103 protein-coding genes, 5 pseudogenes and 2 riboswitches (2 of these 110 cut by a window edge) are annotated in these 115,343 nt (G+C 54.3%); of the genes and pseudogenes, 48 read left to right on the top strand and 60 right to left on the bottom strand.

Annotated features, from left to right (window positions below):
* Window positions 1-777, bottom strand: partial view of an N-acetyltransferase gene (locus tag ABK821_RS05290; RefSeq protein WP_138362337.1) — the 5' portion only. Its footprint begins 348 nt before the window's first position; the window shows 777 of its 1,125 coding nt (coding positions 1-777); its start codon is at window positions 775-777; its stop codon lies beyond the left edge, outside the window.
* Between the two features lie 824 nt (window positions 778-1,601).
* Here ABK821_RS05290 and ABK821_RS05295 point away from each other — a divergent pair.
* From ABK821_RS05295 to spt, 4 genes are read left to right on the top strand one after another with little or no spacing between them, the layout of a single operon-like run.
* Window positions 1,602-3,341, top strand: coding sequence for a fatty acyl-AMP ligase (locus ABK821_RS05295; protein ID WP_138362338.1), 1,740 nt, complete (start codon window positions 1,602-1,604; stop codon window positions 3,339-3,341).
* Window positions 3,338-4,252: an NAD-dependent epimerase/dehydratase family protein gene (locus ABK821_RS05300; RefSeq protein WP_343178723.1), complete on the top strand. Its 915-nt coding sequence runs from the start codon at window positions 3,338-3,340 to the stop codon at window positions 4,250-4,252. The genes ABK821_RS05295 and ABK821_RS05300 overlap by 4 nt, the downstream gene beginning before the upstream one ends.
* Before the next feature lie 31 nt (window positions 4,253-4,283).
* Window positions 4,284-4,544, top strand: coding sequence for an acyl carrier protein (locus tag ABK821_RS05305; RefSeq protein WP_138362340.1), 261 nt, complete (start codon window positions 4,284-4,286; stop codon window positions 4,542-4,544).
* On the top strand, window positions 4,531-5,703 hold the full coding sequence (gene spt, locus ABK821_RS05310) for a serine palmitoyltransferase (protein ID WP_138362341.1): 1,173 nt from the start codon (window positions 4,531-4,533) through the stop codon (window positions 5,701-5,703). Before ABK821_RS05305 ends, spt begins: the two co-directional genes overlap by 14 nt.
* A gap of 60 nt (window positions 5,704-5,763) precedes the next feature.
* On the opposite strand, the gene ABK821_RS05315 is transcribed toward spt, so the two are convergent.
* On the bottom strand, window positions 5,764-6,495 hold the full coding sequence (locus ABK821_RS05315; protein ID WP_142501972.1) for a dTMP kinase: 732 nt from the start codon (window positions 6,493-6,495) through the stop codon (window positions 5,764-5,766).
* A gap of 407 nt (window positions 6,496-6,902) precedes the next feature.
* Between ABK821_RS05315 and ABK821_RS05320 the strand changes: the two genes are divergently transcribed.
* From ABK821_RS05320 to ABK821_RS05400, 17 genes are all read left to right on the top strand, one after another.
* Window positions 6,903-7,589, top strand: a complete 687-nt coding sequence (locus tag ABK821_RS05320) for a hypothetical protein (RefSeq protein WP_138362343.1) — start codon at window positions 6,903-6,905, stop codon at window positions 7,587-7,589.
* Between the two features lie 30 nt (window positions 7,590-7,619).
* The gene (locus ABK821_RS05325) at window positions 7,620-8,375 is read left to right on the top strand and encodes a hypothetical protein (protein ID WP_343178722.1); all 756 of its coding nucleotides are present in this window, start codon (window positions 7,620-7,622) and stop codon (window positions 8,373-8,375) included.
* A gap of 131 nt (window positions 8,376-8,506) precedes the next feature.
* Window positions 8,507-9,835 (top strand): lipopolysaccharide biosynthesis protein, encoded by a 1,329-nt coding sequence (locus ABK821_RS05330; protein WP_343178721.1) that lies wholly within the window; start codon window positions 8,507-8,509, stop codon window positions 9,833-9,835.
* A gap of 4 nt (window positions 9,836-9,839) precedes the next feature.
* A complete protein-coding gene (locus ABK821_RS05335; protein WP_138362346.1) occupies window positions 9,840-10,706 on the top strand; it encodes a hypothetical protein in 867 nt (288 codons plus the stop codon).
* Between the two features lie 24 nt (window positions 10,707-10,730).
* On the top strand, window positions 10,731-11,321 hold the full coding sequence (locus ABK821_RS05340; protein ID WP_308563074.1) for a YtfJ family protein: 591 nt from the start codon (window positions 10,731-10,733) through the stop codon (window positions 11,319-11,321).
* A gap of 3 nt (window positions 11,322-11,324) precedes the next feature.
* Window positions 11,325-12,395, top strand: coding sequence for an LPS export ABC transporter permease LptF (lptF, locus tag ABK821_RS05345; RefSeq protein ID WP_308562973.1), 1,071 nt, complete (start codon window positions 11,325-11,327; stop codon window positions 12,393-12,395).
* Window positions 12,392-13,471 (top strand): LPS export ABC transporter permease LptG, encoded by a 1,080-nt coding sequence (lptG, locus tag ABK821_RS05350; protein ID WP_142501975.1) that lies wholly within the window; start codon window positions 12,392-12,394, stop codon window positions 13,469-13,471. Before lptF ends, lptG begins: the two co-directional genes overlap by 4 nt.
* Window positions 13,472-13,717: 246 nt before the next feature.
* Window positions 13,718-14,116: a hypothetical protein gene (locus ABK821_RS05355; protein WP_138362349.1), complete on the top strand. Its 399-nt coding sequence runs from the start codon at window positions 13,718-13,720 to the stop codon at window positions 14,114-14,116.
* Between the two features lie 430 nt (window positions 14,117-14,546).
* Window positions 14,547-15,581: a LacI family DNA-binding transcriptional regulator gene (locus tag ABK821_RS05360; protein WP_138362350.1), complete on the top strand. Its 1,035-nt coding sequence runs from the start codon at window positions 14,547-14,549 to the stop codon at window positions 15,579-15,581.
* 184 nt (window positions 15,582-15,765) lie between these two features.
* Window positions 15,766-16,689: a TIM barrel protein gene (locus tag ABK821_RS05365; protein WP_343178891.1), complete on the top strand. Its 924-nt coding sequence runs from the start codon at window positions 15,766-15,768 to the stop codon at window positions 16,687-16,689.
* Between the two features lie 15 nt (window positions 16,690-16,704).
* Entirely contained in the window at window positions 16,705-17,877 is a 1,173-nt protein-coding gene (locus ABK821_RS05370; RefSeq protein WP_142501976.1) for a Gfo/Idh/MocA family protein, read from the top strand.
* A gap of 158 nt (window positions 17,878-18,035) precedes the next feature.
* A riboswitch (TPP riboswitch) is annotated at window positions 18,036-18,137 on the top strand.
* Window positions 18,138-18,206: 69 nt separating this feature from the next.
* Window positions 18,207-18,902, top strand: coding sequence for a TenA family protein (locus ABK821_RS05375; protein ID WP_138362353.1), 696 nt, complete (start codon window positions 18,207-18,209; stop codon window positions 18,900-18,902).
* Window positions 18,899-19,627, top strand: coding sequence for an ABC transporter ATP-binding protein (locus tag ABK821_RS05380; RefSeq protein ID WP_185929239.1), 729 nt, complete (start codon window positions 18,899-18,901; stop codon window positions 19,625-19,627). The genes ABK821_RS05375 and ABK821_RS05380 overlap by 4 nt, the downstream gene beginning before the upstream one ends.
* Window positions 19,624-20,364, top strand: a complete 741-nt coding sequence (locus ABK821_RS05385) for an ABC transporter permease (RefSeq protein ID WP_142501978.1) — start codon at window positions 19,624-19,626, stop codon at window positions 20,362-20,364. The genes ABK821_RS05380 and ABK821_RS05385 overlap by 4 nt, the downstream gene beginning before the upstream one ends.
* 25 nt (window positions 20,365-20,389) lie before the next feature.
* The gene (locus ABK821_RS05390; RefSeq protein WP_142501979.1) at window positions 20,390-21,325 is read left to right on the top strand and encodes an ABC transporter substrate-binding protein; all 936 of its coding nucleotides are present in this window, start codon (window positions 20,390-20,392) and stop codon (window positions 21,323-21,325) included.
* A gap of 304 nt (window positions 21,326-21,629) precedes the next feature.
* Entirely contained in the window at window positions 21,630-23,015 is a 1,386-nt protein-coding gene (locus tag ABK821_RS05395; RefSeq protein WP_138362356.1) for a diaminobutyrate--2-oxoglutarate transaminase, read from the top strand.
* 9 nt (window positions 23,016-23,024) lie between these two features.
* On the top strand, window positions 23,025-24,506 hold the full coding sequence (locus ABK821_RS05400) for an aspartate aminotransferase family protein (protein ID WP_171034919.1): 1,482 nt from the start codon (window positions 23,025-23,027) through the stop codon (window positions 24,504-24,506).
* A gap of 222 nt (window positions 24,507-24,728) precedes the next feature.
* Here ABK821_RS05400 and ABK821_RS05405 read toward each other — a convergent pair whose 3' ends face one another.
* The 9 genes from ABK821_RS05405 to ABK821_RS05445 all read right to left on the bottom strand — a co-directional run bounded on the left by ABK821_RS05405 (window position 24,729) and on the right by ABK821_RS05445 (window position 37,259).
* The gene (locus tag ABK821_RS05405) at window positions 24,729-25,472 is read right to left on the bottom strand and encodes a glutamine amidotransferase (RefSeq protein ID WP_308562997.1); all 744 of its coding nucleotides are present in this window, start codon (window positions 25,470-25,472) and stop codon (window positions 24,729-24,731) included.
* A gap of 104 nt (window positions 25,473-25,576) precedes the next feature.
* Window positions 25,577-27,496 carry a penicillin-binding protein 2 gene (mrdA, locus tag ABK821_RS05410; RefSeq protein ID WP_171034920.1) on the bottom strand — a complete coding sequence of 640 codons (1,920 nt, stop codon included), beginning with the start codon at window positions 27,494-27,496 and terminating at the stop codon, window positions 25,577-25,579.
* Between the two features lie 186 nt (window positions 27,497-27,682).
* On the bottom strand, window positions 27,683-29,476 hold the full coding sequence (gene atzF, locus ABK821_RS05415) for an allophanate hydrolase (protein ID WP_343178889.1): 1,794 nt from the start codon (window positions 29,474-29,476) through the stop codon (window positions 27,683-27,685).
* The gene (gene uca / locus ABK821_RS05420; RefSeq protein WP_343178887.1) at window positions 29,477-33,082 is read right to left on the bottom strand and encodes an urea carboxylase; all 3,606 of its coding nucleotides are present in this window, start codon (window positions 33,080-33,082) and stop codon (window positions 29,477-29,479) included.
* A 126-nt stretch (window positions 33,083-33,208) separates the two neighbouring features.
* Entirely contained in the window at window positions 33,209-33,844 is a 636-nt protein-coding gene (locus ABK821_RS05425) for an urea amidolyase associated protein UAAP2 (RefSeq protein WP_138362361.1), read from the bottom strand.
* A gap of 10 nt (window positions 33,845-33,854) precedes the next feature.
* A complete protein-coding gene (locus tag ABK821_RS05430) occupies window positions 33,855-34,583 on the bottom strand; it encodes an urea amidolyase associated protein UAAP1 (RefSeq protein ID WP_138362362.1) in 729 nt (242 codons plus the stop codon).
* Window positions 34,584-34,587: 4 nt separating this feature from the next.
* Window positions 34,588-35,364 (bottom strand): ABC transporter ATP-binding protein, encoded by a 777-nt coding sequence (locus tag ABK821_RS05435; protein WP_138362363.1) that lies wholly within the window; start codon window positions 35,362-35,364, stop codon window positions 34,588-34,590.
* Window positions 35,361-36,176: an ABC transporter permease gene (locus ABK821_RS05440; protein WP_138362364.1), complete on the bottom strand. Its 816-nt coding sequence runs from the start codon at window positions 36,174-36,176 to the stop codon at window positions 35,361-35,363. The genes ABK821_RS05435 and ABK821_RS05440 overlap by 4 nt, the downstream gene beginning before the upstream one ends.
* Before the next feature lie 24 nt (window positions 36,177-36,200).
* Window positions 36,201-37,259 (bottom strand): putative urea ABC transporter substrate-binding protein, encoded by a 1,059-nt coding sequence (locus ABK821_RS05445; protein ID WP_138362365.1) that lies wholly within the window; start codon window positions 37,257-37,259, stop codon window positions 36,201-36,203.
* Between the two features lie 57 nt (window positions 37,260-37,316).
* Window positions 37,317-37,415: riboswitch (guanidine-I (ykkC/yxkD leader) on the bottom strand.
* A 649-nt stretch (window positions 37,416-38,064) separates the two neighbouring features.
* Between ABK821_RS05445 and katG the strand changes: the two genes are divergently transcribed.
* Window positions 38,065-40,242 carry a catalase/peroxidase HPI gene (gene katG / locus ABK821_RS05450; RefSeq protein WP_138362366.1) on the top strand — a complete coding sequence of 726 codons (2,178 nt, stop codon included), beginning with the start codon at window positions 38,065-38,067 and terminating at the stop codon, window positions 40,240-40,242.
* A 40-nt stretch (window positions 40,243-40,282) separates the two neighbouring features.
* Here the strand turns inward: katG and mgtU are convergent, their stop codons facing one another.
* The 4 genes from mgtU to ABK821_RS05470 form a co-directional block, all read right to left on the bottom strand.
* A complete protein-coding gene (gene mgtU / locus ABK821_RS05455; protein ID WP_277753121.1) occupies window positions 40,283-40,369 on the bottom strand; it encodes a magnesium transporter protection protein MgtU in 87 nt (28 codons plus the stop codon).
* A gap of 16 nt (window positions 40,370-40,385) precedes the next feature.
* Window positions 40,386-40,478, bottom strand: a complete 93-nt coding sequence (gene mgtR, locus ABK821_RS05460) for a protein MgtR (protein ID WP_138362367.1) — start codon at window positions 40,476-40,478, stop codon at window positions 40,386-40,388.
* Window positions 40,479-40,496: 18 nt separating this feature from the next.
* The gene (mgtA, locus tag ABK821_RS05465) at window positions 40,497-43,229 is read right to left on the bottom strand and encodes a magnesium-translocating P-type ATPase (protein WP_138362368.1); all 2,733 of its coding nucleotides are present in this window, start codon (window positions 43,227-43,229) and stop codon (window positions 40,497-40,499) included.
* Window positions 43,230-43,385: 156 nt separating this feature from the next.
* Window positions 43,386-44,081 (bottom strand): MgtC family protein, encoded by a 696-nt coding sequence (locus ABK821_RS05470; protein ID WP_138362369.1) that lies wholly within the window; start codon window positions 44,079-44,081, stop codon window positions 43,386-43,388.
* Window positions 44,082-44,814: 733 nt separating this feature from the next.
* On the opposite strand from ABK821_RS05470, the gene ABK821_RS05475 reads away from it, so the two are divergent.
* On the top strand, window positions 44,815-46,224 hold the full coding sequence (locus ABK821_RS05475; RefSeq protein ID WP_138362370.1) for an MFS transporter: 1,410 nt from the start codon (window positions 44,815-44,817) through the stop codon (window positions 46,222-46,224).
* 122 nt (window positions 46,225-46,346) lie between these two features.
* On the opposite strand, the gene ABK821_RS05480 is transcribed toward ABK821_RS05475, so the two are convergent.
* The 7 genes and pseudogenes from ABK821_RS05480 to ABK821_RS05510 form a co-directional block, all read right to left on the bottom strand.
* Window positions 46,347-47,237: a LysR family transcriptional regulator gene (locus ABK821_RS05480; RefSeq protein ID WP_142501986.1), complete on the bottom strand. Its 891-nt coding sequence runs from the start codon at window positions 47,235-47,237 to the stop codon at window positions 46,347-46,349.
* A gap of 216 nt (window positions 47,238-47,453) precedes the next feature.
* The gene (locus tag ABK821_RS05485) at window positions 47,454-49,754 is read right to left on the bottom strand and encodes an FdhF/YdeP family oxidoreductase (RefSeq protein WP_138362372.1); all 2,301 of its coding nucleotides are present in this window, start codon (window positions 49,752-49,754) and stop codon (window positions 47,454-47,456) included.
* Between the two features lie 328 nt (window positions 49,755-50,082).
* Window positions 50,083-50,175, bottom strand: a pseudogene (locus tag ABK821_RS05490) (ibestrophin); the annotation flags it as partial.
* Window positions 50,176-50,265: 90 nt separating this feature from the next.
* Window positions 50,266-51,135, bottom strand: coding sequence for an oxygenase MpaB family protein (locus tag ABK821_RS05495; protein WP_138362373.1), 870 nt, complete (start codon window positions 51,133-51,135; stop codon window positions 50,266-50,268).
* A gap of 115 nt (window positions 51,136-51,250) precedes the next feature.
* Window positions 51,251-51,682, bottom strand: a complete 432-nt coding sequence (locus ABK821_RS05500) for an OsmC family protein (RefSeq protein WP_138362374.1) — start codon at window positions 51,680-51,682, stop codon at window positions 51,251-51,253.
* 80 nt (window positions 51,683-51,762) lie between these two features.
* A complete protein-coding gene (locus ABK821_RS05505; RefSeq protein ID WP_142501988.1) occupies window positions 51,763-52,242 on the bottom strand; it encodes a GNAT family N-acetyltransferase in 480 nt (159 codons plus the stop codon).
* The gene (locus ABK821_RS05510; RefSeq protein WP_308563017.1) at window positions 52,217-53,143 is read right to left on the bottom strand and encodes a LysR family transcriptional regulator; all 927 of its coding nucleotides are present in this window, start codon (window positions 53,141-53,143) and stop codon (window positions 52,217-52,219) included. Before ABK821_RS05510 ends, ABK821_RS05505 begins: the two co-directional genes overlap by 26 nt.
* Before the next feature lie 113 nt (window positions 53,144-53,256).
* On the opposite strand from ABK821_RS05510, the gene ABK821_RS05515 reads away from it, so the two are divergent.
* The 4 genes from ABK821_RS05515 to ABK821_RS05530 all read left to right on the top strand — a co-directional run bounded on the left by ABK821_RS05515 (window position 53,257) and on the right by ABK821_RS05530 (window position 58,501).
* The gene (locus tag ABK821_RS05515) at window positions 53,257-54,108 is read left to right on the top strand and encodes a Vmh family MBL fold metallo-hydrolase (RefSeq protein ID WP_138362377.1); all 852 of its coding nucleotides are present in this window, start codon (window positions 53,257-53,259) and stop codon (window positions 54,106-54,108) included.
* Window positions 54,109-54,422: 314 nt separating this feature from the next.
* The gene (gene sra / locus ABK821_RS05520) at window positions 54,423-54,563 is read left to right on the top strand and encodes a stationary-phase-induced ribosome-associated protein (RefSeq protein WP_138362378.1); all 141 of its coding nucleotides are present in this window, start codon (window positions 54,423-54,425) and stop codon (window positions 54,561-54,563) included.
* 183 nt (window positions 54,564-54,746) lie between these two features.
* Complete coding sequence (locus ABK821_RS05525; RefSeq protein WP_138362379.1) at window positions 54,747-56,444, top strand: NAD-dependent malic enzyme; 1,698 nt, start codon at window positions 54,747-54,749, stop codon at window positions 56,442-56,444.
* Window positions 56,445-56,788: 344 nt separating this feature from the next.
* The gene (locus ABK821_RS05530; RefSeq protein WP_343178885.1) at window positions 56,789-58,501 is read left to right on the top strand and encodes an ABC-F family ATP-binding cassette domain-containing protein; all 1,713 of its coding nucleotides are present in this window, start codon (window positions 56,789-56,791) and stop codon (window positions 58,499-58,501) included.
* 70 nt (window positions 58,502-58,571) lie between these two features.
* Here the strand turns inward: ABK821_RS05530 and ABK821_RS05535 are convergent, their stop codons facing one another.
* Window positions 58,572-59,171 carry an inorganic diphosphatase gene (locus tag ABK821_RS05535; RefSeq protein WP_142501992.1) on the bottom strand — a complete coding sequence of 200 codons (600 nt, stop codon included), beginning with the start codon at window positions 59,169-59,171 and terminating at the stop codon, window positions 58,572-58,574.
* Window positions 59,172-59,479: 308 nt separating this feature from the next.
* Between ABK821_RS05535 and ABK821_RS05540 the strand changes: the two genes are divergently transcribed.
* Window positions 59,480-59,689 (top strand): YdgH/BhsA/McbA-like domain containing protein, encoded by a 210-nt coding sequence (locus tag ABK821_RS05540; RefSeq protein WP_142501993.1) that lies wholly within the window; start codon window positions 59,480-59,482, stop codon window positions 59,687-59,689.
* A gap of 70 nt (window positions 59,690-59,759) precedes the next feature.
* Window positions 59,760-59,951 (top strand): hypothetical protein, encoded by a 192-nt coding sequence (locus tag ABK821_RS05545; RefSeq protein WP_138362383.1) that lies wholly within the window; start codon window positions 59,760-59,762, stop codon window positions 59,949-59,951.
* Between the two features lie 140 nt (window positions 59,952-60,091).
* On the opposite strand, the pseudogene ABK821_RS05550 reads toward ABK821_RS05545, so the two are convergent.
* A pseudogene (locus ABK821_RS05550) lies at window positions 60,092-60,226 on the bottom strand (nitronate monooxygenase); the annotation flags it as partial.
* On the opposite strand from ABK821_RS05550, the pseudogene ABK821_RS05555 reads away from it, so the two are divergent.
* Window positions 60,216-60,500: pseudogene (locus tag ABK821_RS05555) on the top strand (hypothetical protein); the annotation flags it as partial. The pseudogenes ABK821_RS05550 and ABK821_RS05555 sit on opposite strands and share 11 nt — an antisense overlap.
* 49 nt (window positions 60,501-60,549) lie before the next feature.
* Here ABK821_RS05555 and ABK821_RS05560 read toward each other — a convergent pair.
* Both ABK821_RS05560 and ABK821_RS05565 read right to left on the bottom strand, forming a co-directional pair.
* Window positions 60,550-60,891, bottom strand: a pseudogene (locus ABK821_RS05560) (LysE family translocator); the annotation flags it as partial.
* 407 nt (window positions 60,892-61,298) lie between these two features.
* Complete coding sequence (locus tag ABK821_RS05565; RefSeq protein WP_395033840.1) at window positions 61,299-61,616, bottom strand: LysE family transporter; 318 nt, start codon at window positions 61,614-61,616, stop codon at window positions 61,299-61,301.
* A 206-nt stretch (window positions 61,617-61,822) separates the two neighbouring features.
* Here ABK821_RS05565 and ABK821_RS05570 point away from each other — a divergent pair, with 206 nt between their 5' ends.
* Window positions 61,823-62,215: a VOC family protein gene (locus tag ABK821_RS05570; protein WP_142501994.1), complete on the top strand. Its 393-nt coding sequence runs from the start codon at window positions 61,823-61,825 to the stop codon at window positions 62,213-62,215.
* Window positions 62,216-62,516: 301 nt separating this feature from the next.
* Window positions 62,517-62,807 (top strand): hypothetical protein, encoded by a 291-nt coding sequence (locus ABK821_RS05575; protein ID WP_142501995.1) that lies wholly within the window; start codon window positions 62,517-62,519, stop codon window positions 62,805-62,807.
* 35 nt (window positions 62,808-62,842) lie between these two features.
* Here the strand turns inward: ABK821_RS05575 and ABK821_RS05580 are convergent, their stop codons facing one another.
* The 5 genes from ABK821_RS05580 to ABK821_RS05600 all read right to left on the bottom strand — a co-directional run bounded on the left by ABK821_RS05580 (window position 62,843) and on the right by ABK821_RS05600 (window position 69,472).
* On the bottom strand, window positions 62,843-65,956 hold the full coding sequence (locus ABK821_RS05580; protein WP_343179051.1) for an efflux RND transporter permease subunit: 3,114 nt from the start codon (window positions 65,954-65,956) through the stop codon (window positions 62,843-62,845).
* Entirely contained in the window at window positions 65,953-67,422 is a 1,470-nt protein-coding gene (locus ABK821_RS05585) for an efflux RND transporter periplasmic adaptor subunit (protein WP_142501997.1), read from the bottom strand. Before ABK821_RS05585 ends, ABK821_RS05580 begins: the two co-directional genes overlap by 4 nt.
* On the bottom strand, window positions 67,422-68,669 hold the full coding sequence (locus ABK821_RS05590; protein ID WP_138362789.1) for a TolC family protein: 1,248 nt from the start codon (window positions 68,667-68,669) through the stop codon (window positions 67,422-67,424). The genes ABK821_RS05585 and ABK821_RS05590 overlap by 1 nt, the downstream gene beginning before the upstream one ends.
* A gap of 13 nt (window positions 68,670-68,682) precedes the next feature.
* Entirely contained in the window at window positions 68,683-69,051 is a 369-nt protein-coding gene (locus ABK821_RS05595) for a copper-binding protein (protein ID WP_138362788.1), read from the bottom strand.
* A 73-nt stretch (window positions 69,052-69,124) separates the two neighbouring features.
* On the bottom strand, window positions 69,125-69,472 hold the full coding sequence (locus ABK821_RS05600) for a hypothetical protein (RefSeq protein ID WP_260607827.1): 348 nt from the start codon (window positions 69,470-69,472) through the stop codon (window positions 69,125-69,127).
* A 700-nt stretch (window positions 69,473-70,172) separates the two neighbouring features.
* Here ABK821_RS05600 and tam point away from each other — a divergent pair.
* Entirely contained in the window at window positions 70,173-70,943 is a 771-nt protein-coding gene (gene tam, locus ABK821_RS05605; protein WP_343179050.1) for a trans-aconitate 2-methyltransferase, read from the top strand.
* Window positions 70,944-71,143: 200 nt separating this feature from the next.
* Here tam and ABK821_RS05610 read toward each other — a convergent pair whose 3' ends face one another.
* The 7 genes from ABK821_RS05610 to sad all read right to left on the bottom strand — a co-directional run bounded on the left by ABK821_RS05610 (window position 71,144) and on the right by sad (window position 78,567).
* Window positions 71,144-71,584, bottom strand: a complete 441-nt coding sequence (locus ABK821_RS05610; RefSeq protein ID WP_138362784.1) for a GNAT family N-acetyltransferase — start codon at window positions 71,582-71,584, stop codon at window positions 71,144-71,146.
* 419 nt (window positions 71,585-72,003) lie between these two features.
* Window positions 72,004-73,455, bottom strand: a complete 1,452-nt coding sequence (locus tag ABK821_RS05615; protein WP_343179049.1) for a tagaturonate reductase — start codon at window positions 73,453-73,455, stop codon at window positions 72,004-72,006.
* A 115-nt stretch (window positions 73,456-73,570) separates the two neighbouring features.
* Window positions 73,571-74,098: a GNAT family N-acetyltransferase gene (locus ABK821_RS05620; RefSeq protein ID WP_343179047.1), complete on the bottom strand. Its 528-nt coding sequence runs from the start codon at window positions 74,096-74,098 to the stop codon at window positions 73,571-73,573.
* 78 nt (window positions 74,099-74,176) lie between these two features.
* Entirely contained in the window at window positions 74,177-75,601 is a 1,425-nt protein-coding gene (locus tag ABK821_RS05625) for a GGDEF domain-containing protein (RefSeq protein WP_171034939.1), read from the bottom strand.
* 107 nt (window positions 75,602-75,708) lie between these two features.
* Window positions 75,709-76,071 carry a DUF4186 domain-containing protein gene (locus ABK821_RS05630; RefSeq protein ID WP_343179046.1) on the bottom strand — a complete coding sequence of 121 codons (363 nt, stop codon included), beginning with the start codon at window positions 76,069-76,071 and terminating at the stop codon, window positions 75,709-75,711.
* On the bottom strand, window positions 76,071-76,991 hold the full coding sequence (gene glsB / locus ABK821_RS05635) for a glutaminase B (protein WP_374043513.1): 921 nt from the start codon (window positions 76,989-76,991) through the stop codon (window positions 76,071-76,073). The genes ABK821_RS05630 and glsB overlap by 1 nt, the downstream gene beginning before the upstream one ends.
* A 190-nt stretch (window positions 76,992-77,181) precedes the next feature.
* Window positions 77,182-78,567 (bottom strand): succinate-semialdehyde dehydrogenase, encoded by a 1,386-nt coding sequence (sad, locus tag ABK821_RS05640; protein ID WP_343179044.1) that lies wholly within the window; start codon window positions 78,565-78,567, stop codon window positions 77,182-77,184.
* Window positions 78,568-78,672: 105 nt separating this feature from the next.
* Between sad and ABK821_RS05645 the strand changes: the two genes are divergently transcribed.
* Entirely contained in the window at window positions 78,673-79,551 is an 879-nt protein-coding gene (locus tag ABK821_RS05645; protein ID WP_343179043.1) for a LysR family transcriptional regulator, read from the top strand.
* Here the strand turns inward: ABK821_RS05645 and ABK821_RS05650 are convergent.
* Window positions 79,505-79,987 (bottom strand): GNAT family N-acetyltransferase, encoded by a 483-nt coding sequence (locus tag ABK821_RS05650; protein ID WP_343179042.1) that lies wholly within the window; start codon window positions 79,985-79,987, stop codon window positions 79,505-79,507. The genes ABK821_RS05645 and ABK821_RS05650 overlap by 47 nt on opposite strands.
* Before the next feature lie 145 nt (window positions 79,988-80,132).
* Here ABK821_RS05650 and ABK821_RS05655 point away from each other — a divergent pair, with 145 nt between their 5' ends.
* Window positions 80,133-81,077, top strand: a complete 945-nt coding sequence (locus ABK821_RS05655) for an L-lactate dehydrogenase (RefSeq protein ID WP_138362776.1) — start codon at window positions 80,133-80,135, stop codon at window positions 81,075-81,077.
* A gap of 13 nt (window positions 81,078-81,090) precedes the next feature.
* Here ABK821_RS05655 and ABK821_RS05660 read toward each other — a convergent pair whose 3' ends face one another.
* Genes ABK821_RS05660 through ABK821_RS05670 form a run of 3 tightly spaced genes read right to left on the bottom strand, consistent with a single transcriptional unit; the run spans window position 81,091 to window position 84,077 of the window.
* Window positions 81,091-81,852: a DeoR/GlpR family DNA-binding transcription regulator gene (locus ABK821_RS05660; protein ID WP_138362775.1), complete on the bottom strand. Its 762-nt coding sequence runs from the start codon at window positions 81,850-81,852 to the stop codon at window positions 81,091-81,093.
* A 1-nt stretch (window position 81,853) separates the two neighbouring features.
* Entirely contained in the window at window positions 81,854-82,840 is a 987-nt protein-coding gene (locus ABK821_RS05665) for a D-threonate 4-phosphate dehydrogenase (RefSeq protein ID WP_138362774.1), read from the bottom strand.
* Entirely contained in the window at window positions 82,833-84,077 is a 1,245-nt protein-coding gene (locus ABK821_RS05670; protein ID WP_343179041.1) for a four-carbon acid sugar kinase family protein, read from the bottom strand. Before ABK821_RS05670 ends, ABK821_RS05665 begins: the two co-directional genes overlap by 8 nt.
* 175 nt (window positions 84,078-84,252) lie before the next feature.
* Between ABK821_RS05670 and ABK821_RS05675 the strand changes: the two genes are divergently transcribed.
* The 4 genes from ABK821_RS05675 (at window position 84,253) to ABK821_RS05690 (ending at window position 88,724) form a co-directional block, all read left to right on the top strand.
* A complete protein-coding gene (locus tag ABK821_RS05675) occupies window positions 84,253-85,398 on the top strand; it encodes an iron-containing alcohol dehydrogenase (protein ID WP_138362772.1) in 1,146 nt (381 codons plus the stop codon).
* 20 nt (window positions 85,399-85,418) lie between these two features.
* Entirely contained in the window at window positions 85,419-86,303 is an 885-nt protein-coding gene (locus tag ABK821_RS05680) for a dihydrodipicolinate synthase family protein (RefSeq protein WP_343179040.1), read from the top strand.
* Between the two features lie 85 nt (window positions 86,304-86,388).
* The gene (locus tag ABK821_RS05685; RefSeq protein ID WP_138362770.1) at window positions 86,389-87,339 is read left to right on the top strand and encodes a phosphoglycerate dehydrogenase; all 951 of its coding nucleotides are present in this window, start codon (window positions 86,389-86,391) and stop codon (window positions 87,337-87,339) included.
* A 65-nt stretch (window positions 87,340-87,404) separates the two neighbouring features.
* On the top strand, window positions 87,405-88,724 hold the full coding sequence (locus tag ABK821_RS05690) for an MFS transporter (protein WP_138362769.1): 1,320 nt from the start codon (window positions 87,405-87,407) through the stop codon (window positions 88,722-88,724).
* Between the two features lie 55 nt (window positions 88,725-88,779).
* On the opposite strand, the pseudogene ABK821_RS05695 reads toward ABK821_RS05690, so the two are convergent.
* Window positions 88,780-88,983, bottom strand: a pseudogene (locus tag ABK821_RS05695) (PhzF family phenazine biosynthesis protein); the annotation flags it as partial.
* Between the two features lie 5 nt (window positions 88,984-88,988).
* Window positions 88,989-89,780 (bottom strand): PhzF family phenazine biosynthesis protein, encoded by a 792-nt coding sequence (locus ABK821_RS05700; RefSeq protein ID WP_138362768.1) that lies wholly within the window; start codon window positions 89,778-89,780, stop codon window positions 88,989-88,991.
* Between the two features lie 205 nt (window positions 89,781-89,985).
* Here ABK821_RS05700 and ABK821_RS05705 point away from each other — a divergent pair, with 205 nt between their 5' ends.
* Window positions 89,986-91,185: a sugar transporter gene (locus ABK821_RS05705; RefSeq protein ID WP_138362767.1), complete on the top strand. Its 1,200-nt coding sequence runs from the start codon at window positions 89,986-89,988 to the stop codon at window positions 91,183-91,185.
* Between the two features lie 653 nt (window positions 91,186-91,838).
* On the opposite strand, the gene ABK821_RS05710 is transcribed toward ABK821_RS05705, so the two are convergent.
* Window positions 91,839-92,507: a MarC family NAAT transporter gene (locus ABK821_RS05710; RefSeq protein ID WP_138362766.1), complete on the bottom strand. Its 669-nt coding sequence runs from the start codon at window positions 92,505-92,507 to the stop codon at window positions 91,839-91,841.
* A 231-nt stretch (window positions 92,508-92,738) separates the two neighbouring features.
* On the opposite strand from ABK821_RS05710, the gene marR reads away from it, so the two are divergent.
* From marR to ABK821_RS05730, 4 genes are all read left to right on the top strand, one after another.
* The gene (marR, locus tag ABK821_RS05715) at window positions 92,739-93,173 is read left to right on the top strand and encodes a multiple antibiotic resistance transcriptional regulator MarR (protein ID WP_138362765.1); all 435 of its coding nucleotides are present in this window, start codon (window positions 92,739-92,741) and stop codon (window positions 93,171-93,173) included.
* An 18-nt stretch (window positions 93,174-93,191) separates the two neighbouring features.
* Window positions 93,192-93,572 carry an MDR efflux pump AcrAB transcriptional activator MarA gene (gene marA / locus ABK821_RS05720; RefSeq protein WP_138362806.1) on the top strand — a complete coding sequence of 127 codons (381 nt, stop codon included), beginning with the start codon at window positions 93,192-93,194 and terminating at the stop codon, window positions 93,570-93,572.
* A gap of 28 nt (window positions 93,573-93,600) precedes the next feature.
* Window positions 93,601-93,819, top strand: a complete 219-nt coding sequence (gene marB, locus ABK821_RS05725) for a multiple antibiotic resistance protein MarB (RefSeq protein ID WP_138362764.1) — start codon at window positions 93,601-93,603, stop codon at window positions 93,817-93,819.
* 527 nt (window positions 93,820-94,346) lie between these two features.
* Window positions 94,347-94,742: a hypothetical protein gene (locus ABK821_RS05730; RefSeq protein ID WP_343178531.1), complete on the top strand. Its 396-nt coding sequence runs from the start codon at window positions 94,347-94,349 to the stop codon at window positions 94,740-94,742.
* A 156-nt stretch (window positions 94,743-94,898) separates the two neighbouring features.
* Here the strand turns inward: ABK821_RS05730 and eamA are convergent, their stop codons facing one another.
* Window positions 94,899-95,798: an O-acetylserine/cysteine exporter gene (eamA, locus tag ABK821_RS05735; RefSeq protein WP_138362762.1), complete on the bottom strand. Its 900-nt coding sequence runs from the start codon at window positions 95,796-95,798 to the stop codon at window positions 94,899-94,901.
* A 183-nt stretch (window positions 95,799-95,981) separates the two neighbouring features.
* Here eamA and ydeE point away from each other — a divergent pair, with 183 nt between their 5' ends.
* Both ydeE and ABK821_RS05745 read left to right on the top strand, forming a co-directional pair.
* Window positions 95,982-97,175 carry an efflux MFS transporter YdeE gene (ydeE, locus tag ABK821_RS05740; protein WP_138362761.1) on the top strand — a complete coding sequence of 398 codons (1,194 nt, stop codon included), beginning with the start codon at window positions 95,982-95,984 and terminating at the stop codon, window positions 97,173-97,175.
* Between the two features lie 117 nt (window positions 97,176-97,292).
* Window positions 97,293-97,763, top strand: a complete 471-nt coding sequence (locus ABK821_RS05745) for a helix-turn-helix domain-containing protein (protein ID WP_343178530.1) — start codon at window positions 97,293-97,295, stop codon at window positions 97,761-97,763.
* Window positions 97,764-97,898: 135 nt separating this feature from the next.
* On the opposite strand, the gene urtE is transcribed toward ABK821_RS05745, so the two are convergent.
* From urtE to ABK821_RS05780, 7 genes are all read right to left on the bottom strand, one after another.
* Window positions 97,899-98,597 carry an urea ABC transporter ATP-binding subunit UrtE gene (urtE, locus tag ABK821_RS05750; RefSeq protein WP_138362759.1) on the bottom strand — a complete coding sequence of 233 codons (699 nt, stop codon included), beginning with the start codon at window positions 98,595-98,597 and terminating at the stop codon, window positions 97,899-97,901.
* A gap of 9 nt (window positions 98,598-98,606) precedes the next feature.
* Window positions 98,607-99,404 (bottom strand): urea ABC transporter ATP-binding protein UrtD, encoded by a 798-nt coding sequence (urtD, locus tag ABK821_RS05755; protein WP_343178529.1) that lies wholly within the window; start codon window positions 99,402-99,404, stop codon window positions 98,607-98,609.
* Window positions 99,404-100,477, bottom strand: coding sequence for an urea ABC transporter permease subunit UrtC (gene urtC / locus ABK821_RS05760; RefSeq protein ID WP_343178528.1), 1,074 nt, complete (start codon window positions 100,475-100,477; stop codon window positions 99,404-99,406). Before urtC ends, urtD begins: the two co-directional genes overlap by 1 nt.
* A complete protein-coding gene (gene urtB, locus ABK821_RS05765) occupies window positions 100,477-102,048 on the bottom strand; it encodes an urea ABC transporter permease subunit UrtB (protein WP_138362756.1) in 1,572 nt (523 codons plus the stop codon). The genes urtC and urtB overlap by 1 nt, the downstream gene beginning before the upstream one ends.
* An 81-nt stretch (window positions 102,049-102,129) precedes the next feature.
* A complete protein-coding gene (urtA, locus tag ABK821_RS05770) occupies window positions 102,130-103,401 on the bottom strand; it encodes an urea ABC transporter substrate-binding protein (protein WP_138362755.1) in 1,272 nt (423 codons plus the stop codon).
* 176 nt (window positions 103,402-103,577) lie between these two features.
* A complete protein-coding gene (locus ABK821_RS05775; RefSeq protein ID WP_138362754.1) occupies window positions 103,578-104,681 on the bottom strand; it encodes a cobalamin-independent methionine synthase II family protein in 1,104 nt (367 codons plus the stop codon).
* Window positions 104,682-104,828: 147 nt separating this feature from the next.
* Window positions 104,829-105,221, bottom strand: a complete 393-nt coding sequence (locus ABK821_RS05780; protein WP_138362753.1) for a rhodanese-like domain-containing protein — start codon at window positions 105,219-105,221, stop codon at window positions 104,829-104,831.
* 67 nt (window positions 105,222-105,288) lie between these two features.
* Here ABK821_RS05780 and ftrA point away from each other — a divergent pair, with 67 nt between their 5' ends.
* Together ftrA and mgtS are read left to right on the top strand one after the other, a co-directional pair.
* Window positions 105,289-106,338: a transcriptional regulator FtrA gene (gene ftrA / locus ABK821_RS05785; RefSeq protein WP_343178527.1), complete on the top strand. Its 1,050-nt coding sequence runs from the start codon at window positions 105,289-105,291 to the stop codon at window positions 106,336-106,338.
* 110 nt (window positions 106,339-106,448) lie between these two features.
* Window positions 106,449-106,532 carry a protein MgtS gene (gene mgtS, locus ABK821_RS05790; protein ID WP_395033864.1) on the top strand — a complete coding sequence of 28 codons (84 nt, stop codon included), beginning with the start codon at window positions 106,449-106,451 and terminating at the stop codon, window positions 106,530-106,532.
* 31 nt (window positions 106,533-106,563) lie between these two features.
* Here mgtS and ABK821_RS05795 read toward each other — a convergent pair whose 3' ends face one another.
* The 7 genes from ABK821_RS05795 to ABK821_RS05825 all read right to left on the bottom strand — a co-directional run.
* Window positions 106,564-107,496 (bottom strand): ROK family protein, encoded by a 933-nt coding sequence (locus ABK821_RS05795; protein ID WP_343178526.1) that lies wholly within the window; start codon window positions 107,494-107,496, stop codon window positions 106,564-106,566.
* Between the two features lie 112 nt (window positions 107,497-107,608).
* Window positions 107,609-108,781: a carbohydrate porin gene (locus ABK821_RS05800; protein ID WP_343178534.1), complete on the bottom strand. Its 1,173-nt coding sequence runs from the start codon at window positions 108,779-108,781 to the stop codon at window positions 107,609-107,611.
* A gap of 76 nt (window positions 108,782-108,857) precedes the next feature.
* A complete protein-coding gene (locus ABK821_RS05805; RefSeq protein ID WP_343178525.1) occupies window positions 108,858-110,771 on the bottom strand; it encodes a PTS sugar transporter subunit IIA in 1,914 nt (637 codons plus the stop codon).
* 10 nt (window positions 110,772-110,781) lie between these two features.
* On the bottom strand, window positions 110,782-113,415 hold the full coding sequence (gene mngB / locus ABK821_RS05810) for a mannosylglycerate hydrolase (RefSeq protein WP_395033847.1): 2,634 nt from the start codon (window positions 113,413-113,415) through the stop codon (window positions 110,782-110,784).
* Between the two features lie 31 nt (window positions 113,416-113,446).
* Window positions 113,447-114,553 (bottom strand): PTS fructose transporter subunit IIC, encoded by a 1,107-nt coding sequence (locus ABK821_RS05815; RefSeq protein WP_171034938.1) that lies wholly within the window; start codon window positions 114,551-114,553, stop codon window positions 113,447-113,449.
* Between the two features lie 13 nt (window positions 114,554-114,566).
* Window positions 114,567-114,890, bottom strand: coding sequence for a fructose PTS transporter subunit IIB (locus ABK821_RS05820; protein WP_343178523.1), 324 nt, complete (start codon window positions 114,888-114,890; stop codon window positions 114,567-114,569).
* Window positions 114,887-115,343 carry the 3' portion of a PTS sugar transporter subunit IIA gene (locus ABK821_RS05825; protein ID WP_138362746.1) on the bottom strand. It continues 5 nt past the right edge of the window, so only the last 457 of its 462 coding nucleotides appear in the window; its start codon lies beyond the right edge, outside the window; it ends in the stop codon at window positions 114,887-114,889. The genes ABK821_RS05820 and ABK821_RS05825 overlap by 4 nt, the downstream gene beginning before the upstream one ends.

Below are 115,343 nucleotides of genomic sequence, written 5' to 3' on the forward strand. Positions count from 1 at the left end.
GGGCTCCCCCTCCACTTCGGCGATGTGGATCATATCTTCAGAAACCAGATACTTAAGTTGATCGCCCATCGTGGCAAATTCGTGCTCAGTAAACGGGACAAACCCCCAGTTATGCTGCCAGCCGGAATTAAATATCTCCCGTAGCACCTGCATCTCCTCGCGAAAGCGCTTGCGATTAAGATGACGAATGGTCACTTTTTTGCGTACCTGCTCCATCATCCGGGTTAACGAAGGTGAAAAATGCAGGTCGGTTCGCTTCATCCAATAGGCCAGTAAATCGATTCCTTTCGTATACCCCTGCTGCGCTATCCTGTCGGCATAATAGGGTTTAGCGTAGGTCATCAGGGCCGATGGCGGAGTATCAAACCCCTCAACCAGCAGGCCGCTCTCCTGATTGATATTAAGGCTGAATGGGCCGGTGATGTTATGCGCGCCTTTCGATCTCAGCCACGCTTCCGCCGCCGTAAAGAGCGAACTAAAAACGGCGGCATCATCAACGGCGTCAATCATGCCAAAGTGGCCAGTATCGTTTCCGTGAATCGCGCGGTGCAGCGTATCAATTTGTGCGGTAATGCGACCGACCACGTTCCCCTGTTTTTTAGCGACCCACGCCTGCCATTCTATATGTTCGGTGCCGGGATTCTTTGTGGACAAATGCTCTTCACGCTCCAGATACAGCGGTGCGATCCAGTTTGGATCATCACGGAACAGTAACGAAGGGAAAGCAATAAATTCTTTAAGATTGCGCTTATGCGAAATTTTCTCAACACGGATCATAAATAGCCTTAGATTTTTAATAACATAATTAAATAATGGCCCGACAGCACCGTTAGCATTTTTACGCACTCTTTATTTATTTGATGATGTATGACCTCCCGAACAAAATGACGGCCCGATTGCGTTGGCGCATTCAAAACCGCTTGCAATGAAGGTGATGGTTTATTATTTAGCGCTATTTTTGTTATTTAGTGCCTTTTTTACCATTTTGAGCTTTTTTTATTATTTCGTGCTTTTTTATAAAAAAATTACCTTTTCTGGTTATCGACTTTAATAACGAGCAGCATTGTATTTTTTACCACTTAATGCTTTTTTTAATGCTCAGGTTAAATGAGCCATTCACTTTTGAATTTCTAACGGCATACTGTTTATGGTTTGTTTAAGTTTTTCTACCCTATATTATTCACGCTACAAGGCAAGACGGTTAACCGTTTCGCGCTGCGCCAGCTCCACGAAGACGTACACCGGTGCATCTGCAGCCTGAAAAATGCCGGGTACAGATTGTTATGCACGAGGTCAGACTATATGAGTTAGTCGTTATTTCCTGCCCTACAGATACAGACCTAAGGAACGGCGATATTCGGTTATTACAATGCGCCCTGCATATTTTAAGGCGCCACCTAAGGTTAATAACGCGGTTGTCGCCGGTTTTCTCCGGTGAATAACCGGCGGGCGAATTATGCACGCCAATATACGTTGTTTGTGGAATGAAGATGGTTGAATAACAAACTTATTCAATACCTGTTCATAGTAAAAATATCAAATCCCTCGCCAGGCGTCGTGTTGGCTCTTTTGGCGATCTTACTCTATGGCGATGTTTGTCTATGTCTGAAACAAGTTCCGTTCATTCTCTTCCCATGCGTTATGCGGATTTTCCTACTTTAGTGGATGCGTTAGATTATGCGGCGCGCGGCAAAACGGGAATGAATTTTTATGACCGTCGTAATCAACTGGTGGCCGTTCTTGAATACAGTACGTTGAAACAACGCGCAATATCGGGCGCGCGGCGTTTACTCTCGCTGAACCTTAAGAAAGGCGATCGCATTGCGCTGCTCGCGGAAACCAGCGCGGGATTCGTAGAAGCCTTCTTTGCATGCCAGTATGCGGGGTTCGTGGCGGTACCGCTGGCGATCCCCATGGGTCTTGGTCAGCGCGATTCCTACACCGCCAGGCTGCAGGAACTGATCGCCAGCTGCAACCCCTCAGCGATTATCAGCAGCGAGGAGTGGAAGCCGCTGATCGCCTCCGCCGCGGCGGAAAGCTCCTCTGCGCATATTCTCAGCTACGCCGATTTCAATACGCTGCCCGAACCGGCCATCGCACTACCGGCAGCCTCGCCTGACGATATCGCTTATCTGCAGTACACCTCAGGCAGCACCCGCTTTCCGCGCGGCGTCATCATTACCCAGCGGGCGGTGATGGCGAATCTGGGGGCGATCAGCCGCCACGGCATCAAGCTGCGTGCGGGGGATCGCTGTGTTTCCTGGCTCCCTTTCTATCACGATATGGGGCTGGTGGGTTTCCTGCTGACGCCGGTTGCGACTCAGTTGTCCGTCGACTATCTGCGCACGCAAGATTTTGCTATGCGCCCGATGCAATGGTTAAAACTGATCGCCAAAAATCGCGGCACCGTGAGTGTCGCGCCGCCGTTCGGCTACGATTTGTGCTTGCGCCGCAGCAACGCCAAAGAACTTGCCGATCTGGATCTTTCCAGCTGGCGCGTCGCGGGCGTAGGCGCCGAGCCGATTCCGGCCGAATTGCTGAGCCAGTTTGGCGAGCACTTCCGTCACTTTCGCTTCGACAGCAAGGCATTCATGCCCTGCTATGGTCTGGCGGAGAATACGCTCGCGGTCAGCTTTTCCGATAAATCGGCCGGCCCGCAAACCAATACCGTCGACCGCGATATTCTGGAATATGAGGGCAAAGCGCTCGCGCCCGGTAAAAAAACGCGCGCAATCTCAACATTCGTCAACTGCGGCAAAGCGCTGCCCGGTCATCGTATTGAGATCCGCAGTGAAAGCGGGCAACTGTTGCCTGAACGCCATGTCGGCCATATCTACATTTCCGGTCCCAGCCTGATGAACGGCTATTTCTGCGATGATGAATCCCAGCAGCAGATTCAGGTCACCGGCTGGATGGATACCGGCGACCTCGGTTACTTGCTGGATGGTTATCTGTATGTCACCGGGCGCAAAAAGGATCTGATCATCATTCGCGGGCGAAATATCTGGCCGCAGGACATTGAATACGTTGCGGAGTCGGAACCGGAAATCCGTCCCGGAGACGCGATCGCCTTCGTCACTGAAGAGCACGGTGAAGCGGCACGGGTGATTTTGCAAATCCAGTGCCGAATCAGCGAGGAAACGCGCCGGGCGCAAATCATCCACTCGCTGAGCGCGCGTATTCAGAGCGAGTTCGGTATTACGGTAAATATCGAGTTGCTGCCGCCGCACAGTATTCCGCGCACCTCATCGGGAAAACCGGCCCGTGCCGAAGCGAAAAAACGCTGGCTAAGCGCTTCGCTCTATCCGCAACGGCAGCACCTGGCGGGTTTCGCCCAATGACAGGAACCGTCGCCGTCACGGGGGCGACCGGTTTTATCGGCCGCCATATCGTCCACGCACTGCTGGCGCAAGGGTTTACCGTGCGCGCCCTGACCCGGCGCGCAGGAAACGTTGCCGTCGACAATCTGACCTGGGTGCCCGGCGCGCTGGAAGATCAACCATCCCTTGCCGAGCTGGTTTACGGTGCGGATGCCGTGGTTCACTGTGCCGGTCAGGTACGCGGACACGCAGAAGCGGTATTCACACGCGGCAACGTCACCGGCAGCCTGTGCCTGATGCAGGCTGTCCGGCAAAGCAGCCGTTGCAGACGTTTCTTGTTCATCTCCTCTCTGGCCGCCCGCTACCCGGCGCTCTCCTGGTACGCGCATTCCAAATATATTGCCGAACAGCAATTAACGGCCGCCGCGTCAGGGGTGACGTTGGGAATTTTCCGCCCGACCGCGGTTTACGGGCCGGGCGATAAAGAGCTTAAACCGCTGTTCAACGCGCTTTTGCGCGGCGTACTTCCTCGTCTGGGGGCGCCGGAGGCGAAACTCTCCTTTCTGCACGTCAGCGATTTAGCGACAGCGGTCAGTCAATGGTTGTTGGTCAGTCCGGCGCAGCCGAATATTTACGAACTGTGTGACGGCGCTGCCGAAGGCTATACCTGGCGGCGTCTGCGGGATATTGGCGCCGCGGTGCGTCAGGGCCCAGTGCATCTGCTGCCCATTCCGCTGCCGCTGCTGACGTGCATAGCGGAAATCAGTCTGCTGTGGTGCCGGATGACAAAACAGGAGCCGATGCTGACGCACAGCAAAATACATGAATTAACCCATCGCGACTGGTCCGCCAGCAACCAACGTCTGTCACAACATATTAGCTGGTACCCACAGGTGAGCCTGGCGCGCGCGCTGCGCGAAGGACTGTTTTAATGATTCCCAACAGAGGTGTGTCAACATTCTTATGCTAAATCGCGATGCTGTGATGGATTATATCCTGACGTGTTTACAAAGTATCGTCGAAGGCGGATTGGAAATAAAACCTGATAGCGATCTCGTCAATGATCTTGGACTGGAATCCATCAGAGTATTGAATCTGCTGATGATGCTGGAAGATAAATTAGATATCTCCATTCCTATCAATATATTGCTTGATGTCAGAACGCCAGAGCAATTGCTTGACGCGCTGCGCCCTTATCTGGAGAAAAGCCATGGGACTTTATGACAAATTTTCACGACTCGCCAACGATCGTGTACAGTTTCAAACTTCCGGCCTCAATCCGTTCGGCACCTGCATTGATGAAGTCTATTCGGCGACCCGCGGACGCATCGGCGATCGTCAGATTATCCTCGCAGGCACCAATAACTACCTCGGCCTGACCTTCGACGCCCAGGCCATCGCCGAAGGCCAGGCGGCAATGGCCGCACTGGGCACCGGCACCACCGGCTCCCGCATGGCGAACGGCAGCTACGGTTCGCACCTGATGTTAGAGCAGGAACTGGCTGATTTCTTCGATCGCCCCTGCGCGATCGTCTTTTCCACCGGCTATACCGCAAATCTCGGCGTCATCAGCACGCTGGCGGGACCGGGTTCGGTGGTGCTGATCGATGCGGACAGCCACGCCAGCATTTACGACGCCTGCGCACTCGGGGGCGCGGAGATTATTCGCTTCCGCCACAATGACGCCGAGGATCTGGGCCGCCGCATGCTGCGCCTGGGCGAACGCGCCCGCGAGGCGCTCATTATTGTTGAAGGCATCTACAGTATGCTGGGCGATGTCGCGCCGCTGGTAGAAATTGTCGAAATTAAGCGACGCTTAGGCGGTTATCTGCTGGTAGATGAGGCGCACTCATTTGGCGTGATGGGGGCTAACGGCCGCGGCCTGGCTGAAGCGCTGGGCGTTGAACAGGATGTTGACATTATTGTCGGGACGTTCAGCAAAAGCCTGGCTTCTATCGGCGGTTTCGCCGTCGGCGGCAAGGAGATGGAGGTGTTGCGCTACAGCAGTCGCCCGTATATTTTTACCGCCTCGCCGTCGCCCTCCAGCATCGCATCGGTACGTTCGACGCTGCGAAAAATTGCGCATCATCCCGAATTGCGGGAAAAACTGTGGAGCAACGCGCAGCGCCTGTACCGGGGGCTCGTCGCGCTGGGATATACGCTGGGGCCGCGCATCAGCCCGGTCGTTCCGGTGATAATCGGTTCTAAAGAAGAGGGTCTGCGCTTCTGGCGCGATCTGATTGACAGGGGCGTGTATGTCAATCTGGTTTTACCGCCTGCTGCTCCGGCGGAGATGACCCTGCTGCGCTGCAGCGTCAATGCCGCACACAGCGATGAAGATATCGACGCGATCATCCATGCCTTTGCGGTACTGAAACAGTAATCCCCTCCGCTACCCCGGCGGCGATGCCTGAAATGCCATCGCCGCCCTTGAGTAAAACCATTAATGCATAACGGCAGATGTCTCATCAGCCGAATAACCATACCCTTGCGTCGCCATAAATTCGGCGATGGCTTTTTCCGTCATCGCGATCACCTGTTCAATCGGCTGATTAGCATCGATATTTACGATATCTGCACCGTCAAAAGTCAACAGCGGCGTGACGGCGATTTTTTTCTCCAGCGACGCTTTACGATGATCGGGCTTACGTGCGCAGGCCACTTCCAGGTCAACATTCAGCTTAATGACTAAATCCGGATGATGCCCCGCCATCCACTGAAACGCCGCCCGTTCGCGGTCTGCCAGCCATCTGACAAGGCGGCTCCCTTCAACGTTTAACGGGAATACCGTGCCGTCGTAGGCGCCGGGGATCTGCGCCTGCGGAAAACGGTCGGTCAACACAATAAATCCTTGCCGACGAAACGCCAGCATCCGACGAAAGCGCAGCAATCGGCGCACCACGAAAATGCTAATCACCAGCGACGGCAGCAAACCAGGATTCGATTTTGCCATTTTGACTTTTTTACTATTGCGCGCGATCTCCTTGCCAACCAGACTTCCCAACAGAGGAAGCCGGGATGCCGCACGCCCGACATTCCCCGCCTGTTTTCCCAGATGAACCCTGACCGCCGGCCCATATCTTCTCATATAGCCGATCACATGTTCACACACGGTGGACTTACCCGAACCGTCACAGCCAATTACCGCGATCAGCGGCGGAAATTTTGTACTCATAATATGATCCTATGCCAAATAAACGAAAACGGTGTGCCACTGTTGATGCGAAACAACGCTTACGTCGCCAGAGATTTGGTGCGCGGGGCAACATTACGACGTCGCACCAAATAGCACAAAAAATTAAACTATTATTGAAAATATCTGCTTTCGTCACCCATCTGGTACGCCGATAATTAACATAAAAAGCGAAATCCCCCTCTTCGCAAATAATTAGCACAAAATAACAAGAAAGCTTACTCCAGATATCAACCGGGAATAACGAGAGGAAATAAAAGGCGTATTATTATCGTGGCAGACAACAATAAATATCTTGAACCCAATGTGGATTGGAATACAATGGTTTTTTTCGCATTGGATCAATTATTGTGAGTCAGCAAATAAGATCGGGATCTCATCATACGCCCTTGCGCGTAATTGCGATAACGGGCTGTGACGGCTCAGGAAAATCAACCTTAGCCGCCAGTCTGGCCCGCGCTTTATCGGCACAAAGACCGACGGAACAACTTTATCTTGGTCAGTCGTCCGGGCGTATTGGCGAATGGATCGCTTCCCTGCACATTATTGGTGCGCCGTTCTCCCGTTATTTGTTGGCGAAATCCAGACGCGTGCATGAATGTCCTTCCACACCGCCGGACAACGCAACGGCGCTGGTGATTTTTTTACTCTCATATTGGCGCGTTTATAAATTTCGCCGCATGTTAACAAAAAGTCGCCGGGGTATATTGCTGATCACCGACCGTTATCCGCAGGCGGAAGTTGCCGGGTTTCGGTTCGATGGCCCGCAACTGGCAAAAACGGTCGGCGGTAACCGCTGGGTTAGCTGGTTAAGAAAGCGCGAGCGACGCCTGTACCAGTGGATGGCCTCTCACTTGCCTTTATTATTAATTCGTCTGGATATCGATGAACAAACGGCGTATTCACGCAAACCCGACCATCCACTGTCAGCCTTGCGTGAAAAGATCGCCGTTATCCCGCACCTGACTTTTAATGGCGCAAAAATACTGGATTTAGACGGTCGTGAACCAGCGAATAAAATTTTTAATGAAGCACTGCGTGCAATTCAAATTTCATTGATAGCCGCCAGTGTGTAGCTGACAAATAACTTTTTCGTACTGAAACAGATGAAAAAAAATAAACGCCCCTTTCCCCCGGACTCGTCTTCCGCCTGTATCACCGGGCTTATTGCCGTGGTGGGCAGCGATGGTACAGGAAAGTCCACGCTGACCGCCGATCTGGTCAATAGCCTGCGACAATATTGCACAACAGAGCGGCGTTATTTAGGGCTGATATCCGGCGAGGATGGCGACAAAATCAAGCGTCTGCCTTTCATCGGCGTCTGGCTGGAGCGGCGCCTGGCGGCTAAATCCGATAAAACCCAACGGATGAGTAATAAGCCGCCCGCGCTCTGGGCTGCGTTGATCATGTACGGATTTTCACTGTGGCGCGCATCTAATCTGCGGAAAGTATGCCGGCTGGCGCAGAGCGGCGTGCTGGTGATCAGCGATCGCTACCCGCAAGCAGAGATTTCCGGCTTTTATTACGATGGGCCCGGCATTGGCGTGGAGCGTGCAAAAGGCCGGCTGCTGACGCGGCTGGCGGCACGCGAACGCCGTTTATATCAACGTATGGCCCAGTACCGGCCAGAACTGATCATTCGTCTTAATATTGACGTCGATACGGCTTTTGCACGCAAGCCGGATCACAGTTATGAAGAGCTGAAAGACAAAATTGCCACCATGGTGCGCCTGCAATACAACGGTTCACGCATTATCGAACTGGACGCCAGAGCACCCTACGATGACGTGCTGAATAACGCGCTCAATGCCATATCCGCTATCGCATTTCCCACCCCGCGAATGAGCCGCGCTTATCAGTAGCGATGTCGTGCAACGGTAGAAAAGTCGATGGCCGGGGAAACGCCGATTCTGGTGGTTAAACAGATGCAGAGAAATATTATGATCAGGCAGCGCAAGAGACGAGAAAATAACCCTAACGGCTGGTTTTTGTCATGAAACGGTGGTTTTCCGACGGCGCTTTTCGCTCCATTCTACGTAACGCCGCATATTTAGGTTCCGGTAGTGTGGCCAGCGCGCTGCTCGGGTTACTGGCGCTGTCGTGCGCCGGTAAAGGCATGTCGCCCGACATGTTCGGCGTGCTGGTCGTGATTCAGGCTTATACAAAAGCGGTGAGTGACTTTATCAAATTTCAGACATGGCAATTTGTCGTTCAATTCGGCACGCCGGCTCTGGAGCAGCAAAACACCCGACGCTTCCGCGACGTCATCGCCTTTTCATTCGGTTTGGATATTGCGAGCGGCGCCGTCGCCATACTGGGCGGGATGCTGCTGCTGCCTTTTTTGGCCCACGCCCTCGGGCTGAATACGCAAAGTTTCTGGCTCGCCATGCTGTACTGTACCCTCATTCCCTCGATGACATCATCGACCCCAACAGGAGTGCTGCGCGCCTTTAATCGCTTCGATTTAATCGCCGTGCAGCAGGCCATTAAGCCTTTCCTGCAGGCCGTTGGGAGCGTCATTTCATATTACCTGGATCTGGGGTTTCCTGGGTTCATCATCACCTGGTACGCCTCTAATCTCGTCGGCGGCACGTTATTCTGGTGGTTCACCGCGCGTGAGCTGCGCCGTCGGCAGATCCACGGCGCGCTGAAACCGCGCCTGTTCAATACCGCGCGTCGCATTCATGGCGCGTGGAATTTTGTCTGGACGACCAATATTGCCCATACCATTTGGGCTGCGCGGAACTCATGTACCACCGTGCTGGTTGGTGTGGTGCTGGGGCCCGCCGCCGCCGGGCTGTTTAAAATTGCGATGACCTTCTTCGATGCGACAGGTACTCCGGCGAAACTTCTGGAGAAAAGTTTCTACCCGGAAATCATGCGCCTTGATCCCCGCACAACCAGGCCGTGGCTGCTGGGACTGCGCTCCGCGCTGCTGGCTGGCGGTATTGGCATCGCCGTCGCACTGCTGGTCATCCTGGTGGGTCAGCCGCTAATCGCCGCGGTTTTCGGTCATCAGTATCTGGAAGCCTATGATCTCATTCAAATCATGTTGGGGGCGATCATCGTTTCAATGATCGGCTTCCCGCAAGAATCTTTACTGTTCATGGCAGGCAAGCAGCGCGCTTTCCTCATCGTGCAGGCTATTTCCGCGGCGTCCTACATTACGCTACTCCTGACAATGTCGTACGCCTTCGGCGTGCAGGGCTCCGCCTTCGCTTATTTACTAGGGCAATGTTTAGACGTTCTGTTATCCCTGATACCGACGATCAGTGCCTATCGCAATCGCTATATGTTAGGGCTGAATGTGCCCAGAGAGTAAAGTCATGACCGCGAATAATACCTGGAAAAAATTCTCCGCTGAAACCACGCAGGCGCTATTTGTCGCAGTGGAAGAAGACGATCTGGTTGAGGCTCAAATCAGCCTGCCGCAACATATTGAGCTGCAATGTTCCCCTGAGAGCATTCGTGACAACTACGCGCTGTGCCTGCAGTTCTGGGAGGACGGGTTTTCCCGTCAGGAACTGTTGCAACTGGTGAATAGCTTCCTGAAAGCTCCGCAATCGGAGGCAACCCGTATGCGCTACAAATATATTCGCGCACGCTATAAGCATTTACGTTTTGCCCTGCAGCTTTACAGTGTACAGCATCGTGCCAACCGTCTGTTTCACAGCACGACGGTGGTGCTCGGCCATTTTCAGGATGCGTTTCGTAACGGCAACCGGAAAAACATGCGGTTTTATGGCAATCAGTTGCGGCTGCTTCTCAGCAAACCGGTCTGGTCGTGCGTGCGTTACAGACTGCGCCATACGCGGCTGGAAACCGAGAATGGGTTTATCGCCTACCGTCTGCAACAGATGCGGCTGCTACGGTTGTTAATCGCCAGCCAGAAACTCACTGGCAAGCAGTTTCATGACGTGCGAAAAATCATCAGTCGACAAGTCTCTTTTTACGACACGCTGCGTTCAATCGACCCGGATAATCGGGAGGCCCGACAGATCTCGCGTTTTCTGGCGGCAATTAACGGGTTAATGGGCGATCGCCATGATGTGATGGTGGCGGATAAGCTGGCCGGCGGGAATGGTTACGACCAACCCGCGCTGTTGGATATCGATATCCGCCAGCGGCTGGAACAACTTCTTGACCGGTTTCCCCTGTCACTTTCGGCGCCCGCGATAATCGCGGACAGATAACAATGGCTATTCCCCGGAGGCATGATGACGTTACGTAGAGTGCTGACCATCGTTCTGCTACTGTCTCCGCTGATGGCATCAGCGCATAATTTCATTCATGGCGAACCGGTCGCGCCGATCGCGATTAACGATCGCGGTGAGCTTCTGCTGAGTCAGGGCCATTTCAGCTACAGGCCGTGGCGAAGCGCGCAATTGGCGGGCAAGGTGCGCGTCATCCAGTACATCGCGGGCCGCACGTCCGCCAAAAAGAAAAATTCACTGCTGATCGCCGCCATCAAGGAAGCGAATCTTCCCGACGACCGCTTCCAGCCTACCACTATCGTCAACACCGACGATGCCATACCGGGTTCCGGCTTTTTTGTTCGAGGAAAAATCGAGAAAAATAAACGGCATTACCCGTGGGCACAATTTATCGTCGATAGCGATGGTCTTGGGCGCAAGGCCTGGCAACTCCCGGAGGAGAGCTCCACCATTATCGTCCTGGATAAGGCCGGTCGCGTGCAGTGGGCGAAAGACGGCGCGCTGACGCCGGATGAAGTTGATCAGGTCATCGCCCTGCTGCGCAGGCTGATTGACCGTGATAAGCCACATGAGACAATCGCCGGGAGCCCGTGACGCATGTCGCTGATTGAACGTTACATCATGGTTGAGGTTCGTCGACTGGTGATAATGATCGCCGGTTTTCTCATCTTCATGTTTGCCAGTTACTCCGCCCAGCGCTATCTTACCGATGCCGCCAATGGTACCCTGGCGCTGCGGGTCGTCGCCGATGTGGTTTTTTATAAGACATTGATTGCATTAGAGATGATACTGCCCGTGGCCCTGTACGTCTCCGTGGCGGTCGCGCTGAGCCAGCTCTACAGCGATGCGGAAATTACCGCCATGCAGGCATCAGGCGCCAGTCCGCTACGGCTGTACAAAGCGATTCTGATACTTGCCATTCCGCTGGCGACAGGGGTCACGCTGCTCTCAATGTATGGTCGCCCCTGGGCTTACGCCAATATTTATCAGCTGCAGCAAGAGTCACAATCGATGCTGGATGTCAGCCATTTGCAGGCTAACAAATTCAACGTTAGCGGCAATGGCCGCATGATCCTCGCCAGCGAGATTGACAAAACAGCCAGCCGTCTGACTGAAGCCCTGATATACCTGCGCTCCGCCAGTCATACGCACCTGTACCGTGCGCACTCGGTTGAGGTGATCGACGCCTCCCCCGGTAACCCCGTCGTTCGGCTGAAAACGGGCTCCGCCTATGTACTGGATCGCCAGGGGCGCGATGACAATGCGCAGAATTACGTCAGCTACGATATTGCGCTGAAGCCGCTCATCCCCGATCCTGAGTTCAGGCATAAATCTGCCTCCCTGATCGCATTGGCGCACTCCGTCGATCCGGCCGACACGGCGGAACTGCAATGGCGGGAGAGCCGCGGGCTGATAACAGTGCTGATGGTACTGCTGGCGATCCCTTTGAGCCGCACCAGACCACGACAAGGCCGCTACGCCACGCTGCTTCCCCTCACCCTCATGTTTACCGTGATTTTCTACGGCGGGAACATTTGTCGCACACTGGTGGCTAACGGTAGCCTGCCGGTGGTCCCCGGCATCTGGCTGGTTCCGCTGGTGATGGCGCTCGGTATGGGCGCGCTGCTCGCGCGCGATGTATCCCTGCCGTGGAAAATATCCCGATGACGATTTTTAGCCGCTATCTGATCAGTAACGTGTTCATCGGGTTCGCCGCCGCAGCTGGCCTGCTTCTCCCGCTGTTTACCACCTTTACGTTGATCAATGAACTTGAGGACGTCACGCCTGACGGTTATCGCTGGACCCAGGCGCTGTATGTGACCGTCATGACGCTGCCCCGCACTCTTGTGGATTTGGGGCCCTTTATCGCGCTGCTCGGGGGGATCGTCGGGCTGGGGCAGCTTGCCAAAAGTCTGGAATTGACGGCGATCCGCGCTGCCGGTATGTCGATCTTCAACATTGCGCTGGTGATGCTCTCCGCCGGGCTGTTGATAAATGTCTCGTTAGGCGCTGTCGATGAATGGGTGGCATCGCCGCTACAACAACGAGCCCTACAGATGAAAAACAGCACTCTGGCACAATCGAATGATGACGACGCTTCCGTCAACGCGCTATGGGCACGACGAGGTAACGAATTTGTGACCGTGAAGTCCCTTGATAAAAATGGCCAACCGGTGGGTATTGAAATCTTTCATTATCAAGCCGATCGCTCGCTTGAGTCCTATATTTACGCGGAAAAGGCCAGCACCGCGGCCAATGGCATCTGGCTGCTGCACAACGTGATGCAAAAAAACTGGCAAGATAACAGAGAGACCGTTCAAAGGCGCGACAGCCTGCTCTGGCATTCACTCTTTTCCGGCGCTCGTCTGAATGAGCTCATTCTGCCGCCCGGCAGTTTTTCCATCCGGCAACTGGATCACTATATTGATTATCTGCACGATTCAGGGCAGCCGAGCACCGAATATCGTCTCGCGCTATGGAAAAAACTGGGGCAGCCCATTTTGGTTCTGTCCATGATTCTGTTGGCCATTCCGTTTACTTTTACCATTCCGCGCGCGCCCGGACTGGGCAGTCGATTAGCTATTGGCGCGATCGTGGGCCTGCTCACCTATATTACCTATCAGATCGTGCTCAACCTGGGGCTGCTTTTTTCCCTTAATGTCCCTGCAGTGGTTCTCGCGCCTCCCATATTTATCTTGTTACTCGCTTTAGCCCTCGTTTACCGTTTTGATCAAAAACATTAATGGTCACATACAGGCAGACTGCGCAATGCCATCTGTAGCGAAAATGCGGCCCCGTATGGAGCCGAATTGTTGTTGACGTACATTGGAACCGGGTATGACGGGTACAGCGGGCAGATTGCCATCCTCAGACATCGTCTTTAAGATAGCTGGCCTGACGCTATACTTTGAGCCTGTTCAACCTGGGTCGCATCACTTGCCATTTAGCCCCCCGAAGGGACAAGCAATTAAATAAGGCAATCAAAACAGATGAAAGCGAATGTGAAATACGAGTTTCACCACTTCGGCATTCCCGTGCAGGATGGTAAGGAAGAGGGTATTTTCAGCGAAAAAGCAGGCATGTACACCACGGATAATCCCGGGCGCTTCCGGGTGCAATGGCACCGTTTTACGGACGACTCTCCGTTACATCCTTTAATCAAAACGGTCCCACACGTTGCATTTAAAGTAGATTGTCTTGCCGATGCCCTAAAAGATGAGGAGATACTGCTTGGGCCTTATGAACCCATCGATGATTATTTCGTCGCAATAATTAATGATGCCGGCGTGCCCATTGAACTGATTCAGACATCGTTGACTGATGAAGAGCTATGGTTGCGAGCCAGAACCGGGAAAGGCCATCTGTACCGACAAGATATCGAACCGTGAAATCACGATGACAGACATGGCGAAATATGCCCGTACAGATGAAAAGTCAGGAACAACGCCGCAACCACTGGTGAGGCTGATGACAAACCTGATTTAGATATTGTGCTCGCATTTCTGCCGGGTGGCGGCTATCGCTTTACCTGGCATGTAAAACCAATAATATCATCATGTTATGGGTTTTTCGTAGGCCCGCGCAAGCGAAGCGCCGCCGGGCAATTCCGGAAAAACGCACTTTGTCAGCAATCTGCAACCACTGGTGGTTTACCTTTTGTTCTCAGCGGTTACAAACAACGTTGCCGGATAAATGACGCCCCTAATATGCATAGTCTGATGTACTGTCCGATGGCGTTGTTTAAACCCAGGACTGCGGGCTTTTTTACCGAAAGAAATAATGATAGATTTTTATCATTATTTTCTGAGGGGAATATCAATGTCAGCGAAAAAAGTCACCATGACAGATATAGCCAGGGATGCCAAAGTCGGCATTGCCACCGTTGACCGGGTGCTCAATAAACGTACCCCCGTCAAAGCAAGTACCGAACGTAAAGTGCTTGAAGCCGCCCGTCGGCTGGGATTCGCGCTGGAACAATCGCGCTATCGGCAGGCTGGCGGTCAGTCAGCGGTAACGCTGCGAATGGGGTTTATTCTGCTTCAGCAATCACACTCATTTTATCATCAACTGGCGCAGATGCTTGAGCAGGCGGCCATGCCCTGGCATAACCCGACGCAGCCTCCCGTTTTTCTGCATTACGATATTAACGCCATCGATGACATGGTGGCCGCCATCGACCGTCTGAGCGATGAAGTGGATGTGATCGGCATTGTCGCGCTGGACAACCCGCTGATCCGCCACGCGATTACCCAGGCCATTGATAAAGGCGTTCGCGTTTTTACCCTGCTCTCTGACATGGCTGTGGCGCAACGCACTGGCTATATCGGTCTGGATAATCAAAAAGCGGGCCGCACCGCCGGTTGGGCGATCGACAGGCTTTGTCGCCATGAAGGAGAAATTGGCATCATCATCGGTGATAATCGGTTTATCTGTCAGGAGAGTTGCGAAATTAGCTTTCGTTCATATCTGCGCGAACACGGAAAAGGCGAGCGGGTGCTGGAACCGGTACGCAGCTATGAACGTGCGGATATAGCCCGGCAGGTAACGGATGCCATGTTGCGAGATTACCCTTCCCTGACGGCGATTTACGCCCCTTGCGGCGGCGTTGAGGGGATTATTGACGCGCTACAGGCGCATCAGCGCCAGCATCAGGTGATGCTGATTTGTCACGGCCCGGTGGAAAATGGCGAACTGGCGTTAATTGATGGCACTATCGATCTGATGATCACGCACCGCCTGCCCGCACTCGCAGACGCAACCATAAACGCATTTCTCCAGGCCAGCGGTCAGTCACAGGCAACCTTTATCAACGCCCTGCAGCCGTTCGACCTCCTCACCAAAGAAAATCTCTGATCGCCATGGCGCGGGCATTTCCTCGGCGCGCCTTCTCCTGCCTCATTTTGATAAAAAACCATCAAATAGAACATCAAAATAAACCTTGAATAACATCAAAAAAATAAAAATTCGATGTTGTTGAATTTGAAATATTCATTCAATACTGATGCCGCTTTCATCGCACACTGAAAAGGAATCCGTCATGACCATACATATTGCCAACGCGCCGTGTAGCTGGGGCGTCGATGATCCCAAAAATCCTTATCTGCCGCCTTTCAAGAAAGTGCTGCAGGAAGCCGCCACCGCGGGCTATGAAAGTATTGAATTAGGGCCCTGGAGCTATCTGCCAACCCAGGCCAGTGAACTCAGCGCAGCGCTGAATAAACAAGGGTTATCTCTGGTTGCCGGGACGATCTTTGATGATCTGGTCAGCGAAGAGAACTTCCCGAATATCGTCGAACTGACGCATAACATTTGCCGTAATTTATCGCAGGTCCCCGTTGCGGAAAAAACAGCGGGTAATCCTTTCCAGCCTCCTTACCTGGTGATCATTGATTTCGGTAATCCCCAGCGAGCGCAATATGCCGGGCGTAGCGAGCTGGCGCCGCGACTGTCTCCTGCCGACTGGCAGCAGATGATTAACCATATTGTCATCATCAGCAAACTGGCATGGCAGGAGTACGGCGTCCGTCCGGTCATTCATCCCCATGCGGGCGGCTGTATCGAATTTGCCGATGAGATTGACCTGCTGGCGACGCAAATCCCCCACGACATCGCTGGTCTGTGTCTCGATACCGGCCATCTTTATTACTCAGGAATGGATCCCGTCAGCTGGCTGGATCGTCATTTTGACCGCCTTGACTACCTGCACTTTAAAGATGTTGATCCGAACGTGTTTGAAAGCGTGATTTCCCGTGGCATCGACTTCTTCTCCGCCTGCGCTGAAGGGGTGATGTGCCCGCTTGGCAGCGGCGCAATTGATTATCCGGCGGTACATGCGTTTCTGGAAAAACGCGGCTATCAGGGCTGGATAACCATTGAGCAAGAGCGCGATCCGCGCAATGTTGAAGGCAGCTTACAGGCCGTCACGGAAAGCCTGCGCTACCTGCGTTCCGTTGGCTTTTAATCTGGAGAGAAGAGAATGATTAATGGAACAAAACCCGTAGGCAGATCGTTACGCTGGGGCATGGTTGGCGGCGGTGGAAGCAGCCAGATCGGCTATATTCACCGTTCTGCGGCGCTGCGCGACGGCGCTTTTACTCTGTTAGCGGGCGCATTTGATATTGATGCCGAGCGTGGGCGTGAATTCGGTCAGCAACTGGGCGTGGAAGCCGGACGCTGCTATGCCGATTACGAAACCCTGTTTCGTGAAGAAGCGACGCGGGAAGACGGTATCGAAGCGGTCTCCATCGCCACGCCGAACAACACCCACTACGCCATTTGCCGTGCGGCGCTGGAGGCCGGATTGCATGTGGTTTGTGAAAAACCGCTGTGCTTTACCGCCGAAGAAGCGGATGCGCTGGTAGCGCTTAGCGAAAAACAACGCAAAATCATTGGCGTGACTTACGGCTACGCCGGTCATCAGATGATTTTGCAGGCGCGACAAATGATTGAGCAGGGATTGCTGGGCGAGATCCGCATCATCAATATGCAGTTCGCACATGGTTTCCACGCGCAGCCGGTAGAGCTGGAAAACCCGAGCACGCGCTGGCGGGTGGATCCGAAATTTGTCGGGCCCAGCTATGTATTAGGTGACTTAGCCACTCACCCGCTGTTTCTGGCGGAAACCATGGCGCCAAAACTCGCCATCACGCGTCTGATGTGCTCTCGCCAGAGCTTTGTCAAAACCCGTGCGCCGCTGGAGGATAACGCCTATGTGCTGATGGAGTACGACAACGGCGCTATCGGTTCAATGTGGTGTTCAGCGGTAAACTGCGGCTCGATGCACGGTCAGAAAGTGCGTATCGTCGGTGAGAAAGCGAGCCTGGAGTGGTGGGATGAGCAACCCAATCAGCTGCGTTATGAAATTCAGGGCGAGCCGGTGCGTATTCTCGAACGCGGGATGTCCTATCTCGACCCGTTGGCTTTACAGGACGATCGCATTGGCGGCGGTCACCCCGAAGGCTTATTTGAAGCATGGTCGAATTTGTACCGCCGTTTCGCCATCGCGATGGACGCCACCGATCGTAATGACCGCGCCCTGTTGGATAATTTCTGGTATCCGGACGCCAAAGCCGGTGCGCTCGGCGTGCATTGGGTGGAAAACTGCGTACGTTCAGCGGATGACGGCGCCCGCTGGGTTGAATTTCGCTAATGATCCCCCTGTGCGTGCTCGCCCGGCAGCACTGTGCTGACCGGGCCTGGCGCAGCCGGTTCATTCACGGGCTTTACCGGGCCTGAAAAAAGGTGACAACGTCACCTAATCTTGTCACATCACAGGATTGTAATCAAAAAGCGAATATCGTATAACAAGGGCCAACCGAGGGGTGTCCTGTAAGGACTGAGATGGCGCGAGCCGAACCCTTTGAACCTGATCTGGGTCATGCCAGCGAAGGGACGGGTCGGCATTTTCGCCAGTTTTGCGCCACTGCCTGTTCACACTTCTGACAGCACGCCCGGATCTCCCCGTTATCAGGAGGTCCAGTGATTCTTCCCGCGTTCACCCAGGGTATTTATGGTCGTCTGCGTCAGCAGGCCAACGCTGACTGGCAGCACTATGTCGCTCACCCCTTTCTCCGGCAACTCGCTGCAGGCACCCTGCCCGAAATCGCTTTTCGCCGTTACCTGACTCAGGATTATCTGTTTCTGATCCACTTTGCCCGGAGCTATGCGCTGCTGGTGAGTAAACTGCAGACGTTGCCAGAAATGCGCGCCGCCGCCGCGTCGATGAACGCCATTCTTGACGAGCTCCCGCTACATGTAGACTACTGCACAGGATGGGGTCTGGATGAGGCGACAATGGCGGCCACACCTGAAGCCGTGGAAACCGTCAACTACACCCGTTACGTACTGGATATCGGTCACGCCGGCGATACGCTGGATCTGTTGACGGCGCTGATGCCTTGCGTTGCCGGATACGCCGAAATCGGCCTCGGCTTACTGCACGATCCCGCCACTAACCTCACCACCAACCCCTATGCGTCCTGGATCCGTAACTATGGCGATGAGGGCTATCTGCGCGGGGTTAATTCGGCTATTAATCTGCTGGAAACCGTGTGGCAACAACGTGGCGGCGAAGCCCGATTTGCTGAACTCAGCCGCATCTTCACCACCGCCACGCGGCTGGAGGCCAGCTTCTGGCAAATGGGACTCAATGCCGTCACGGAGTGCGCAACGTGATAGCGCCGGGTATCGAGGTGCGCAACCTCAGCTTACGTTTTCACGCCCGGCAGATCTTCGACAACCTCTCATTTGATATTCCTGGCGGTCAGTGGGTGTCTCTGCTGGGGGCCAGCGGCGTGGGGAAAACCAGCCTGCTGCGCATTATCGCCGGACTGGAGCAGGCGACGGCGGGTCATGTTCGCGCCAGCGATGGCCAGCCGATGGCAAAACGTCTGGCCTGGATGGGGCAAAAGGATCTGCTCTATCCCTGGCTAAGCGTGCGTGACAATGTCTCCCTCGGCGCGCGTCTTCGCGGCGAACCCATTGATGACACGCGCGTCACCACGCTGTTAAGGCGGGTGGGTCTCGAACACTGCGCCAGCGACCGGCCATCCTCTCTGTCGGGGGGAATGCGCCAGCGGGCGGCCCTGGCGCGCACCCTCTATGAAGATCGCCCCATTGTATTGATGGACGAGCCCTTTTCAGCGCTCGATACCCTTACCCGCACGCGAATTCAAACCCTGGCCGCCGAATTGTTAGTGAACCGTACCGTGATGCTTATCACCCACGATCCGATGGAAGCCTGCCGACTCAGCCATCGCCTGCTGGTACTCTCGCCCGCTGCCGGAGGAATTGACGATACGCACCGCTTATCCGGCATGCCGCCCCGAGCCTGTGACGATCCGCAGGTATTAACCAGCCAGGCGGAGCTGCTGCAACAGCTAATAAGGGCCAACGGATGAACGCTAAACTGTTGCGCGGCGGCGTGGTGTTCTGCGGCCTGCTGTTGCTCTGGTGGCTGGCGAGCCGTAGCGGAATTCCGGCCTTTTTGCTTCCTTCACCATCAGCGGTGGCCAGCGCGTTGTGGTTCAACCGGGGTTACCTGGGCTGGCATACGCTGATCACCCTGAGCGAGATCCTCTGCGGTCTCACGGCTGGCGTGCTGCTCGGCGTCGCGCTGGCGCTATGTATGATCGTCTCGCCGCGTATTCAACGTTGGCTAATGCCGCTGGTGCTGACCAGTCAGGCGATCCCGGTCTTTGCCCTCGCCCCGCTACTCGTACTGTGGTTTGGCTTCGGCATAAGCGCCAAAGTGATGATGGCGGTGCTGGTGATTTTCTTCCCCGTGACCTCGGCATTTTTTGACGGGTTACGGCGGGTCAACCACGACTATCTCGATCTGGCGCGCACCATGGGGGCATCTTTTGGCGCGCAGTTGCGCCATGTGCGCATGATGGCGGCCCTTCCGGCTCTTGCCTCCGGCCTGAGAATGGCCGCGGCCGTCGCCCCCATCGGGGCGATTATCGGCGAATGGGTCGGCTCAGCCGAAGGCCTGGGCTACGTGATGCTCAATGCCAACGCGCGTCTGCAGACGGATATCTGTTTTGCGGCGCTGTTTATTTTAGTGCTGCTGACGGTCCTGTTATGGCTGACAGTGGATGCTTTTCTACACCGGCTGATTAACTGGGCGCCGGAATAATGACGCTTTTATATAAGGAGTAACCATGCGTAAATCTGTACCCGCCGCAATAACCCTCACCGCGCTGCTCTGCGGCCAGGCGCTGGCCAACGAGAAACTCACCCTTGTGCTGGACTGGTATATCAACCCGGATCACGCGCCGATCATGGTGGCCGAACAGATTGGCGCCTTTAAAGAAGCCGGACTGGACGTCACCATTGTGCCGCCATCGGACCCGGCGTTACCGCCGCGACTGGTGGCCGCTCATCAGGCCGATCTGGCGATCACCTATCAGCCGCAGGTGCATTTTTTTGCTGATGAAGGGCTGCCTCTGGTGCGCGTCGGTACGCTGATTAATTCACCGTTAAACACGGTAATTACCCTGGATAAAGACATCAAAACCCCGGCCGACCTGCAAGGCAAGAAAGTTGGCTATTCGGTTAGCGGTATTGAACAGGCGACGCTGGCAACCATGGCGCAGTATGCGCATATCGACCCCAAAAGTATCAAACTGGTCAATGTTAACTTCCAGTTAACCAGCGCCCTGCTAGCCGGCCAGGTCGATGCGGTCATTGGCGGCTATCGTAATATAGAAGCGCTGGAGCTGAAGCTGCAGGGGAAAGATCCCGTTGTGATGAACGTCGAGGATTATGGCGTACCGGCCTACGATGAACTGGTGATCGTCGCCAACCGTGACGAGGTCAACGCCCCGAAAATCAAGAAATTCCTTGCCGCATTGCAAAAAGGGGTCACTTATCTGCGCGCCCATCCTCAGCAGACCTGGCTGGCCTTTGCCGACGCGCATCCTGAACTTAACACCGAACTGAACAAGCAGGCCTGGCTGAAAACCCTCCCCCTGTTTGCCGTCAATCCGGCGGCGCTGAATAAACCGCGCTATGAAGCCTATGAACAGTTTTTATACACCAACAAGTTAGTTAAAAAAATTACCCCGCTGACAAATTATGCGGTTGAACTGCATTGAGTCATGGCCTTGCTGGCGGAATCGTTCCACCGGCAAGGGCAGCATCGCGGTAATAAAAGTACGTTATTTTTAACTAAAAATGACAATTTAAAAGGCCTTGGGCTATTTAATAATTAATAACAATATCAATAAATTAAAGGTCTATCCGTTAAAGTAAGAATAATGAAAAAATACCTTAATAAATAAAACGTTGAATGCAAATTTAAAAAGCCATATATTGTGCGCGCCTTATGCATGGCAATTCAATTTTTTACACCATTTTATTCAACCCGCGTTCAAGCGAAACACGGGTTGTGGGAGTGATATGATGACGGATAAAGTCCGTATTGATACTTTAGGCGCAGATTTATTAGATGCAAACAACGATACCTTTTTGGCCCGTCAGGCTGAATTCGAGTCGAATGTCAGGAGCTACCCGCGCAAACTGCCGTTGGCGATTACTAAAGCGGAAGGCGTCTGGCTGACCGATGCGGATAACAAGCAGTATCTGGATTGCCTTGCCGGCGCCGGTACTCTGGCTCTCGGCCACAACCATCCTGATGTGTTACAAAGCATCCAAAGTGTCATTACCAGCGGCTTGCCGTTACATACCCTCGATCTGACAACACCGTTAAAAGATCGCTTCTCTGAATACCTGCTCTCTCTGTTACCGGGCGAAGGCAAAGAATACTGCCTGCAGTTCACTGGCCCGTCCGGCGCTGACGCCGTGGAAGCGGCGCTGAAACTGGCGAAAAAATACACCGGTCGTTCTTCCGTAATCAGCTTCTCCGGCGGCTACCATGGGATGACCCACGGCGCGCTGTCCGTCACCGGTAATCTGTCGCCGAAAGCGGCGGTGAACGGCATGATGCCGGAAGTGCAGTTTATGCCTTATCCGCATCAGTATCGCTGCCCGCTGGGTATCGGCGGCGATGCGGGCGTAAAAGCACTGGCCTACTACTTCGAAAACCTGATCAACGACGTGGAAAGCGGCGTGCGTAAACCGGCGGCGGTGATCCTGGAAGCCGTTCAGGGGGAAGGCGGCGTGAACCCGGCGCCGGTCGAGTGGCTGCAGCGCATCCGTAAAGTGACTCAGGAACACGGCATCCTGTTGATCATCGATGAAGTTCAGGCAGGCTTTGCCCGTACCGGTAAATTCTTCGCCTTTGAACATGCAGGCATTGAGCCGGACATCATCGTGATGTCAAAAGCCGTTGGCGGCGGTCTGCCGCTGGCCGTTCTCGGTATTAAAAAGCCGTTCGATGCCTGGGAACCGGGTCACCACACTGGGACTTTCCGCGGTAACCAGCTGGCGATGGCGACCGGCCTGACCACCCTGCGCTATCTGAAAGACAACCATATCGCCGATAAAGTCGCCGCCCAGGGCGAGTGGCTGAAAGGCAAACTGGCGGAAATGCAGAAACGTTACCCGGTTATCGGCCACGTGCGCGGTCTGGGTCTGATGATCGGTATTGAAATCGTTAAACCGAACGAAGCGCCGGACCATCTGGGTAGCTACCCGGCGGATGGCGAACTCTCTGCGCTGTTGCAGAAGAAGTGCTTTGAAGCGGGTCTGATCCTTGAGCGCGGCGGTCGTAACGGCTGCGTACTGCGTCTGCTGCCATCCCTGCTGATCAGTAACGCGGAGCTGGAGATCTTCTTCGATAAATTTGAACAGGCCCTGCTGGGCGCCGGCGTAAAACCGGTCTGAGTGGAGCGAATGACCGCAATGTCAAAATTGAATCCAGTTCTTGCCGGTACCACGCAGAGCATTGACGCCTACCAGCAGGCGATCGCCCAGAGCAGCCAGGCGGTAGCGCAGTGGCTGCAGCAGCCTGAGATGTATCAGGGGAAAAGCGTTGACGAATTACGTCAGCGCATCCACCTTGATTTCAATGAACAAGGGCTCGGCAACCAGGCGGCAATTGACCGGGCGATCGAGTTTTTCCTCAAAGACAGCCTGTCGGTACATCACCCGCATTGCGTGGCGCATCTTCACTGCCCGAGCCTGGTGATTAGCCAGGCGGCGGAAGTGCTGATTAACGCCACCAACCAGAGCATGGACTCCTGGGATCAAAGTCCGTCAGCGACCCTTATCGAAATTAAGCTGATTGAGTGGCTACGCGCCCAGGTCGGCTACGGCGCTGGCGATGCGGGCGTGTTCACCAGCGGCGGCACTCAGAGCAATATGATGGGGCTGATGCTGGCGCGTGATGCCTTCTTCGCCCGCCAGGGTCATTCGATCCAGCAGGAGGGGCTGCCGGGCGATATCCGTCAGTACAAAGTGCTGTGTTCAGAAAACGCCCACTTCTCGGTGCAGAAAAATATGGCGTTGATGGGCCTCGGCTACCGTTCCGTGACGCTGGTGAAAACCGATGAGTTCGCCCGGATGGACATAGCGGACCTGCAAGCGAAGATCGCGCAGGCGCAGGCCAACGGCGAACAGATCATGGCGATTGTCGCCACCGCAGGCACCACCGATGCGGGGGCAATTGACCCGCTGCGGGCCATTGCTGCAATCGCCGCCGAACACCAGATCTGGCTGCACGTTGATGCTGCCTGGGGCGGCGCGCTGCTGATGTCTGAAAAGTATCGCGACCGTCTGGATGGTATTGAGTTAGTGGATTCCATCACCCTGGATTTCCACAAACAGTTCTTCCAGACCATCAGCTGTGGCGCGTTTCTGTTAAAAGAAGCCCGTCACTACGAGCTGATGCGCTATCAGGCCGCGTATCTGAACTCCGAATTCGATGAAGAGCACGGCGTACCGAACCTGGTGTCTAAATCGCTGCAAACCACCCGTCGCTTCGATGCGCTGAAGCTATGGATGGGCCTGGAAGCACTGGGCCGGAAGCAGTACGCGGAGATCATCGATCACGGCGTGACCATGGCGCTGAACGTGGCGGAATATGTCGAAACTCAGCCGTCGCTGGAACTGGTGATGCAGCCGCAGCTGGCGAGCGTGCTGTTCCGTTCTCGCCCTCACCAGATGGCGGGCAGCGATGATATGACCATCGGCCTGCTCAACCAGCGTGTTGGCGATGCGCTGCTGGCGACTGGTCGCGCCAACGTTGGCGTGACCGAGCACAAAGGCGTGACCTGCCTGAAACTGACGCTGCTGAACCCCCTCGTCACGTTAGATGACATAAAGGTTCTGCTAAGCCTGGTGGAACGTACCACTGAGGAATTGCTGGCGCAATAACCTTATTTTCCGGACACTGCTATACACCTTTCTGCCGGGTGGCGGCTGACGCCTTACCCGGCCTACAACACCAATAGTATCATTGTGGTACGTATTTCCCACAGGCCCGTGCAAGCGAAGCGCCGCCGGGCGGTTGCGGAAAAATGCGCGATGTCAGCAATCGTATGCCGATAACTCACCTTATCGGCTTTTTATTCCCCTGCTTCCCTCCGACGCCCCTCGTTAAGCCGTTTTCAGATCCGGCGTCAGATAGTGAGCGATAAAACGGGTCAAAACAGCAGATGCCTCAGGGCTCTCCACCACTTCGCGACTCAGCTTTTCTGGATCAATCCCCTCATTGCGCAGCGCCGTCCGGCGCCAGGCAATCAGCGAGCGAGCAATCGCCGGGGTAATTTCCGGGTGGAACTGAGTGGACACGGCATGTTCGCCATAACGGACAATCTGGTGCGGATCGTGCCGGGAAGAAGCCAGCACCGTCGCCCCTTGCGGTAGCCTGATCACCGTCTGCATATGGGTAAGATGTGCGCTGAAAGAGGCCGGTTGCTTCGCCAGCAGGCTATCCTTAATCCCACGCTCAGACAGTGAAATAGTTTTGCTTCCCGCCTCGCGCCCTGCCGGGTGATAATCCACCTCACCGCCCAGCGCGTGTGCCATGAGTTGATGCCCATAGCAAACGCCAAACAGCGGCATCGCCATCGTCATCGCTTCACGGATCCATTCGGCGGTCATTTCACTCCACGGCAGACGCTCAGTTACCATGTCCCAGGAGCCGGTGATCACCGCCACCGTATCCTTATCGGGCGCGGGAAGCGGTTCCCCGGCAAACACCCGCGCGACGCGGATTTTATTGCGCCAGGGCGCAAGTAAATGGCTAAACCAGACAGGAAGATCGCCATGGTCGGAAATGATTTCAACCGGCGGAGTACCAGTTTGCACAAGAAGCAATGTTTTTCGGCTTAACGACATCAGAGCGCCTTTTTCAGAATCATCCAGAACCCTACTATGAGCAAAAGCGCAGACGGCGGCAAATAACCAATCCGTCATCGCTTATGACCAGAGTGAATAACGGCCTACCGCGCATCGGCGCTCTCCACCTGCGGCACGTTCGCTCCCGCGCCACCGTCCTGTGATGCACTGGCCGGATCAAAGATATGGTCGAGAATCTTACGTGCAGTCGGCCCGGCCACCACACCATCGCCGCCGCCGTTTTCCAGAATCAACGCCATCGCCACCTTCGGATGCTGATACGGCGCAAACAACGTATAGAAAATATGGTCGCGCAGACGCACCGGGATCATTTTCGCGTTATAGGTCTGGTTCTCCTTGAGGCTGAAGACCTGGGAAGTACCGGATTTTGCCGCAATCTGGTACGGCGCAGTGTGAAACAGCTTATATCCGGTACCGTTCGGCAGATTCGCCATGCCGTACATTCCGTTACGCACAATCCCCCAGTAAGGTGAATGCGGATCGCCAATCTGTGGAAGATTCTGCGGTTGCTGGTAGCGTTCAATCATATTGCCTTGCTTCATGGAATAGAGCAGATGCGGGTTTTTCACCTTACCGTTGTTAATCAGGGTAGTCAGGGCCTTCACCATCTGAATTGGCGTCGCAATCCAGTAGCCCTGGCCGATGCCGACGGAGATCGTGTCTCCCTGATACCACGGTTTTTTATGTACCCTCAGCTTCCACTCCCGGCTCGGCAGCACCCCGGTATACTCTTCATTCAGATCGATCCCCGTTGACTGTCCGTAGCCAAACTTACTTAACCACTCATGGATACGGTCGATCCCCATTTCATACGCCACCTGATAGAAAAACGTATCCGCCGACTCTTCAATCGCTTTGGTAACATTTAGAATACCGTGACCGCTCTTCAGCCAGTCGCGATAGCGGCGCTGCGTGCCCGGCAGTGTCCAGGTCGGCCCGCCAAAAAACGTCGTGGTAGGGGTGATGACGCCCGCGGACAACGCCGACAGCGCCATATAGGGTTTCACCGTTGATGCGGGTGGATATAGCCCCTGGGTCACGCGATTAATCAGCGGGCGATCCGGATTATCCAGTAGCGCGCGATAAGCCTGATAGCCAATCCCCCTGACGAACGGGTTTGGATCATAGCTGGGGCTGGAAACCATCGCCAGCACCCCGCCATCGCGCGGATCGACGACGACGACCGCTGCACGCTGCCCCTTCAGCACCGATTCGATATACTGCTGTAAATGCAGATCCAGCGTCAGGTAGATGTTCTTTCCGGCCACCGGCGGGACCTCTTTCAGCAGGCGTACCACCCGACCATGGTTATCCACCTCAACTTCCTGATAGCCGGTGGTGCCGTGCAGCGCTTTCTCGTAGTAGCCTTCAATGCCCTGCTTGCCGATATTGTGGTCGGCGGCATAGTTCTCCGCTTCGCCCGCTTTCGCCAGCTTTTGCAGATCGCTGTCGTTGATTTTCGATACATAGCCGACCACGTGCGCCAGTTCCGCGCCATAGGGATACCGGCGCTGCTGGTAACTTTCAATGGTCACGCCGGGGAAACGAAACTCATTGACGGCAAAACGCGCCACTTCAACATCGCTGAGATCGGATTTTAAGGTCACCTCTTTATAGCGGCTGTTGTGCTGCATGTCGTCGCGGAAATCGGCGATATCTTGTGGGGTGAGATCGATAATCGGCGTTAACTGCCGCAGGAGCGCCTTCATATCGGCGATTTTGCTCGGGATCACCTGTAAACGGTACAATGTAACATTTTGCACCAGCGGAATACCGTTACGATCGAAAATCAGCCCCCGGCTTGGCGCGATGGGCAGCATCTTGATGTCATTCTGGTTTGAGCGGGTCTGGTAAAAGTCGTACTGATCTATCTGGAGGTGATAGAGATTGACAATCAGAATAACAAAGCAGACCACCACCACCAGAAAAGCAATTACGGCACGGCGGATAAATAGCATCTTTTCCGCTGAGTGGTCGCGAATTTCATCTCTCATTAGGGACATTAGCGGTCGTTTACCTGGGTTACAAAGGGCCTGAAAATGGAAAAGCGGGGAAGAATAACGTTCTCAGGGCGCGAGCCCTACCGAAAGGTTGCTAATGACCTGGCAGAAATGTATCAGTATGTTAGAAAAATAAGTGACACCGTCACATAAAAGACCTTTGCCGCACGCGACAAAGGTCCAGACCGACTAGAGTGACAGCCAGGCGCGCCAGCCGCCGTACGCGGTGATTTCCGTGGCCCCCTGTAACCCTTCAGCCTCGCAGATAAACCCCGTTAATCTGCGTCCGTCGGCGAGTTCGACTTGCCCTAAACCCAGCGGCGCAGCGATACCGGCTAACAATGAACCGACCTCTGCGGAAGGTAATTCCCACACTTCGACCGCAATCGCTCTCCCGCCGCAATTATCACGCACCATCGCCGGACGTTTACCATCAGCAAGCGCGTATAAACGATAATAAGGCGCGCTTTGGGTCGCCTGTAGCAATCGCCCGCCTCGCGCCCGTAGCTGGCCGTTAAGCGGCAGGCCATCAAGATGCGCGCCGCAAACAACCAGCGCCATTCGGTCATGGCTGGCGGCATGTGCAGGTGGCGTTCTGTCCGGCAACGTCCCGCCAGGCAGCGCCAGCGGTTCACAACGCTGAAACGCATCGGCGAGGCTCAGCAGATATTGATCGGTAAAGACCCGGCCAAACAGGGTCACGCCGGATGGCAGCCCGTCAGGCATAAATCCAGCCGGCACGCTGACGGCGGCATAATCCAGCAGGTTCATAAAGTTGGTGTAATACCCCAAATCGGCATTACGCTTGATCGGCTCGGCTTCCAGTTCGTCAAGCGTAACCGGACGCGGATAGGTTGGCGTCAGAACGCAGTCCAGCGTTGCCAGAATCGCGTCGCACTGCGCCTTGTAATGCTGCAGTTGATACATCGCTTTAAAGGTCGTCGTCGCATCCGTCCCCGGCGCTTTCGCCAGCACGTCGCGAATCACCGGCAGCACCGCATCCGGGTTTTGTTCAATCAACGGGCCAACCACCGCATAGCGTTCAGCAACCCACGGCCCTTCATACAACAAACGGGCCGCCGCGAGAAACGGGGTGAAGTCTATTTCGACGGGGATGCCGCCAAGTGCCGTCATTCGCTCGCAGGCGCGGGTAAACAGATGTGCGCTCGCTTCGCAGCCGAGAAAATTAAGCTCGCGCGGTATGCCAAAACGAAAACCCGCCGACGGCGTACCGAACGCCTGACGACGGTTCCACTGCGGATTGTGGCGACTGTATGCGTCCCGCGGATCGTCGCGCGCGACAAGATCCAGCAACTGACTGGCCTCATCGGCGGTAGCGCTGAAAAAGGTTACGCAGTCCAGCGTACGGCAGGCGGGCACCACCCCTGCGGTGGAGATCAGCCCTTTGCTCGCTTTCAGTCCCACCAGATTATTCAGCCCGGCGGGCACCCGTCCGCTACCGGCGGTGTCGGTCCCCAGCGAAAAGCTGGCGACGCCTAACGCCACCGCCAGCGCGGAACCGGCGCTGGACCCGCCGGCGGGGTAATCCGGGTGATAGCTGTTGCGACAGCGTCCATATGGCGATCGGGTCCCATTGAGGCCTGTGGCAAACTGATCGAGATTGGTTTTACCTACCGGCACCGCCCCCAGCGCAATTAACTGTTCGACAACGGTGGCGCTCTGCTCCGCCCGGTAGGCAAAGGCCGGACAGGCTGCGGTCGTCACACTCTCCGCCAGGTCAATATTGTCTTTAATGGCGAACGGCACGCCGTATAACGGCAACGATTCTGGCGTACATGCGTCCAGCCGCGCCAGAAAAGGCGCCTGCTCCTCTTCGCTCAGTATATGAATAAAAAGCCGAAACTCCGGATTCAACGCCTGCGCCCGCTGGCGTATTTTCGCCAGCAACGCACGTGGGGTGATGCTACCGCTGCGATAATCCGCCGCCAGGGTTGCCAGGCGTAAATCAAACGTTTGCTGCATTTACACATTCTCCTCAATAATCACCGCCACCCGTTGCCCGGCATGAACCGCGCTACCCGGCTGAACGCTAATCTGCTGAATAATGCCGTCACACGGCGCCAGTAATGGGATCTCCATCTTCATGGATTCGAGCACAACCAGCACCTCTCCCTCGCGCACCCGACTCCCCACTGCGACCTGCACCTGCCATAAGTTACCGGAAATTGGACTTTCCACCCCCTGCTCACCCTGCTGCAACGGCATATCGCCGCCCTCTTCGGTTACGTTCTCCTGAGTGGTAAAATCCGCCTGGCCGTTGGCAATCCAGCGCTCACGTTCGGCATTAAACGCCTGCTGCTGATGGTCGCGAAACGCGGCGATACTCTGCGCTTCACGCGCGAGAAACTGCTGATATTCCGCCAGCCGCAGCGTGCTATGTTCAATACGCAGGGGATAGCGCCCAAGTGGAAAATCGCGACGGATCCGCAGCAGTTCCTCAGCCGAAACCGGGTAAAACCGCAACTGGTCAAAAAAGCGCAGCAGCCAGGGTTTACCAGCAAAATCAGCGACATCATGATAGCGGTTCCACATTTGCAGCGTGCGGCCGACAAACTGATAGCCGCCAGGTCCTTCCATGCCATAGACGCACAGATAGGCGCCGCCGATACCGACGGAGTTTTCCGCCGTCCAGGTTCGCGCCGGGTTGTACTTGGTCGTCACCAGTCGGTGACGGGGATCGAGCGGGGTCGCAACCGGCGCGCCGAGATAAACATCGCCCAGCCCCATCACCAAATAGCGGGCGTCAAACACCGTATTCCACACCGCCTGTTCATCAGGCAGGTTATTAATCCGACGGATAAATTCCAGGTTACTCGGGCACCAGGGGGCGTCATGGCGCACGGTGGTCATATATTTGTCGATCGCTTTACGACAGGCCGGATCATCCCAGGAGAGCGGCAGGTGCACCACCCGCGTGGGGACCTGCAGATCATCGCTGACGCAGACCGTCGCCCATTCAGCGCGTACCCACGCCAGCAGTTGTTCCAGGAGCAGGGTTTCTGGCTGGAAATGGATTTGCAGCGAACGGATCCCCGGCGTGATATCAATCACCCCTTGTCGGGATTGCGCTTCCAGCGCCTGCATCAGCGCGTGAATGCGAAAACGCAGCACCAGATCCAGTTCCGCCTCTCCCGCTTCCAGCAGCAGATGCGTATCGCCGGAAAGACGCGCCACCAGACGTTTATCCCCCTCGCCGCAGGTCATAACCATCGGCGAAGTCAGCGGCGCAGGTTGCCAGACCGTCTCCTGTGGCTGGAGCGTCGCCAGTTCGGCGCGTCGCCCGGCGGCCAGCCGTCTGGCGGTGAGAAGATCCACCGGCACAAAACGCACTTTATCCCCGGCTTTAAGCTGTCCTGTTTGCCAGAGATCGGCTTCAATCACCGTCACCGGACAAACAAAACCGCCGAGGCTCGGGCCATCAGGCCCCAGGATCACCGGCATATCGCCGGTAAAATCCACTGCGCCAACGGCGTAAGGGTTGTCATGAATGTTCGAGGGATGCAGCCCCGCCTCGCCCCCGCTATCCCGGCTCCAGAGCGGTTTCGGCCCAATCAGACGTACGCCGGTACGGCTGGAGTTAAAATGCACTTCCCATTCGGTTGCAAAGAATGTCTCAATGTAGTCAGGCGTAAAGAACTCCGGCGCGCCGTGAGGGCCATAAATGACCCGCAGCGTACGCACATCCGCCAGCCCCGTGCGCAGGGCGTCGGGCAGTTTACTGTCATGCGCGGCAGTGGGCCGCGGCGCCAGATGCAATACGTCGCCGCCACGTAAAGCCCGCCCGCCGTGGCCGCCAAATTGGCCGAGAGTAAAGGTACTTTTACTCCCTAAATAGTCCGGCACCTGAATGCCGCCGCTGAGACAGAGATAGCTTCTGACGCCCGCGCCGCTGATGGCTCCCAGTTTCAGCGTCGCCCCTGCAGGGACAGTAAAAACGCGGTCCATTGGCAGGGGGACGCCATCCAGCGTGGCGGGCAGCGATGCGCCGCAAATCACCGCCTGAACAGCGGTATTAAATTTCAACGCTGGCCCGTTAAGGGTGATCTCCAGCGCGGCATCGCCTTCAGCGTTGCCCAACAGGCGGTTACCAAAACGCAGGGCGCGGTCATCCATCGGCCCCGATGGCGGTACCCCCACCGCCCAGTACCCCAGGCGCCCCGGATAATCCTGAATCGTCGTCTGGGTACCGGCGCTCAAAACCTCAACCGTTGCCGCCTGATAGCGCAATTGCTCCAGGCAACGGGTCCAGGGGTGGCCCTCGGTAAACGGCGCAAAAGCAAGAATGTGCTGCAGATACAAAAGATTGGTTTCCACGCCGTACAGACGGGTCTCCGTCAGCGCCTGGAGCAGACCGGCGATCGCGTCCTCACGGCCAGGGCGCCATACGATGATTTTCGCCAGCATGGGATCGAAAAATGGCGGCACGTCGCAGCCTGCTTCCACCCAGCGATCAATACGCAGACTTCTGCCATCCGCCGCCGGAAACGCCGCTTCCGTCAACAACCCCGGAGAAGGCTGAAACTGCTGCCCCGGATCTTCCGCGTAAATGCGCGCCTGAATAGCATGCCCCTGTGGCCGTAGCCCGGCAGCCAGTTGACTCAGCGGCGGAAGATCGCCTGCCGCTAATTCAATCATCCAGCGCACCAGATCCACGCCCCAGACCTGCTCCGTCACGCCGTGTTCCACCTGAAGCCGGGTATTCACTTCGAGAAAGTAAAACTGCCGCGCCGCGCTGTCATACACAAATTCAACGGTACCGGCGCTGCGGTAATTCACCGCCTTACCAAGGGCGATGGCTGCCGAACACAGGGCCTGGGCCATCCCTTCGGGCAGGTTTGGCGCTGGCGTCTCTTCAATCACCTTTTGATTACGTCGCTGTACCGAGCAGTCCCGTACGCCGAGGGCGATGACATCTCCGCATCCATCGCCGAAGATCTGCACCTCCAGGTGACGGGCGCGTTCAATATATTTTTCGAGAAATACCCCAGCGTCACTGAAGTTGTTTTGCCCCAGTCGCTGTACGGCCTCGAATGCCGCTGACAGCTCACTGGCATCGCGGCAGACGCGCATACCGATTCCACCGCCGCCAGCGGTACTTTTGAGCATCACCGGATAGCCAACCGTCTCCGCCGCACGCTGTGCTTCAGCGCTATCGGCCAGCAGCTCACTGCCTTCCAGCAGCGGTACTCCCTCGGCTTTGGCTAAGGCGCGAGCGGTATGCTTCAGACCAAAAATGCGCAACTGCTGCGGCGTCGGGCCAACGAAAACCAGCCCCGCCGCTTCGCACGCCTCGGCGAACGCGGCATTTTCCGAGAGGAAACCGTAGCCGGGGTGAATCGCTTTGGCGCCGCTCTGCCGCGCAGCGGCAATAATTTTTTCACTCGCCAGATAAGTTTGCGCCGCCGGGCCGTCGCCGAGGCTTAACGCTTCATCTGCGTCACGTATATGTAAACTGCTCAAATCGGCTTCAGAGTACACGGCCACGCCCTTGACTTGCATGGCGCGCAGTGTACGCAGGATGCGACAAGCGATAGCACCCCGATTGGCAATCAGTAAGGTATCAAACATAAGCGGAACTCACAGGAACGCGGGTCGTCCCGCAAAAATCGCGTTTCCCCTGGGGTCGTCCCCGGGGCCAACCGGCGCTTAAGATTTGTGCGTCGGTAGACTATTCAGCCGATAGGCATAACCCGGTCAATTCCACACCAGAACTTCAGCAGGCGTTGGGTTCCAGCCGTTGCAGGGGTTGTTCAACTGCGGACAGTTGGAAATCAGCACCACGGCGTTGCATTCGGCGCGCAGCTCAACGTATTTTCCCGCCGCCGAAATACCGTCTTCAAAGGTCAGGCCGCCTTCAGGGGTCACCGGGACATTCATAAAGAAATTAATATTGGCGCCGATATCGCGCTTGCGCAGACGACCATCGTGCAGGCAGGCGCAGAGAAAGTTATCCCGGCAGCTGTGCATATAGCGTTTATCCATGGCGTAGCGCACGGTATTACTCTCCTGAGCGCAGGCGCCGCCGAGGGTATCGTGGCGGCCACAGGTATCGGCGACGATGGTGAGCAGCGGGTTACCAAGATTGGAATACAGTACGCTGCCGGTGGTCAGATAAGCCTTGCCCTGACGGCGCAGCGTACGCTGGGGATCGTAACGCTCGCGGGGGTTATCGGCATTGTAGAACAGCGTATCAATCGCCTGATTGCCTTCGAGGTCGAGCAGCCGCAGGGTTTGCCCTTTTTTCACCTCAAAAAGCCAGGGTTCTCCCGCCGGGATCACATGGCGGTATACGGCATCTTCGGGACGAAAGTTACTGGTAATAAGCGTCATCGCAGCCTCCTTACAGGGCAAAAAGTTGGGTATTGAGGAACGCGCGCCGGTTTTCGTCGCGTGTCAATAGCGCGTCTACGGCGGCGTGCTCATCGTCGGCCCGATACCAGCTCAGTTGTACCGGACGCGGGGCGTATTCAACGGCAGGGTCCTGCGGATGCGGCAATGCGGTCAGTACCAGCAACACATCCATCGGCGCAAACAGTTCAACGTAATCGCCGGGGCGGCTGTGGCCGGTGATAAACCGGAAGCTGCCGTCGTCATCGACGGTGACCTTGCTGAAGAAGTTGACTACCATCAGCAAATCTTCAAGGCCAAGCCCCCATTTCCCCATCTCCACCAACAGGTTATCGACGCCGTTGCGATAAAAGCCGTTGCGCAGTTCCTGGTAGCGTCCTGCGCCGTATTTGTCGCGCGTTTCATCCGCATTGAGTACGCCGCCGAACGGATCGTGCCAGCCGCAGCTATCTGCCACGATCCCGGCGAGCACCCGGCCCATATCGGAGTAGAAACAGTGACCGGCGGTCAGGCGGGCGGTGTGCTGCCCCTTCAGGGTATCCGGCAGGTTCAGACGTTCACTTTTCTCGTGAGGATTGAGCATCATCATGCTGACGTTAGCCCCGCCTTCGATATCGGTCAGGCGCAGGATCTGTCCCTTACGCAAAATCAGCGAGGTATGCGCCCCGCCGGGAAGTCGCTCTTCGCGCAGGCTGGGGGATGAGTGAAAAAGTACGGTCATCAGACTATCTCCTTAATGCGTAAACGTTATTGTCGCTATCGGTTGTCAACTGCGACATCCGCGTTTCATTAAGCGGTATATCGTAGGTAATGCGCGCGCCCCAGGCTTCTGGCGCCTGTGGGTCGATGCGCACTTTGTCAAAAACCAGCAACCGGGTGCCAAGGTTGAAGCCTTCCGCGAGGTCGTGCGTAACCATAAACACCGTCATACCGGTTTCGCGCCATAGCTGGAGCAACAGGGTATGCATATCCTTGCGAATACCGGGGTCCAGCGCGCCGAAGGGTTCATCAAGCAGCAGCACGCGCGGCTGCATCACAAACGCCTGAGCAATCGCCAGCCGCTGCTGCATGCCGCCCGACAGTTGCGCCGGATATTTTTCCAGCGCATGGCCCAGCCCGACTCGCTCCAGCATCTGCTGCGCCTGCTGGCGAGCATCGCGTTTCCGGCGACCGTACAAGCGACCAAACAGCGGCGAAACCGGCAGTTCGAGCCCGATAACGACGTTATCCAGCACGTTGAGATGCGGGAATACGGAATAGCGCTGGAATACCACGCCGCGGCTGCGATCCGGTTCCGCCACCAGCGGCTGACCTTCAAGCGTGATGGTTCCTCGCGTGGGTTGCTCCTGGCCGAGCAACAGACGTAAAAACGTCGACTTCCCACAGCCGGATGCACCAACCATCGAGCAGAACTCTCCCTGTTTAACCTGCAAGTTGATGCGTTCCAGCACGACATGGTCGCCGTACTCCTGCCAGATATTGTTGATGTTGATAAAACTCATATCCGGCCTCCTTCCGCCCACGGAAAACAAACGTTATGCAGCCGACGCAGCGCCAGATCCATCAGCCATGCCAGCAACGTTATCCAGAGGACATAAGGAATAATCACATCCATCGCCATATAACGACGGACCAGGAAGATGCGATACCCCAGCCCGGCGGTAGCGGAAATGGCCTCGGCAGAGATCAAAAATAACCATGCCGATCCAAGCAGCAGTCGCAGTGAGGTAATCAGCCGTGATAAAAGCTGGGGTAGCACCACCCGCAGCACCACCGTCCAGCTATTGGCGCCGAGGGTTTGGGCTTTAATAAACAGCTCCGTCGGGATCTCCTGCGCCCGTTGTTCAAGGTCACGGGCCAGCATCGGCGTGATGCCGATAACAATGAGCATCACTTTTGATAGCTCATCCAGCCCGAAGACGATAAACAGTATCGGCAGAATCGCCAGCGGCGGGATCATGGACACCACGGTCATCAACGGCGATAGCGCGGCGCGACACATCGGGAATACGCCTGCGGCAATACCGATGCACAGGCCGATCAGCGAAGAGAGCGCCAGTCCCGTCAACAGACGGCTCAGGCTAACCAGCGTGTCGACCCACAGCAGATACTCGCCGCTGCGCTTATCCGGGGTGAATGCCATCCGGTCAATGGCCGCGAGCATCTGCGACAGGCCGGGCAACAGCTTGTCCTGCGGATTGGCTTCCAGACGCACCGCTGACCCGATAAACCAGGCGGCAATCAGCAGCACGAAAGGCAATAGCATCAGCGTCAGGCGCATACCCTGTCGAGGATGGCGGTTAATGTGGCGCATGGCGTGGACTCCCAGGATCAGTAATTACAGCTGGCCGGCAATGGCCATCTTCAGGTAGCGATCGTCAAAGCGCAGTTTGCTGTTTGCGCTATCACCGACGGTGACGTTGCCGGGAAACGTCATACCGATAAAGTCAGCACTTTGTGCGCCTTCTCCGAGCAGCCCCTTGTCAAAGGAGAACTTAGCCACCCGCTGCATCGTTTTTGCCAGTTCAGGGGAAGAGATGAATGCCAGCGTGTCGGCGGGCGTCCAGAACAGATGGGTTGTTTTAAGCTGCGCCTGGTAACCCGCCAGGTCGGTCCCGGAATCGGCGGCCATCGCTTTCAGCGCCTGCGTATCGCCAGCCTTCATTTTGGCCATCATTTCAAACCAGGCGCCGGTCAGGGCTTTGCCCAGTGCCGGGTTATCTTTCAGGGTTTGGGTATTCACCACCATCATGTCGATTAGCTCACCGGGCACCTGCGAGGAGCTAAACACTTCAGTGGTTTGCGGCGTTTTTTTGATCGCGGAGAGTTGCGGATTCCAGGCCACCGCCGCGCGCACGCTGCTCGTGCCAAAGGCGGAGACAATATCAGCATCCGAGGTATTGACGATTTTGACATCTTTTTCCTGCAGTCCGGCCTTTTCCAGACCGCGCACCAGCAGATAGTGTGAGACCGAGAGTTCCGGGAGGTAGACCGACATCCCTTTCAGGTCGCTGAGTTTTTTCCCTGTGCCTTTCAGTACCACGCCATCGTTACCGTCGGAATAGCTACCGGTAATCAGCGCCGTGGTATCAACGCCACCTGCCGCCGGAATGGTCAGCGCATCCATATTCGTCATGGTGCAGCCGTCAAACTGGCCCGCGGTGTACTGGTTGATGGATTCGATATAGTCGTTGAGCTGAACGATATTGATTTTGATGCCGTATTTACTGGCCCATTTATCAATAATTTTTTCGTTACTGATGGCGCCCCAGGGCATCCATCCGGCGTAAATAGTCCAACAGATATTGAACTCTTTTTTTACGGCGGCAAAGGATGGCACGCTGACCAGTAACGCCATTGACAAAACGAAAGAGCGGAATATTGATGATGTCTTCATGATAAACCTCTGGTTGGCACGAGAAACGGGGGCAGCGCGACACCCAACGGTGCTGCTGTCTCCCGGGCTTTTATCCCGCCGTGTAACCTCGCAGAGGTCGCCAGCTCTCGGACCAGACATTCACCTGCGTGAACCGGAACCCTAGCCAGCTATTATGTTATCCAGATTGTCTGTTGCGCTGCCTTCTTATGGTGAAAAGCAATCCCTGTGCCAGAAATTAAGGGCAAATAAAATCAACATGATAGAGATAAGCCGCGTCCTTTCTCCCTAAAATGGGGTGTAATAATGGGGCATTGCATGGATTTGGTGCGTGGATCGGCGATTGTGGCGGAACTGACGCGAAAGGCGAAAAAACAAGCACCCCCCCCCCCAACCGAGAACGTATAAAAAGCCACGATGGCAAAACCTTTCTGCAGGCGATGACGAACGGAAACTTGTCATAACTCAAACAATTAGCATTCGGTAGCAGTGAAAGCACTTTAGCGTTTCCGTTACTCCCCTGTTACGACTATGGTTATTAAGATGGTTTCGATAGCCAGCTTTATATACCCGTCATAGTTCACGCTGCCGCTTTATTGGCCGCCTGCGCTTACTTCGGCGATGTACGGGATGCGCCCGTCCGGGGATCGGTTTCGTTTGTCCCTCACTGCGGCGCGAATTATGTCGGGTATACAACAATCAATACGCGTTTCTCATCCCGACAATTGAACGGAAATAACTATTAAATCCGTAGACTTATTCAAGTATCACTTATTGGAAGCAGTGTATATCGTTATGGCATTCACAAAAGCAAACGGAGCCTGATATGAGCACGTCAAACGACCCTTCAAATAACGCCGCAGCAGGAAAATGCCCTTTCCACACTGAAGCGCCGACGCAGAGCGCCGGGAGTGGCACCACTAACCGCGACTGGTGGCCAAATCAACTACGCGTGGATCTGCTGAATCAGCACTCTCATCGTTCAAACCCGCTGGGTGAAAACTTTAATTATCGGGAAGAGTTTAAGAAGCTCGACTATTCGGCGCTGAAAGCCGATCTGCGCGCCCTGCTCACCGACTCGCAGGAGTGGTGGCCAGCGGACTGGGGGAGCTATATCGGGCTGTTTATTCGTATGGCCTGGCACGGTGCCGGTACCTATCGTACCGTGGATGGCCGCGGCGGCGCAGGACGCGGTCAGCAGCGCTTCGCCCCGCTGAACTCCTGGCCGGATAACGTCAGCCTCGACAAAGCCCGCCGCCTGCTGTGGCCGGTGAAACAAAAATATGGTCAGAAAATCTCCTGGGCCGACCTTTATATGCTGGCAGGCAACGTCGCGCTGGAAAACGCCGGTTTCCGCACCTTTGGTTTTGGCGCCGGTCGTGAGGACGTGTGGGAACCGGATCTGGACGTAGACTGGGGTAATGAAACGGAATGGCTGGCGCATCGCCATCCGGAAAGCCTGAATAAGCAGGCCATCGGCGCAACCGAGATGGGGCTGATCTACGTTAACCCGGAAGGGCCCGGCGCCAGCGGCGACCCGCTTTCCGCCGCCGCCGCGATTCGCGCGACCTTTGGCAATATGGCGATGAACGATGAAGAGATCGTCGCGCTGATCGCCGGGGGACACACGCTGGGTAAAACGCACGGTGCCGCCGTCGCCAGCCATGTTGGCGCAGAACCGGAAGCCGCGCCGATTGAAGCCCAGGGTCTGGGCTGGGCTAACAGCTATGGCAGCGGCGCGGGTGCGGATGCGATAACATCCGGTCTGGAAGTGGTCTGGACGCAAACCCCTACCCAGTGGAGCAACTACTTCTTCGAAAACCTGTATAAATATGAATGGGTACAAACGCGCAGCCCGGCTGGCGCAATTCAGTTCGAAGCGAAAGACGCGCCGGAAATTATTCCTGATCCATTCAATCCGGAGAAAAAACGCAAGCCGACGATGCTGGTCACTGACCTGACGCTGCGTTTCGATCCGGAATTCGATAAAATTTCACGCCGTTTTCTCAACGACCCGCAGGCCTTTAACGAAGCCTTTGCCCGCGCGTGGTTCAAGCTGATCCACCGTGATATGGGGCCAAAATCCCGCTACATGGGGCCGGAAGTCCCGAAAGAAGATCTGATCTGGCAGGACCCGTTACCGGCAGCCATTCACGCCCCGACCGCAGACGATATCGCGGCCCTGAAAACCGCTATTGCCGATGCGGGGCTCTCGGTAAGCGAACTGGTTTCCGTTGCCTGGGCTTCGGCATCCACCTTCCGCGGCGGCGATAAACGCGGCGGTGCCAACGGCGCGCGTCTGGCGCTGGAGCCGCAAAAATCCTGGCCGGTCAACGCAATTGCCGCCCGCGTATTACCGACGCTGCAGGCGATCCACAACGCGTCAGGTAAGGCATCGCTGGCCGATATTATCGTCCTGGCGGGTGTCGTTGGCATTGAACAGGCGGCCGCCGCGGCGGGTGTTCCGGTCAGCGTTCCCTTTGCGCCGGGCCGCGTCGATGCGCGACAGGATCAGACCGATGTCGACGCGATGGATCTGCTGCAACCGCTGGCTGATGGTTTCCGCAACTATCGTCGCGTGGGAGGCGGCGTGTCCACCGAAACGCTGCTGATCGATAAAGCCCAGCAGTTAACGCTGACGGCACCGGAAATGACGGTACTGGTCGGCGGTCTTCGCGTACTGGGCGCCAACTTCGACGGCAGCCAGCATGGTGTATTTACCGACCGGCCAGGCGTGTTGAGCAATGATTTCTTCGTCAATCTGCTTGATATGGGTACCGTCTGGAAAGCCGCTGACGAGCAGTCTGAGCTGTTTATCGGCCGCGATCGTAAGAGCGGTGAAGAGAAATACACCGCTACCCGTGTTGATCTGGTGTTTGGTTCCAACTCTGTACTTCGCGCCCTGGCAGAAGTCTATGCCTGCAGCGACGCGCGGCAGAAGTTCGTTACCGATTTTGTGGCGGCATGGACCAAAGTAATGAATCTGGACCGCTTCGATCTGTAATAACTTTCCCCGGCAGGCTTTACGCCCGCCGGGGCTTCTCTTACCTTATCCAGATGGTCAGCAGAATAATAATGACTACGATAATCACCACCTGAATAAAGACTTTATCCAGCGATCCTTTGCGCATTGGCCCCGCCTTATTATCAGAACAGGATTTGCCAGATAGCCAGCAGCAGTACCAGCAGACCCATGAGGAAAAATATCAGCGCGATAATCGTCTCCGGAGAACGATGCATCCCGGTGCCTCCTTAATATCAGAACCACTGACCGAACCGTTTGATATACAACCGCTTCATGCCCTGCGCCACCAGACAGTAGCTGAGCAACGTGGCGACCAGCCACGGGAAGTAGCTCATTGGCAGCGGCTCCAGGCCGACCATCGTCCCCAACGGCGAGAACGGGATATAGATCCCAATCACCATAATCAGGGCAGTGGTGAGCAAAACCGGCAGCGTCGCACGGCTCTGGATAAACGGGATTTTCTGCGTTCTCAGCATATGCACCACCAGCGTCTGCGACAGCAGGCCCTCTATAAACCAGCCGGACTGGAATAACGCCTGCGCTTCAACGTTATTGGCCGCGAACACATACCACATCAGCGCGAAAGTGGAGATGTCAAAAATAGACGATGTCGGACCAATCCATAGCATAAAGCGGCCAATGTTCTTTGCATCCCACTTGCGCGGCTTGCGCAGAAACTCTTTGTCCATCTTGTCCCACGGCAGCGACAGCTGGGAAATATCGTACATCAGGTTCTGGATCAGCAGATGAATCGCCAGCATCGGCAGGAACGGGATAAACGCGCTGGCCACCAGTACCGAAAACACGTTGCCGAAATTAGAACTGGCGGTCATGTTCAGGTACTTAATGATATTGCCGAAGGTCTCACGTCCTTTGATCACGCCTTCTTCCAGTACCATCAGATCTTTTTCCAGCAAGATGATATCGGACGCTTCTTTCGCAATATCCATGGCGCTGTCAACCGAAATTCCCACATCCGCATCGCGCAGCGCCGGGGCATCATTAATACCGTCACCAAGAAAACCGACGGTATGGCCGTTTTGCTGTAATGTTTTGAGAATGCGTGACTTCTGTAGCGGCGTCAGCTTCGCAAACACCGAACGCGTTTCCACTTCCCGCGCCAGTTCGTTATCTGACATCGCGTCAATCTGCGCACCGGTGAGGATGTCATCCGCATCAATCCCCACTTCCCGGCAAATACGCGCCGTAACGACCGGGTTATCGCCAGTCAGCACTTTCACCCCCACGCCGTTATCGCGCAGCGCGGTAATCGCTTTTCCCGCGCTATCTTTCGGCGGATCGAGAAACGTCAGCATTCCTTCAACCGTTAATCCCTGCTCATCTGCCGTGCTTAGCGGCGTTGTCAGCGCGGAGTCATCCAGTTTGCGAGTTGCCACCAGCAGTACGCGGAAGCCCTGAGCGTTGTAATCTTCGGTTTTTGCTAACAGCTGCGCACGGCGGGCATCATCCAGCGCGACCACGCTGTCACCTTCCCGCAGATGTGTAGCGACCATCAGCATCTCTTCGACGGCGCCTTTGCAGATCAGACTTTTGTCGCCGTGGCGCACATCGTCCACGGAGACCGACACGCGGCGGCGGACAAAATCGAACGGCAGTTCATCAAGCTTCACAAAACGCTCTTTTGTCGATGGCGTAATCCGTTCTTCTCCGAAGCGCAATACCGCCCGATCCATCAGGTTACGCGCCCCGCTCTGGCTGCTGCTGTTGAGCCATGCCAGCGTGAGTACCCGGTCACTCTCTGCGCCGCTGGCATCAAGATGATGTTCAAGAATGATGTTGTCCTGGGTCAGCGTACCGGTTTTATCGGTGCACAACACGTCCATCGCGCCAAAATTCTGAATGGCGTTGAGCCGCTTAACGATCACTTTACGCCGCGACATGGCGATAGCGCCCTTCGCCAGGTTAGAGCTGACGATCATCGGCAGCATTTCCGGCGTCAGGCCGACCGCTACCGCAAGAGCAAACAGCGATGCCTCCACCCAATCACCTTTGCTGAAACCGTTAATCAACAGCACGATCGGCACCATCACCAGCATAAAGCGGATCAGCAGCCAGCTCACGCTGTTCACCCCGCGATCGAACGCCGTCTGAGTGCGCGTACCGACGATGGACTTCGCCAGCGAGCCAAACCAGGTGCGATTTCCGGTGGCCACCACCACCGCCTGCGCTCTGCCGCTGGTGACATTGGTGCCCATCAGGCAGATATTGCCCATTTCAAGCAAACTTTTGCCCTTGTTCGATCCGGACAGCTGTTCACTGCCTTTACCGGAAACGCTGCCCATCACATCATACTTTTCAACCGGCAGCGACTCGCCGCTGAGAATCGACTGGCTGACAAACAGATCCCGTGACTCCAGCAGACGAACATCTGCCGGGACAAGGTCTCCGGCGGCGAGGAAGATCACATCTCCCGGCACCAGCTCTGCAATCGCAACCTCTTCCTGCACCGGGCCGATATTGCCCGGTCCGCGACGCAGCACCGTCGCCGTGGTGCGAACCATTGATTTCAGCGCCTGCGCCGCTTTGTTAGTACGAAACTCCTGCCAGAAACGCAATAAACCGCTCAGGCTGACCATCGTCACAATGATAATGATCCCGGTCAGATCGGTCTCTTCACCGTGAAGCCTCGGCAGCCAATAATCGGTGACGAAGCTTACGGCAGCCAGCGCCATCAGCACGTAAATAAACGGGTTATTGAATGCCTGCAGAAGTTGGATCAGCGCAGGCGGTGCCTGCTCATGGGCCACTTCGTTACGGCCATATTCATCCAGTCGTTCGCGCGCGTCCTCCGTTGTCAGCCCCAGACGGCTGCTGTTAAGCCGTGCCAGGGTATGGTCCGGGCTGTTAAATGCCTCGGTTTCAATGGCAAAGCTTTTTTTATGCTGCTTATCATTTGCTGACGCATTCCGGTTTATTTTCCGGCGTTCTATTTTCATGTCAGTCATGATTAACCCTCAAATTTAAGACGTCGTTAACTCTGCATAAAATGTTTATGCATAATTTATTTTTTACGCGCTTACGCGCCTATGACTTTAATTGCCAGGGAACATCCATCATTCCCTCCTTAGGTGAACCACCGTCATTGTGGAATATCAGAGAGATTAACTCCCCTCGACGCACCAGCGGACAGAGGTAATATTTTCATGCCCGCCAATTCTTGACATAATAATATCCCCTGCCTTGCGATAATCGGTATGGCCGACCAGTTCAAGGCGGATTTCTTTATGCCCCTGTTCTTGCGCTGAAATTGAAACCATTCCCTGCAGGCTGAGCGCTATCTCTTTACTGAGATTGAGTAATAGCTGGCGAATCGCCTTTTCATGTTCGCTATTACAGATAATATTCAGGACGTAGCATTTTTCTTCCTCTGTCGCCCCGGGGAAGCGATTAATACGCTGGGCCGCTTCACGTAATAAAATATTGGCACAGAGGATTATCAGCGTCGCCGCCGCCGCTTGCCAGAACTGCCCCAGCCCGCACAGCACGCCAATCGCCGCAGAACACCACAGCGTCGCGGCAGTATTCAGCCCCCGCACGTTCATGCCTTCACGCATGATGACGCCAGCGCCGAGGAAGCCAATTCCGGAAACCACCTGCGCCGCAATACGTCCCGGACTATCCGGCGATGTTGAAATTGAACTAAGAATAAAAACCGCCGCGCCGGTAGCCACCAGCGCATTCGTACGCAGGCCTGCCATTCGCTGCCGCCATTGTCTTTCAGCGCCAATTAGCGCGCCTAATAGCATCGCTGCGAGTAAATTTGCGATATAAGGAAACATCAACACAGCTTCCTCCATTTTTTCTGGAAGAATTAATTACGCGCTTTATTAAGCGCACGACAAATTTTCGCCGGGGAGGCGATTAGCGTCGTGCTGACGGTGGAGGAAATAATGTATTTTTAAACATGAACATGACGATTATCCTCGCAGCTATGCTGCGTTTGTTTTTATGGGATGCAATCGTCTGGATGAGGAGAAGATTGCTGCCCGCCGGTCTGGCAAGCAGCGCAGGGAAAATAGCGTCAGCTTGCCTTTTTGTTTTTGTTAGGGTGACTGTCCAACATATTTCTCCTGTTTGAATTTGCGCCTATTATAGTCATCCGTTTATATGAGTAAAGTTAAAATCTTCCGTTAGTGACGATTTGTTTAGGATTATCTGATGCTACAAATCCGGACTGCTGACTGCATAACTGGATAATATGGCTGATCCGCCAGGCCCGGTAAGGCGTTAACCCCACTCTGACGAACAGCCCAGCACGCACTTCCCCTATGGGGGGGTTATCAGTCGCAGGGAAAGATTCATGTTGTATCGCCATTCAACGCCGATAACCGGCAATCTTTATCCCATCTGGTGGTTAACTTCAAATATCACCGTCGGGGTGAACAGAAAGCAGTTTAATTACCAATTATATAGCATTTTATCAGCATTTTTTGCTGCTCATCGTCCATATGGCGCATGATTAAAAATTTAAAACCACTAACAATCAATTAACATTAGCAGGCAAACATTTTACCTTAAGGAAATAATAATATGTCTACCCCCCAGGTTCTGGGCGACGTACCGTTCAGCGCCCCAGGAGAGCCCCACTCCAGCTTAACCGCGCGCATTGATGCGCTCCCCGCATCAGTTGGCCTGTGGACATTTATCACGCTACTGGCGCTGGGCGGTTTCTTCGAGCTATACGATCTTTTTCAGACCGGTTATATCAGTACAGGACTACTGGCAGAAAATATCTTTCATACCGGTGAAAACGGCATTTTCGGCATCTCCGACCAGGCGGCATTTGCCTCGTCAACCTTTATGGGACTGTTCATCGGCGCCAGCCTGCTGGCGCCTCTGGCGGATAAACTGGGACGTCGCCTGACATTTATGTTCGCCCTCGCATGGTACGGCGTTTTCTCCCTGATTATGGCGCTGCAGAACAGCGCCGAAGGGGTGATCTTCTGCCGTTTCCTGGTTGGAGTCGGCCTCGGCATTGAGCTCGTTACCATTGATACTTACTTAAGTGAATGGGTGCCTACGCATCTGCGCAACAAAGCCTTCGCTTTCGCTTTCTTTATTCAGTTCCTGTCGGTTCCCGCCGTGGCGCTGATGTCCTGGTTACTGGTGCCCACCACCCTTTTCGGTCTCACCGGCTGGCGCTGGGTCATTATTTTCGGCGCACTCTGTTCGCTGGTAATTTGGATTATTCGCAAGAATTTGCCGGAGTCGGCACGCTGGCTGGATGAAAAAGGCCGTCACGAGGACGCCCACAAGGTAATGTGCGAAATGGAACAACGCTGCGGCGTTTCTCCATCGCCGCGTCATTATATTGAGAAGCAAAATAACCCGCTGAAACTGGGCGCGTTTAAAGAGATCTGGACGCCGCAGTACCGCAAACGCACGATCATGCTGATGGTAATGAATTTCTTCCAGTCCATCGGCTTTTTTGGTTTTGGTAACTGGCTGCCAGCGCTGCTTTCCGGCCAGGGAGCCAGCATCACCCACAGCCTGTTATATGCATTTTTTATTACCCTTGCCTATCCGCTTGGCTGTCTGTTTTGCACCCGCTTTGTCCATCACTTTGAAAACAAATGGCAAATTGTTCTCTCTGCATTGATGACGGTGATTTTCGGCACCCTGTTTGCGCTGGAGAACAGCCCACTATTGCTGGTGGTGTGCGGATTTATGATCACCTGGTCGAACGCCTGGCTGACCATCAGCTATCACGCCTATCAGGCGGAAGTCTTTCCAACGCACATTCGCGCCCGGGCAGTGGGCTTCTGCTACTCCTTTAGTCGGCTCTCAACGGCAATTACCAGTATTCTGATTGGCATTATCCTGCAATATGCCGGTGCGCCAGGGGTGATTAGTTTTATCGTCGCCAGCATGCTGATGGTGATGTTGTCTGTGGGTATCTTCGGGCCGAAAACCCGGGGAATCAGCCTGGAGAATATCTGATGGCAAGCGCCGCCAGGATTCGCGGGCGGCGCTTGCCTGCAATCGTTTGTCATCGCTAAGTCGGTCGGCGAACCTTAAGGCCGACCTATAAAGCCGATCTCAGGCCGTCAAACATCGCTAACCTACTGGCGTTCGGTAAAAATCACCTGCGCATCGGCAAAACATTTTTCCGCCAGCGACGACACCGGCTCCTTGTTGCGCATGATCAACGCCAGCGTTGAGTCGACCTCCGTTTCCGCAATGGGGCGGATTTCCAGATTATCGCTTAACGCTTCGAGGCCATTATTCAGCGGCATAATCGCGCAGCAGATCCCGGCCTGTACCGCCTGGATAATTTGAAAAGTGGAGTCACTTTCAAAAACGTACTTCGGCGTCAGCCCCTTTGACTTGAAGCTCATTTCAATCGATTCACGGTAATACATGCCCTTAGTCAGAAAGCCAAGAGGCAGCGCGGCCAGCGCGTCCCACTCAGGGATCGCATCGCCAAACTGAAAATAACGCTTATCATGTAACAACCCCATCCGGGTCCTGGGCAACCAGACCGCGTGAAATAATGGACTATCAACGTGGTGCAGATAGCAGATCCCAAGATCCAACTGATTACGGCTGACACCATCAATAATCTGCTCTGACGTCATTGATAACAGACTGAACTGCAGTTCCGGGTATTTATCGGCCAGCGGCTTAATCAGTTGCATCGGATTCAGGCTGGCTAACGGCACCATTCCCACTCTTAGCTGGCCGACCATATGCCCACGACAAATCGCCGCTTCCGCTTCCAGTCCATCGTGGGCCGCTAAAAGCGCGCGCGCCCAGGCCAGAATACGCTCGCCTTCCGGCGTAAATCCTTCAAAGCGTTGTCCTCGCTGAATCAGCGTCAGGTTCAACTCGTCTTCCAGATTACGGATGCGCATGGAGAGCGTGGGCTGGGTGATGTGACAGGCCGCCGCGGCCTGGCCAAAATGACGCGTTCTGTCGAGCGCAATCAGATATTTAAGCTGTTTAATATCCATCAATAATCCAGTTATTGCGCATTGCGCCGGCGCTTTCCGCCGCTGCTGTCAGCACAACAGGAAAAATGTTAGCTAAATGTTATGTTCAGCCTTGATGAAATTCAAGCGCCATCAACGGTGGCGCGTGTATCGGCCTACAGCTACAGGGGGCGGATTTTGTTGGGCGGGCTCTGACACAGAGCCCGCAATGGCAGGCGACATACGCGGAATAACGGCTTAACGAAGCCCCGCCAGCGCGCGGATCTCTTTCGAGCGCAGAGTCAGACGGACAGGGGCCGATTTATAGGAGGGCGTGCCGCTCTCTTTATCAAGATAATCCAGCGGCACCAGCACGTTCGCTTCGGGGTAATAGGCGGCAACAGTGCCCGGTGCGATGCTATAAGCCACCACGGTGATATCCTCCAGCCGCTGGTGATGACCCGGCAGCGCGGAGCTAATATCCACCCGATCGCCATGCTCTAACCCCTGCTCTGCCATATCCTGCTCATTCATAAACAGCACATCACGACGACCAAAAACGCCACGGTAGCGGTCATCCATAGCGTAGATGGTGGTGTTATATTGATCGTGACTGCGCAGTGTCACCAGGCGCATCACATTTTCCCCCTCAACCTGCTGGTTTTCATGGATGCCGTGGAAAACCGAAAACATCGCCTTACCGGTCGGCGTCGGCCAGATACGTTCAGTCGGCGGCAGCGGCATACGAAAGCCCCCGGGATGGCGTATACGCTGGTTGTAATTGTCAAAGCCGGGAATCGTTTGCTCGATCAAATCGCGGATCCTGTCGTAATCCGCGACCAGCGCCAGCCAGTCAATTTTACTCTCAGGCAGCGTCGCCATTGCCATTCCGGCGACAATCGCGGGCTCCGAGCGCAGATGCGGGGAAGCGGGTTTCAGTTTGCCTGATGAAGCGTGAACCATCGACATCGAATCCTCGACGGTAATCGACTGACGCCCCGTCTCCTGGATATCCAGCTCGGTGCGGCCCAGACAGGGCAAAATAAAGGTCTCTTTGGCGACCAGCAAATGCGAACGGTTAAGCTTGGTGCCAATATGTACGCTCAGATCCAGCCCCCGCATTGCCGGAAAGGCCCGTTGGTGATCCGGCATCGCCACCGCAAAGTTACCACCAAGACACAGCAGGGCTTTGGATTCGCCGTCGATCATCGCCTGTAGCGCTTTCACCGCATCGTGACCGTGCGCCTGCGGCGGTTCAAAACCGAACACCCGGCGAAGGTTGGCCAGAAACGGGGCGCCCGGTTTTTCAGTGATGCCCACGGTACGGTTACCCTGCACGTTGGAGTGGCCGCGCAACGGGCAGATCCCGGCGCCGGGCTTACCAATATTTCCGCGCATCAGCAGCAGATCGGCAATCAGGCGCACGTTTGACGTGCCTTTGTTGTGCTGGGTGATACCCATACCGTAGGTAATAATGGTGGCATTCGATTTGGCGTATGCCGCCGCCACCCGCTCAAGATCGTCGCGCGTCAGGCCAGACTCACGTTCAATATCGTGCCAGTGGGTAATTGCAAGATCCTGGGCGAAATCAGCAAAGCCCAGCGTATGTTCGTCGATAAACGCCCGATCCAGCACCCCGCCCTGCTCTTTTTCCATCCGCAGCAACGCTTTCGCGATCCCCTTTAATGCCGCCGCGTCGCCGCCGGCTTTCACCTGAAAATAGGTGGAGGCAATGTTGGTTGAACGGTATGTCGCCATCTCGATGACATTCTGCGGGTCGGCGAAACGCTCCAGCGCACGCTCTTTTAGCGGATTGAAAACGATGATCGGTACGCCGCGGCGCGCCAGCTCATGCAGCGTCCCCATCATTCGCGGGTGGTTGGTGCCAGGGTTGTGCCCGATGGAAATCACCAGTTCGGTCTTGTCAAAGTCATCCAGCGAGACCGTGCCTTTGCCGATACCGATGGACTGCGGCAGGCCGACGCTGGTCGACTCATGGCACATGTTGGAGCAGTCCGGGAAGTTGTTGGTACCCAGTTCACGGGCAAAAAGCTGAAATAAGTAAGCCACTTCATTGGAGGCCCGCCCGGAGGTGTAAAACTCAACCTCATCGGGCTGCAGAGAACGGAGGATTTCGCCGATACGGGTGAATGCCTCTTCCCAGGCAACCGGACGCAGGGTATCGCTCTTTTTATCGTAGGCTAAAGGCCGGGTTAAACGACCGTAACCTTCCAGTTCGAAGTCGCTCTTTTCCAGCAGTGAGGTGACCGTATTGGCAGCCAGAAATTCCGCGGTGACGCGTTTACTGGTGGCTTCCCAGGTCACGGCTTTGGCGCCGTTTTCACAGAACTGAAACGTCGATTTATGCTCTTTATCCGGCCAGGCGCAACCGGGGCAGTCAAATCCATCCGGCTGGTTAGTACGAAGTAGCGTGGACGGTGCATCGAGTACATCCATTTGCGTACGCACGGCAATAGCGGTGGCTTTTAATGCGCCCCAGCCCCCTGCCGGACCATCATAAGGATGGACCCCTGGAACGACGCGTTTTTTACTACTCATGTTAACTCCTGATGTGCTTTCAGCAGCGAATTGCAGGCGATCCGCCGTACTCTCTCTTATCGCCCGCGATCGGCATATCATCCCGTCATACTTCAGGTTGCATGGGCGTGGGCAATAATCTGGACTCACCACTTCCGGGCAACGCAAGTGCTGTTTAAAAACAGCCGCAGCGTTTTGTCCTGCAACTTAAATGATTCAGGGGCGATAACGGGCTTTTTATTAACGAAAGCATAACAATCATGGCCGTCTCTGTATAATCAATGTTGTCTATCATGCATTAGATTTAACTTATTTAACGAATAATAAACATACACAATGGCTAATGACATCAGGTCAGATTGAAGTAGCGATCCGGCTTAAGTTGCTCCGGTAAGGGGGACTGGTCTGTCATATCCAGCAGATTGCGCTCAATAGTATTGCACCGGCGCGCCGACCAGTCGCTTGCACCCACCGAGCGCATGACCGAGTTCAACGACAATGCATCCCCTGAATAATTCACATTACAGGATGGCTAACCGGCACTCATCCGGCGCATTGCACAGTGATACGCGCCGTTACGTACCGACGCGCGCAATATGCGCGCAATGCCATGTACCGCAATCCGCGCGCCATGCCGCCGCGCCGGGCGCATCGGCAAATGAAGCATCTCCTGCGCCCAGGACGGTAACAGGTCAATACCGGCACACATCATGATCCGTCCAACCGGCTGGCTTAACCGGCCTGGCAAGCGCGTCGACAGCAGCAGGTCAGCCACTTCGCGGGTTCGTTCATCACAGCGTAACTGCGGGCGCATATCCTGCAGGTAGTCGGAAACCTGACGGGGAGTGACCGGGATATCACGCGCCCCAAGACGGCGGGCGATCTCCGCGGCTTCCTGATAATACTGCTGCTGACGGGCGGTGCTGACCACAGTGCGTTTATAGCGCAGATGCGAGGCCATAAAGCTGCTGCACTCGGCAACATGGACCCAGGTGAGCAAATCCGGATCGCTGGCCCGATACGGCGTGCCATCTTTGTCCTCGCCGCTCACCCGCAGATGGATCGCCTTCACTTTTGCGATCAGCCGTTCGGCATCAACGACGGTGCCAAAAGTCGTGGCGGAAATAAACTGGCTGGTGCGCCGCAGACGGCCAAAAATATCGTCCCGGAAACGGGAGTGATCCCAGACGCCCGCCAGCGCCAGCGGATGGAGCATCTGTAACAGCAGCGCGCTGACGCCGCCGCACAGCATGGCGGTAAAATCCCCGTGAACCTGCCAGATAGCCGACTGCGGGCCAAACAGCCCCGGTTCGCCTTTGGGATGTTCAAAATCTATCTCTTTCAGCGCCATGCCGGTTAAGCCCAGAACCTGGGATTCGATCATTCCGCGTATGCCGATCATGACTTTACCTGCTCGTTTCGTTGAGCGGCAAAGATAGCATTATTCGCTGCGGGAGGCATTCGCCAACGGTGGCGTTAACCCAGGAAATGCCCGCCGGTAGCGGGCACCAGAGAGGTTAAGGGTTAAGCTGATAGTCGAGGCTTATCTCAGCATTCAGCACCTGTGATACCGGGCAGCCAGCCTTCGCTTTCTGAATAATGCCGTCAAAGACGTCGGCATCAACGCCCGGCAGAACGATTTTGCTCTGTAGCGCAATGTTGGTGATCGCAAAGCCGCCGCCGGATTTATCCAGCGTCACCACCGCCACGGTATCAATAGAAGTGGCGGTATAGCCCTCTTCGCTGAGCATCAGCGAGAGCGCCATAGAGAAACAGGCGGCATGGGCGGCGCCGATAAGCTCTTCCGGATTGGTCCCCTTTACGCCTTCAAAGCGCGTGTTGAAACCATAAGGCTGTTGATTGAGCGCGCCACTCTCGGTAGAGACGGTTCCCTTACCACTTTTCAGATCCCCTTCCCAATGCGCCTGACCTTTCTTATGAATTGCCATTATTCGCTCCTTTTTGACATTAGAAGGTTAAGTATAGAAGCCCTTTACCCCTTTGGACGGCGCACGCTTTTTTCGTCAGTTCAATCCGCTGTGATATTTTTGCTCATATTGACGCCGGTGACGCGGAATCCGGTGGCTTCATAGAGATGACGAGCGCGTTGATTATCCCCGGCAACCCGCAATTTAATTTGCCTGATACCTCTGTTTTTCAGTTCATTCTCAAAGGCAACCATAGTCTGTTTACCCAACCCCTGGCCCTGAACGGTCGGAAAAATATAAAAATCGCAGATAAACGCAGAGCGCGTTGGCTCATCTGGCTTGTACCAGAGATAGCCAATCGGCGTTTCTCTCCCCTCAACATCATTGAGTAAACAGAGAAGAACCTGGCCGCGGGTATTGACGCCAGCGGGTAAAGCCTCCGCGATTTCCTGTTGCGCCTGAGCCAGCGCGGCCGACGATGAAAGGCCATAGTTGGCCGCAATTTCTGCGGCATAATCGGGGAGAAAATAGTCGAGATAAGCCGGGTACTCGTCATTACGCATCGGGCGAAACAAAATCATTGGCGGTTCCTTGTCTTCCGGTAGTTTGAGTCAGCGTCTGCTGAATCGCTTCGAGAAATAGCGGCAATGCGCTCGGGGGATAATCACGTGAGAGATAAACGCCATACACGCCCAGCGCTTTCGGCTGCCAGGCCGGTAACACCCGCTTCAGCGCGCCGCTGTTCAGTGCCCTTTGCGCCTCCAGTTCCGGCAGCATGGCGATGCCGCAACCGGCAACCGCAGCCTCCAGCAGCAGCGAAGAGATCCCGGCGCTAAGATTACCGGACACCGCCACCGCGATCTTGTCGCCAGCAGGATCGGTAAACTGCCAGCTCTGGCTGGCAAAATGGCTATAGTGCAGGCAATTGTGATGCGCCAAATCCTCCGGCGTTCGCAGCGGTCCGTGGTGCTGTAACCAACGCGGCGAGGCGCACAGCACGGAACGGCAGACGCCAAGGCGGCGGGCGATAGCGCCTGGCTCCGGGTTATCGGTAATGCGGATCGCCACGTCGATCCGCTCGCCAATCAGGCTCACCGGATGGTTGTTGATATCCAGTTCAAGACGCAGCTGCGGATAGCGGGCAAGAAAATCCGGTAAGAGCGGTGAGATAAGCTGCATGGCGGTGAAATGGGCGCAGGCAACCCGCAGCGTACCGCTGGGGATCGCCCGTTCGGATTGCCCGGCGATTTCATCCGCGAGTTGCGTCAGCGTTCGCGTCTTTTGCAGCACCTTTTCCCCGGCGGGCGTTAAGGTCAGCTTACGGGTTGAACGATGGATCAGCCGGGTTCCTGCCCACTGCTCCATCTGTTCCAGATAGCGGCTAACCATCGGTCGCGACATCCCCAGCGCGCGCGCGGCGGCGCTTAAACTCCCCAGTTCACAAATACGCATATACACCTGCGCGGCGATCACCCGATCCATTTTCCGTTTCCATCTGCACGTTTTATGAAACTCAGCATCTCTTTTTTCAGGAATTTTCGCAAATCCAGAAATCCGTAAAATAGCGTCTATTCATCTGACGGAGAGAAACCAATATGAAATTATCTGCCCTTGCTATCGCCACCACGCTGTTCAGCACCACACTACTGGCCGCCCCTTTAACGCTGCAAACCTACAATCCGCAGGAGAACGGTATTTTCGCCGTCAACTCCACTCTCGTCTCCGGCCCCCATGAAGCCGTGTTATTTAATGCCCAGTTCAGCAGTAAAGATGGTGACAAACTGGTTGATATGATTAAAAAAAGCGGTAAAAAGCTCACCCGCATCGTCATCACGTCCGGCGATCCTGATTTCTACTTTGGCCTGCAGCCGCTGGTTAAAGCCTTCCCGGATGCAAACGTGGTAGCCACCGCTGAGGTCGTGAAACATATCAATGCCACCAAAGCGGCCAAACTGGCGTACTGGGGCCCACAGATGAAAGACGGCGCGCCGCAACAGATTTACGTTCCACAGGTGATTGCCGCTAACAGCTTCACTATCGATGGCGAAAAAGTCGAGATCCGCCAGCCACAGAATTATGCCGCCTTTGTCTGGATACCGGGGAACAAAGCGATTCTTGGCGGTACCGGCGTCGCGTGGGGGATGCACGTCTGGACAGCGGATACCCAAAGCGTCGCCAGCCGTCAGCAGTGGATCAATACCCTTGACGAGATGGCTGCTCTGCATCCGCAACGGGTGATCCCCGGTCATTATCTCGGCACGCTGCCAGCAGGCGATCGCGCGATTGTCTTTACCCGCGATTATCTGATCCAATTTGAGCAGACGCTCAAAGAGCATAAAGATTCCGCAGACGTCATTAAGGCGATGAAACAGCGCTGGCCGGGGCTCGCGGAAGAGAGTTCGCTGGCGCTGAGCGCAAAAGTGAATACCGGCGAAATGAAGTGGTAATCCCCCGTTAACCAGCAACAATGGATAACCACGGGCTCACGATTCCTGCCGGACGGCGGCTAACGCCAGATCCAGCCTGGCCCGAATTTATCCCGCAGCCCCGTAAGGCGTCAGCCTTCCGGGCAATACGGACGGTTCGTCCGTTACTCCCGTCGAGCGGGCGTTGTTAATCTGTGCTTTCAGCATTGCCAATCCAGGCAAACTGGACCACGATAATTATCACTGCCCCAAAACGGGCGGTGTACTTAGGGTTAAATTTCGTCCGGCGCAGGTCGGGCTTGTCCTTGAAACCGCAACAGGATAAAGGAGTAAGAATGAAATCGAACCATCAGGCACGTCATCTTCTCGGTCTGAACTACAAACTTTCCCGGCAGAAAAAAGTGCTGCTGGAGGGCGATGAAGAAACTACGGTTAACCACGTCCACGCCACCGGGCGCAAACGCCGCGGTGGATAAATTTTCAGCTGAATGATGATAAAAACACCGTCCCTTCCTGCGGATGGTGTTTTTTAATACTATCGCCCGGATATTTACCCTTCTTTGATGTCATCTGCTCTATACTCTGGCCGCTGCAATTTCCTGCCAGCCCCTCGCCTGTCGCCGCGCATGGGCTGAAGCGATCATCAAGGAGTTAGTGCGATGCAATTTACTCATAAGAAAAACCGCTCTCTTTATATCCCATATGCAGGTCCCGTTCTGCTTGAGTTTCCTCTTCTCAACAAAGGCAGCGCCTTCAGTATGGAAGAGCGTAGCAGTTTTAATCTGCTGGGCCTGCTGCCGGAAGTGGTGGAAACCATCGAAGAACAGGCTGAGCGCGCCTGGATCCAGTATCAGGGCTTTAAGACCGAGATCGATAAACACATTTACCTGCGCAACATCCAGGATACCAACGAAACCCTGTTTTATCGCCTGGTCGGCAATCATCTCGACGAAATGATGCCGGTGATTTACACACCCACCGTCGGTGCCGCCTGCGAACGCTTCTCTGAGATCTATCGTCGCGCCCGTGGCGTATTTATCTCCTGGCAGAACCGTAACAACCTCGACGATATCCTGCAAAACGTGCCAAACCATAACGTCAAGGTAATCGTGATGACCGACGGCGAACGCATTCTTGGCCTCGGCGATCAGGGTATTGGCGGGATGGGCATTCCTATCGGTAAATTGTCGCTCTATACCACCTGCGGCGGCATCAGCCCGGCCTACACGTTGCCGATTGTGCTGGATGTCGGCACCAATAATCAGCAACTGCTGGATGACCCGCTGTATATGGGCTGGCGTCATCCGCGCATCACCGACGACGAGTATTACCAGTTTGTTGATGACGTTATCCAGGCGATTAAGGCCCGCTGGCCGGACGTTCTGCTGCAGTTCGAAGACTTCGCGCAAAAAAACGCCATGCCGCTGCTTAACCGCTATCGCCATGAAATTTGCTCATTTAACGATGATATTCAGGGCACCGCTTCAGTAACCGTCGGTACGCTGATTGCCGCCAGCCGCGGCGCGGGCAGCCAGCTAAGCGAGCAGAAAATTGTCTTCCTCGGCGCCGGTTCCGCAGGCTGCGGGATCGCCGAGCAAATCATCGCCCAGATCCAGCGTGAAGGTTTAAGCGAAGAAGAGGCCCGCAAACGCGTGTTTATGGTTGACCGCTTTGGTCTGCTGACCGATGCGATGCCGAACCTGCTGTCGTTCCAGAGCAAACTGGTGCAAAAACGGGAACATCTGCAAGACTGGGACACCACCAATGATGTCCTGTCGTTACTCGACGTCGTGCGTAATGTGAAACCGAATATTCTCATCGGCGTTTCCGGTCAGCCGGGGCTGTTTACCGAAGAGATTATCCGCGAAATGCATAAACACTGCCCGCGTCCGATTGTGATGCCCCTGTCCAACCCGACCTCCCGCGTGGAAGCGACGCCGCAGAATATTCTCAGTTGGACCGACGGCGAAGCGCTGGTCGCCACCGGCAGTCCGTTCGCGCCGGTCACGCTTAAAGGCAAACAGTATCGCATTGCTCAGTGCAATAACTCCTATATCTTCCCGGGGATTGGGCTCGGCGTTATCGCCTCCGGCGCATCCCGCGTGACCGACGAGATGCTGATGGTCGCCAGCGAAACCCTGGCAAAACATTCGCCGCTGGTTAATAACGGTGAAGGGCCGGTCCTGCCTGAGCTCAAGGATATACAGACCGTTTCCCGCGCTATTGCGTTTGCTGTCGGCAAAGTTGCGCAGGAACAAGGCGTGGCGGTGAAAACCTCCGCCGAAGCGCTGTTGCAGGCAATTGCGGATAACTTCTGGCAGCCGGAGTATCGAAACTACCGCCGGACATCAATTTAAGCGGCAGCACGGCCGGGCCTGAGGTTCAGGTCCGGCTTGTTACTTTTCCTCAGTTGTCTCCGTTTCGTTCAGCGCTAGCCAAAACGCCTTTTGCCCTCTACACTGCAGACACCCATCAACCAACTGAATAGAAAAGGAGGATCCCATGCCGTACTGTGAAATGTTTAATTTTTCACATACATTTGGCGATCGCACCTGCTCAAGCGTTATCGGTATCGTGCTGCGATAACTTCGGCTTGAGCGAAGAAACCAACGTCTGAATCCCTTCCCTCGGGCTTACCGGGTTATCGTCAGCGATGTTTGACGAGGCGTTTTTACGCCTGTAACTCTTGAGTAAGTTCACAATGAGCACATTACTAACTGCGCAATCTCTCCATGCTGATACGGCGTTTGGCCCGCTGTTCACCGATCTCTCTTTTACCCTGAAAAAAGGCGACCGCATTGGCCTTATCGGCTATAACGGCTGCGGCAAAAGCACGCTATTACAGGTGCTGGACGGCACTATCGTTCCCACTTCCGGCTGCGTGTCGCTGGCAAACCACTGCCTGATGGCGCGAGTTGAGCAGCATCTGCCGGATACGCTGTTAGCGCAGCCTCTGCTTCAGGCGGTGCTGGCAAAACTTCCCGCCATTGACCGAGAGCACCAGCGCTGGCAGGCAGAGAGATTACTGGCGGAGACGGGGTTTAGGTCAGCGGAGATTGTGCAGCAAGCGTCAACCCTGAGCGGTGGTCAGCATACCCGACTGTTGCTTGCCAGAGCGCTGATCCAGCAACCGGATCTCCTGCTGCTCGATGAACCGGGAAATCACCTCGACCTGCCGACCCTGTTGTGGCTGGAGAGCTTCCTGCAAACCTGGCAGGGGAGTTTCGTTCTGGTATCGCATGATAATACATTACTGGATGCGGTAACTAACTGCAGTTGGATCCTGCGTGACAGAACCCTGCACGCCTTCTCCCTGCCCTGCAGCGCCGCCCGCCGGGCGCTGGAAGTACAGGACGCCAGCGACGCGCTGCGCCATAAAGCGGAGCAAAAAGAGATCGACCGTGTTACCGCCAGCGCCAAACGGCTGGCTATCTGGGGGCGGACGTATGATAACGAAGATCTCTCGCGCAAGGCCCGGCAAATGGAAAAGCAGGTACAACGCCTGAAGGAGAGCCAGACCGATCTCACCGTCGGAACGCCATGGCGGCTGGTGCTGCACGGCGACGCGCTGCGGGCGGACCGCTTGCTGGAGTTGGAGCAGCTCACCGTGCCACCGGCGCCGGGTCTGCCCGCCCTGTTCACCGCTAGTCTGATGCGCCTGAAAAGCGGCGATCGGGTGGCGGTTATGGGCCGTAACGGTTGCGGTAAATCCTCGCTACTGCGTTTGCTGTGGCGGCAAATGCAACAGGAGAAGGCGGATAACGGGTTGCGTCTGCACCCGCGACTGAAGGCGGGTTATTACGACCAGACCCTGCGCCAACTGGCGGATGGCGACACACTTCTCGACGCGCTGGAATCCTTTGAACCGGCAGCGGAAACGCGCAAGCGGGCGCTGATCGCCGCCGGGTTTACCTGGTCGCGTCACGGGCAAAAAGTCGGCACCTTAAGCGGCGGCGAACGTTCGCGTCTGCTATTCGTCGGTCTGTCGCTGGCCCGCTATAGCCTGCTGCTACTGGATGAGCCAACCAACCATTTGGATATGGATGGCAAAGCGGCGCTGGCGGCCACGCTGCGTGATTACCCCGGCGGCCTGCTGCTGGTGAGTCACGATCGCGAACTGATCGACATGAGCTGCAATCGCTTCTGGTTGATTGATGAGCACGGGCTGAACGAATGGCATAGCGCCGAGGAGGTCTATGATGTTTTGCGAAACCGCAATTCTCTTCCGGCGAGGCAACCCTGGCCGGTAATCACCAGTGAGCCGGTCGTGGATCATGATGCGCTGCTGGAGCGGTTGCTGACGCTTGAGCAACTGCTGGCCGACGATCTCGCCCGCAAGCTAAAGCATCAAAAACCGCAGCGACAGGCGCAGTGGCGTGAAGAGATTGCAGCCATCAACGCGCTGTTAAGTTAAATGTCGTTCCCGGCGGGGATATCCGCGCCGGGAACGCATTCGCCCCGGTCGTGGGCCTGTTTTTTTTAATCTATTGCGGATTTTTCTCTTTCCAGGCATCCCATGCCGCTTTAATTTCCTGCTTCGCCGTGGCGGCATCGTTGAAACCGTCCAGCTCAACTTTTTTACGGCCATCCGGCAGCTGTTTATAAACGCGGAAGAAGGCCTGCAGACGCTCCTGCTCAATCTTCGGCAGATCGCTGATATTTTTGATGTCGTCGTAGGTCGGGTCAATTTTACTTGCCGGAACGGCAATGATTTTGTCGTCCTTCTCGCCGCCGTCAATCATCTTTAGTACGCCAATGGCGCGCAGTTTGATTAGCGTCCCTGGGGCCATTGGCGCACGGGTATAAAACACCACATCCAGCGGATCGCCATCGCCAGCCAGAGATTGAGTCAGTGAACCGTAGTTAGCCGGATAGGCCACCGGCATCGACTGAAAACGATCGGCAATCAGAAAGCCGGTTTTGGCGTCGGTTTCATATTTGATAATGCCGCCCGCCGGGATTTCAGTCACGGCGTAAAACTCTTCCGGATTGTTTTTCGGCTGCGGGAAGTCCAGTACGTTCTGTGCCTGGGCGGCTGCGGAAAGCAGAAGCCCTGCGGTAAGGATAGTTTTTACCAGATGCATTGTATTATCGCTCTATTGTTATAAGAAATTGAAAACCAAAACGATAAAGGGAACGGATGAATTAAATATGACGATAATATTTCACTAAGGTGATGGCGAAATCCGGGCACTTACCTCCGTCGCCCTTCTGTTCCGCTACGCGATGAGTCCGGTGTATAACAATCATTTTCTGCCTGCATAATTTATTCAAATTTTATGAACAATATCCGCAAATTGTTTCGATTTTAATCAGCGAATGGTCGGCATATTATTTATCACATCGGGGCAAAAACGCTCCTCTACACACAAAATGCTTAAGGAATACGACCATGAAATCCATCAAAATTTTCGTTTCAGTTGCCGCTCTCTCAATGATCTCCTTCGGTTCTTTTGCCCAAAGCATCAGCGCCAGCGCTGCAACACTGGACCGCGCAGAAGCGAAAATTGCCGCCCAGGCAGCCAAACAAGATTCGTCCTACAAAATTACCAGCGCTCAGTTCAATAACCGCGTGCATATGACCGCTGAACTGACTAAATAAAATTAACACATCGCCGGGCCGCCAAAAGAGACAGTCGACAACGACAGCACGATGAGAGAAGGAACAAAACATGAAAAATATCAGCGTGATGATCACCGCACTGCTTTTGGCTGCTTCGCTTTCGTCCGGTGTGGTGGCCGCAGAACATAGTTTTACTCAACCAGAAGCGGGGGCAAATATTGATACCTCGGTGCATCAAAATCATATTGATGTCAGCCATGCTTTTGATAAAGAGAGTCTGACGGCAAATAATCTTCAGTAAGACAGTACATGGCGCGAGCGGAAATATCCGTTGGCGCCTGTTTTTCCTGCCCTTTCCCCACCCATTATCCGCCGGTGATTCCCTTATTCAAAATTCGCAAAAAGCAGTCGTTCAAGGCTATAAAAGAAAAGAACGTCACGTTACTCTATAAACCCGCATTCTTTAATCAAAGTTCGTATCAGCTCAGCCGCAGGAAGCTCGCGAATAAGATTAACTCCCTGTCCTGCCCAGTGAGCGCCATACTGGTAATCCCCCTGAATGCTTGCCGCGCTGGCCTGCGTCGCCTCCGGTGGCTACGCCTGCCTGCTGCCTCAAAGCGTACTCGACACTCTGTATCTGCCTCCGGGAAACCAGGTGCAGCCGGTTGGACAGGCGATCACGCAACTTATCTGGCGTAAAGACTATTCCTCTCCGGCTCTGAATCAAATGCGCCAGCTCCTTGAATCAGCGTCCGATCTTGATGCGCTACCGGGTGCCAGAACCAGCAGCATGATCGACACCACGATTAACGCGGGATTGAACGATACCAGATGCTTAGCTGAACAGTGAATATGACGCGGGGTACTGCTGAGTCCTGGACATTCATGTCCGGGATATTTTATCGGTGGCTGAAAGCCAGTCTGGCGGCAAACAGCATAAAGAGACCGCCGGTCGCGCGATCCATCCATTGAACGAAGGTCGGTGTTTTCAATAACCGAGCGGCATAGCGACTGACCAGAATGAGCGTTAACGACCAGAGCGTACCGATCAAAACATGAATGGCGACCAGCAGAAATGTCCAGACCATTGGAGAATGGCCTGCCGGGATAAACTGCAGCAGGAAAGAGACATAAAAGATGCCCATCTTCGGATTCAGCACATTTCCCAGCATCCCTTTTAAAAACCCGTTGCCGGCAGGCGCCGCCGCTATTTTCTGACGATTAAAATGACGACGGGGTCTGTAATGCTTGTCAGTTAAGGGCTGTCAGTTGCGTTTATGGCTGGCTGAGCGGTTCTGTCAATCGGTGGTTTAAACGAAAATCTGATTCGGTTGATTCACTAACTGAGCTGATACGGGCTGAAATATAAAGGATATAACTTTTTTTATGACTTTCAGCCTCTGAAAAGCCCCTGACGAATAACGGACTCACCGCATGGGGGTTGGGCGCATCAAGGAAACCTGGCGGGAACGCAGGCGCGCATCCAGGACTGGCCGCCAGGACGGCGGCCAGAGGGCGGGTCGAGACAGGGACGTCGAGTCCCGCCCGGTCCGCCAGATGAAGCCGGAGTGGAGCGGACCGCGCAGCGGCAGGTTTTCAGCGCAATGCCGGGGGTGCAGGGGGACGGGCGAAACGTCCCCCTGCCCGTTCACACGCTGTGGATATAACGAATATCCGCGAATTTATCGTGAACGGAACAGACCACGGAATCTGAATGGGCGAAAACGAAAAATGCGTCATGCTCGCCAGAACCACCGATAATGCAATTGCCACAGGAAAATAAAACAAAAGACAACACCGATGATTTGCTTAAGTAAACGGCATTACGACGGGGTCTGAGTATTAATTGACTACCCAGCCAGCATAAGTAGACGGCTCCGCAGCACTTCAGCAAGTCATACGCCAGCTCCGATGCCGCCAGCAACGCCCCGAGACCAAAAGCGACCGCCGCCCCCAGATAAAACACCCTGTATCAATCCCCAGTGCCGCCTGAAAGACTTTTTTCCGCCTTCCGCGGTGGATGTGCGCAAAATTAATGAGTATCAAGGCCTGGGGTAAGCGTCAGCAGAAGCGCGGCAAAAGAACAGGCAAGAATAAAGGCTCTTCGCGACAAATGACTGCCGCAAAAACAGATACAGTCATTTGACCAACCCTTTATCAATACAGGTTATTATGACATTTAACCATATGCGCATCGCAAGGCCGGTCTCCGATCTTGCACTGAGTAGTAAAATGTACTGCGAAGGCCTTGGCCTGGCGCAGATAGCGAGTTTTTCCGATCATGACGGCTTTAGCGGTGTGATGGTCGGGCACCGGGATACTGGCTGGCATCTGGAGTTCACCCTCTGCCATCATCATCCGCTCACGCCCTCACCCGGCGCGGAGGATTTACTGGTGCTCTATTACCCGCAAGCCGCAGCATGGCAGGAGCAGTGCGGAAAAATGCTGACCGCCGGTTTCATACTGGTCAGCGCGTTTAATCCGTACTGGAATGTGAACGGCAAAACCTTTGTCGATCACGATGGTTATCGCGTGGTGCTGCAAAACAGACGCTGGATACTCTAAATCGGCTACACCACTTATCGATGTATTGATTATCGCGCTAACCGGCTGGTGTTATATCGAGTTCGTGAATTTACCTGCAATAACGTGCTGGTTTACTGCGGCGCTGAGGAATATGCGTCGAGCGATGTCTGACGCAAATGTTGGCAAAAAACTAATCAATATTTGACTGCAATTCGGCTTCCATGCCACCATCGCGTCAGCGCCCGGCAAAGAGGCGCGATGGTGGTACGGGTGAATATCAGAGATCGTATGATTTAAGGTCCATGCCCGTCCGCAACCTGATCTGGCGGGAAATAAAAACATGCACCAAAGTTTTAATCAGCGCGTCCATTTTTATTACTGCGTTTTGGTCGCACTGAAAATATATACAAAATCGAAAAAATCGGGTGGCGTCCGGGGGAAAAATAATTTCCTGCTGAAATGGCTGCGCAAAGCTCAGGACAACAATATCTTCCACCCGGATATTACCAGTGAGATCGAATGGTTACGCGGCAAAATTATTCAGGCTGGCTATGATACCGATCTTGAGCCGATGCTGGATTTTGTTTACGCCACCGCTAAACGCGCGGAAGATCTTAAAAACGCCGAATAATTTACACCCGGGCCGTCTGACCCGGATGTCCGGTATTAGCGTTTTTTACGGTGCGTCAGGCGGTAAACCGCCGGGATCACCAGCATCGACAGTAACGGCGCGGTAATCATCCCGCCGATCATCGGCGCGGCAATACGCTGCATCACCTCTGAGCCGGTACCGCCTCCCCACATAATCGGCAGCAGTCCGGCCATAATTGTCGCCACGGTCATCACTTTCGGACGGACACGCAGCACCGCCCCTTCATGGATCGCTTCGTTGAGGCTTTGGTCATCAAGCTGGCCGTGTCGTTTGGCGATTGCCTGATTTAAATAGAGCACCATAATCACCCCGAACTCCGCCGCCACGCCCGCAAGGGCAATAAAGCCGACGGCTGCCGCTACCGACAGATTGTAGCCCAGCAACCACAGCAGCCAGACGCCGCCGATCAGTGAAAACGGCAAGGTGCCCATGATCAACAGCGCGTCTTTAACCTTACTGAAGGTGACGTAAAGCAGGATAAAAATAATCATCAGGGTAAATGGCAGCACGATTTTCAGCTTCGCCGTGGCGCGCTCCAGATACTCATACTGCCCGGACCAGGTCAGCGAGACGCCTTCGGGCAGCGTGAGCTGCTTGCTGACGTTACTCTGCATCTCGTCAACGGCGGATTTCAGATCGCGCCCGCGAATATCGACGTAGATCCAGTCCGACAGGCGGGCATTTTCGCTTTTCAGCATCGGCGGTCCATCAGTGATGGCGATATCCGCCAGTTCAGAGAGCGCCGCCTGCGCCCCGCCACGCGTTACCACCGGCAAATCGCGCAGCTTTTGCAGCGAGTCGCGGATTTCACGCGGATAGCGGACGCTTATTGGATAGCGTTCGCGCCCCTCAATGGTCTCACCGATGTTATCGCCGCCCACGACGCTGGCGACCACCGACTGTAGCTCCTTCACCGATACGCCATAACGTGCCGCCTTCACCCGGTCAATATTGATATCAATATAACGACCACCGTCGAGGCGTTCGGCCAGCGCCGATGTCACCCCCGGCACGTTACGCACGATGCGTTCGATTTCCTCGGCGGTTTTTTCAATTTCCGCAAGATTATTGCCGTTCACTTTGATGCCTACCGGGCTTTTAATGCCGGTCGCCAGCATATCCAGGCGGTTACGAATCGGCGGAACCCAGACGTTGGCGATTCCCGGAACCTTCACCGTATTGTCCAGCTCGCTGATAAGCTTATCCATGGTCATGCCGGGCCGCCATTCACTTTTGGGCCTTAACCGGATGGTGGTTTCCAGCATGGTCAGCGGCGCCGGATCGGTGGCGCTATCCGCCCGTCCGGCCTTGCCGAACACGCTTTGCACTTCTGGAATGGTCTTAATCAGACGGTCAGTCTGTTGCAGCAGGCGTCCGGCTTCACGGCTGGAGATCCCCGGCAGCGTCGAGGGCATATATAACAGATCGCCCTCATCAATTTGCGGCAGAAACTCGCTGCCAAGCCGGGACAGCGGCCATAGCGTGGCAACCAGCAGCAGCCCGGCCACCGTCAGCGTCACTTTCGGCCACTGCAACACCTTGTCCAGCAGCGGCTCATAGGCGCGGATCAGCCAGCGGTTAAGCGGATTGGCGGTTTCATCAGGGATTTTGCCGCGAATGAAATACCCCATCAGCACCGGAACCAGCGTGATCCCCAGCCCTGCAGCCACCGCCATCGACCAGGTTTTGGTGAACGCCAGCGGTGCGAACATCTTGCCTTCCTGCGCCTCAAGGGTGAATACCGGAATAAACGACAGGGTGATAATCAACAGACTGCAAAACAACGCAGGCCCCACTTCCGATGCCGCGCGCTGAGCTATCTGCCAGTAATCGGCGGAAGATGGCTGGCGTTCGGCATGATCGTGCCGCCACTGCTCCAGTACCTTATGCATATTTTCAATCATCACGATTGCCGCATCGACCATCGCCCCGATGGCTATCGCAATGCCGCCAAGCGACATCATATTGGCGCTGACGCCCTGATAGTGCATGACAATAAACGCGCCGAGGATCCCCAGCGGCAGCGTGATCATCGCCACCAGCGCGCTGCGGAAGTGGAACAAAAATAGCGAGCAAACCAGCGCAACGACGATAAACTCTTCAATAAGCTTATGAGTCAGGGTTTCGACCGAATTTTTAATCAGCTGCGATCGGTCATAGACCGGGACAATCTCTACTCCTGCGGGCAGGCTTTTTTTCACCTCCGCCAGTTTGGCCTTCACCGCATTAATGGTGGTCAGGGCGTTTTTGCCCGAGCGCATAATGATAATCCCGCCCGCCACTTCGCCTTCGCCATTCAGCTCGGCGACCCCGCGACGTATCGCCGGGCCGCGGCGCACGCTGGCGACGTCGGAAAGCAGCACCGGCACGCCGTTGCGCGAAGCGATTACCACCTGATTGAAATCATCAATAGACTTCAGGTAGCCGGTGGTGCGCACCATATATTCCGCTTCGCCCATTTCCAGCACTGAACCGCCTCCTTCCTGGTTGGCGCTCTGGATCGCGCTAATGACCTGTTCATGGGTGACATTCAGCGCCCGCAGCCGATCGGGATTGAGGATCACCTGATACACTTTCACCATCCCGCCAACACTGGCAACTTCCGAAACATCCGGCACAGTTTTCAGTTCATATTTAATGATCCAGTCCTGAATTGCCCGCAAATCGCCCAGACTATGCTGACCGCTTTTATCGGTGAGCACATATTCAAACACCCAACCTACACCGGTGGCGTCCGGCCCCAGCGATGCTTTCGCTTCCGGCGGCAGACTGCTCTGGATTTGGCTTAAATATTCCAGTACCCGGGAGCGCGCCCAGTACGGGTCGGTCCCGTCATCGAACAGTATGTAAACGTAAGAATCGCCAAACATGGAAAAACCGCGCACGGTTTTCGCCCCCGGCACTGACAGCATGGTGGTGGTCAGCGGATAGGTCACCTGGTCTTCCACAATTTGCGGCGCTTTACCCGGATAGCTAACGCGAATGATCACCTGGGTATCGGAGAGATCGGGCAAAGCATCCAGCGGCGCGCGCTGGAGCGACCAGACGCCCCATGCCGCCATAATAAACGCCGCCAACAGTACCAGCAGGCGATTGCGCAATGACCAACGGATAACGGCGGCAATCATAGCGACTCCTTAGCGCCGCTCATCGGCATTATTGTCGTGATTCGCGCCCCGTCATCGGTAAGGGCAAAGCTAAACATAACCGACTCGCCGGGGCGGATTTGTTGGCGCTGCTGCGGCGTAATAGCGAAATCCATGGTCATTGCCGGCCATTTCAGTTCGGCGACCGGCTGATGCTCAATGGTCACCGTCTCACCGTTCAGCGCTTTGATAACGCCATGCGTTGAGTAGTTTTTTCTCTCTTCGCTCTGCCCGGAAAGCTGTGGCAACGCGCTGCGCAGACTGGCTTCGGAGTCAATCAGGAACTGACCGGAGGTGACCACTTTCTGTCCCTCTGCAAGACCGGATTTAATCTCAACCAGACCATTCTGCGTACGCCCGGCGATCACTTCCACCGGTCGGAAATGCCCCTCGCCGTCGGCGATCAGCACCCGATTGCTGGCACCCGTAACGATCAGCGCCTCTTCAGGAATAGTCAGAACCGCACTCCCCTGAGTCTCATCAACCAACTGGATGTTTACATACATTCCCGGTTTGAGCCGATGCTGCGGATTAGTGAGGACCACGCGGGCTTTCAGCGTGCGGGTGCTGGTCTCAAGGTCAGGAAGCAGTTCACTCACCGTTCCCTGAAAGGTGGTGCCAGGCCAGCTGCGGGTGGTCGCCGTCACCTGACTTCCAACGTGCAGCAAGCTGGCCTGGTTTTCTGGATAATCAATCACTATCCATACCGGATCGAGGCTGGCCAGCTCGAACAGCGGCTGCGTTGCCGTCACCTGCGCGCCAGTACGGACATCAAGCTTGCTGATATACCCCTCATGCGGCGCACGAACGGTCATGCGGGTTTGCGGCTTGCCGCTGCGCTCGACGCTGCGGATAATCGCTTCCGGCATAAACTGCAGCTGCAGGCGGCCACGTGCGGCGGCAGTCAGCCCGCGATCGCCAAGCTGTCTCACCGCCAGATACTCCTGCTGGGCTGCCGCCCACTGGGGAATCCACAGTTCCGCCAGCGCCTCGTTCTTTTTAACAAACTGCTGAGAGGCGTTGACGTGGAGTTTCTCAATCAGGCCTGTGGCCAACGCCGGAACCGTCTCAACGCTGCGCTCATCAATGGCGACCGTCCCGAAGGCATTTAGCTTCGGCGCCAGCGGCTGGCGGGAAACGTTAGCCGTGCGCACCCCAAGATTTTGCTGCACACGGGCGCTGATTCGCACCCCACCGGCGTCATCCCCCTCGCCTTCATCGGCATAGCGCGGGACCAGATCCATATCCATAAACGGTGATTTTCCCGGTTTATCAAACCGCGTGCCGGGGCTCATCGGATCGTACCAGTACAGCACTTTACGTTCCGCCGGGTTGTGCGGCTTCTCAACGGATGACATCGACACGTTACGCGAGCCCAGCCAGTATCCACCCGTTATGGCAAGAATGACGGCCAGCGCCACAAAAAAAAGAACAGATTTAAGCTTCATTATTTAACATCCTGCGGAATAAGGTAGCGAATGGCGGCCCACGCATTAGCGAGCGCTTTCTCAGCATTATTACTGGCGATCTCGCCGTTAAGCAGATCACGCCGGGCCGAGAGCAGTTCCATCAGCCCACCGCCGCCAGCCCGATAGCGGGCGTTGACGAGGCTCACTTTTTTGCGCAGCAGCGGCAAAATGTCGTTTTGCTGGCGGTCATAAATGGCTTTCGCGGCATGGTATTGCGAGATCAACTGATACTGCTGCGCCTGGTGTTCGCGCACCAGCAGGGTCAACCGATCATTGGCTTCATAGGTGCGGGAGACATCGGCGGCGTGATCTTTGTCCTGGCGTTTACCCTGAAAAACAGGCAGGTCGACGGTAAACATCACACCGACCATATCGTCGTAATCGTCCCCGCGCCTGGCGTAATAGACCTCGACCCCGACATCGGGGATCGCCGCCACGGCGGACTGCCCCGACTTCGCTTTTGCCAGATCGGCTTCTCGCGCCGCCTGAATCACTTCCGGATGGAGCTTAACGCCTTCAAGCAAGGTGGCCTCATCGGCAGGCAATCGCTCGATACGCGGTAGCGGGCCGGAGATATCGCGGACATCCTTGCCGGTAAGCTGCATTAACCGCGCCTGAGCAATCTGCACGTCGCGACGGACGTTATCCTGCTCATTTCTCATGGCGTTCAGCGCCAGTTGAACGTCCAGCACGCTACCGGGCGTGACGCTGTCGCTGCTGACGCCCGCTTTTTGCACCCCGATTTGTCGGGACGTCTCGCTAATCAGTGCCTGAACCGAACGCAGCGACTTCTGCGCCACCGCCAGATCCAGCCACGCCTGAGCGGTTTCCCGCTGAAGTCTCGCGCGAATAACATCCGCATTGGCGACTGCTCGCCGCGCCTCGGCGGTTATCGAGTCGGCTTTACGCTCGCGCTTGGTGCTGCTGATGTATTCCTGCATTATGCCGACCTTTTCCATGGTCATGCCCTCGCGGGTCAGACGACGACCGTTGTTTCCGCCGATCGGGACATTCTCAATCCCCAGTTTCAGCTTCGGATCGGGCAGTTGCAGAGCGGAATCCGCCCTGTTTTTTAATGCGTTAACCTGATAATCGTTGGCGGAAAGTTCGGCGGAATAACTTTCCGCCGCCGATAAGGCTTCTGTCAGCGTCGTCGCTTGCCCGCCGGTTGATATCAGCAACAGCAGAAGTGGCAGCCCCAGGGCCGCCTTATTTAAGATGTGCATAATGACTCCGACGTTATAGCGCGGTAATGGAAACGAGCGCGTAGCCGGAATCAGTCTGACGGAAGGTAAAATCGACCCGCTGTCCTGCCATGAGTTTTTCCCCCTGATAATCATCAAGTGCAAAACTCATGGTCATCGCGGGCCAGTTCAGTTGTGTCACCGGACCATGGGCGATCGCGACAGCATTGTCACGCCAGGCTTTTATTACGCCGCTGGCGGAATAAATCGGTGCGCTATTATCCTGCGAATTCATACCCGGCATATCTGCCATTGCAGACATATTATGGTGATGCATGGCGCTCTCTTCAGCGCTGGCGATAAATGAAGCGGTGGAAAGGGTCAGAACGCTGGTGATAACCAGAAAAATAGAGGTCGAACGCATAATAAAATCTCCGAAAAAAACAGTAAGTCGCCCGCAAACCGGGCCGATCTGATGGATGTTTTTTAACGGTGATTTATTCTCTGAAGCGGCAGAAGCGTATTTCAGCCGGTGGGCCAGTGACGGGCGGCGTATGCCAGTCTATACGTTCAGCGCAAATCTCCTGTTGTGGAGAAACAACAACTAAGGCGGTGTCGCCAGTCAATGCATTCAGTTGTAGCGAGGTGGAAGCGTTAGGCTGTGCGCTATCCGGGCCGCAGTGTTTATCGCAGATCACTTTCTGGCCTGCGTTTTCCATACCCGGCATAATCACCCTACCATCGACAACATGATGAACCTGAAGCTGCGTTGTGACCGGTTGCTGCTGCCCGCTATGATGCGCTGCGACAGCTAACTGAAGATTAAGTAGTAGCCAACAGGCCATAACAAGCCCTGCGCGTATACGAAGCCTGCGCCGGGTTGCTTGTTTGAATAATACCTGTATGGACTGGATCATAATGATATTCACAATAAAACGACCGATGAATTAAATCACACTCATCAGAATAATTAAACGCGATTTTTCAGCTAAATATATAAATGAAGTTTCTCTATAATTATTTACACAGCATGGCAAAAAACAATTTGACCTTTCGTTGTGGTGAAGATATATGGCCATTGCATTTTAAATGTCTGGCATTTTGCTGCCATGTTGGCCATCAGTAATTATATTCAATAAATAACACAGATGTTATTTATTTGTGATTTTAAATAAGAGATATACCCTAAATTATTCGAGTTGCAGGAAGGCGGCGATGCAGTGAATCCCCGGGAGCGTACTCCAGTACGTGACTGGGGTGAACGAGGAAAGCCAACGCACATGCAACTTGAAGTATGACGGGTATATACCACAACTAATTTAAACCGCGCATGCGTTGACCACCGCGGAGCGAACAATGCAGCCAGAGAGCGACAAATTTGGCAGACACGAATCCTGGTAACCAGACTTCCCTGTGCGGACAGGGTGAGGACTCGCCTGTAAATTGCAGTATGGCCGAGATTGTTATGATGATGTTGCCGACGCTTTGCCAGATAAGCATTGCAGTATATGCTGGTGGTGGATTATCCCTCAACCGGAGCCCCCTATGGCAGACTGGAATCCTTCTCTGTATTTGAAATTTGGCGCGGAACGCACGCGCCCCGCCGCTGAACTCCTCGCCCGCATCGCCCATCATCCCGTCAGACTGGCGGTAGATTTGGGCTGCGGGCCGGGCAACAGCACCGCACTGTTACGCGATGCCTGGCCAGAAGCGACGATTGTCGGCGTCGATAATTCACCGGCGATGCTGCAAGAGGCCGCGCAAACGCTACCCGACTGCCAGTTTATCAATGCGGATATCACCACCTTTCATCCTGCACGCCCGGCTGACGTGATTTACGCTAATGCTTCATTGCAGTGGCTGACGGATCACCAGCGGCTCCTTCCTCATCTGGTGAATAATCTTGCGAAAAACGGTGTGCTGGCGGTACAAATGCCTGATAACTGGCAGGAACCCTCACATACCCTGATGCGGCAGGTAGCGGAAGAGTTGGATTTTCCGCAAGGGGGGCGCCTTCCGTTACCCGGTGTACAGGCGTATTACGATATTCTGACCGCATGCGGCTGCGAGGTGGATATCTGGCGTACAACTTACTATCATCCCCTCGATTCGCATCAGGCTATTATTGACTGGCTACAGTCGACAGGCCTTCGGCCATTTTTACAACCGCTGGATGATCAGCAACGGGAGAGATTTCTTAAGCGTTATCTGGAACTGCTTAAGCAGCACTATAAGTTACAGCGTAACGGAAAAGTATTACTGCTGTTTCCTCGCCTGTTTATCGTCGCCCGTCGGTCGTCGGCAGCAGAAGGATAAAATCACGGCACCGGCGGCGCCGTATCGTCCGGTTTACCAGGAAAGATGATGCACCAGGGAGAGATCCCACGCCGTAGCCAGCAATGAAAGAAACATAATTAAATTGACAACCGCCTCTATGCGTTTTTCCATTTTGTTTCTCCTGAGTCGTTTCCCCTGTTTTACAGGGAAAATCTTAATAACTTCTTAATTTCCGACTTTCAGAGCGTCACACGATAACGAACATAGTCATCCGCTGGCGTAAATTCATCATACAGATGCCGGGCCGGGTTATCGGTTCGGGTATGCCAGTAGAGTCGCGACCACCCTTTCTCTTTTCCTTCCTTATGCAGCGCCTGCATCAATGTTCTGGCGATACCGCGGCCGCGCACCTGCGGGGCAACAAACAGATCTTCCAGATAGCAAATGGGCGTTGTCACCCATGTTCCTTCATGCAGCACACATACCGCAAACCCCACCACCCGGTTATCCACTACCGCCACACGACCTAAAACCGATGAACCGGGATCAAGCATACGCTGCCAGGTATACTCCGTGACCTCTTCTCGCTGTGGGTTACCATAAAACCCAGTATAGCCTTCCCAAAGCAGCAACCACTGTGCTTTGTCCTGCTGACCCACTTCACGAACCTCAATGGCCATCGATCTGTCTCCTCATACGGATAATCCATTATTTTCCTGTCGGATCATTTCTTCAAGCATAGGCACACAATTCATCTTTTCGCTTAATTTCCCGTTTTGCTGCCAGACGGGGTTGGCACGGTCTTAAAATTTGCGCTATGGGGGTAAATTAATAGTATGTTGTAACTAATGAAAAATGAAAACCCAACGATGTCGGGGCACCGTCCGTTCAGTTATGCCTTTCAAAGAAAATCGTTGTCCGTTCTGATCCGCATCACAACCGCCAACTGGCCACCAGAACGGCGGCCAACGGATGAGAGTGAGCCCAGCCCACTCCCTCGATGACACCAGAGCGAAACTGAACACACAGATGACGGGCTATATTGCGCCTGCGGGATACTCTGCGAGTGGCATTTAACCCCGGGAAAGCTAATCTGTAATCAACACAACGGTTTAACAGCCGCACGCATGCCATCGCGCAGAATGGTATCCAGATCCCGCGTCACCTGCTCAACCAGCCCAGGGACTTTTGTCAGATCCTGCTGCCAGTGGGATTCCACAGCCAGCACCGTGTGTACCAGTTTTCTGGTACTGATCTGCGCGTCACGATGGTCAGCCCATAGCGCCTGATAGCGTGCTACCCACTCGGCGTCGTCTTGCACCGGATAACTCTCGCCATCACGCTCGCCGCGATAAAACGCGATCAGCGCCGCCAGTGCAAAGGTCAGCCGCGCCGGGAGCTTGCCCGTCTTCTTCTGCCCGGCCAGCAACTGCGGCAGAATACGGGTACGATATTTAGTCATCCCGTTAAGGGCGATCGAGAGCAGCTGGTGTTTGATGTACGGGTTACGGAAACGCCCGGTAACCGCCCTGGCAAACGATTCCAGCTCATCGCGCGGCAGATCGAGAACCGGGATAATGTCCTGGTAAATCGCTTGCTCAACAAAAGAGCAGATTTCCGCGTCATTCATCGCTTCGCCAACGGTATCCAGCCCCGCCAGGAAGGCTACCGGAACCAGCGCGGTATGTGCCCCGTTGAGAATCGCCACTTTACGTTCTTTATAGGGCTTAATATCATCAACAATCAGCACATTAAGCGGCAATTTATCAAGGCGAAGCTCTGCAGCCAGCCATTTCGGCCCCTGGATCACGAACAGATAGAAATGCTCTGCCGTATCGAGGAAGGCATCCTTATAGCCCAACTGCTGTTCGATCTGCGCGGCTTCATCGCGCGGATAACCGGTCACGATGCGGTCCACCAGCGTTGAGCAAAACGCGTTGGCGTCATCCAGCCAGGTCACAAACGCGTCCGGCAGCCCCCACTCCTGCGCATAGCGCAGTACCAGTTTGCGCAGGGCTTCACCGTTATAATCAATCAGTTCGCAAGGGATGATGACCCAGCCTTTATCCGCCGCGCCTGAGAAATGGCTATAGCGCTCAAACAGCAGGCGGGTGAGCTTCGCCGGATAGCTCACCGGCGGCGTATCATCAACATGGTCGCCGGCATGGTAGGCAATCCCGGCTTCAGTGGTATTGGAAAACACAAACCGCATATCCGGGTTATGCGCCAGACGCAACAGTTCATCGTAATCCGCATAGGCGCTGATTTCCCGGTTTACCGAACGAATCAGACGCGCGTCGCTCACCGCTTCGCCCTTCTCATTCAGACCGCGAATGATGGTGGTGTAAAGGCCATCCTGGGTGCTGAGCGACGGTGGGAATGCGCTGTCAATCGGACGCACGATCACGACCCCGGAACCCAGATCGGTATGTTCGTTTAACAGATCGATCTGCCAGTCAATAAACGCCCGCAAAAAGTTGCCTTCACCAAACTGAATGATGCGTTCAGGGTACTGCGCGCCCGGAAAATCACGGCGGTTTAATGTTTTCACAATCAGTTTCCTCACAGAGTAGTCATACAACCTGATAAATTGGTCTAATAAGTTATCAGGTTTTTATATCAATGAAACCCTGTTTTGATCAAAGCTGTATGCAATATCAGCGCGATCAGAGGAATTTATAGAACAGCGATGTCGCGCTCAGCTCTCCATCCGGCATCAACGCATAGCGCGGAATTTCGCCAGCTTTTTCCCAGCCGCACTGGGCGTAAAAGCTTTCTGCCCCGCTACCAGTGGCCGTATCCAGCACCAGCACGCTCTTTCCGTATTCCCGGGCTATTTCTTCCAGTCTGATCATCAACGCATTTGCCAGCCCCTGGCGACGTGCATTTTGGTGAACCAGAAGTTTAGCAACATCGGCACGGTGCGGCTGGTTTTCCGCCTGGTCGATAACCAGTTGTACCGTACCAACGAGTTGCTGCCGAGCATCTACCGCCGCGATGACAATGCGTTCACCGTTAGCCACGCTCTGCGCTATTTTTAGCCAGAATGCCGTTGCGGTTTCCGGGGCGAAAGGAAGCATAAAGCTCACCGACGCGCCGCCATTAACGCAACTGACGAGGACATCCGTAAGCTGAGGAAGGAATTCAAGAATATCGTCACGCGACAGCGTGCGTAGAGAGAAAGATGTGGTCATAGGTCACTCCCCGAAATTGACCACATCACTATGTTTTTAATCCATATTTAACACAAGCACCAGTATCATCGGCTTTTCTTATGGCGAACTTTCCGCCAGTTTTTCGGTGTAAATACGATTGCAGCCGGATTTTTTTGCCTGAATCATATTATCGTCGGCTTCCCTTAGTAGCTGATTGAACAGTTCGCTCACCCTTAAGGTTCCCGGATTCTGACTCTCCAGCCCAATACTGAGCGTTAACTGGATTTTGTTTTGCCCCCAGATAAAGGAATGCGACGCAATGCCCTGGCGAATGGTCTCCGCCAGCATTTGCCCCTCTTGCGCTGATGAGGTCTGCGCTGCGACGACAAACTCTTCCCCGCCAATACGCGCCACCATCCCCTTTTCCCCCACCAGCAACCGCACCTGTTGGGCAAACTGAGCCAGCACGCAGTCTCCGCACTCATATCCCCATTGTTCATTGATCTGCTTGAAGCCATCAATATCCAGCACCATGATCGTTAATAACCTGTCAGATGGCAGAGGCTGATGTTTCAGCGCCTCACATAACCCCGAGCGGGAATAGACCCTTGTCTGAAAATCAAAATCAGCGCGCAACGCCAGCTGTTTAACCAGGTTATTAATCGCTTCGACGCTGGAAGCGACAATAACCGGGCTAATTAACATGGCCGCGATCCCCAGACGCGTCGAAAACAGTTGCCACGGCTGCATCCGGGCATCGGCAGAGAAATGGATAAGCGAATTAGCGACCAGCAGAATTTCACCAATCCCGGTTATAAAGGTTAACAGGCAGGTCAGCGGTAAGGGATAGCGAATCGCACACCAGATCAGCGCGGGTAAAGGGAAAGTAATGCTTCCGGCCCCGCCCACAGCAACGCCGAGCCCGATCGACAACACCAGCGCAATCACCGGCAACAATTGACGCAGACGAAAAGCGCCTGACGCAGAAGGCAGCGTGAGGGTCAAAATAAACGGCAGGATTAGCACAGCGGTCGAGAATTGTTCGCTAAACCAGTCCGCCAGTTGGGGAATGAAGGTGGCGCGTTCAACATCCACCGACCCCAGCGCCCCGATGGCGGCACAGAGCAGCGCGGCGAACAGGCAGTAGCAAAATAAACTCAGCGCGTTAATCGGCCCCGGCATCGAATCTGTCCGCCGCTTATCCCATAAGATGAGCTGCGCCAGAGTGACAATAAAGACAATATTGGAGAAATTAATCAGGACAGAGGCGAATCCCATTCCCCAACGAGAGGTTAAACCGTCACAGATAAGCATGGCGGCAAAACAGACGGCGTAAAAATAACTGCGATTTAGCCAGACATAACGCGCAAAAATCCCTGCCATCACGGCATTGAGCGGCCAGAAGAATGACAGTTCCTGTACAAGGCGCAGCATTCCGCCAAGTAAGTGCAGAAGTACTGTTAACGTGAACAACACCAGCGCGTCGCGCAGGCGATGATCCTCACGAAACAGCGAGAATGACCGAATTGACAGTGAAGACATTCATGATGATCCGTCTAATTGTTTCAGACACTTATTGTGTTAATAATCAGTTAGCGATTTATTGTATCATGAGAATAATTATCCGGCATCCACCGGCGCCGGATGAATTATGCGTCAGTATTCATCTGGATCACCAGCCAGTGATGAATCACCTGCACGACATAACGCTGCTCGCCTTCGCTGAGCGCCCGACCGCGCGGGATAGCGTGCCACTTTTCCAGACAACCGCGACAACAGGTCGCCGTCGCATGTTGCGCGATAAATACCGGATGGCCGCGCATTGGCGTCTGCTTACCGTCGTTAGGAATTACCGCCGGCGCCAGCCGTCTGGCGATAAAATCAGCCGCATGCTGATCAATAACGTCGGGCCCCTTATCCAGGCAATATTGCCGTTCCTTAGCGCCGAGCCGAAAGCGAGCGCGAAAAGACGAACGTTGTAAACGGGTAAACAGATTTTCGATTGACGCCATCAGAATACCGACCTTCCCAGTCTCCGGGTAAGCTTTTCCAGTAACGCGATCCCGGCCAACGAGTTCCCGGCGTCATCAAGCGCCGGGCTCCAGACCGCAATCACCATCTCTTGCGGCACGATAGCCACAATCCCGCCGCCGACGCCAGATTTCGCGGGTAAACCAACGCGCCACGCAAATTCACCGGCATTCTGGTACATGCCGCTGGTCATCATCAGCGCATTGACCTGCCGCGACTGAATCGGCGCGATAACCGGCGTTTCAAGGTGTGCCGCAATGCCGCCGTCAGCCAGAAACAGGAAAGTACGCGCCAGTTCGGCACAGCTCATTTCCAGCGAACAATAGTGGAAATAGTTTTGCAGCACCGTGGCGACATCATTATCAAAGTTGCCGAAGGATTTCATCAACCACGCAATCGCAGCATTACGCGCCGAGTGTTCAAATTCAGAACGGGCAACCACCGGATCATAAGCGATATCGCCCACACCACTCAGACGACGGACGATTTCCAGCATTCGCTGACGCGGCGCGCTAAGGCGACTTTGCAGCATATCGCAGACGACCAGCGCCCCGGCGTTAATAAAGGGATTGCGCGGTTTGCCCTGTTCAATTTCCAGTTGCAAAAGGGAATTAAAGGGTTGACCGGAAGGATCTTTGCCGACTCGCCGCCAGATCTCATCCTCCTGATAGTGATTCATCGCCACCACCAGGCTCAGGACCTTCGAGATAGATTGAATGGAGAAACGCTCATGCGCGTCACCCGCGCTGTAGTGCTGCCCGTCCACCGTGCAGATAGCGACACCGAGCTTATCGCCGCTGACGCGTGACAGTGCCGGAATGTAATCCGCGACTTTACCGCGCCCAATCAGCGGCCTGACTTCAGCCAAAATGGCATCGAGCATTGCGTTATTTATTACCATCGCCACGCGAGGCTCCTTGCCAACAACAAAATTCGGGCGCTAATTATAGGCGCACAACGCACCGAGAAACAGCCTGTTTCTTATTTGCTTTTCTGTCAGGGATAAACGGAATAACGTGCGCAAGCAGAAAACTGATGCAATTCCCCGATTGCGCGGCACGCCACTGCGCAACCGGAGGAACAGTCAGGGCTTAGCGGCGATCTTTCCAGACGGTCTGCACATTGCAGAATTCATGGAGGCCGAAGTGGGATAGCTCGCGACCAAATCCGCTTTTCTTCACGCCGCCAAACGCCACGCGGGCATCGCTGGCGCAGTAGCCATTGATAAACACGCCACCGCATTCCAGATCCCTGGCGAAACGCTGCGCCTGCTCTTCGCTGGTGGTGTAGACTGTTGCCGACAGACCAAACTCGCTGTCGTTTGCCAGCGCCAGCGCATGGTCTGCGTCACGGGCTTCGGTGATGGTCGCCACCGGGCCAAAGAGCTCCTGGCGAAAACCGGTCATCTCCGCGGTGACGCGGCCAAGCACCGTCGGGGCGTAATAGTTGCCCGCGCCTTCGATTTTCTCCCCGCCAAGCAGCAGGGTCGCCCCTTCGCTTAGGGTCGCCAGCACCTGCTCATGCAGCTCGTCGCGCAGATCAAAACGCGCCATCGGCCCGAGATAGTTTTGCTCATCGCGCGGATCGCCCATTTTTAGCGCGGCAACGGCGGCAACAAATTTCTGCGTAAAGGCATCGGCAATCCCTGCTTCGACAATAAAACGTTTCGCGGCGGCACAGACCTGCCCGGTATTCTGGTAGCGACCAATCACCGCTGCCGTCACGGCCTCATCAAGGTCGGCATCGTTAAGCACGATAAACGGATCGGAACCGCCCAGTTCTAATACGCATTTTTTCAATGCCGCGCCGGCCTGAGCGCCGATGGCCTTCCCGGCCCGCACGCTGCCGGTCACGGTGACCGCCGCAATACGTGAATCGTTAATTATTTGCGAAACACCCTCGTTAGTGGCATTCACCCAGCCAAACACGCCATCCGGCACGCCCGCCGCAGTGAAAATTTCGCCGATCATCGCCGCGCTGCCCAGCACGTTCGGCGCATGCTTCAGCAGATAGCTGTTGCCCGCCAGCAGAATCGGCACCGCGCCGCGCAGCACTTGCCACACCGGGAAGTTCCACGGCATGACGGCGAGGATAGCGCCCATCGGGCGGTACTCTATGACGGCTTTATTCTCTTCCACGAGGGTCGCTTCGGTATTCAGCATCGCCGGGCCGTGTTCAGCATACCAGTCGCAAAGGTTAGCCGATTTAGCAACTTCACCACGCGCCTGGGCTATCGGTTTACCCATTTCGCGGCTAATCATCTGCGCCAGCGCCTCGCTACGGGCGCGCATCACGCTGCCGACTTTACGCAATGCCGCCGCCCGCTCTGCCACGCCGACGTTACGCCACTGGCGATAAGCCTGTTCCGCAAGGGCAATAGCGGAATCGACCTGTTGTTCAGTCGCCCAGGGCAGAGATGACACCGTCTCTCCGGTGGCCGGGCTCACGGAAACCGCATGAGTCGCAGATAAATTCATCGTTTTTCTCTCTGTGTTGATTGCGAAGTCACCTTATTCTGGCTTACCCTTCCATTCATTAAAACTGAATAATATTAAGCAACCCATTCACTAAAGAAGAATACTATGGACCTGAGCCAGCTCGAGATGTTTAACGCCGTCGCCAGCACTGGCAGCATCACCCAGGCCGCACAGAAGGTACACCGCGTGCCTTCGAACCTGACCACGCGCATTCGTCAACTGGAGGCGGGCCTCGGCGTCGAATTGTTCATTCGTGAAAACCAGCGCCTGCGTCTGTCGCCCGCCGGCCACAGCTTTTTACGCTATAGCCAGCAGATCCTGGCCCTGGTTGAGGAAGCTCGCATGGTCGTTGCCGGCGATGAACCACAGGGGTTATTTTCACTCGGATCGCTGGAAAGTACCGCCGCGGTGCGGATCTCTCCCACCCTGGCGCACTATAACCAGCGCTACCCAAAGATTCATCTGGCCCTTTCAACCGGCCCTTCCGGGGCGATGATCGACGGGGTGCTGGAAGGGAAACTCAGCGCGGCCTTTGTTGACGGACCGCTGGTCCATCCGGGGCTGGAAGGGCTCCCGGTATTCCCGGAAGAGATGATGATCGTCGCCCCCTTTGGTCACTCGCCCATCTCACGGGCCAGCGAGGTTAACGGCGCCAGTGTCTACGCGTTTCGCGCCAACTGCTCCTACCGCCGCCATTTTGAAAACTGGTTTCATGCTGACCGTGCGACGCCGGGACGGATCCATGAGATGGAGTCTTATCACGGGATGCTGGCCTGCGTGATTGCAGGCGCAGGACTGGCGCTGATCCCGCGCAGTATGCTGGAGAGTATGCCTGGCCACCAGCAGGTTTCCGCCTGGCCGCTGGCCGAAGAGTGGCGCTGGCTGACCACCTGGCTAATATGGCGGCGCGGGGCAAAAACCCGCCAGCTTGACGCGTTTATAGCGCTGCTGAACGAAGATCGGCAAGCAGCAGTTTCTCCATAAAGACGCTCAGCGGATCGGGCTGATACGGCGCAAAGGCGCAACGAGTCTGGTAGCCATTGCGGGTATATAAGGTGATGGCGGCATGCTGATGAATACCGGTTTCCAGACGCACGGTATGGCATTCCCGACGTAGCGCTTCTTTCTCCAGGGCCGTCAGCAGTTTTTCTCCCAGTTGCTGACCGCGATGATTTGGGTCGATAAATACGCGTTTCATCTCGCCAAATCCCTCTTCACCGAGCACAATCGCCCCACAGCCGACCGGTCGTAACGCGGTATCACGGATCAGCAGCGCAATCACCGACGCCGGCGGCAGGGCGCTAAGGTCGATCAAATGATTGCTTTCTGCCGGGTAAAGCGCCTGCTGGTAAGCATCCAGTTGGGCAATTAAGGCATTCAGATCCGGATGGTCTGGCGGGATCGCGGCGATGGTGTACATAAATACGCTCCTTTTTTCAGCGCACTGTAGCGCAGGGCATACACTTCACTGCCATAGCATTAACTTATAGATCCCCTCCTCGCTTGCGCCAACACCTTGAGACGCAGTAATTTTGCGACACGACGTCTGTTATCAGGAGAATGCGATGAATACCAAAGCGCGCAAAGTGATGATTATCGGGGTCGGCAACGTCGGCGCTTCCGCAGCCTACGCTTTGTTAAATCAAAATATTTGCGAGGAGCTGATCCTCGTTGATCTGAACAAAGCCCGCGCCGACGCCCATGCACAGGATCTGAGCGATGCGGCGGCCTATATGCCGGGGATGATGACCATTTCCACGCGGGAAGCCAGCGACTGCGCGGATGTCGATATCGCGGTGATCACCGTTTCCGGTGGCGCGCTGAAGCCAGGGCAAACCCGTCTGGACGAGCTGACTAACACGGCAAAAATTGTCCAAAGCCTCGTTCCGCAGATGATGGCGAATGGCTTCAACGGCATCTTTTTGATCGCCACCAACCCCTGCGACATTATCACCTGGCAGGTGTGGCAGCTTTCAGGTCTGCCGCGTAGTCAGGTGCTGGGCACCGGCGTCTGGCTCGACACCACGCGTTTACGGCGGATACTGGCGCAGGCGCTGAATATCGGCGCGCAAAGTATCGATGCTTTTATTCTCGGCGAACATGGCGACACCCAGTTTCCGGTCTGGTCGCATTCGGCGGTTTACGGCTCCGCCATTGGCGACGTCTATCAAAAACATACCGGCAAAATCCTCGACCGGGAGTTAATTGCCGAAAAGGTGCGCAAACTGGGGTTTGAGATTTACTCAGGAAAAGGCTGTACCGAGTATGGCGTCGCCGGCACCATCGCCGAGATTTGTCGTAATATTTTCACCGGTAGCCATCGTGCGCTGGCCGTATCGTGCATTCTCGAAGGGGAATATGGCGTGAGCGGCGCGGCGGCAGGCGTCCCGGCGGTACTGACACAAAGCGGCGTGCAGCAGATTATTGAGCTGCAGTTAGCCGATGATGAAGCGGAGAAATTCCGCCACTCAATTGATGTTATTAAGGCCAATATCGCCCGTCTGCCGTAAATCGTCTTCCCGGCTAATCGGCAATGAGCAGCCGGGGATGAATATGCGCCAGGGCGTCGCGCGTCTCTTCCGGCAGATGATTATCGGTGATAATGTCGGTTAGTGAGTCCAGGTGCGTAATGTTAAACAGCGACCAGGCCCCGTATTTAGAGCTGTCCGCCAGCAATATCCGCCGCCGGGCATTAGCGATTAAATCGCGCTTCAGTGCCGCCTTTTCTTCCGTTGGCGAGGTCACGCCCTTCTCCAGATCCCAGCCGTTACAGCTTACAAATGCCAGATCGGGCCAGATATTTTGCAACAGCCGACGACCGTGATCGCCGATGCAGGATTGGCTGCTATCATCAATGCGCCCGCCAATAATGGTGACTTCAATTTGCCTGAATTCCGAGAGAAACAGCGCAATATGCAGATCGCTGGTGATAACCCTCAACGGCAGATGGGTAATTTGCCGCGCCAGTTCGATCATCGTCGTGCCGGCATCCAACACAATCGCGTCTCCGGGGTTGACTAATGTCGCCGCCAGGCTGGCGATGGCGTGTTTCTCCTGCCGACTGCGCTGAGATTTCTCCTGCGTCGTCGGCTGGGAAGGTATAAACCGGTTAAGCGTCACGCCGCCATGTGTGCGGCTGATCACCCCTTCCTCATCGAGTTTAATCAGATCGCGGCGAATGGTTGCTGGCGACGCGCTGGTCACCGTGACCAGTTGGTCGACTGTCACCAGATTATGGCTCTTCAGAAAATCCATAATCTGCTCTAACCGGTTATATCCCTTCATATTATTCCTGTGCTATTTGCATGGCGAGCTCAATAGAGGTCGTCATGCTGTCAGACTTGGCTTTGCCTGTCCAGGCAATATCAAACGCCGTCCCGTGGTCTGCGGAAGTCCGGATAAACGGCAGTCCGGCCGTGATATTCACCCCATCATAAAATCCGAGTAATTTTAGCGGAATATGGCCCTGATCGTGATACATCGCCACCACCATATCAAACATCCCTTCATGGCACTGCATAAATACCGTATCCGGCGGACAGGGGCCGGTAACGTTGAGCCCTTTGGCTTTCATCGCTGCGACCGCCGGACCAACGATACGGATCTCTTCATCGCCAAACAGGCCATTTTCGCCGGCGTGAGGATTAACGCCAGCGACGGCAATACGCGGATTGCTGAAGCCGACACGGCGCAGAAAGCTATCGGCGATAGCAATAACCGTCTCCACGCGCGTCTGATTCAGGTTATCAAGGAAGTGACGCAACGCAACGTGTGTGGATATATGGATAACTTTTAGCTTATCCGTATACAGCACCATCGCGAAATCTTTGGTTTGCGTCAGATGCGCCAGCATTTCAGTATGCCCCGGGAAATGATGCCCGGCCAGATGCAGCGCCTCTTTGTTTAGCGGTGCGGTGGCAATCGCCGAAACGTCACCGGCCAGCGCCAGCGCCGTGGCATGCTTGATGCAACGGTAAGCCAAATCGCCAGCCTGCGCCTGCACCTCCCCGGCGCGCAATCCTTCCGGATCGGTCAGTGCCTCATCAATCACATTAATGGTGCCAGGCGTAAACTGCGCCTGTCCGGGATTATCAATGACGCGAAGCTCAGCACGCGGAGTAATTCCTTTCGCCATAACCCGCCGCAGCGTCTGCGCACAGCCCACCACGACCACCGGCGCGCCGCTCAGTTTCCCCGTTGCCAGAGATTTAATAATAATTTCCGGACCAATGCCAGCCGGGTCACCCATCGTTACCGCAATGATGTTAGTCACTCATTTTCTCCTCAATAAAATTCACGACCTCCAGCAATGTGGTTGCCGTGCCGAATCCGCCTGCCTTGGTCATTACCGGCCGTTGCCAGCGACTCCCCAGAAAATTGCCATACGGCACACACTGCGCCACACGACCCGTAATATGAAATCCGCTTGCGCCCAGCGCCTGGGCCACAGCGATGGCTACATCGCCGCCGGATAAATAGAGCGCGCCTGGCTGACTCTGCGCGATAGCTAGTTGGCTGACCCGCGCCAGATACCAGCAAATACGTTCCCCAAGCGCAGCACGATCCACGCCGTACTGATGGCACAGACCATCAATCCCCTTTCGCGCCGCGCTATCGGGCCGCGTAGTGAGCACACAATGATTATTTCCGTTCAATACCGCGGCAATTTGCCGGGCATCCGTTGTTGCATCGCCATCGAAAGCCCTGGCGACATCAATATCGATCCGCGTTACCCGCGGATGGGTACTCAGACTGGCAACCTGCTGCTGAGCGATTTCACTCATCGAACCAACAACCGCCAGCAACGGCCCATGCTGCACGGTGCTCAGCTTGCGCGCCAGCGCGTCACATAAACCCGCCGAGCCCACCAACAGCACGTGCTGCTCCGTATCCATTACCGCGGCGATAACCGCATCCAGTTGGTGATTCACTTCCGCATCAACAATCAGCACGCGCGGTATGCTGGCCGGACAGGCCAGTTCTGTCGCCAGCTTATCCAGCGACACGTGCAAACAACGACAGTCGCTCTGCTGCGCCACGACGGTGGCAATATCCGCACTACGCACCGGTGTTTTCGGGTCGCTGGCGAACTCCGTTTCATCAACCGGTAAACCATGCACAAAGCACTGACCGCCGCGCGTGACCCGCCCGGCAGCCGGGAAAGCAGGCGCCAGAACCGCCACCCGGCAATTCATCGCCCGCATCGCGGCGTCCAGCTCCGCACCAGGATTCCCCCGCAGCGTGGAGTCGATTTTTTTCACCATCCACCGCGGCTGAAAACGTGGCCAGACCGCCTGTAGTAAATGCGTGACACGCCGCGCCGCCTCTTCACCCGTCAACGCGCGACTGTCGCTATTGAGGATTAATGCCTGCGCCTCACCTTGATAATCCGCAGTGAACGCCACCTCAACCCGCATTCCGCTCTCCGCCAGGCTAACGCCTGCGTCATTAGCGCCAGTGAAGTCATCAGCCAGCACCAGCACCAGCACCTTATTATCGCCACTGCCCATCGTTATCCCTTATCTCGCTGTTGGAAGCTGATAATGATTATATTCAATCACAATTGATTAAATGTGAGCAAGTTCAATTTATTCACTCGCTGTATAAATTATAACTTCTCTCCACTAAGCGAGTGATACGAGCATGAATGATTAAATTCAATCATTCAAATGACAGGAGAGAGACGTGGCAACCATTAACAGCACTCTGATTAGCGGCGCGGGCGCGTTTACCGCCCTGCGCCCGCTGCTGGCAGGCAAACAACGGATTTTGCTGATCACCGATACCAATGTTGGCAAACTCGACGCCACGCGGCGGATTCGCGCGCTTCTGGAAGATGAAGGCCGTCAGGTACAGATGATTGATGCGGTTCCCGCCGAACCGAGCCAGCATGATATGGCGCAGATCTATAGTCTCGTCACCGCAGACCAGCCGGAAATGGTGGTGGGGATCGGTGGCGGCAGCGTTCTGGATGTGACCAAGCTGCTCTCCGTCCTGCTGCATCCCAGCTCGCCGGGGCTGACCGCGCTGCTGGAGGGAGAAAAACCGCAGCAGAAAGTGGCATCATTATTGATCCCGGCGACGGCGGGAACCGGTTCCGAAGCCACACCAAACGCGATCCTGGCGATCCCGGAACAGAACACCAAAGTGGGGATTATCTCTCCGGTACTGTTGCCGGACTATGTCGCCCTGCTGCCGGAGTTAACCACCAGCATGCCCGCGCATATCGCATCTTCTACCGGCATTGATGCGCTATGCCATCTGCTTGAATGCTTTACCTCAACGGTCGCTAATCCGATTAGCGATAACGCCGCGTTGATTGGCCTGCACAAGCTGGTACGCAATATCGAGCTTTCGGTGACCGATCCGCAGAATCTGACGGCTAAACTGGAGATGCTGTGGGCCTCTTATTATGGCGGGGTGGCGATTAACCATGCGGGCACCCACCTGGTCCACGCTCTCTCCTATCCTCTGGGCGGCAAGTATCATCTGCCCCATGGCGTGGCGAACGCCATCCTGCTGGCACCCTGTATGAAAGTGGTGCGTCCGCATGCGGTGGAAAAATTCGCCCAGGTCTGGGAACTGCTTCCCGATGCCGACCTGACTCTCAGCGCTGAAGAAAAATCACACGCGTTGGTAGCCTGGCTTGCAGCGCTGGTGAAAAAACTACAGCTGCCCGACAACCTCGCCACCCTGGGCGTCCCGCAGCAGAGCATCGGCGAACTCAGCGAAGCAGCGCTTAACGTTAAACGGTTAATGAATAACGCACCATGCAGCGTCAACCAGGACCAGGTCCAGGCGATTTATCGCACGCTGTTTCCACAGCTATAAAACCAGGGAGATAAACCAGAATGAGCAATTCAATTACCGGCGTTTTGACCGCCATTGTCACACCTTTTTCCGTCGATGGCGCAGTGAACATCCCGGCGCTGAAACAGCAGGTCCGGCGGCAGATGGCGGCGGGCAACGGTATTTTCTGCGGCGGTACCAACGGCGAGTTCTTTGTACTCAATGAGGCGGAAAAAGTCGCCGTCGCCAAAGCCTGCGTGGAAGAAGCCGCCGGAAAAGCACCGGTGGTCGCGCACATTGGCGAAGTATCCACCCGCGAAACCATTCGTCTGGGTAAGCAAATTGAAAAACTGGGGGTTGACGCAGTATCGGTGATCACCCCGTGGTTCGTGCCGCTTAAACAGGAGGAGCTTATCAGCCACTATACCGCCATCGCCGACGCGCTGAGCGTTCCGGTGTTTCTGTACAACATCCCGGCGCGAACGGGCAATACAATCGAACCGCAAACCGCGCGGGCGCTGGCAAAACATCCGAATATTATCGGCATCAAAGACAGCGCAGGCAGTTATGAAAGCCTGAAGGGGTTCCTCGATGCGGTACAGGATATTGCCGATTTTAACGTGCTGAATGGCCCTGATTCACTGATCCATCAGGGGTTTGTCGATGGCTGCAGCGCCTGCATTTCCGGGTTGGCTAATGTCGCACCAAACGAGATCAACGCCATCTGGTCACAGTTTAAGGCCGGTAATATTGAAGGCTCTCGCAGGGCCCAGGAGAGTGTGACCGGACTACGTACCGATCTTTATAAAGTGGCGTTCTCGCCAGCCGCGGTCAAAAAGGCATTACAGCTAATGGGCCACGAGGTTGGCGACAGCCGCTATGCGGTGCAGTTTAGTGAGCAACAACTGTCGCAGATTAAAGGGATCATTAACACTTATCTGCAATAACCGTTTCGTCCTCCGGCGCGACTCGCGCCGGAACGGGTCTTCAATCTTGCGATGATTAACGTCGCTAAATAGACAGGTTCTGGATATGAAAGTGATTTGTACCTCACCGTCATTTGCAAAATATGACGCAGCGCCATGTACAGCGCTCAGAAACGCCGATCTTGAATTAATTCAACTTGCCGCTGATGCCCCTTTTAGTGAACTCGAAGCACATCTGCCCGATACCGTTGCAATGATAGTCGCATTTACCGATGTGAATGAAATATTACTGGAGAAAGCGCCAAATTTAAAAATCGTCTGTAAACACGGCGTCGGCGTCGATAACATTGATCTTAATGCCACTCGCCAGAGAGGGATATTCGTCACGAATGTACCAGATGCCAATAAACACGCCGTTGCTGATTTCGCTTTTGCCTTAATTCTCAATAGCGCACGTCAGCTTTCACAGGCAATTGAAGAAACCCGCGCGGGTAACTGGCCGCGAATTTTTGCCACCGATGTCTACGGCAAGACTATCGGCATTGTTGGTTTAGGTAATATTGGTAAACAGGTCGCGCTAAGAGCGCGCGGGTTTAACATGCGGGTCCTGGCCTGTGATGACTGGCAAGATGAAGCCTTTGCCCGTGAGCATCAGATTGAGTATGTCTCGCTGGATACCCTGACTGAGCGCAGTGATTTTATCACCTTGCACATTCCCTTAACGTCTGGAACTGAAGGCCTTTTTTCTGCCCCTCGGCTTAACCAAATGAAAAAAGGTGCATTTTTAATTAATGTATCTCGTGGGGGGATCGTGAATGAACAGGATTTATATGATGCCTTGAGTTGCGGCCACCTTGCTGGCGCGGCGGCAGATGTGTTTGCACATGAACCCTGTCATCAACATCCATTATTTACCTTAACCAACTTTATTCCTACTGCACATATTGCTGGTTATACCGATGGCGCCATCAGCAATATCAGTGAACGCTGCGTGAATAATATTATTGCCTGCATCATCGGCAAGCAACGCCCAGAAAATATAATGAATTCACTGTAAATAACGAGGTGGGAAGCATCGCATTCCCACTGAATATGATAAACATCTACTTAAGAGCCGAATATATGAATAAGGTCGCTCTCAATACACGTATTCGTTGGTGGATCGCTGGATTAATGTGGCTCGCTATCGCCATTAATTATATCGATCGTACCGTTTTATCCGCTGCCGCACCGCATTTGATTGATGAACTAAAACTCGATCCTGAAATGATGGGCTTCATCATGGCGGCGTTCTTCTGGTCTTACTCACTACTGCAAATTCCTGCCGGATGGTTTGCCGATCGTTACGGTCAGAAGAAAGGTCTTGGCCTCGCAGTGGCCTGGTGGTCAATCGCCACTTCAATGATGGGACTTGCCACCGGATTTAAGTCTCTTCTGGCGCTACGTCTGGCTCTGGGCGTGGGTGAAGCAGCCGCCTACCCCAGTAATGCGGGAATTGCGGCACGCTGGTTCCCTGACAAAGAACGCGCGACCGTATCAGGTTTATTTGATAGTGCCTCCAAGTTTGGCGGCGCAGTCGCTATGCCCCTGATCGTCTGGATGATATATACCTTCGACTGGCGTTTGACCTTTCTGATTATTGGTGGCGTCGGACTGGTTTGGGTTATCGCCTGGTATTTTGTCTATGCTGAAAATCCGGAAGAACACAAAGCAATCAGTGAAGCAGAAATCCGCCATATTCGTGACGGACAAAAACAGAGGCACGGCGATAAATCTGTATTACCAATAAAATGGTACAAACTGCTGCGCTACCGTAATATCTGGGCCATGTGTATCGGATTCTTTACCATTAACTATACCTCCTATTTTTTTATCACCTGGCTGCCCACTTACCTTGTGAAAGATAAAGGAATGGACTTTATTAAAATGGGTATGGTAGCGGCGTTACCGCTATTGTGCGGAATGGTGATTGAGGTTTTTGCTGGCTGGGCATCTGACCGTCTGGTACATAAAAAGGTCTTTTCCCTGACGGTAACACGTAAACTCTTCCTGACTATCGGGCTACTTATGGCGCTATGCATAGGTTTTGCCCCTCTGACTGACTCAGTCTTCATGACCGTCTTTTTATTATGCGTGGCGAAATCAGGCACGACGGTTGCCGCCTCACAAGTCTGGGCATTGCCCGGGGATGTCGCCCCCAAAAATAGTGTTTCTATCGTCGCCGGATTACAAAACACCGTATCTAATATGGGAGGCGCCGTGGGGCCCATCATTACCGGCGCGATAGTCGCGACAACCGGTTCCTTCACCTGGGCCTTGATCTTCTCCGCGATCCTGGTGGTTATTGGAATACTTAACTATTTATTTTTACTTGGAAAAGTCGAGCCTATTAGTGAGAAAACCGCACAAGCAAGCGATTTAAATACGGTGAAACAGCATTGAGGCGCATATCAGCGTCCGGGCAAACCGGGCGCTGATATCTCAGCAGAAAAATGGATCACTGAATGAAAATTTCGCCCTGCAAATACGTTACAGCTTGCCCACTCATTAAGACCCTTTCCCCTTTTAGCGTACAGCGAATATCGCCGCCTCGCGCGGAAAGTTGACGCGCCAGCATCTGGCTTTTATCCAGCTTCGCGCCCCGGTATGGAATCAGCATGGTATGCGCCGAACCGGTCACCGGATCTTCCCACACCGCCTCTCTCCTTAACGCAGCGTAATCTTGCCGATTAAATAGGTCGTCGCCTGCCCGCCGATTAAGACCCGTTCGCCGCGCCACTGGCAACGCAGATCGCCGCCGCGGGCCGAAACCTGACGGGCCAGCATTTCCGTTTTGCCGAGTTTTTCACCCCAGTACGGAATTAGCATACTGTGCGTTGAGCCGGTTACCGGATCTTCAGCGACCGACTCACCCGGGCAGAAGAAGCGGCTAACGAAATCATATTCAGCATCGGCTGCGCTAATACAGACCATTTTACCCAGATGCTGAAGCCGCTGCATATCCGGGCGCACGGCTTCCACCTGCTGGCGATCGCCTAAAATCACCAGGTAATCGCGTGCTACGCGAACCTCCTGTGCCTCATTCAGCCCCAGACCGGTCAACAGATCCGCAGGCGGCTGCTCGACAACCGTTGAGGCCCAGGCCGGAAAATCCAGCGTCAGCCAGTCACCAGTGCGCGTTACGCGCAGCTCGCCAACAAAACGAGTACTGAACACAATCGTCGATGACGGGTGATTAAGATATTCAAAAATCACGTGCGAGGCAGCAAGCGTCGCATGGCCGCAGAGATTTATCTCATACTGGGTCGTAAACCAGCGCAGCTCATATCCTTCATCCGTACGGACGAAAAACGCGGTTTCCGACTGATTATGCTGCTGCGCCATTTTTAGCAGCGTTGCATCCGGTAGCCATTCAGTGAGTGGGCAAACCGCTGCGGCATTACCGCCAAAGTTAACATTGCTGAATGCGTCAACCAGATAAAAATTAATTTCCTGCATGATTCTGCCCTTTCATTTTTTTTGCTTATCGATAACATGACATAAACACGTAAAATGCACACGTTCTATAGAAAAATTAATCTGTTAGCCACCGTCATCAAGCCAAAGCAAAAATGAGATATAGATCACGAAATGATTGTATTTTTATCAGCAATCGTTTTAAGATCGTGGCTCATCTTTCCTCTTCGTGACCACTCCTGAATTTATGATGACAAAGACGGTTTCACGCAAAGTTGCGTGGCTTCGCGTAGTCACGCTTGCGATAGCGGCGTTTATCTTTAATACCACCGAATTTGCGCCAGTCGGCCTGCTGTCAGATATTGCCGACAGCTTTGGTATGGAAACCGCGCAGGTCGGGATTATGCTCACCATCTACGCCTGGGTCGTCGCCCTGATGTCTCTGCCCTTTATGCTGTTAACCAGCAAGATGGAACGACGCCGACTGCTGGTGATACTGTTTGTCTTGTTTATTGCCAGCCACATATTGTCATTCCTGGCGTGGAACTTTAACGTCCTGATCGTTAGCCGGATTGGTATCGCTTTCGCTCATGCGGTGTTCTGGTCAATCACCTCTGCGCTGGCTATTCGCATGGCGCCCTACGGCAAACGCGCCCAGGCGTTGAGCCTGATTGCCACCGGTACCGCTCTGGCAATGGTCTTCGGCATTCCAATTGGCCGCATTGTTGGACAATATTTTGGCTGGCGCACAACCTTCCTGGTCATTGGTCTGGGTGCGATGGTCACGCTGGCGTGTTTGATCAGGCTGCTGCCAACACTACCGAGCGAACACTCGGGGTCACTGAAAAGCCTGCCAGTCCTTTTCCGCCGTCCGGCGTTGCTCAGTATCTATTTGCTGACGGTCATTGTGGTCACGGCGCACTATACCGCCTACAGCTATATTGAGCCATTCGTGCAAACTGTCGCCGGTTTGAGCAATAATTTCGCCACCGTGCTGTTGCTGACTCTGGGTGGCGCTGGCATTGTCGGTAGCATCCTGTTTGGTAAACTCGGCAACCGCCATGCTTCCGGCTTGATTAACGCCGCGATTGGCCTGCTGCTGGCCTGCCTGCTGCTGCTGCTGCCCGCATCGCACAACGCCAACCATCTGATGCTGCTCAGCGTCTTTTGGGGGATGGCCATTATGATCATTGGTCTCGGAATGCAGGTGAAAGTGCTGGCCTTAGCGCCGGATGCCACCGATGTGGCGATGTCGCTGTTCTCGGGGATCTTTAATATCGGTATCGGCGCGGGCGCGCTGGTGGGCAGTCAGGTCAGTACCCAGTTGTCGATGGCTTCTATTGGTTATGTTGGCGCAATCCCGGCTCTGATCGCGCTGGTGTGGGCGGTAATGATTTTCCGCCGCTGGCCAACCTCACTGGAAGACCAGCAACCACACCACTCCTGACTTCGGTGATGAAAAAAGCCTGCCGATCGGCCAATGCCGTTCACTTAAGCAAATCATCGGTGTTGTCTTTTGTTTTATTTGCCTCTGGCAATCGCATTATCGGTGGTTTAAACGAAAATCTGATTCGGTTGATTCACTAACTGAGCTGATACGGGCTGAAATATAAAGGATATAACTTTTTTTATGACTTTCAGCCTCTGAAAAGCCCCTGACGAATAACGGACTCACCGCATGGGGGTTGGGCGCATCAAGGAAACCTGGCGGGAACGCAGGCGCGCATCCAGGACTGGCCGCCAGGACGGCGGCCAGAGGGCGGGTCGAGACAGGGACGTCGAGTCCCGCCCGGTCCGCCAGATGAAGCCGGAGTGGAGCGGACCGCGCAGCAGCAGGTTTTCAGCGCAATGCCGGGGGTGCAGGGGGACGGGCGAAACGTCCCCCTGCCCGTTCACACGCTGTGGATATAACGAATATCCGCGAGTTTATCGTGAACGGAACTGACCACGGAATCTGAATGGGCGAAAACGAAAAACGCGCCATGTTCGCCATAACCACCGATTGACAGAACCGCTCAGCCAGCCATAAATGCAACTGACAGCCCTTAACTGACAAGCATTTGCCGATCGGCAGGCTTTTTTATCCCGATGCCTGCACCATCAGGCGTGATACTTGGTAATGATCTCCAGCACGCCGTTAATAATGAACTGCACCCCCATACACACCAACAGGAAGCCCATCAGGCGGGAAATTGCTTCTATTCCCCCCTTGCCGACCAGGCGCATAATCGCCCCGGAACTACGCAAACAGGCCCACAGAATGATGCCGATTAATGCGAAAGTCACCGGCGGCGCCACCAGAAACACCCACTCAGGGAATTCAGCGCTGTGCTTTACCGTTGACGCGGTACTGATGATCATCGCGATTGTTCCCGGCCCTGCCGTACTTGGCATCGCCAGTGGGACGAAGGCGATATTGGCTGTCGGTTCATCCTGCAGCTCTTCGGATTTCAGCTTCGCTTCCATCGAATGATGCGCTTTCTGCTGCGGAAACAGCATGTGAAAACCAATAAACGCGACGATCAGTCCCCCGGCAATACGCAGCCCGGGAATCGATATGCCGAACGTATTCATCACCAGTTGCCCGGCATACCATGCAACCATCAGGATGGCGAACACATACACTGAGGCCATCAGCGACTGACGATGACGCTCGGCATTGTTCATATTCCCCGCGAGGCCGAGGAACAGCGCTACGGTAGTGAGCGGGTTTGCCAGCGGTAAAATCACCACCAGGCCCAGGCCTATCGCTTTTAAGAGATCCATCATAGTGAATTAACACCCTGTAAACATTACGTTATAAAAAGTATGTCTTGTGTTTCCAGGTGCGGATAAGCACCTTGATTCAGAAAAATCCACCGCCAACAGCGCGAAGTAGAGTGACCTACATCACAACTATTCGTTTTAGCAAATTGTGGCATCCGCCAATTCATTAAGTTGACTTATATTTGCATGAGCAATAATATCCATCGCAACTAAATCATTGCCTGGGCAACCATCATGAAAAGTTCGAGAGACCTGTTTAACGACATGATCCCCCTTGGTCACTTGATTCAGATGGTTAATCAGAAAAAAGATCGCCTGCTCAACGACTACCTCTCCCCGATGGATATTACTGCCACCCAGTTTCGGGTGCTCTGCTCCATTCGTTGTGAAGTATGCATTACCCCCGTTGCGCTGAAAACCGTGCTTTCTGTTGACCCCGGCGCAATGACGCGCATGCTCGATCGTCTGGCCTGTAAAGGCTGGATCGCACGGTTACCCAACCCCACTGACAAACGCGGTGTACTGGTACAGTTAACACCTGACGGCGCGGCCCTTTGTGAGCAGTGTCATCAGACTGTTGGTCAGAAATTGCACCAGGAACTCACAAAACATCTGTCGGCGGATGAAGTGGTCACCCTTGAGTATTTGCTTAAAAAAATCCTGCCGTAATAAAGAAGAGGTAAGATGATGTCCAGACGCAATAACGACGCCATCACTATCCAAAGTATTTTGTCGTGGATCGAGGATAACCTGGAATCCCCCCTGTCGCTGGAAAAAGTTTCAGAGCGTTCGGGTTACTCCAAATGGCACCTGCAAAGAATGTTTAAGAAAGAAACCGGCCACTCGCTGGGGCAGTATATCCGCAGCCGCAAACTGACCGAGATTGCGCAAAAGCTCAAGCAAAGCGATGAGCCGATTTTATATCTGGCGGAGCGCTATGGTTTTGAATCACAACAAACGTTAACCCGAACGTTCAAAAACTATTTCGATGTCCCGCCGCATCAGTATCGCGTTACCGACGTGCCGGGCGAGTCGCGCTATCTGCACCCACTGAATAACTGCTGTTAATCGCCGGGAAAAACGTATTGAGGAACTCATGAAACTGTTCGTTGCCGTCGCCACGCTGCTCGTGGCGCTGGTCTCCGGCGAGGGGTATGCGGAGCAAACCACCACGCCGGTTCATCACACCAAACGCGATGCGATGATGATGCCATCGGAAGAACATCATTCGCCGTTTGATTTTAATCACATGGCCTCAGGCAGTGATAAATCAGATGAACTGGGCGTCGCGTATTACAACCAACAAAGCCACTAAAATCCCTTTCGCCCCGCCCCCGGGGCTTTTTTTGCTCATCGCAGATTACCGCAGTGTTCCGCACACGCATTCCCCCGCTTTCCTGTCAACGTCGCGTCTTCGCATAACGGGCTCATTCCGCAACGTTAGTCACAATATCCACGACATAATTTCAGTCCGGATAGCACATGGCTTAATATAATCACCAGGTTACACAGGCGATATTTGACGGTAAACCAGCATGTGGCGAGTCATTTTATTCTGTCGATGATGAAGGGCTGAGGGGGCAGGCGTCGCTGCTCTTTGTTGACCAGTGAAAAAGGAAAACGCTTTTATGGACGAATTTGCAATAAAGCGAAACTTTAATATTTTTGTAGTGAGTTCTGCTTTTTCTCTCCTCGGCATCGAAATTTACCATATCGCCTTACCGTTACTGGCATTAAGTCTCGGCCTCAATCCCGTACAGATAAGCTGGTGCGTTTTTGCATTTTACTGCCCGGTCATTTTCATCAAAATCGTCTCCTCGGCGTTTATCGAAAGGAAAGATAATGAATATGCTGACTTTCAGAACGCTGGTGCTTGTCATAAATATCCTACGGGTCATCGTATTCGTTGGTTTTATTATCTCAGCCAGCCCACTCTGGGTATTCTCACTTTTTGTCTTCAAGGCTGTACTCGGCGGCCTGTGGAATGTGGGCTATAACGTTTTCACCATTCAGGAAATGCCGGTTGCGCTTGCCGCCAGAATATCAGCAATCAGCGGAACATTTGTCAAGCTTAGCGCGGGTCTGGGCAGTCTGCTGGCTGGCTATTTACTTGTTCTCGCCGGTTCCACAACAACACTGGTTATTCTGGTTATGCTGACAGTATTTATGCTGACTTGTTCATTTATATGTAAGGCTGAATATCAGCGATACGATGCTTCCCGGAGATATCTCTGCTAGCTGTTGCGGCCCGATGAAAGCACAAAAGAAATGAACAATACCCATTCAGTACTTGTATTGGTACTGTCGACGCCAGCCATCTTTTAATCGGCGACTGAATCACAGGATCCAGTCGCCTCAATCGTTCGCATTGCGCGGTAAAATGGGATAGACGTTTTATCCCCGTGCCAGTCCCGGACGCACGATCCGCAGACCAAACACGTTAATATACAGTCCGGCCATGATCAGCACCGCGCCCAGCAGTTGCACGCCGTTTAGCGTCTCGCCGAGCAGTAACGCGGCGCTGGCCATCCCGACAACCGGGACCAACAGCGACAGCGGCGCAATTCGCCATGTCTCATAGCGGCCAAGCAGCGCCCCCCAGATTCCGTAGCCGACGAGGGTGGCGATAAACGCCAGATAGAGCAACGACAGGATCGTCAACAGATCGATATGGCGTAAACTGGTCACCATCACCTGCCAGCCATCAAGGAGCCACGACGCCAGCATAAACGGCAGCACCGGGATCAGCGCGCTCCACACCACCAGCGACATCACCGGCGGCCTGCTCGCATGCGACATGATTTTCTTGTTAAAAATATTACCGCAGGCCCAGCTTAGCGCCGCCGCCAGGGTCAGCATAAAGCCCACCAGCGGCACATGCTGGCCGCCGAGGCTGGCTTCCACCAGCACCAGCACGCCAAAAATCGCCAGTGCGATCCCCGCCAGTTGTTTACCCTGCAGACGCTCGCCGAAGACAAACGCCCCAAGAATAATGGTGAAGAAGGCCTGAGCCTGCAACACCAGCGATGCCAGCCCGGCAGGCATGCCCAGGCTAATCGCGCAAAACAGAAACGCAAACTGGCCGAAGCTTATCGTCAGACCATAGCCCAGCAACAGGCGCAACGGAATTTTTGGTCTGGCAACAAACAGTAACGCCGGAAAGGCCACCAGCAAAAAACGCAGCCCGGCAAGCATCAGCGGCGGCATATTATGCAGACCCAGCTTAATCACCACAAAATTCAGCCCCCATACCACCACAACCAGTAATGCCAACAGCCCGTCTTTACGCGTCATACCCTGCCTCAGTTGTTATTGGAATTTTTGTGAACAAAATCAAAGTAGCGAATAATTCGCCTGACGCATAGATCATTATTTCAGGTAGGGCATTTGTGCCCATATCAATGCTGTCCGGCACTATACAAGTCCAGACCACCATGCTATTTGTGATCTGTATTACATCATATCAGGCAAGGGAAAATGATACTGACACTCAGGCGCTCAACCGCAGCGCTACTGGCTTCGTCGTTGCTGTTAACTATTGGTCGTGGCGCAACATTACCGTTTATGACTATCTACCTCACCCGTCAGTACCAACTGGAAGTGGATAAGATCGGTAATGCGCTGTCAGTCGCCCTGATCGTCGGCGTACTATTCAGTATGGGTTTTGGCATTCTGGCCGATAAGTTCGACAAAAAGCGCTATATGACCCTCGCCGTGCTGGCGTTTATTGGCGGTTTTATCGCCATCCCACTGGTCGACAGCGTCGCGCTGGTGGTATTTTTCTTCGCGTTGATTAACTGTGCCTACTCTGTGTTCGCTACGGTGCTAAAAGCCTGGTTCGCGGATGTCTTGTCGCCGGAAAAAAAAGCGCGAATTTTCTCTCTTAACTATACCTTTATCAATATCGGCTGGACGATCGGTCCGCCGATCGGCACCCTGTTAGTGATGCGCAGCATTAACCTGCCTTTCTGGCTGGCGGCCGGCTGCGCGGCGCTGCCGCTGGTGTTTATTCAGCTATTTGTACGACGCGCAAAGGCCGTGGTGACGCAGGATAATGGCGCCCACTGGTCGCCTTCGGTGCTTCTGCATGACAGAGCCTTACTGTGGTTTACCCTCTCCGCTCTGCTGGCGTCGTTTGTCGGCGGCGCTTTCGCTTCCTGTATTTCCCAGTATTTGCTGGTCGTTGCCGATAGCGATTTTGCCGAAAAAGTGGTCGCCGTGGTGCTGCCGGTTAACGCCGCGGTTGTGGTGGGGTTACAGTACAGCGTCGGTCGTCGTCTCTCTCCCCACAATATTTGTCGGCTGATGACGTTGGGTACGGTCTGTTTTGTTCTCGGACTGAGCGGTTTTATGATCTCCAACAATAACCTGCTGTTGTGGGGCATCTCCGCCGCAATTTTTACCTTAGGGGAAGTTATCTACGCACCCGGTGAATATATGCTAATCGATAACATCGCCCCGGCGGGAATGAAAGCCAGCTACTTTTCCGCCCAGTCGCTGGGCTGGCTTGGCGCGGCGTTTAACCCGACGCTGACCGGCGCTATTTTGACCCATCTACCGCACTGGTCGCTGTTTGTGATATTAATGCTGTCTATGGTTGCCGCACGGCTGATGATTTTCCGCGGAATGAACGTACGACCGTGGCGCGACGAGACGGCCGCCAGCGCCTGAGCCCAGACGCCGTGCGGCTGTCAGGTTGCTGTCGTGCTGCTGTCGGGTTCCGATCGTGGCGCTCATCCGCCCGGACGATAACACTCCGTCTCAGGTTTTCCCCTGGAGATAGAAACAATGAACAGCAGTAATCAAGTTAAACAACTCCGTCTGCAGCGCGCCTGGTCACAGGAGCAGCTTGCCGAGTTAGCTGGCGTCAGCGTGCGGACCATCCAGCGAATTGAGAACGGCGATCGTCCCGCGCTGGAGACGCTCAGCGCGCTTGCCGCAGTGTTTGAAGTGAATGTTGCCGAGATTAGCGGCGATTCGCCAGTTGGCCACGAAGAGACGCTGGATTTACGTATTGAAGACGCTAAAGCGCGTATTGAGCAAGAGAGCCATTTTTATCGTTCGCTGATGGTGGCAGTGGTGGTCTGCGCACTGTTGGCGGTGCTCAACAGGCTCACGGATTCGGGGAGCGAGTGGTCTGCCTGGGTGGCGATTCTCTGGGGGACACTGCTGGCGATGAAGGGGCTACGCTTGTTTGTGTTTAACGAATGGATCAAAAACTGGCGTCAGGCGCGGTTGCAGCGGCTGTTGCGAAAGTAATTCGCTGAGTCACGCGGCGGTATCTCCCCCGGGCAAGGCGCATGCGCCATGCCCGGTTTAAAAGCGCGCAGTATAAGTTTAATCGCCCGGATAACGCGTCAGGCGCAATCCGGGATGCTTTCTGCACGAAAAAAGCTAAATGGTGACCATTCCGCGTACACCGTCGGCGTCCATCTCGCTGCCGCTCCCCTGCCGGATAATCGTGCCCCGGGACATCACCAGGTAACGGTCCGCCAGCCCGGCGGCAAAATCATAGAACTGCTCAACCAGCAAAATCGCCATATCGCCGCGATTCGCCAACTGGCGGATAACTTCGCCAATCTCTTTAATCACCGAGGGTTGGATCCCTTCCGTCGGTTCATCAAGAATCAACAACTGCGGGCGGCTGGCCAGCGCGCGACCGATAGCCAGTTGCTGCTGCTGACCGCCGGAAAGGTCGCCTCCGCGCCGCTGCTTCATGGTTTTCAATACCGGAAACAGTTGATAAATCTCTTCCGGCACCTGACGCGCATCGCGGGCGGGAAAGCGGGATAACCCCATCAGCAGGTTCTCTTCCACCGTCAGACGAGGAAAAATCTCGCGCCCCTGGGGAACATAGGCAATCCCGGACTGTACGCGCTGATGCGGTTTGCGGTGGGTAATATTTTTCTCCTGCCACAACACTTCGCCGCTACGCGCAGGTATTAGCCCCATCAGGCACTTCAGTAAAGTGGTTTTCCCCACCCCGTTGCGCCCAAGCAGGCAGGTGATCTCGCCCTGACGGGCAGCAAAATCCACCCCCCGCAGAATATGGCTGCCACCATAATATTGATGTAGCTGATTAACCTGTAGCATCCTCGCTCCTTAGCGTCCGAGATAAACTTCAATCACCTGTTCGTTATCCTGCACTTCTCGTAGCGACCCTTCCGCCAGCACCTGTCCCTGGTGGAGCACCGTCACCCGGTCGGCGATAGTTTCAACAAATCCCATGTCGTGCTCAACCACCATCAGCGAATGCTGCCCGGCAAGGGTGCGGAACAGTTCGGCGGTATACTCCGTTTCGGCATCGGTCATCCCGGCTGCGGGTTCATCCAGCAGCAACAAATGCGGCTCCTGTACCAACAGCATACCGATCTCCAGAAACTGTTTTTGCCCGTGCGACAGCATCCCTGCCGGTCGATAGCGTTCGGCGTCCAGACGTAGCAGACGCAGCGTCTCGCTGATTCGGTCCGCCTGTTCGCTGTTCAGTCGCGCCCGCAGACTGGCCCATACCGACTTATCGCCCTTCATCGCCAGTTCAAGGTTTTCCGCCACCGTCAGCGCCTCAAACACCGTCGGCGTCTGGAACTTGCGCCCGATGCCCTGGCGAGCGATGGCGATGGGATCAAGGGTGGTTAAGTCCACCGATTGATCGTACAGCGCTCTGCCGCTCTGCGGCCGGGTTTTGCCGGTGATCACATCCATCAGGGTGGTTTTGCCCGCGCCATTCGGGCCAATTACGCAGCGCAGTTCACCCACGCCAATCTGGAGCGACAGGTCAGTTAATGCCTGAAAACCGTCAAAGTTGACGTTAATCGCCTCCAGTTGCAGCACCGGGTCAGTCTGTTCGCGAAAGCGATCCGTCGGCTGCTGACGGGTAAAGATGGCTTCATCCGTTTGCATTACCGATCTCCTTTACGCAGCAGGCCGATAACCCCGCGTGGTAAAAACAGCGTGACGATAATAAAAATCAGGCCAAGAAAAAGCTGCCAGTATTCCGGCATCGCCACGGTAAAATAGCTCTTCGCGCCATTGACCAGCCCCGCGCCCAGCACCGGGCCGATTAAGGTCCCGCGCCCGCCCAGCGCCACCCAAATCGCCGCTTCGATCGAATTGGTGGGCGACATTTCGCTGGGATTGATGATCCCGACCTGCGGCACGTACAGCGCCCCCGCCAGGCCGCATAACACCGCTGAAAGCGTCCACACCAGCAGCTTAAATCCACGCGGATCGTAGCCGCAGAACATCAGTCGGTTTTCCGCATCGCGCACCGCCGTCAGTATCCGGCCAAATTTGCTTTGCGCCAGCACATAACCAATCCATAACGTGAGCAACAGCAGCAGAACGGTCGCCATAAACAGCGCCGCCCGGGTGCTGGTGGCGGTCACGGAGAAACCGAGCAGCGTGGTAAAACCGGTAAAACCATTGTTGCCGCCAAAACCGGTTTCGTTGCGGAAAAACAGCAGCATCCCGGCATAGGTCAGCGCCTGGGTCATAATCGAAAAATAGACGCCTTTAATTTTTGAGCGGAAGGCAAACCAGCCGAAAACCAGCGCCAGCAGCCCAGGAACCAGCACCACCAGCAGCATCGCCCAGGCGAAGTGCTGCGTGCCCCACCAGAACCACGGCAGTTCGCTCCACGACAGAAACGACATAAAAGCCGGTAATCCGTCGCCCGCGGCCTGACGCATCAGGTACATGCCCATGGCATAGCCGCCGAGGGCAAAAAAGATCCCATGACCAAGCGAAAGCATCCCGGCATAGCCCCAGACCAAATCCAGCGCCACGGCGACAATGGCATAGCAGAGAATTTTGCCGGTCAGCGTCAGCAGCCAGGTAGAGACCGCCAGCGGATGCGTCGCCGGCAGTAGCGCCAGAAACGGCATACTCAGCAACGCCAGCAGGATCAGAGCCGCGAGCCATTGCAACGGGCGCGGCGCTTTGCGCGCCAGGGTTAACGTAATCGGTTGGCTCATCAGTCAATAACCCTCCCTTTGAGAGCAAACAGTCCTTGTGGGCGCTTCTGAATAAACAGGATAATCAGCACCAGGATCAGGATTTTCCCCAGCACGGCCCCCATCTGCGGTTCAAGAATTTTATTAAAAATCCCGAGGCCAAACGCTGCCGCCACGCTACCGGCCAGTTGCCCGACGCCGCCCAGCACCACCACGAGGAAGGAGTCGATAATGTAGCCCTGGCCCAGTTCCGGCCCGACGTTGCCGAGCTGCGAGAGCGCCACGCCGCCGAGTCCGGCGATCCCCGAACCGAGACCAAATGCGAGCATATCCACCCGCCCGGTCGGCACACCGCAGCAGGCCGCCATCGCGCGGTTTTGCGTCACCGCCCGCACGTTCATCCCCAGCCGGGTTTTGTTCAGCGTCAGCCAGGTAAACAGCAGCACCAGCAGCACGAAAGCGAGTACCGCCAGCCGGTTCCACGGCAAAATCAGGTTAGGTAAAACCTGAATGCCACCGGAAAGCCATGCCGGGTTGGCCACTTCAACGTTCTGCGCGCCAAACAGCATACGCACCAGTTGGATCAGCATCAGGCTAATGCCCCAGGTGGCGAGCAGGGTCTCCAGCGGGCGTCCGTAGAGATGGCGAATCACGCTGCGCTCCAGCACCATGCCAATCCCGCCGGTGACCAGGAACGCCACCGGCAGCGCAATCAGTGGATAAAAGGCCAGCCACTGCGGCGCCAGTTGCGCCAGCGCCTGCTGCACCAGCCAGCAACTATAGGCGCCAATCATCAGCATCTCGCCGTGGGCCATATTGATCACCCCCAGCAGGCCGTAAGTGATCGCCAGACCGAGCGCGGCAAGCAGCAAGACGGAACCCAGCGACAGCCCCATAAAGGCCTGGCCGAGCAGGTCACCCAGCAGCAGACGGTGCTGAATTTTACTCAGGCTCGCCTGCGCCGCCGCGCGAATCGCCGGGTCAGGTTCATGTTGAGCATCGCTGTAGGGCATGAGCAGCGCCTGAGTTTCCGGGTCGCCGGAGTGGCCAAGCAGTTCAATCGCCGCCAGCCGCTGCGCGGATTGCGGACTGGCAAGCTGCAGACGCGCGAGGGCAATTTCCAGTTGCGCCTTCACCGCGCTATCGCTTTCTACCGCCAGGCGCTGTTGCAGCAGTCCCGCCATCTCTGGGGTTGCCTCTCGCTGAAGGGTTTTCGCCGCTGCCGCTCTTTCCGTGACGTTGTCACTAACAAGTAAATGGGTCGCCAGCGCGCCGGCCACCAGATTCCTTAGCCGGTTAGTCAGGCGTACCGGTTTTGTCGCCCCGTCAGGGGTCGCCGATGCACCCAGCGCCAGCAGGTTATCCCCCTGCTGGCTAAACGCGTGGCCGCTGCCATCAGCTTTTAATGTTTCACTTTTAAGCGCCCGCAACAGCGGTAATCGCTGCGCCTGCGGCGCGGTGGCCCACTGCTCAAGCAGTCGAGCCTGCTGGCTACGGTTAGCCGCAACAAAATCATCGGCGTCCGCTGCCTGCGCTCGCCACGGTATCAATATTATCAGCAGCGCAAAACTCATGAGACGTAACACGTTCATGATCGTTCTCCTTTCCAGAGTGGCCCGCAAAGCCCGGGCCACAGAGAATGATTCCCCCCGGGCTGCGCCGGGGTTTAATGCTTAGTTGCTGGTGCTTTTTACCGGGTGATCCGGTTTTTTATCGTTCCCGGGAATCCACGGGCTCCAGGGCTGGGCGCGAACGGGCTCGTCGGTCTGCCAGACCACGTTGAACTGGCCGTTGCTCTCGATTTCACCAATCATGACCGGCTTGTGCAGATGGTGATTGGTGGCATCCATGGTCAGGGTGAAGCCCGACGGCGCTTTAAAGGTCTGCCCGGCCATCGCTTCGCGAACCTTGTCCACATCGGTCGTGCCGGCTTTGGTGACCGCCTGCGCCCACATATGCACACCAACCCAGGTGGCTTCCATTGGGTCATTGGTCACGACCGTATCGGCATTTGGCAGATTATGTGCTTTAGCGTAGGCGCGGTAATCGGCGACAAATTGTTTGTTGGTGGGGTTATCAAGGGATTCGAAGTAGTTCCAGGCCGCAAGGTTACCTACCAGTGGTTTGGTATCAATACCGCGCAGCTCTTCCTCGCCGACGGAAAATGCCACCACCGGCACATCGGTCGCTTTCAGCCCCTGATTGGCCAGCTCTTTATAGAACGGGACGTTAGAATCACCGTTAATCGTTGAGACCACCGCCGTTTTACCGCCTGCGGCAAACTTTTTAATGTTGGCAACGATAGTCTGGTAGTCGCTATAGCCAAACGGGGTATAGACCTCTTCGATATCTTTATCCTGAATCCCTTTGGCGTGCAGGAAGGCGCGGAGAATCTTATTCGTGGTGCGCGGGTAGACATAGTCGGTGCCGAGCAGGAAGAAACGTTTCGCCCCGCCGCCATCTTCACTCAGCAGATATTCCACCGCCGGGATCGCCTGTTGGTTTGGCGCGGCGCCGGTGTAGAAGACGTTTGGCGACATCTCTTCGCCTTCGTACTGTACCGGGTAGAACAGCAGTCCATTCAGCTCTTCGAATACCGGTAGAACCGATTTACGCGATACGGAGGTCCAGCAGCCAAAGACCACTGCAACCTTATCCTGGGTCAGCAACTGCCGCGCTTTTTCCGCAAACAGAGGCCAGTTTGATGCCGGGTCCACCACCACCGGTTCCAGTTTTTTACCCAGCACGCCGCCTTTGGCGTTGATGTCGTCGATAGCCATCAGGGCGACATCTTTCAGCGGGGTTTCCGAAATCGCCATCGTTCCGGAGAGCGAATGCATAATCCCGACTTTAATGGTATCGGCGGCATAAGCCTGAAATGACAAGCCCATGCTGATAACTGAGGCGGAGAGAACAAAAGCTTTTAATAATGTGCGACGCTGCATCTCTATCACTCCTTAATCGTTCAAAGACAAAAAATGAATTAACAACCAAGCAGAAGTGATAAGGCAAGAACGGTGCCAGGTTGCCAGTTAGCCTGAAAACGCGGTGGAGGATAAGAGAGATGAAATGCGAGGAGCAGTGTTGCCCTAAGATGGTGCAACACTGCCCTATGAGGGAATTACCAGACCTGAGCGGCGATACCGGTAACCAGACGAACTTTATCCCACTGTTGCGCTTCGGTCAGTGAATTCCCCTCTTCAGTGGAGGCAAAACCGCACTGCGGGCTGAGGCAGATCTGTTCCAGCGGAACATACTGCGCGGCTTCCTGCAGGCGGGCTTTTACGCCTTGCGGATTTTCCAGCTCCCCATTTTTGGTGGTGATCAATCCCAGTACGACCTGCTGATGACCCGGACGAATAAAGCGCAACGGGGCAAAGTCGCCGGAACGATCGTTATCGTATTCAAGGAAGAAGGCATCGATATTGACGCTACCGAACAGCACTTCCGCTACCGGCTCGTAACCCCCTTCGGAAATCCAGGTCGAACGGAAGTTACCGCGGCATACGTGCAGACCGATGGTCAGATCCTCCGGTTTCCCTTCCAGCGCTTTATTCAGGACCTCAGCGTAAATCTTCGCCAGTTCGTCCGGGTCTTCGCCGCGCTCGCGAACCTGTCGACGCTGTTCATCTGAGCACAGATAGGCCCAGACGGTGTCGTCAAGCTGCAGATAACGGCAGCCAGCATCGTAAAAGGCGCGGATCGCATCACGCCAGGTTGTGGCCAGGTCAGCAAAATATTCGGCGAGATCCGGGTAAACTGTCGCATCGATATCTTTACGTCCGCCACGGAAGTGCAGCACGCTCGGGCTGGGAATGGTCATTTTCGGCTGCGCGCTGCCGCTGATGCTTTTCAGATAGCGGAAATCCTCCAGCATCGGATGATCGCCAAAGCCCAGTTTACCCGTCACCCGGATACCGTGTGCTTTGGTCTGCACGCCATTAAACTGGATACCCTTTTCTGCATCGTAGCGCTCGACGCCCTGTAAACCGTCAAAGAAATCAAAGTGCCACCACGCACGGCGGAACTCACCATCAGTGACCACATGCAGGCCACACTCACACTGTTGCTGCACCAGATGACGAATCGCCTCATTTTCTATCTGCCGCAACTGCTGAGCGTCAATGGCACCCGCGGCCAGCTGCTGACGCGCCTGTTTAATGGCATCCGGGCGTAAAAAGCTGCCGACGATATCGGCGCGGAATGGGGGCTGATGGCGTTGCATGGTGTCTCCTTAGCGGCGGGGAGGATTAGTTACCCACCGTGATAGTTCATTTTTGAATTTTGGACTTCTGGATGGCTATATGTCCAGATAGTGTCATGCCAACGGTTCATCGGCAAACGAGAATATTTCATGTGACATGAAATAAATTCATTTTGCGAAAGGCAACCCCTCATCGTCCCAGCCGGTTAAGCCACCGAGCATGATTTTTACCCGTCTTCCCAACCGCGCCAGTTTCAAGGCCGCAATATCCGCCCCATTGCAGTGTGGCCCGGCACAATAGACGACAAACAACGTCTCCGCAGGCCATTGGGCCATTCTGGCTTCATCTATCTCTCGGTGCGGTAAATGCAGCGCATCAGGGAGATGACGACGGGAAAAGCTCTCCTCGCTGCCAACCACATGCAGCAGGACGAAGTCGGTTTCACCGTCGCGCATCGCGCTATAAACATCAGCGCAGTCCGTCTCAAAGCTTAATCGGCGACGAAACCACGCGACGGCATCACTGGCACTGGCGGGGGCAAAAGCGGTTACAACACTCATGGCATCTTCTCCTTGTCTGTGATACCAATAAGTTAATCCTCCGCCTGCGACACATCTGCCAGCAACCATGACTAAAAACGCTGAAATCATGACAACTCAATCAGTGACGTTGTCACGTCATCGGGTGATTGCCCTTGCCTATGATGGCCTGTGTACCTTTGAATTTGGCGTTGCGGTAGAGATTTTCGGTCTGCCTCGCCCGGAAATGGGCGAACGCTGGTATCGCTTTGCTGTGGCTGCCGTCGATGACGGTGAACTGCGGGCTACCGGCGGCATTCGTCTGATGGCCGATGGCGATATGGCGCTATTAAGCGAAGCGGATACCATCGTGGTGCCCGGCTGGCGCGGGATTGACTCCCCTGTTCCTCCCGCGCTTTGTGAAGCCTTAGTCGCCGCCCAGGCGCGGGGCTGCCGCATCATTTCTATATGTTCCGGAGTTTTCGTACTGGCTGCAGCCGGGTTGCTCAACGGACGTCAGGCAACAACCCACTGGCGCTATACCGATCAGTTGCACAGGCGATTTCCACTGATTGATGTGATTGACGATGTATTATACGTCGGCGCTGATGGCGTGATGACTTCTGCGGGAAGCGCCGCGGGAATCGATTTGTGTTTACATCTGGTACGGGAAGATTTTGGCGCCGAAGCGGCCAATATCGTCGCCCGACGCCTGGTGGTTTCCCCCCATCGTGATGGGGCTCAGGCTCAGCAGGTTGTGCGACCGGTGGCCAGAGCCCGGGAGAGCCTGCGGCTGGGGCAATTATTCGATTTTCTCCACCAGAATCTTGCCGTCAGCCACACCGTGGCCTCACTGGCGGAAAGAGCCGGTATGAGTCCGCGCACCTTATTGCGCCGTTTCGCAGACGCCACCGGTAAAACCCCTGCCCGCTGGCTGCTTGATGAGCGCCTGCAGCGCGCCGCACAACATCTGTCCTCCAGCCGCCTGAGTATTGAACAGATTGCTGAGTTATGTGGATTTGCCAGCGCCAGCACCCTGCGCCATCACTTTCGTCAACAATTTGCCCTCAGCCCGTTGCAGTATCGGAAAAGCGTGATAGCAGAGAATAAACGCAAGCTACCCGCTGGCGACGAATGGCAAAATCCGACAACGGGTTAACCCTTTGTTTAGATTGACCTGATTATAATCTCACCAACAACCGTAAGTCTGTTCAATAAGGATACCGTAGCGCATAGCAAAACTAATGGAGGTTAATGATGCCGGGAAATATGCATGTCTTTATGGCCCTTCTGGGAACCATTCTGTTCTTTGGATTTGTGGCCGCCTATCTAAGCCACAAATGGGACGACTAATGAGCGACGATAATCCCCGCCCCCTGGCGCATCAGCAGCAGGGGGCGTTTTTATTTTCATGCTGCCTCACGGCAAGCCAGGCCGCACCGCGCATGCCGCTGCTATCGCCATGCCGGGCCTTTACAATCGGCGTCTGAAAAATATCAGTGAAAACCAGCGGGGCCACCTCCTGATCAATCGCATCAATCAGCAGCGGTTCATTCGATAAACCGCCGCCAAGTACAATAATATGCGGATCAATAAAGTTGACCACTGTCGCCAGCAAACGCGCCAGTTGGTAGCGAAAGCGTTGAATCTGTTCCAGTGCCTGAGACTCCCCTTCTTTGACTCGCTGTAGAATCTCCGGTGCGCTACAGCGCTTTGCGCAAAGCTGATAATAGCGCTCAGCAAGACCGGAGCCGGAAACAAAAGATTCGCTACAATTGCGTTTTCCGCAGTAGCAAATGACGTCAGGACCATCATCCTCAGGGCGATAACCAGGAAGCGTAATATGTCCACATTCGGCCGCATTCCCCCATGCGCCGGGAAATAGCTGCTGATGAATAGCAATACCGCCTCCGCAGCCGGTCCCTAATGTTAAACCAAACACCACTCCATACCCCTGCCCGGCGCCATCACAGGCTTCCGAAAGTGCAAAGCAATTAGCATCATTAGCAATAATGGCCGGAGCGCCAAGTCTATCGGCTAAATCAGATTTTAAATTCTGACCATTTAGCACCAGAATATTTGAGTTTTTAATTCTGCCGCTGACGGGTGAAACACTGCCGGGTAGGGCAATACCTGTAGCCATATCAGAGTCGACCTTATTTCTGATGTCAACAATAAATGCCATAAGCCCGGCAATAAACATCTCATAAGTATCTTTAGTTGTGGACGTGCGATAACGAGCCACTTCATGCCCTGTGGCATCCATTACCACTGCGGCTATTTTGCTACCGCCAATATCTATTCCAAGGTAAAGCATATGGGCTCCTTGTATTTTTTGGAGATAAACGAACCGGCCTGATGCAATAGATTAAATTAAAGCCGAAAACTGCCCCCGCAAATAACATGCAGCAAGCCGATTCAATAAAAAATTAGAAGTGATATTTAAATCTTACACGTGCGCCATAACGATCTTGATCATCATGAGTATTGTTAATACTGATACGTGACCAATAGGCCCCCAGGTAAATATCAAAATTGTCCATATCCATCACATTACGAATACGATATGACGAATGCACCGTGTTGATGTCATACTTTCCTATAATAATGTCACTGGCATTTGTAACGTCAACATTACTAACATTAAACTCTTTAATGTTATTTTTTGCATAGATGTAGCCAAGTTCAAAATCACGCCACAGGGCGTTAATTCCAGCGCTGAAATCTTTTTCCCCGGTCGCATCCATATATGCCGTACTCATATTGACAAGCATACCATTCTCAGGATTGTTTTTCTGCCCATTCCAGCTCACCGTGGCCCCATAGCCATTACGCCGGGACTGGTTGTTAAATTTCCCGTTGCTGTCCGTATAGCCGTAGGCATTATTCACCACGTTACTTTCCATGGCGATAGCTGCGGTAATCTCATTAAGGTTAAGAGAAATCACCGGGCGCATATAAATAACATTTTTTTTGTTTTCCAGACTATTGCCATGATAGTTACTGTCCTGGAACAAACCGGTACCATCACGCGCCGTAGTGTTAAGTTCAAAATAGAAAGGCCCACTTATTTTACTCAACTGGATAGCGCCACCGGAGCTACGCCCGCGCCCTTCTTTCATCATGTAGATATAGCCATAGCCATCGTCATACAGGTCGTTAGCCGTATTCCCGGAGTACTCAATATAAGTATCCTGGTTAAGGGGGAACATATCATAGGCTTCATATCGTCCAATCTTGATTTTCCAGTTATCTTCCTGACCGAAGAAAAAAGCGGCGTCATCCAGATTCATAGAACCAGAGAGATCCGCAAGAGGCTGCACGGAAAAACCGGCAAACCGATTATTACCGGAGGTCCGATAGCCATCAAGGCCAATTAAAATACGACCATTAACATCCCAACGCTCAGCATCGCCAGCTTTCCAGTCTTTACCGGCACTGGTTTTAAGCGAGGTTAATTGTCCGGTTCGGCTGGCAATATCGGTATTAAATTCGACGTCACCATAAAGCTTCAGACTTCCTTGCGGTGTATCGAATGTCATCGCCGATATTGCTGGCGCAGAGATCGCAAATAAGGCACAGAGATAATATCTATATTTCATCATTAACCCCTTTGTTATTTTTAGATAAAGAACAGCACATTATTAAGCGCACCATTAAGATGCGGCTTAAATATTTTTATAAGAAGTAATTTTTTGAAAAAGAAATAAATTCGGCGTAGTTATTACACTGGCTCAGGCTATCAATCACATCATCATCCAGAATATTCGTTAGATAGTCATAAATAAGCATGCTATCAATAAATGCGTCTTCACTAATTGCCAGCATAAAGACCAGTTTTATTAATTTACCAGGCTCCCATTCAATACCTTCAGGGAAAATAGCAACGGTAACCATCGTACTTAATGCAACTAAACCTAAAGGATGGGGAATGGCTATTTTATCGTCCAGTAAGGTCGATGCCCGCCCTTCACGTTCAAGAACTGATCTATAATATTTTTCATCCACTCTACCTTGTAACTGTAGCTGTGATGAGAGGAAGTTGATTAGCGATTCTTTTGTATGAGTCTGACTATCAAATACAAAAAAGTGTTCCGCAGAGAAATAGTTCACCATCGCTTCTGGCTGCGCATTATCTGCGCTAAGAAAGTATTTCATATTCTCCAGTTGCCATCGTTCCGGCAGCGGCGGCAAATTGATGACCCGGCGATTTTTCTCTTCAATCTCTACCAGGCTGATGACCAGACTCTCCTCAACGTATGCCATCATCTTGTATTGTTCAACCGAGATACATTTGGTGATCGAAATATTCGGGTACATGCGCACAATTTTCTGGCATACGATTCGGGTAGAAGCGCTGCCCTGATCGCTCACAACCAACGCGGTAACCGTCTTGCTCTCATCCTTCAGATGAGTTTCCTCCAGAATCGCGCCAATGTGCATGACCAGATAACCAATTTCATCGTCGCTTATTTCTCCGGTAAAAAAATGCGCCAGTTCGCTAAATGCCGCAAGGGTCATTTCATACATTAATGGATAATGACGTTTAATCTGTTCAATCAGTGGATTAATAATTGTTATGCCATTATTAACCCGAATACGCATGGATTTAATATGATTAAGCAGATTCTTGCGCGCCAATTCATCGTAATTCACATCACAGAACCATGAGGTGCTGACATAACTAAGAAAGTGGTTCATAACCGCCTGTTCGGCAATATACGCCTCCCCTGGCGGTAAGGCCCCTTCGCGCTGAGTTGAGCAAAATGCCGCCAGATTCATGGCCAGATAATCTATTTCACTTTGCGGAACATTCGTTGCTGTCCCCGTCAGTAGCCGTGCAAAAATTTCGCCTGCGAACGCTTTAATATCAGGATCGGCATTTGTAAATTCATACTCAAGTAACCAGCATTCACCGCGTATACGTTCGCAGGTGATCGCACACATCAGAGTAAAAAAACGCAGATTCACATCGCTCATTACCAGACCGTGCTGAACTAAATACTGGCTTAATATCTTTTTGATATCAGAAATATGCACATCTGATGAAAACAGGGAATAATAGTCGTCTTCTACTTCTTTTGAACGCAGCAGATGATCATACATGCAACGGCGCAAAGCGATTTCACTTCCCGAAAGTCGATATTTGTCAGTTCCTTCAGCATAAATATCCAGTTCATAAAGAGCAAAGTGGCGCTTCAGTAAGTTAATATCGTTTCTCAGCGTGTAGATGCTGATAAACCACAGCGATTCCAGCTCTTCCAGAGAGATTTCCACATCCTGCCGCATAAACGCGGCCAACAAAGCCCGCCTCCGCTCAGACGTAGAACGCGTCTCCTTCCACGGCCGCTGCGACTGCTCAATAAGCACTCTGTGCCCCGCCGGATTATCTATCTTAATGGAATAACCGCGTTTTCTGTCGTAAATGAGACTGTTACCGGAGCCAATGATGACATTGCTGAGCTCTTTCAGGTCATTACGAATCGTACGAGTGGATACATTCATCTCCTTCGCAAGCTCGGTTTGCGTCGCGCTTTCCTGCGCTATATGGTTGAAAATATCCCTGATCCGCTTATTGGTAAACAGTCTCATCTTTCTCTCTTTATTCGATTTCTACGTAGACAGTCTGCAGGTCATTTGGCTTAAGCGTTACCCTTTCCCCGGCGGGCGTTTTCTCATCCAGCATAACGTTGTATGACCCTTCCAGCGTCGGGATTGTCACAGCAGTTTCCAGATTAGGGTTGTAGAAGCGTATAACCAGCCCATCACCTTGCTCCGCGCACTTCACAACGCTGACTTGCGCATCATTCGGACCATCAGGCAACTCCAGCAAACTGTATTCCTGCGGATAAGATCTCGCTTCATCGCTCAGGCAGAAGCGCAGACGACCATTCAGAAAGTCGCTGTCCTGATAAACAGGAAATGAGGTCAATAACGCTTTCGAGACTCGCGCATTCTGCGCCGCATCAAATACGCCGCTGAAAATACGCCAGCCAAAGGTAAAGGACAACATACCCAGAATTTGTGCATCCGGAGTGGCCACGACCGACTCACCCGAAGCACGTCCCGGACGGTAGAGCAGATTTTCTTTGCCCATAAAGCCGAAAGAGCGGAAAAGGGTCACGGAAATCGTGTCAAAGCTATCGCCAACGATTTCATATTCCCGCACGCCATTGGTATGCAATGTGAATCCATGATTGTCGTCATGCAAATTAACGTAGCTTTGCATCGGCTCAATAGATATCGGTTTTTCATGCCAGTTTTCCGCTTCCCATACTTGTAGCGCATTGCTCAACTGCACCGGGCGAGCCACAACTCCAAATAATTGATCGGCATAAGAAACATTGGCAAGAATATCGGTAGCAAAGTGGACGCACAGGCGATGGCTGAGCACCTGATTATCCACATCAATCGCAAAGCGAATCATATCATCGTGCTGAAGCATGACGCGTACAGCTACCTTCATTGCGCAATCCCTCACGCCCTGCGCACGTCTGGCAAGATCACCTGGAACGTGTAAAACATACTCTAAGTTCAGAGACTGAGTCAGGTCATTGCTTGTGCGGCTGACGGCGGTCAGGCCCCCCTCTGAAGTAACAACCAAATCACCACGCGGCGGAGAATAATTATAAGAGTCGCCATCGTCGCCGTTCTCCACCAGTAACATCTGACGCTCATAGCGCTTACCGCTGGCTTTATGTGTAATGGTTAACAGGCCATTTTCTTCAACATCGATCCGATATGCTCTGTTTTCGATAACCTGTCCACCGTCAGACGTCATCCGGCTGGCGCCATCGGCTGAAAAATCCAGGATCCAGCGGGTATAGCCGAGCGCCGGTAAATCACTGCTCTTCACCGTGATTTTGCTACGAAAAACTTTTTCCGGCTTATGGTACGGCTTACCTGGATTAAGGCGTATCGTTTGATTCAACACATATTGAGTCAGCTCTGTCCGTTCCTCAATAAAATAAGGCAGCGCCCTACCTGCTGCATCGCGCAAAGTAAACGGAATACCCGGAAGCCAGGCATCAAAAGTCACCAAAGGTGCGGCAACATGAGTCTGTGGATTAAATACCGAAAACGTATAATCGTGCTCACGCGGCGTGCGTATAGCAATCAACCTGGTATGCAATTCCAGTAAATTCACAGCCAAATCGCGGGCTTGTTTATAGCGAAAGTAGATATCCTGATTCGTATCATCGCTATTGCAGCCGCCAATACTGTCATGGGCAGCATTGTAAAACATCAGCTTCCAGATATCGGCAATGATATGGGATGGATACGGCAGGCCAAGGCTGCGGCTAATCGCCAGCACCGGTTCAAGCGTGTTAACCAGCAATGCCTCAATCTCATTGTTGAGCAGCTTCAGGTCTGCACGACATGAGAATATGGTTTTATGTACCCGTGAGTGTTTACCCTCTGTCAATTCGCCCTGCAATTCCCGCGCATCGACCGCGGCTTCTTTCTCCAGTTCCTTAAGAAAAGTCAATGGATTAGCTATCTGATAATGGCGCTCTTTATCGCAGGCATTAAACTGCTCCACCAGTTCCGGGAGATTCTCTCGTATCGGAGCCTGATCGAAACCATGCGGATAAAGCAAATTTTTACGCACGCTACGCGCCTCAATTGACGACATTTTTTCATTCAGAAACTCAGCCATTGTTTCAGGCGTTTCATCAAGCAATCCGCCATAGTGGTATCCCCACGGCATCTGGACCGCGAACAGGCGATCGCCATTATCCCCTCGCCAGATAAATTCCGTTTCACGCAGCGTATTATCGGCAATACCGCGCCAGAAAAGCGCATGGTGAATGCCGAACTGTTTATATATTTGCGGCATATTGCCGCCCTGGCCAAAACAGTCAGGGACATACCCCACCATCATGCAATGACCTGCGTCTGTCGCCACCTGCATTCCGTACCAGAGATTACGCACAACAGACTCTTGATGAATAACCAACTGATCTGTCTGCGTATACCATGGCCCGGTAAGCAACCGTTTTTCGGCAATAAGTTTGAACAATACCTCTTTATCTTCCGGAGCCCACTGGAGATAGCTGTCAATTAACGCACTTTGCGCATCCAGAAGGTAGCACGGGAAATCATTGTTGCTCTCAAGTATCCGTATTACATTTTTAATGTGATTAAAAAGGTAAATGCGTGAGCGTGATGATGTAAAATACCATTCCTGATCCCAGTGGGTATGGGTATAAATATGGACAATTCTATTTTTCATATAACATCTCCCGTAGCGCAAAGTGCAAAAATTAATCAAACTTTATTTCAATTTCTTCCGCATCACTCTTTTTACTCAGTTTAAGATCCGGCTCATCATCGTTAAAACTTACAAGCATGTTTGCGCCGACAGCAATAATAGCTGTGCCGACCAAGGCACCAATAAAATAGGCCCAGGGATTACCAACAGTAAATCCACCATATAATCCTCCGAGCGGCGGCATAATTGGATAGGCTTTTAAAAGCGCGACCGTCACCGATCCCAGCGTCCCGGCCAACACGTTAAGCGGGATCAGGCGTGCCGGATTGCGCAAAGTAAACGGAATCGCACCTTCAGATATTCCGAGAATACCCATGATAATGGAGCCATTTCCCGCCTCTTTCAGCGTTTGATTGAAGTTGTGTGGTCGTAAGAAACGCGCTGCCGCATAACCCAACGGAGGAATAATAATCGCAACGTTAACCAGTATCGCGGGAAGATATACGCCGCTCAAAAATAGGACATTAGCCGTTCCCCATGCCGCCTTATTAACCGGGCCGCCAAGATCGAAACAAATCATTCCACCAAGGACTGCAGCAAGCACAACCGTACTGGTACCATCTTCCGTCATCCTCTGTACCCACGCCATCAACGAAGTGTTGAGCCAGCTCAGGACATCGCCCAGCAGGAGCAGCATAATGACAACCTGCAGTCCCACTGTGATAAACGGCAAAATAATCAGTGGTACGGAACTCGCTGCTGAACCGGTAATGCGAATCTTACGTGCAACCCACTCTGATGAGTATCCCGCAAGCAATCCTCCCAGAACTGCGCCAAGGAAGCCTGATCCCGTTAGCGAAGCTATCAAACCTGCAGTAAAGCCCGAGGCCAGCCCTTTTTTACCAGCGATGGAATAGGCTACATAGGCACCCAGTACATAGTTCATCAAGCCGATAATCTTAAAACCAATGTTCTGAGTAAGATAAAGCCAGTTTTGCAGACCATCGCTATTTGCAAAGGCATCCAGATTAGACTCACCAATTGCCAGGCCGATTATTTTGGCCACAGCAACCATCAGAGAACCGGCAATAATGACAGGTAGTGCGTAGGAAATACCCGTCATGAGATGATTTTTTATTTCAATCATTATTTTTTTCATGGCATCACCGATATTATTTGTTGCGACGGGCATCAACGGCCGAAACACACTTAGAAATAACGTCAGAGGCGTGACTGACACATTGTCCTATTTTTACCCTAATAATTATTTTGCCGGAGAAACGCTCCTCTTCTTCAATGGTACGATCGGCCGCGATGAGTACAAAATCAGCAGCGTTAATTTCCTCAGCTGTAATTTTATTCATGATACCCATAGCACCCTGCTGCTCTATTTTCACCTGATGACCGAGAAGAGCTCCCTCTTTTTCCAGAGACTTAGCCGCCATTGGCGTATGAGCTAACCCGGCAATACAGGACGTAACGCCGACAATTTTCATAGTTCCTCCTCAACGGAAATGCGTGACTTCATATATTGGAATAACTCTTCTACATCGTTAACCGCAAAGAGTTGGTCGCGAAATTCATCATCAACTATCTGACTGGCAAGGCTATTTATAATCTGTAGATGCAGAATTTTAGCGCCAGCCTCAGGTACCAGGAGGCCAAAAATAATTTTCACCGGTAGACCATCGAGGCTCTCCCAGTTAATCGGGCGCTGTAGACGGATAAAAACAATACCGGCCTCGGAGACGTTTTCCGTTTTAGCATGCGGGATCGCAATTTGGCTCTCAAACCCCGTTGAATACTGGTTTTCTCGAGTCCAAAGATCTTCTTCAATCTTATCGGCATCATCAGCCCATCCCTGAGCCACAGCATGTAAAGCAAGGAAACGAAAAATTTCCTTTTTATCCCTGAAGGACTGATCTAAAAAAATATTCTCTCGTGCAATG

Source organism: Klebsiella sp. KE9456 (assembly GCF_043832615.1).
GTDB lineage: Bacteria > Pseudomonadota > Gammaproteobacteria > Enterobacterales > Enterobacteriaceae > Klebsiella > Klebsiella indica.

What these genes read in the sequence shown, in the direction of transcription:
- ABK821_RS05295 (WP_138362338.1), top strand. Translation starts at nt 1,602, where the DNA reads ATGTCTGAAACAAGTTCCGTTCATTCTCTTCCCATGCGTTATGCGGAT.
- ABK821_RS05300 (WP_343178723.1), top strand. Translation starts at nt 3,338, where the DNA reads ATGACAGGAACCGTCGCCGTCACGGGGGCGACCGGTTTTATCGGCCGC.
- ABK821_RS05305 (WP_138362340.1), top strand. Translation starts at nt 4,284, where the DNA reads ATGCTAAATCGCGATGCTGTGATGGATTATATCCTGACGTGTTTACAA.
- spt (WP_138362341.1), top strand. Translation starts at nt 4,531, where the DNA reads ATGGGACTTTATGACAAATTTTCACGACTCGCCAACGATCGTGTACAG.
- ABK821_RS05315 (WP_142501972.1), bottom strand. Translation starts at nt 6,495, where the DNA reads ATGAGTACAAAATTTCCGCCGCTGATCGCGGTAATTGGCTGTGACGGT.
- ABK821_RS05325 (WP_343178722.1), top strand. Translation starts at nt 7,620, where the DNA reads ATGAAAAAAAATAAACGCCCCTTTCCCCCGGACTCGTCTTCCGCCTGT.
- ABK821_RS05330 (WP_343178721.1), top strand. Translation starts at nt 8,507, where the DNA reads ATGAAACGGTGGTTTTCCGACGGCGCTTTTCGCTCCATTCTACGTAAC.
- ABK821_RS05335 (WP_138362346.1), top strand. Translation starts at nt 9,840, where the DNA reads ATGACCGCGAATAATACCTGGAAAAAATTCTCCGCTGAAACCACGCAG.
- ABK821_RS05340 (WP_308563074.1), top strand. Translation starts at nt 10,731, where the DNA reads ATGACGTTACGTAGAGTGCTGACCATCGTTCTGCTACTGTCTCCGCTG.
- lptF (WP_308562973.1), top strand. Translation starts at nt 11,325, where the DNA reads ATGTCGCTGATTGAACGTTACATCATGGTTGAGGTTCGTCGACTGGTG.
- lptG (WP_142501975.1), top strand. Translation starts at nt 12,392, where the DNA reads ATGACGATTTTTAGCCGCTATCTGATCAGTAACGTGTTCATCGGGTTC.
- ABK821_RS05355 (WP_138362349.1), top strand. Translation starts at nt 13,718, where the DNA reads ATGAAAGCGAATGTGAAATACGAGTTTCACCACTTCGGCATTCCCGTG.
- ABK821_RS05360 (WP_138362350.1), top strand. Translation starts at nt 14,547, where the DNA reads ATGTCAGCGAAAAAAGTCACCATGACAGATATAGCCAGGGATGCCAAA.
- ABK821_RS05365 (WP_343178891.1), top strand. Translation starts at nt 15,766, where the DNA reads ATGACCATACATATTGCCAACGCGCCGTGTAGCTGGGGCGTCGATGAT.
- ABK821_RS05370 (WP_142501976.1), top strand. Translation starts at nt 16,705, where the DNA reads ATGATTAATGGAACAAAACCCGTAGGCAGATCGTTACGCTGGGGCATG.
- ABK821_RS05385 (WP_142501978.1), top strand. Translation starts at nt 19,624, where the DNA reads ATGAACGCTAAACTGTTGCGCGGCGGCGTGGTGTTCTGCGGCCTGCTG.
- ABK821_RS05390 (WP_142501979.1), top strand. Translation starts at nt 20,390, where the DNA reads ATGCGTAAATCTGTACCCGCCGCAATAACCCTCACCGCGCTGCTCTGC.
- ABK821_RS05395 (WP_138362356.1), top strand. Translation starts at nt 21,630, where the DNA reads ATGATGACGGATAAAGTCCGTATTGATACTTTAGGCGCAGATTTATTA.
- ABK821_RS05400 (WP_171034919.1), top strand. Translation starts at nt 23,025, where the DNA reads ATGACCGCAATGTCAAAATTGAATCCAGTTCTTGCCGGTACCACGCAG.
- ABK821_RS05405 (WP_308562997.1), bottom strand. Translation starts at nt 25,472, where the DNA reads ATGTCGTTAAGCCGAAAAACATTGCTTCTTGTGCAAACTGGTACTCCG.
- mrdA (WP_171034920.1), bottom strand. Translation starts at nt 27,496, where the DNA reads ATGTCCCTAATGAGAGATGAAATTCGCGACCACTCAGCGGAAAAGATG.
- atzF (WP_343178889.1), bottom strand. Translation starts at nt 29,476, where the DNA reads ATGCAGCAAACGTTTGATTTACGCCTGGCAACCCTGGCGGCGGATTAT.
- uca (WP_343178887.1), bottom strand. Translation starts at nt 33,082, where the DNA reads ATGTTTGATACCTTACTGATTGCCAATCGGGGTGCTATCGCTTGTCGC.
- ABK821_RS05425 (WP_138362361.1), bottom strand. Translation starts at nt 33,844, where the DNA reads ATGACGCTTATTACCAGTAACTTTCGTCCCGAAGATGCCGTATACCGC.
- ABK821_RS05430 (WP_138362362.1), bottom strand. Translation starts at nt 34,583, where the DNA reads ATGACCGTACTTTTTCACTCATCCCCCAGCCTGCGCGAAGAGCGACTT.
- ABK821_RS05435 (WP_138362363.1), bottom strand. Translation starts at nt 35,364, where the DNA reads ATGAGTTTTATCAACATCAACAATATCTGGCAGGAGTACGGCGACCAT.
- ABK821_RS05440 (WP_138362364.1), bottom strand. Translation starts at nt 36,176, where the DNA reads ATGCGCCACATTAACCGCCATCCTCGACAGGGTATGCGCCTGACGCTG.
- ABK821_RS05445 (WP_138362365.1), bottom strand. Translation starts at nt 37,259, where the DNA reads ATGAAGACATCATCAATATTCCGCTCTTTCGTTTTGTCAATGGCGTTA.
- katG (WP_138362366.1), top strand. Translation starts at nt 38,065, where the DNA reads ATGAGCACGTCAAACGACCCTTCAAATAACGCCGCAGCAGGAAAATGC.
- mgtU (WP_277753121.1), bottom strand. Translation starts at nt 40,369, where the DNA reads ATGCGCAAAGGATCGCTGGATAAAGTCTTTATTCAGGTGGTGATTATC.
- mgtR (WP_138362367.1), bottom strand. Translation starts at nt 40,478, where the DNA reads ATGCATCGTTCTCCGGAGACGATTATCGCGCTGATATTTTTCCTCATG.
- mgtA (WP_138362368.1), bottom strand. Translation starts at nt 43,229, where the DNA reads ATGACTGACATGAAAATAGAACGCCGGAAAATAAACCGGAATGCGTCA.
- ABK821_RS05470 (WP_138362369.1), bottom strand. Translation starts at nt 44,081, where the DNA reads ATGGAGGAAGCTGTGTTGATGTTTCCTTATATCGCAAATTTACTCGCA.
- ABK821_RS05475 (WP_138362370.1), top strand. Translation starts at nt 44,815, where the DNA reads ATGTCTACCCCCCAGGTTCTGGGCGACGTACCGTTCAGCGCCCCAGGA.
- ABK821_RS05480 (WP_142501986.1), bottom strand. Translation starts at nt 47,237, where the DNA reads ATGGATATTAAACAGCTTAAATATCTGATTGCGCTCGACAGAACGCGT.
- ABK821_RS05485 (WP_138362372.1), bottom strand. Translation starts at nt 49,754, where the DNA reads ATGAGTAGTAAAAAACGCGTCGTTCCAGGGGTCCATCCTTATGATGGT.
- ABK821_RS05495 (WP_138362373.1), bottom strand. Translation starts at nt 51,135, where the DNA reads ATGATCGGCATACGCGGAATGATCGAATCCCAGGTTCTGGGCTTAACC.
- ABK821_RS05500 (WP_138362374.1), bottom strand. Translation starts at nt 51,682, where the DNA reads ATGGCAATTCATAAGAAAGGTCAGGCGCATTGGGAAGGGGATCTGAAA.
- ABK821_RS05505 (WP_142501988.1), bottom strand. Translation starts at nt 52,242, where the DNA reads ATGATTTTGTTTCGCCCGATGCGTAATGACGAGTACCCGGCTTATCTC.
- ABK821_RS05510 (WP_308563017.1), bottom strand. Translation starts at nt 53,143, where the DNA reads ATGGATCGGGTGATCGCCGCGCAGGTGTATATGCGTATTTGTGAACTG.
- ABK821_RS05515 (WP_138362377.1), top strand. Translation starts at nt 53,257, where the DNA reads ATGAAATTATCTGCCCTTGCTATCGCCACCACGCTGTTCAGCACCACA.
- sra (WP_138362378.1), top strand. Translation starts at nt 54,423, where the DNA reads ATGAAATCGAACCATCAGGCACGTCATCTTCTCGGTCTGAACTACAAA.
- ABK821_RS05525 (WP_138362379.1), top strand. Translation starts at nt 54,747, where the DNA reads ATGCAATTTACTCATAAGAAAAACCGCTCTCTTTATATCCCATATGCA.
- ABK821_RS05530 (WP_343178885.1), top strand. Translation starts at nt 56,789, where the DNA reads ATGAGCACATTACTAACTGCGCAATCTCTCCATGCTGATACGGCGTTT.
- ABK821_RS05535 (WP_142501992.1), bottom strand. Translation starts at nt 59,171, where the DNA reads ATGCATCTGGTAAAAACTATCCTTACCGCAGGGCTTCTGCTTTCCGCA.
- ABK821_RS05540 (WP_142501993.1), top strand. Translation starts at nt 59,480, where the DNA reads ATGAAATCCATCAAAATTTTCGTTTCAGTTGCCGCTCTCTCAATGATC.
- ABK821_RS05545 (WP_138362383.1), top strand. Translation starts at nt 59,760, where the DNA reads ATGAAAAATATCAGCGTGATGATCACCGCACTGCTTTTGGCTGCTTCG.
- ABK821_RS05570 (WP_142501994.1), top strand. Translation starts at nt 61,823, where the DNA reads ATGACATTTAACCATATGCGCATCGCAAGGCCGGTCTCCGATCTTGCA.
- ABK821_RS05575 (WP_142501995.1), top strand. Translation starts at nt 62,517, where the DNA reads ATGCACCAAAGTTTTAATCAGCGCGTCCATTTTTATTACTGCGTTTTG.
- ABK821_RS05580 (WP_343179051.1), bottom strand. Translation starts at nt 65,956, where the DNA reads ATGATTGCCGCCGTTATCCGTTGGTCATTGCGCAATCGCCTGCTGGTA.
- ABK821_RS05585 (WP_142501997.1), bottom strand. Translation starts at nt 67,422, where the DNA reads ATGAAGCTTAAATCTGTTCTTTTTTTTGTGGCGCTGGCCGTCATTCTT.
- ABK821_RS05590 (WP_138362789.1), bottom strand. Translation starts at nt 68,669, where the DNA reads ATGCACATCTTAAATAAGGCGGCCCTGGGGCTGCCACTTCTGCTGTTG.
- ABK821_RS05595 (WP_138362788.1), bottom strand. Translation starts at nt 69,051, where the DNA reads ATGCGTTCGACCTCTATTTTTCTGGTTATCACCAGCGTTCTGACCCTT.
- ABK821_RS05600 (WP_260607827.1), bottom strand. Translation starts at nt 69,472, where the DNA reads ATGGCCTGTTGGCTACTACTTAATCTTCAGTTAGCTGTCGCAGCGCAT.
- tam (WP_343179050.1), top strand. Translation starts at nt 70,173, where the DNA reads ATGGCAGACTGGAATCCTTCTCTGTATTTGAAATTTGGCGCGGAACGC.
- ABK821_RS05610 (WP_138362784.1), bottom strand. Translation starts at nt 71,584, where the DNA reads ATGGCCATTGAGGTTCGTGAAGTGGGTCAGCAGGACAAAGCACAGTGG.
- ABK821_RS05620 (WP_343179047.1), bottom strand. Translation starts at nt 74,098, where the DNA reads ATGACCACATCTTTCTCTCTACGCACGCTGTCGCGTGACGATATTCTT.
- ABK821_RS05625 (WP_171034939.1), bottom strand. Translation starts at nt 75,601, where the DNA reads ATGTCTTCACTGTCAATTCGGTCATTCTCGCTGTTTCGTGAGGATCAT.
- ABK821_RS05630 (WP_343179046.1), bottom strand. Translation starts at nt 76,071, where the DNA reads ATGGCGTCAATCGAAAATCTGTTTACCCGTTTACAACGTTCGTCTTTT.
- glsB (WP_374043513.1), bottom strand. Translation starts at nt 76,991, where the DNA reads ATGGTAATAAATAACGCAATGCTCGATGCCATTTTGGCTGAAGTCAGG.
- sad (WP_343179044.1), bottom strand. Translation starts at nt 78,567, where the DNA reads ATGAATTTATCTGCGACTCATGCGGTTTCCGTGAGCCCGGCCACCGGA.
- ABK821_RS05645 (WP_343179043.1), top strand. Translation starts at nt 78,673, where the DNA reads ATGGACCTGAGCCAGCTCGAGATGTTTAACGCCGTCGCCAGCACTGGC.
- ABK821_RS05650 (WP_343179042.1), bottom strand. Translation starts at nt 79,987, where the DNA reads ATGTACACCATCGCCGCGATCCCGCCAGACCATCCGGATCTGAATGCC.
- ABK821_RS05655 (WP_138362776.1), top strand. Translation starts at nt 80,133, where the DNA reads ATGAATACCAAAGCGCGCAAAGTGATGATTATCGGGGTCGGCAACGTC.
- ABK821_RS05660 (WP_138362775.1), bottom strand. Translation starts at nt 81,852, where the DNA reads ATGAAGGGATATAACCGGTTAGAGCAGATTATGGATTTTCTGAAGAGC.
- ABK821_RS05670 (WP_343179041.1), bottom strand. Translation starts at nt 84,077, where the DNA reads ATGGGCAGTGGCGATAATAAGGTGCTGGTGCTGGTGCTGGCTGATGAC.
- ABK821_RS05680 (WP_343179040.1), top strand. Translation starts at nt 85,419, where the DNA reads ATGAGCAATTCAATTACCGGCGTTTTGACCGCCATTGTCACACCTTTT.
- ABK821_RS05685 (WP_138362770.1), top strand. Translation starts at nt 86,389, where the DNA reads ATGAAAGTGATTTGTACCTCACCGTCATTTGCAAAATATGACGCAGCG.
- ABK821_RS05690 (WP_138362769.1), top strand. Translation starts at nt 87,405, where the DNA reads ATGAATAAGGTCGCTCTCAATACACGTATTCGTTGGTGGATCGCTGGA.
- ABK821_RS05700 (WP_138362768.1), bottom strand. Translation starts at nt 89,780, where the DNA reads ATGCAGGAAATTAATTTTTATCTGGTTGACGCATTCAGCAATGTTAAC.
- ABK821_RS05705 (WP_138362767.1), top strand. Translation starts at nt 89,986, where the DNA reads ATGATGACAAAGACGGTTTCACGCAAAGTTGCGTGGCTTCGCGTAGTC.
- ABK821_RS05710 (WP_138362766.1), bottom strand. Translation starts at nt 92,507, where the DNA reads ATGATGGATCTCTTAAAAGCGATAGGCCTGGGCCTGGTGGTGATTTTA.
- marR (WP_138362765.1), top strand. Translation starts at nt 92,739, where the DNA reads ATGAAAAGTTCGAGAGACCTGTTTAACGACATGATCCCCCTTGGTCAC.
- marA (WP_138362806.1), top strand. Translation starts at nt 93,192, where the DNA reads ATGTCCAGACGCAATAACGACGCCATCACTATCCAAAGTATTTTGTCG.
- marB (WP_138362764.1), top strand. Translation starts at nt 93,601, where the DNA reads ATGAAACTGTTCGTTGCCGTCGCCACGCTGCTCGTGGCGCTGGTCTCC.
- ABK821_RS05730 (WP_343178531.1), top strand. Translation starts at nt 94,347, where the DNA reads ATGAATATGCTGACTTTCAGAACGCTGGTGCTTGTCATAAATATCCTA.
- eamA (WP_138362762.1), bottom strand. Translation starts at nt 95,798, where the DNA reads ATGACGCGTAAAGACGGGCTGTTGGCATTACTGGTTGTGGTGGTATGG.
- ydeE (WP_138362761.1), top strand. Translation starts at nt 95,982, where the DNA reads ATGATACTGACACTCAGGCGCTCAACCGCAGCGCTACTGGCTTCGTCG.
- ABK821_RS05745 (WP_343178530.1), top strand. Translation starts at nt 97,293, where the DNA reads ATGAACAGCAGTAATCAAGTTAAACAACTCCGTCTGCAGCGCGCCTGG.
- urtE (WP_138362759.1), bottom strand. Translation starts at nt 98,597, where the DNA reads ATGCTACAGGTTAATCAGCTACATCAATATTATGGTGGCAGCCATATT.
- urtD (WP_343178529.1), bottom strand. Translation starts at nt 99,404, where the DNA reads ATGCAAACGGATGAAGCCATCTTTACCCGTCAGCAGCCGACGGATCGC.
- urtC (WP_343178528.1), bottom strand. Translation starts at nt 100,477, where the DNA reads ATGAGCCAACCGATTACGTTAACCCTGGCGCGCAAAGCGCCGCGCCCG.
- urtB (WP_138362756.1), bottom strand. Translation starts at nt 102,048, where the DNA reads ATGAACGTGTTACGTCTCATGAGTTTTGCGCTGCTGATAATATTGATA.
- urtA (WP_138362755.1), bottom strand. Translation starts at nt 103,401, where the DNA reads ATGCAGCGTCGCACATTATTAAAAGCTTTTGTTCTCTCCGCCTCAGTT.
- ABK821_RS05775 (WP_138362754.1), bottom strand. Translation starts at nt 104,681, where the DNA reads ATGCAACGCCATCAGCCCCCATTCCGCGCCGATATCGTCGGCAGCTTT.
- ABK821_RS05780 (WP_138362753.1), bottom strand. Translation starts at nt 105,221, where the DNA reads ATGAGTGTTGTAACCGCTTTTGCCCCCGCCAGTGCCAGTGATGCCGTC.
- ftrA (WP_343178527.1), top strand. Translation starts at nt 105,289, where the DNA reads ATGACTAAAAACGCTGAAATCATGACAACTCAATCAGTGACGTTGTCA.
- mgtS (WP_395033864.1), top strand. Translation starts at nt 106,449, where the DNA reads ATGCATGTCTTTATGGCCCTTCTGGGAACCATTCTGTTCTTTGGATTT.
- ABK821_RS05795 (WP_343178526.1), bottom strand. Translation starts at nt 107,496, where the DNA reads ATGCTTTACCTTGGAATAGATATTGGCGGTAGCAAAATAGCCGCAGTG.
- ABK821_RS05800 (WP_343178534.1), bottom strand. Translation starts at nt 108,781, where the DNA reads ATGAAATATAGATATTATCTCTGTGCCTTATTTGCGATCTCTGCGCCA.
- ABK821_RS05805 (WP_343178525.1), bottom strand. Translation starts at nt 110,771, where the DNA reads ATGAGACTGTTTACCAATAAGCGGATCAGGGATATTTTCAACCATATA.
- mngB (WP_395033847.1), bottom strand. Translation starts at nt 113,415, where the DNA reads ATGAAAAATAGAATTGTCCATATTTATACCCATACCCACTGGGATCAG.
- ABK821_RS05815 (WP_171034938.1), bottom strand. Translation starts at nt 114,553, where the DNA reads ATGAAAAAAATAATGATTGAAATAAAAAATCATCTCATGACGGGTATT.
- ABK821_RS05820 (WP_343178523.1), bottom strand. Translation starts at nt 114,890, where the DNA reads ATGAAAATTGTCGGCGTTACGTCCTGTATTGCCGGGTTAGCTCATACG.